This is a genomic window from Bacillus sp. AFS029637, from assembly GCF_002584985.1.
In the GTDB taxonomy this organism is placed as follows: domain Bacteria; phylum Bacillota; class Bacilli; order Bacillales; family Bacillaceae_G; genus Bacillus_A.
The window spans coordinates 57672-145701 of the sequence record NZ_NUPZ01000031.1 but is presented as its reverse complement, the minus strand read 5'-3'; the positions used below and the strand labels follow the sequence as shown (position 1 = coordinate 145701).

The 88030-nt window shown below is 36.3% G+C and carries 79 protein-coding genes, 3 other RNA genes and 2 riboswitches (1 of these 84 running past the window's edge); of the genes, 10 read left to right on the top strand and 72 right to left on the bottom strand.

What is annotated here, in order from left to right:
• The first annotated feature begins 60 nt into the window (after positions 1 to 60).
• Positions 61 to 696, top strand: coding sequence for a Gly-Xaa-Xaa repeat protein (locus tag COE49_RS27685; protein ID WP_483295621.1), 636 nt, complete (start codon positions 61 to 63; stop codon positions 694 to 696).
• Positions 697 to 1346: 650 nt separating this feature from the next.
• Positions 1347 to 16373: a DUF7507 domain-containing protein gene (locus COE49_RS16850; protein ID WP_098945967.1), complete on the top strand. Its 15027-nt coding sequence runs from the start codon at positions 1347 to 1349 to the stop codon at positions 16371 to 16373.
• A gap of 74 nt (positions 16374 to 16447) precedes the next feature.
• Here the strand turns inward: COE49_RS16850 and COE49_RS16845 are convergent, their stop codons facing one another.
• From COE49_RS16845 to COE49_RS16820, 6 genes are all read right to left on the bottom strand, one after another.
• Positions 16448 to 16588 (bottom strand): FbpB family small basic protein, encoded by a 141-nt coding sequence (locus COE49_RS16845; protein ID WP_088231530.1) that lies wholly within the window; start codon positions 16586 to 16588, stop codon positions 16448 to 16450.
• A gap of 182 nt (positions 16589 to 16770) precedes the next feature.
• Complete coding sequence (locus tag COE49_RS16840; RefSeq protein ID WP_098252643.1) at positions 16771 to 17637, bottom strand: 5'-3' exonuclease; 867 nt, start codon at positions 17635 to 17637, stop codon at positions 16771 to 16773.
• A 121-nt stretch (positions 17638 to 17758) separates the two neighbouring features.
• A complete protein-coding gene (locus tag COE49_RS16835; RefSeq protein ID WP_088231532.1) occupies positions 17759 to 18481 on the bottom strand; it encodes a P-type ATPase actuator domain-containing protein in 723 nt (240 codons plus the stop codon).
• A gap of 344 nt (positions 18482 to 18825) precedes the next feature.
• A riboswitch (M-box (ykoK) riboswitch) is annotated at positions 18826 to 18991 on the bottom strand.
• A 137-nt stretch (positions 18992 to 19128) separates the two neighbouring features.
• A complete protein-coding gene (locus tag COE49_RS16830) occupies positions 19129 to 19515 on the bottom strand; it encodes a DUF350 domain-containing protein (protein WP_088231533.1) in 387 nt (128 codons plus the stop codon).
• Positions 19508 to 20746 (bottom strand): glutathionylspermidine synthase family protein, encoded by a 1239-nt coding sequence (locus COE49_RS16825; RefSeq protein WP_098252642.1) that lies wholly within the window; start codon positions 20744 to 20746, stop codon positions 19508 to 19510. The genes COE49_RS16830 and COE49_RS16825 overlap by 8 nt, the downstream gene beginning before the upstream one ends.
• A gap of 3 nt (positions 20747 to 20749) precedes the next feature.
• Positions 20750 to 21061 carry a hypothetical protein gene (locus COE49_RS16820; RefSeq protein WP_088231535.1) on the bottom strand — a complete coding sequence of 104 codons (312 nt, stop codon included), beginning with the start codon at positions 21059 to 21061 and terminating at the stop codon, positions 20750 to 20752.
• Between the two features lie 83 nt (positions 21062 to 21144).
• Between COE49_RS16820 and COE49_RS16815 the strand changes: the two genes are divergently transcribed.
• Positions 21145 to 21594 carry a hypothetical protein gene (locus COE49_RS16815; protein WP_098252641.1) on the top strand — a complete coding sequence of 150 codons (450 nt, stop codon included), beginning with the start codon at positions 21145 to 21147 and terminating at the stop codon, positions 21592 to 21594.
• A 53-nt stretch (positions 21595 to 21647) separates the two neighbouring features.
• Here the strand turns inward: COE49_RS16815 and ssrS (COE49_RS16810) are convergent.
• The 5 genes from ssrS (COE49_RS16810) to COE49_RS16790 all read right to left on the bottom strand — a co-directional run bounded on the left by ssrS (COE49_RS16810) (position 21648) and on the right by COE49_RS16790 (position 23749).
• A non-coding RNA gene (ssrS, locus tag COE49_RS16810) (6S RNA) lies at positions 21648 to 21831 on the bottom strand.
• A 21-nt stretch (positions 21832 to 21852) separates the two neighbouring features.
• Positions 21853 to 22035: non-coding RNA, 6S RNA (ssrS, locus tag COE49_RS16805), on the bottom strand.
• 116 nt (positions 22036 to 22151) lie between these two features.
• Positions 22152 to 22985, bottom strand: coding sequence for a sulfurtransferase (locus COE49_RS16800; protein WP_088231537.1), 834 nt, complete (start codon positions 22983 to 22985; stop codon positions 22152 to 22154).
• Positions 22986 to 22987: 2 nt separating this feature from the next.
• Positions 22988 to 23260: a YpbS family protein gene (locus tag COE49_RS16795; protein ID WP_000451820.1), complete on the bottom strand. Its 273-nt coding sequence runs from the start codon at positions 23258 to 23260 to the stop codon at positions 22988 to 22990.
• 21 nt (positions 23261 to 23281) lie between these two features.
• The gene (locus COE49_RS16790) at positions 23282 to 23749 is read right to left on the bottom strand and encodes a GNAT family N-acetyltransferase (RefSeq protein ID WP_088231538.1); all 468 of its coding nucleotides are present in this window, start codon (positions 23747 to 23749) and stop codon (positions 23282 to 23284) included.
• Between the two features lie 71 nt (positions 23750 to 23820).
• Between COE49_RS16790 and COE49_RS16785 the strand changes: the two genes are divergently transcribed.
• Positions 23821 to 24075, top strand: coding sequence for a DUF3931 domain-containing protein (locus COE49_RS16785; RefSeq protein WP_000369740.1), 255 nt, complete (start codon positions 23821 to 23823; stop codon positions 24073 to 24075).
• Positions 24076 to 24078: 3 nt separating this feature from the next.
• Here the strand turns inward: COE49_RS16785 and COE49_RS16780 are convergent, their stop codons facing one another.
• Entirely contained in the window at positions 24079 to 27738 is a 3660-nt protein-coding gene (locus COE49_RS16780; protein WP_088231539.1) for a dynamin family protein, read from the bottom strand.
• A 553-nt stretch (positions 27739 to 28291) separates the two neighbouring features.
• Between COE49_RS16780 and COE49_RS16770 the strand changes: the two genes are divergently transcribed.
• Complete coding sequence (locus COE49_RS16770) at positions 28292 to 29455, top strand: DUF418 domain-containing protein (RefSeq protein WP_098840922.1); 1164 nt, start codon at positions 28292 to 28294, stop codon at positions 29453 to 29455.
• Between the two features lie 506 nt (positions 29456 to 29961).
• Here COE49_RS16770 and COE49_RS16765 read toward each other — a convergent pair.
• The 14 genes from COE49_RS16765 to COE49_RS16700 form a co-directional block, all read right to left on the bottom strand.
• Positions 29962 to 30801, bottom strand: coding sequence for a hypothetical protein (locus COE49_RS16765; RefSeq protein ID WP_098840923.1), 840 nt, complete (start codon positions 30799 to 30801; stop codon positions 29962 to 29964).
• 254 nt (positions 30802 to 31055) lie between these two features.
• Positions 31056 to 32378 (bottom strand): xanthine permease PbuX, encoded by a 1323-nt coding sequence (gene pbuX / locus COE49_RS16760; RefSeq protein WP_098252638.1) that lies wholly within the window; start codon positions 32376 to 32378, stop codon positions 31056 to 31058.
• A gap of 2 nt (positions 32379 to 32380) precedes the next feature.
• A complete protein-coding gene (locus COE49_RS16755) occupies positions 32381 to 32974 on the bottom strand; it encodes a xanthine phosphoribosyltransferase (RefSeq protein ID WP_088231544.1) in 594 nt (197 codons plus the stop codon).
• Between the two features lie 107 nt (positions 32975 to 33081).
• Positions 33082 to 33183, bottom strand: a riboswitch (purine riboswitch).
• Positions 33184 to 33299: 116 nt separating this feature from the next.
• A complete protein-coding gene (locus tag COE49_RS16750) occupies positions 33300 to 34046 on the bottom strand; it encodes a type I methionyl aminopeptidase (protein WP_098945966.1) in 747 nt (248 codons plus the stop codon).
• A gap of 144 nt (positions 34047 to 34190) precedes the next feature.
• Positions 34191 to 34664 (bottom strand): GNAT family N-acetyltransferase, encoded by a 474-nt coding sequence (locus COE49_RS16745; protein ID WP_088231546.1) that lies wholly within the window; start codon positions 34662 to 34664, stop codon positions 34191 to 34193.
• 45 nt (positions 34665 to 34709) lie between these two features.
• Positions 34710 to 36227 carry a carboxypeptidase gene (ypwA, locus tag COE49_RS16740; protein WP_088231547.1) on the bottom strand — a complete coding sequence of 506 codons (1518 nt, stop codon included), beginning with the start codon at positions 36225 to 36227 and terminating at the stop codon, positions 34710 to 34712.
• A gap of 102 nt (positions 36228 to 36329) precedes the next feature.
• Complete coding sequence (locus tag COE49_RS16735) at positions 36330 to 38267, bottom strand: ATP-dependent DNA helicase (protein WP_000493697.1); 1938 nt, start codon at positions 38265 to 38267, stop codon at positions 36330 to 36332.
• A gap of 138 nt (positions 38268 to 38405) precedes the next feature.
• The gene (locus COE49_RS16730; RefSeq protein WP_088231548.1) at positions 38406 to 38588 is read right to left on the bottom strand and encodes a DUF3921 family protein; all 183 of its coding nucleotides are present in this window, start codon (positions 38586 to 38588) and stop codon (positions 38406 to 38408) included.
• Between the two features lie 61 nt (positions 38589 to 38649).
• Positions 38650 to 39789, bottom strand: coding sequence for a THUMP domain-containing class I SAM-dependent RNA methyltransferase (locus COE49_RS16725; RefSeq protein ID WP_071723219.1), 1140 nt, complete (start codon positions 39787 to 39789; stop codon positions 38650 to 38652).
• Between the two features lie 180 nt (positions 39790 to 39969).
• Positions 39970 to 40360: RNase P RNA component class B (rnpB, locus tag COE49_RS16720), an RNA gene on the bottom strand.
• Positions 40361 to 40447: 87 nt separating this feature from the next.
• Positions 40448 to 40783, bottom strand: a complete 336-nt coding sequence (gene gpsB, locus COE49_RS16715) for a cell division regulator GpsB (RefSeq protein ID WP_000622429.1) — start codon at positions 40781 to 40783, stop codon at positions 40448 to 40450.
• 97 nt (positions 40784 to 40880) lie between these two features.
• Complete coding sequence (locus COE49_RS16710) at positions 40881 to 41435, bottom strand: SLOG family protein (protein WP_088231549.1); 555 nt, start codon at positions 41433 to 41435, stop codon at positions 40881 to 40883.
• A 56-nt stretch (positions 41436 to 41491) separates the two neighbouring features.
• Positions 41492 to 41920 carry a CotD family spore coat protein gene (locus COE49_RS16705; RefSeq protein ID WP_088231550.1) on the bottom strand — a complete coding sequence of 143 codons (429 nt, stop codon included), beginning with the start codon at positions 41918 to 41920 and terminating at the stop codon, positions 41492 to 41494.
• 156 nt (positions 41921 to 42076) lie between these two features.
• Entirely contained in the window at positions 42077 to 42592 is a 516-nt protein-coding gene (locus COE49_RS16700; RefSeq protein WP_088231551.1) for a YppG family protein, read from the bottom strand.
• A gap of 177 nt (positions 42593 to 42769) precedes the next feature.
• On the opposite strand from COE49_RS16700, the gene COE49_RS16695 reads away from it, so the two are divergent.
• Entirely contained in the window at positions 42770 to 42961 is a 192-nt protein-coding gene (locus COE49_RS16695; protein WP_088231552.1) for a YppF family protein, read from the top strand.
• 103 nt (positions 42962 to 43064) lie between these two features.
• Here the strand turns inward: COE49_RS16695 and COE49_RS16690 are convergent, their stop codons facing one another.
• The 3 genes from COE49_RS16690 to COE49_RS16675 form a co-directional block, all read right to left on the bottom strand.
• Positions 43065 to 43409 carry a YppE family protein gene (locus tag COE49_RS16690; protein ID WP_088231553.1) on the bottom strand — a complete coding sequence of 115 codons (345 nt, stop codon included), beginning with the start codon at positions 43407 to 43409 and terminating at the stop codon, positions 43065 to 43067.
• 15 nt (positions 43410 to 43424) lie between these two features.
• Positions 43425 to 43667 carry a hypothetical protein gene (locus COE49_RS16685; RefSeq protein WP_001252037.1) on the bottom strand — a complete coding sequence of 81 codons (243 nt, stop codon included), beginning with the start codon at positions 43665 to 43667 and terminating at the stop codon, positions 43425 to 43427.
• Between the two features lie 419 nt (positions 43668 to 44086).
• Entirely contained in the window at positions 44087 to 45112 is a 1026-nt protein-coding gene (locus tag COE49_RS16675) for a DUF2515 domain-containing protein (protein WP_088231555.1), read from the bottom strand.
• A 103-nt stretch (positions 45113 to 45215) separates the two neighbouring features.
• Here COE49_RS16675 and recU point away from each other — a divergent pair, with 103 nt between their 5' ends.
• Both recU and COE49_RS16665 read left to right on the top strand, forming a co-directional pair.
• Positions 45216 to 45818: a Holliday junction resolvase RecU gene (gene recU, locus COE49_RS16670; protein ID WP_088231556.1), complete on the top strand. Its 603-nt coding sequence runs from the start codon at positions 45216 to 45218 to the stop codon at positions 45816 to 45818.
• Between the two features lie 65 nt (positions 45819 to 45883).
• The gene (locus COE49_RS16665; protein WP_088231557.1) at positions 45884 to 48544 is read left to right on the top strand and encodes a PBP1A family penicillin-binding protein; all 2661 of its coding nucleotides are present in this window, start codon (positions 45884 to 45886) and stop codon (positions 48542 to 48544) included.
• Positions 48545 to 48567: 23 nt separating this feature from the next.
• Here COE49_RS16665 and COE49_RS16660 read toward each other — a convergent pair whose 3' ends face one another.
• The 10 genes from COE49_RS16660 to panB all read right to left on the bottom strand — a co-directional run bounded on the left by COE49_RS16660 (position 48568) and on the right by panB (position 57734).
• A complete protein-coding gene (locus COE49_RS16660) occupies positions 48568 to 49086 on the bottom strand; it encodes a YpoC family protein (protein WP_088231558.1) in 519 nt (172 codons plus the stop codon).
• Positions 49087 to 49089: 3 nt separating this feature from the next.
• On the bottom strand, positions 49090 to 49737 hold the full coding sequence (gene nth, locus COE49_RS16655) for an endonuclease III (protein WP_088231559.1): 648 nt from the start codon (positions 49735 to 49737) through the stop codon (positions 49090 to 49092).
• 15 nt (positions 49738 to 49752) lie between these two features.
• The gene (gene dnaD, locus COE49_RS16650; RefSeq protein ID WP_088231560.1) at positions 49753 to 50460 is read right to left on the bottom strand and encodes a DNA replication protein DnaD; all 708 of its coding nucleotides are present in this window, start codon (positions 50458 to 50460) and stop codon (positions 49753 to 49755) included.
• Between the two features lie 119 nt (positions 50461 to 50579).
• On the bottom strand, positions 50580 to 51767 hold the full coding sequence (aspB, locus tag COE49_RS16645) for an aspartate transaminase AspB (protein WP_088231561.1): 1188 nt from the start codon (positions 51765 to 51767) through the stop codon (positions 50580 to 50582).
• Between the two features lie 18 nt (positions 51768 to 51785).
• Positions 51786 to 52289: a cell wall elongation regulator TseB-like domain-containing protein gene (locus COE49_RS16640; protein WP_088231562.1), complete on the bottom strand. Its 504-nt coding sequence runs from the start codon at positions 52287 to 52289 to the stop codon at positions 51786 to 51788.
• 7 nt (positions 52290 to 52296) lie between these two features.
• Positions 52297 to 52467 (bottom strand): YpmA family protein, encoded by a 171-nt coding sequence (locus COE49_RS16635; protein ID WP_000412179.1) that lies wholly within the window; start codon positions 52465 to 52467, stop codon positions 52297 to 52299.
• Positions 52468 to 52721: 254 nt separating this feature from the next.
• Entirely contained in the window at positions 52722 to 55523 is a 2802-nt protein-coding gene (gene dinG / locus COE49_RS16630) for an ATP-dependent DNA helicase DinG (protein WP_098945965.1), read from the bottom strand.
• Positions 55524 to 55653: 130 nt separating this feature from the next.
• Positions 55654 to 56037: an aspartate 1-decarboxylase gene (gene panD / locus COE49_RS16625; RefSeq protein WP_000490187.1), complete on the bottom strand. Its 384-nt coding sequence runs from the start codon at positions 56035 to 56037 to the stop codon at positions 55654 to 55656.
• A 12-nt stretch (positions 56038 to 56049) separates the two neighbouring features.
• A complete protein-coding gene (panC, locus tag COE49_RS16620; RefSeq protein ID WP_088231564.1) occupies positions 56050 to 56898 on the bottom strand; it encodes a pantoate--beta-alanine ligase in 849 nt (282 codons plus the stop codon).
• A complete protein-coding gene (gene panB, locus COE49_RS16615; RefSeq protein ID WP_088231565.1) occupies positions 56898 to 57734 on the bottom strand; it encodes a 3-methyl-2-oxobutanoate hydroxymethyltransferase in 837 nt (278 codons plus the stop codon). Before panB ends, panC begins: the two co-directional genes overlap by 1 nt.
• A gap of 410 nt (positions 57735 to 58144) precedes the next feature.
• Here panB and COE49_RS16605 point away from each other — a divergent pair, with 410 nt between their 5' ends.
• Positions 58145 to 58534, top strand: a complete 390-nt coding sequence (locus COE49_RS16605) for a cupredoxin domain-containing protein (protein ID WP_088231566.1) — start codon at positions 58145 to 58147, stop codon at positions 58532 to 58534.
• Between the two features lie 105 nt (positions 58535 to 58639).
• On the opposite strand, the gene COE49_RS16600 is transcribed toward COE49_RS16605, so the two are convergent.
• The 7 genes from COE49_RS16600 to COE49_RS16570 are packed head-to-tail and all read right to left on the bottom strand — an operon-like array spanning position 58640 to position 64194.
• Positions 58640 to 59620: a biotin--[acetyl-CoA-carboxylase] ligase gene (locus COE49_RS16600; RefSeq protein ID WP_088231567.1), complete on the bottom strand. Its 981-nt coding sequence runs from the start codon at positions 59618 to 59620 to the stop codon at positions 58640 to 58642.
• On the bottom strand, positions 59605 to 60798 hold the full coding sequence (locus COE49_RS16595; protein ID WP_098945964.1) for a CCA tRNA nucleotidyltransferase: 1194 nt from the start codon (positions 60796 to 60798) through the stop codon (positions 59605 to 59607). Before COE49_RS16595 ends, COE49_RS16600 begins: the two co-directional genes overlap by 16 nt.
• Positions 60785 to 61930 carry an N-acetyl-alpha-D-glucosaminyl L-malate synthase BshA gene (gene bshA, locus COE49_RS16590; RefSeq protein ID WP_088231569.1) on the bottom strand — a complete coding sequence of 382 codons (1146 nt, stop codon included), beginning with the start codon at positions 61928 to 61930 and terminating at the stop codon, positions 60785 to 60787. Before bshA ends, COE49_RS16595 begins: the two co-directional genes overlap by 14 nt.
• On the bottom strand, positions 61927 to 62631 hold the full coding sequence (gene bshB1 / locus COE49_RS16585) for a bacillithiol biosynthesis deacetylase BshB1 (RefSeq protein ID WP_088231570.1): 705 nt from the start codon (positions 62629 to 62631) through the stop codon (positions 61927 to 61929). Before bshB1 ends, bshA begins: the two co-directional genes overlap by 4 nt.
• 11 nt (positions 62632 to 62642) lie before the next feature.
• A complete protein-coding gene (gene mgsA, locus COE49_RS16580; protein ID WP_000684760.1) occupies positions 62643 to 63038 on the bottom strand; it encodes a methylglyoxal synthase in 396 nt (131 codons plus the stop codon).
• A 14-nt stretch (positions 63039 to 63052) separates the two neighbouring features.
• Positions 63053 to 63853 carry a dihydrodipicolinate reductase gene (gene dapB / locus COE49_RS16575; protein ID WP_088231571.1) on the bottom strand — a complete coding sequence of 267 codons (801 nt, stop codon included), beginning with the start codon at positions 63851 to 63853 and terminating at the stop codon, positions 63053 to 63055.
• A complete protein-coding gene (locus COE49_RS16570; protein ID WP_088231686.1) occupies positions 63853 to 64194 on the bottom strand; it encodes a nucleotide pyrophosphohydrolase in 342 nt (113 codons plus the stop codon). Before COE49_RS16570 ends, dapB begins: the two co-directional genes overlap by 1 nt.
• A gap of 384 nt (positions 64195 to 64578) precedes the next feature.
• Here COE49_RS16570 and COE49_RS16560 point away from each other — a divergent pair, with 384 nt between their 5' ends.
• Positions 64579 to 65460 carry a YitT family protein gene (locus tag COE49_RS16560; protein ID WP_088231573.1) on the top strand — a complete coding sequence of 294 codons (882 nt, stop codon included), beginning with the start codon at positions 64579 to 64581 and terminating at the stop codon, positions 65458 to 65460.
• 27 nt (positions 65461 to 65487) lie between these two features.
• On the opposite strand, the gene COE49_RS16555 is transcribed toward COE49_RS16560, so the two are convergent.
• From COE49_RS16555 to der, 26 genes are all read right to left on the bottom strand, one after another.
• Positions 65488 to 66141 (bottom strand): uracil-DNA glycosylase, encoded by a 654-nt coding sequence (locus COE49_RS16555; RefSeq protein WP_140417412.1) that lies wholly within the window; start codon positions 66139 to 66141, stop codon positions 65488 to 65490.
• A gap of 92 nt (positions 66142 to 66233) precedes the next feature.
• Complete coding sequence (locus COE49_RS16550) at positions 66234 to 66917, bottom strand: zinc metallopeptidase (RefSeq protein WP_011109966.1); 684 nt, start codon at positions 66915 to 66917, stop codon at positions 66234 to 66236.
• Between the two features lie 102 nt (positions 66918 to 67019).
• Positions 67020 to 67808 (bottom strand): sporulation protein YpjB, encoded by a 789-nt coding sequence (ypjB, locus tag COE49_RS16545; RefSeq protein ID WP_088231574.1) that lies wholly within the window; start codon positions 67806 to 67808, stop codon positions 67020 to 67022.
• A gap of 107 nt (positions 67809 to 67915) precedes the next feature.
• Positions 67916 to 68602 (bottom strand): lipoprotein intramolecular transacylase Lit, encoded by a 687-nt coding sequence (gene lit, locus COE49_RS16540; protein WP_088231575.1) that lies wholly within the window; start codon positions 68600 to 68602, stop codon positions 67916 to 67918.
• A 22-nt stretch (positions 68603 to 68624) separates the two neighbouring features.
• The gene (gene lhaT / locus COE49_RS16535; RefSeq protein ID WP_098252632.1) at positions 68625 to 69218 is read right to left on the bottom strand and encodes a lipoprotein heptaprenylglyceryl N-acetyltransferase LhaT; all 594 of its coding nucleotides are present in this window, start codon (positions 69216 to 69218) and stop codon (positions 68625 to 68627) included.
• A gap of 110 nt (positions 69219 to 69328) precedes the next feature.
• A complete protein-coding gene (gene qcrC, locus COE49_RS16530) occupies positions 69329 to 70096 on the bottom strand; it encodes a menaquinol-cytochrome c reductase cytochrome b/c subunit (RefSeq protein ID WP_000554602.1) in 768 nt (255 codons plus the stop codon).
• Between the two features lie 43 nt (positions 70097 to 70139).
• Positions 70140 to 70814, bottom strand: coding sequence for a menaquinol-cytochrome c reductase cytochrome b subunit (gene qcrB, locus COE49_RS16525; RefSeq protein ID WP_000932700.1), 675 nt, complete (start codon positions 70812 to 70814; stop codon positions 70140 to 70142).
• The gene (qcrA, locus tag COE49_RS16520) at positions 70815 to 71327 is read right to left on the bottom strand and encodes a menaquinol-cytochrome c reductase iron-sulfur subunit (RefSeq protein WP_088231576.1); all 513 of its coding nucleotides are present in this window, start codon (positions 71325 to 71327) and stop codon (positions 70815 to 70817) included.
• 143 nt (positions 71328 to 71470) lie between these two features.
• Positions 71471 to 71944: a YpiF family protein gene (locus COE49_RS16515; protein ID WP_098357330.1), complete on the bottom strand. Its 474-nt coding sequence runs from the start codon at positions 71942 to 71944 to the stop codon at positions 71471 to 71473.
• Positions 71945 to 72080: 136 nt separating this feature from the next.
• On the bottom strand, positions 72081 to 72617 hold the full coding sequence (locus tag COE49_RS16510) for a ReoY family proteolytic degradation factor (protein ID WP_088231578.1): 537 nt from the start codon (positions 72615 to 72617) through the stop codon (positions 72081 to 72083).
• Positions 72618 to 72690: 73 nt separating this feature from the next.
• A complete protein-coding gene (locus tag COE49_RS16505) occupies positions 72691 to 73953 on the bottom strand; it encodes a tetratricopeptide repeat protein (protein WP_088231579.1) in 1263 nt (420 codons plus the stop codon).
• Between the two features lie 494 nt (positions 73954 to 74447).
• The gene (gene hisC, locus COE49_RS16495; RefSeq protein WP_088231580.1) at positions 74448 to 75560 is read right to left on the bottom strand and encodes a histidinol-phosphate transaminase; all 1113 of its coding nucleotides are present in this window, start codon (positions 75558 to 75560) and stop codon (positions 74448 to 74450) included.
• Positions 75561 to 75687: 127 nt separating this feature from the next.
• Positions 75688 to 76773: a 3-dehydroquinate synthase gene (gene aroB, locus COE49_RS16490; RefSeq protein WP_088231581.1), complete on the bottom strand. Its 1086-nt coding sequence runs from the start codon at positions 76771 to 76773 to the stop codon at positions 75688 to 75690.
• On the bottom strand, positions 76773 to 77945 hold the full coding sequence (gene aroC / locus COE49_RS16485; RefSeq protein ID WP_088231582.1) for a chorismate synthase: 1173 nt from the start codon (positions 77943 to 77945) through the stop codon (positions 76773 to 76775). Before aroC ends, aroB begins: the two co-directional genes overlap by 1 nt.
• Before the next feature lie 285 nt (positions 77946 to 78230).
• Positions 78231 to 78677 (bottom strand): nucleoside-diphosphate kinase, encoded by a 447-nt coding sequence (gene ndk, locus COE49_RS16480; RefSeq protein WP_000415881.1) that lies wholly within the window; start codon positions 78675 to 78677, stop codon positions 78231 to 78233.
• Positions 78678 to 78801: 124 nt separating this feature from the next.
• Entirely contained in the window at positions 78802 to 79764 is a 963-nt protein-coding gene (hepT, locus tag COE49_RS16475; protein ID WP_088231583.1) for a heptaprenyl diphosphate synthase component II, read from the bottom strand.
• 31 nt (positions 79765 to 79795) lie between these two features.
• Positions 79796 to 80509 (bottom strand): 2-heptaprenyl-1,4-naphthoquinone methyltransferase, encoded by a 714-nt coding sequence (gene menG / locus COE49_RS16470; RefSeq protein WP_088231584.1) that lies wholly within the window; start codon positions 80507 to 80509, stop codon positions 79796 to 79798.
• 29 nt (positions 80510 to 80538) lie between these two features.
• Positions 80539 to 81288, bottom strand: coding sequence for a heptaprenyl diphosphate synthase component 1 (locus COE49_RS16465; protein ID WP_140417413.1), 750 nt, complete (start codon positions 81286 to 81288; stop codon positions 80539 to 80541).
• 212 nt (positions 81289 to 81500) lie between these two features.
• A complete protein-coding gene (gene folE / locus COE49_RS16460; RefSeq protein WP_001151482.1) occupies positions 81501 to 82070 on the bottom strand; it encodes a GTP cyclohydrolase I FolE in 570 nt (189 codons plus the stop codon).
• Positions 82071 to 82190: 120 nt separating this feature from the next.
• Positions 82191 to 82463 carry an HU family DNA-binding protein gene (locus tag COE49_RS16455; protein WP_001043860.1) on the bottom strand — a complete coding sequence of 91 codons (273 nt, stop codon included), beginning with the start codon at positions 82461 to 82463 and terminating at the stop codon, positions 82191 to 82193.
• A gap of 298 nt (positions 82464 to 82761) precedes the next feature.
• Positions 82762 to 84240 (bottom strand): stage IV sporulation protein A, encoded by a 1479-nt coding sequence (gene spoIVA, locus COE49_RS16450; RefSeq protein WP_000416519.1) that lies wholly within the window; start codon positions 84238 to 84240, stop codon positions 82762 to 82764.
• A gap of 242 nt (positions 84241 to 84482) precedes the next feature.
• The gene (locus tag COE49_RS16445; protein ID WP_088231585.1) at positions 84483 to 85196 is read right to left on the bottom strand and encodes a hypothetical protein; all 714 of its coding nucleotides are present in this window, start codon (positions 85194 to 85196) and stop codon (positions 84483 to 84485) included.
• 65 nt (positions 85197 to 85261) lie between these two features.
• The gene (locus COE49_RS16440; RefSeq protein WP_088231586.1) at positions 85262 to 85465 is read right to left on the bottom strand and encodes a DUF2768 domain-containing protein; all 204 of its coding nucleotides are present in this window, start codon (positions 85463 to 85465) and stop codon (positions 85262 to 85264) included.
• A 268-nt stretch (positions 85466 to 85733) separates the two neighbouring features.
• A complete protein-coding gene (locus tag COE49_RS16435; RefSeq protein WP_000369752.1) occupies positions 85734 to 85985 on the bottom strand; it encodes a stage VI sporulation protein F in 252 nt (83 codons plus the stop codon).
• 118 nt (positions 85986 to 86103) lie between these two features.
• Positions 86104 to 87126: an NAD(P)H-dependent glycerol-3-phosphate dehydrogenase gene (locus tag COE49_RS16430; RefSeq protein ID WP_088231587.1), complete on the bottom strand. Its 1023-nt coding sequence runs from the start codon at positions 87124 to 87126 to the stop codon at positions 86104 to 86106.
• A gap of 18 nt (positions 87127 to 87144) precedes the next feature.
• Positions 87145 to 88030, bottom strand: the 3' portion of a protein-coding gene (gene der / locus COE49_RS16425) for a ribosome biogenesis GTPase Der (RefSeq protein ID WP_001125893.1). Its footprint extends 425 nt past the window's final position; 886 of the gene's 1311 nt are visible here — the last part of the coding sequence; its start codon lies off the right edge, out of view; the stop codon is at positions 87145 to 87147.

Sequence of the window (88030 nt, the reverse complement as noted above, 5' to 3'; positions counted from 1 at the left end):
ACTGGCAACACTGGAACTACTGGAACTACTGGAACTACTGGAACTACTGGAACTACTGGCATCACCGGCAACACTGGAGCTACCGGAAATACTGGGGCTACTGGCATCACCGGCGCTACTGGATCCACTGGCATCACTGGAACTACTGGAAATACTGGAAATACTGGTCCTACTGGCGACACCGGAGCTACCGGAAATACTGGGGCTACTGGCATCANNGGTCCCACTGGCATCACTGGTATCACTGGGGCTACCGGATCCACTGGGCCTACCGGAGCATTTGCTCCAACCTATGCAAGTTTAACCTTACTAGTCAACCAAACAGTTGTAGCAAACGGAAAAGTTAACTTTTCTGGTGGTATCTCTCACCTTAGTGGAATTACATTTAATGGGACAGATACACTCACTATTCAACAAAGCGGAGATTATATGATAACTGTAAATGTATCTCCAGCACTAGGGTCAGTTACCCCAGCAGCATTCGGTGTTGGCTTAAACAATAATCCTTCCCCTAGCACAAACATGGTATCTAACGTATCTGGTGGGATGATTTCATCAACCACCATTACTACATTAACAGTAGGCACAACACTTTCTTTATTTAATAATTCTGGTGCATCCGTTTCTTTAAATAACGGGGCTGGCGGCGCATCTGGAGCTGGCGTAGCAAGGGTCACAGTCACAAAGGTTAGTTAGAAATAACGTGAGTTTAACTCCTTATCCTTGTTTAACATACATTAATGGAAAATAAGACCTTCACTTTTAAAATCAATTTACTTCTATACTTAAGTAATTGACAGTAGCTTAAAATAAAAACGATTGAAGTTTGATTAATTCACCCCAAACTTCAATCGTTTTTCATATCATAAAGTACATTTTTTAAAATTTAATTCACTACATTATCTAATAACACATCAAAATTATTCAACGTGTAAATTCACTTCATTTATAACAACTTTCTATTTCGTTCCACTAGCCGTACTCGCCTCTATTTCATTGTCTCTAAATATTCTTTCCCCAGTTATTGCGAAGTAAACATTCCCATTTTACATAGAAGACATTACAAACATACGATTAATCCGAAAACGCTTATGGTCTTAAACGTAACCACTCAATGTAATTCTTACTTTATATAGTATGTCTCGAAAAGGAAACTGTTGAAACAATGCTTGCATAGAAAACTTCCTCGGTCATTTAAAGTCAGAGTATTCACGTTTTATCCACTTTCCATCGTCTTATCTAGACATTTTGCTCATTCTTTCCGAATCAACTTGTACATGTTTCCCTTTACTAATCACACACATATCCTATTTTGACCAAGACTATATTGTAAATGAGGTGACAACATGCCCATTACGAATCGATTTTCTACCACCACTAACGGCGCACTCGCTATTACAGGAAACACACTCGGTTTAAGTAAGATTAGCAATCTAAATCGTGCTGGTACAATCGGGGCAATTGGTGCATTCGTAACTACGAATACTGCTTTACAAGTACCGAGTTTTCCTGCTGGTACAACATTAAACTATACACAAAATAGTTCTACCGCTATTTTAACTATTCCTGCTGGTAGTACTATTCTTTACGCAGAACTTGTTTGGGGCGGAAACTACTTATCTCGTGATCAAAACATTACAAGCATATTGGGGAATCCTGTTTCTTTTACAACACCTGTGTCAACATACTCAATTACTCCTTCAGCTGTTACAGCTTCTAATCAAACATTCGTTTCTGGATCTGTCACATTTGGATTCTATACAAGATCCGCAGATGTAACATCCCTCATTCAAGCCGCTGGATCTGGCTCTTATACAACTGGATCTGTCCCTGGACTGGTTGATCCTTTAGACGCTTCTAATGGGGCTATCAATTCTTCTGGATGGACGCTCATTGTCGCTTATCAAAATGGTTCCTTACCCGCAAGAAATTTAACAATTTACGTAGCTGGTAACCGGGTTTCTGTAGAAACTGGTAGTGCAGATGTATCTGTATCAGGGTTTTTAACACCTGCGGGAGGACCAGTAAGCGGACGATTATTTTTAAGTTCTACTGAAGGAGATGCTGATTTAACTGGGGATCAAGCTTTATTTGGACCAAATTTCAGTTCATTAAACGCTTTATCTGGGCCAAATAATGCTATAAGTAATTTCTTTGGTTCTCAAGTGAATAACGCTGCTGGAAATTTAGATACAACTGGGACATTTGGAACGCGAAACCAAAGCGCTTCTACAAGTACAAATATCTCTGCCGGTAGGCAAGGTTGGGACATTACTTCTATTGATATTTCTCCTTATTTAACAAATTCTCAAGTTTCCGCCGCAATCCGTTTAACAACTAACGGAGATGCGTACATGTTAAATACAGTCGGTTTACAAATTAATATCAATTCACCTAACATACAAGCAACGAAAAGTGTGAATAAAAGTGTTGCTGCAATTGGAGATGTTCTCACTTATACCGTTACTATCCCTAATACCGGTCTTCTTCCCGCCAATAACGTTATTTTTATAGATAATCTTCCTACCGGTACTTCCTTTATACCTGGCACTGTAACGGTAGATAACGTACCACAAACAAATGCAAATCCTGCCGCTGGTATATCTCTTGGAACAATTAATAATAGCGCTTCTCGTACAGTAACTTTTCAAGCGACTGTCGTTTCTCTTCCAACTCAAAACCCTATCGCTAACACTGCTAATATTACATTTCAATATACACCAATTGCCGGAGGAACCACTTTTAACGGCCTTGCAACAAGCAACTCTGCAGGAACACAAATTAACCTCGCAGATATTAATGGCACAAAATCAGTTAACAAACTATTTACCGATATTGGTGAAACGTTAACTTACAGTATTGCCTTAGCTAATATAGGTAATATCCCAGCAACTAACGTTATATATACAGATCCGATTCCTAGCGGGACTACTTTTATTCCTAATAGTGTAACTGTTAACGGAGTTACCCAAGCTGGCGCAAATCCCGCTACTGGTATATCAATTGGATCTATTGCCGCAAATTCTACTACTACTATTTCATTTCAAGTATTCGTTCCTTCTATTCCCCAAACAAATCCAATATTAAATAGTGGTACAACGACATATCAATACGTTCCTGTACCAAATCAACCGGCAGTAAGTGGGACTGATACGACAAATATTGTCTCCACTCAAGTGAATAATGCTACTGTAACAATGACGAAAGCAGTAGATAAAAACTATGCAGATATTGGCGATACACTGACTTACACTGTTGCCTTTACAGGTACAGGTAATATGAATGCGACCAATGTTATTTTTACAGATGTCATTCCTACTGGAACAACTTTTATTCTAAACAGTTTAACAATAGATGGCACAACACAAGTTGGCGCAAATCCGGCTAATGGTGTGAATATAGGATCTATCCCAACTGGCACGACCAAAAATGTTTCATTTCAAGTAGTAGTAAATACAATTCCTCCATCAAACGTCGTATCTAATGGATCAAGCGCTTCTTATCAGTACACCGTCAACCCTAGTCAATTACCCGTTACAAAAAACATTTCTTCTAATCTCGTTTCCACTCAAATTAACAATGCCAATTTAACATTAACAAAGTCTACAAATAAACAATTTGCCAATATAGGAGATACAATAGGCTATACGATTCTTATTACTAATAGCGGAAATACCCCTGCAACAAATGTTCAGATTACAGATCCTCTTCCTACTGGTACAATATTGACTCTAGGGAGTGTATTCCTAAACGGTTCATTACAAAATGTAAATTCACTTGTAGCATTCTCTCTTGGAACAGTACCAGCAGGGGCTACATTTACTCTTTCTTTCCAAGTAACAGTGATTAATATCCCCGTACAAAACCCAATTATCAATAATGCCTTTGCCTCTTATCTTTATACCGTAAATCCAGCATTGCCAGCAACTTCAAAAACAGCAAACTCTAATTCTGTTACAACAGCAATTAGAAATGCAAACCTTTCCGTTATAAAATTTGTGGATAAAACCTTTGCTGAAGTCGGCGATACGTTAACCTATACATTCTCCCTCTCAAATAGCGGAAACGTGGCAGCAAATAACATCATAATAAGCGACACCATCGCAAACGGCACTTCTTTTGTAACGAATAGTATCATCGTGAACGGTGTTCCACAGCCTGGTATAACACCCTCGAACATAAATGTAGGGAGTATAAATGCTGGGAGTACAATTTCAGCCTCATTTCAAGTTACTATAACAAGTATCCCAAATCCAAATCCAATTCAAAACAGCGCTTCTATATCCTATAACTTTATCGTTGATCCAAACTCTTCACCTGTAAGTGCAAGCATAACTTCCACCACTACATTTACTCAAGTAAATGACGCAAATGTGATTTCAGCAAAAACAGTGGATCGAGCTTTCGCTACCGTTGGAGATATATTAACTTATACCGTTACTTTAACGAATGCAGGAAGTGTCTCTGCTGATAATCCTACTTTTATAGACATAAACCCAGATGGTACTACCTTTATTCCAAACACTTTCCGCATTAACGGTACACTACAAAATAACGCAGATCCAAATGTTGGCGTTCCTTTATCTTCCATTCCTGCTAGCGATGCAATTACGGTTTCTTATCAAGTAACCGTCGCTTCTTTACCAGTCCAAAACCCAACCATAAATTCATCTAGTACACAGTATAGCTTCATTCTAAATCCAGGCGGTCCAACAATTACAGAAACATCGATAAGTAATATTGTAAGTACACAAATCAACTTAGCAAATGTAACTATTGTCAAAGAGGTAGATTTAACTATCGCTGATGTCGGGCAACCAATCACATATACAATCTCTTTAGCTAACCTTGGAAATACTCCAGCAAATAATGTTGCTGTTACTGACATACTGCCTCCGGGAACGACTCTCGTACCAAATAGTATTTTTATAGGTGGTACTTTACAGCTAGGTGCAGACCCAAGTACCGGTCTTCAAGTCGGCTCCATTCCTGCCGGTGGTTTTACAACGATTATTTTTCAAATAAGTACAAATGGGCTACCTTCACCAAACCCAATTCAAAACAGCGCTTCACTTCAATATAGCTTTATCACTGATCCAAATTTACCTGCTGTCATTAAAAGCGATACTAGTAATATAGTAACTACACAAATTAATACTGCTACGATTGTTGCTACGAAGCTAACGAGTACAAATTTTGCTGATGTTGGTGATTCCGTAACATATACAACTACTTTAACGAACAACGGAAATATTTCTGCTTCTAATATAATATTTACTGATATCATTCCAGCCGGCACCACCTTCGTTCCTGATAGTGTAACGATTAATAATGTCCCTATAGCCAATGCAAATCCTGCTAACGGCATCTTGATTGGTACGATAGGACCGAATTCATCACGTACTGTTGCATTCCAAGTTTCTGTACCAAATATCCCTGCTATAAATCCGATTACGAATCAATCAGGCACTACATTCCAATACACGTACGATCCATCCAAACCAGCTGTAATGCAGATGGTTGCTTCTAACACTGTACAGACAACTATTAATAACGCCTCTATTACCGCTGTAAAATCTGCAGATAAACAGTTTGCTAATGTAAATGATATTATTACGTATACGGCTACTTTAACAAATACCGGAAACACCCTTGCATCAAATGTGATTTTTACAGATATAATTCCGAACGGGACTTCATTTATTCCTAATAGTGTGACTGTAAACGGCAATACACTTCCAAATGTAAATCCTGCAAACGGCGTCACAATCGATCCAATAAACCCTACTACAAATACAACAATTTCATTTCAGGTAAAAATAAATTCCATACCTAGTCCGAACCCAATCCCGAATCAAAGTAATACAACATACCAATATGTCGTAAATCCTAACTTGCCTCCAACTTCCGCCAATGCGTTAAGCAATCTAATAACGACTCAAATTAATAACGCCACCATTGTCGCTACGAAGTCAGTGAATACGCCGACAGCTGCAATTGGAGATATCGTTACCTATACGATTGCAGTTACGAACACAGGGAATATCCCTGCCAGTGCTACAGTTTTAACAGATGGACTTGGTGCAGGCGCTTCCTTTGTCCAAAACTCCGTAACTATCAATAATGTTCCGCAGCCAGGATTAGATCCATCACTTGGTATTCACTTAGCAGATATTTCACCTAGCGATACTGTATTTATTACTTTTCAAGCAAAAATATTAGCAATACCGCCTAATGGAACATTAACAAATAATGCACTAGTAAATTATGAGTATACGGTGAATCCAAGCCAATCTCCTGCTACCGGTAGCACTGTAACAAACACAACCACTACTCCGATTATTGACGCTACTTTAGTCTTAAATAAAAATGCGAGTACAAATTTCGCCACGCTTGGTGATACGATTACATTCACTTCATCTGTTACAAACACAGGGAATACTACTGCGAACAACATTGTTTTTACAGATACAATGCCAAATGGTACTACCTTTGTCCCAAATAGCTTTAAAATAAATGGTGTAACCGTCCCGAATGCAAATCCACAAACCGGTATCAATGTTGGTAACTTGAATGCAAATGCATCGATTACACTTAGTTTTCAAGTAAACATTACAACGATTCCAAATCCTAATCCAATTCCGAACAAATCATCGCTACAATATAGCTTTATTGTAGATATAAATGAACCACCTGTTTCACGAACAGTTCAATCCAATAAAACTTTTACACAAGTAAATACGGCTTCCGTTATCGCAACAAAAACTGCGAGCAATGCATTTGCTGCTGTTGGAGATACAATTACGTATACAACTACTCTCACTAATGGTGGAAATACTTCTGCAAACACACCTGTTTTTATTGATATATTACCACCTGAACTTTCATTCGTGCCTGATAGCATACAAATTAATACCATCCCACAACTCGGATTTAGACCAGATAGCGGGGTTTCTTTAGACCCGATTCCAGTTGGGGGAACGACAACAATTAGCTTTCAAGCTGTCGTTGGCTCAATACCAGCTACAAATCCAACATTGAACCAATCTAGTACAACATACTCTATCATTGTTGATCCTACCCAGCCACCGGTGACAGAAACAGCTACAAGTAATCCAACTTTAGTTCAAATTAACGAAGCAATCATTCAAGCAACGAAAAGTGTGGACCGTATCTTTTCTGACGTCGCACCTGGAAATTCATTTTTAACGTATACTGCTTTATTAGAAAATATAGGGAACACAACTGCTACTAATATCATTTTTACAGATCCGATTCCAAATAATACAGTATTTATAGAGGATAGCGTTCGAGTAGGTGGGGTTTTATTACCTGGGGTAAATCCAGCGAGCGGGATACAAATTGGGGATATTATTGCAGGGGATTTTATAAACGTTACCTTCCGTGTGCAAGTAGTTAGCATTCCAAATCCGATTTTCACAATTGGACCTGGTGGCCCAAACTCACCGGTTGTAAACGGCGCTTCCATTGATTATCAATTTATGACAGGACCTAATTTACCACTTGTTTCACGAAATACAACATCTAATTCTGTTTCGACACAAATAAATTCCGGGGAAATTGTGGCAATCAAATCTGTAGATAAAACTTTCGCAACGATTGGCGATACAATTTCTTATACAATTACATTAAGTAACCCTGGAAATGTCAATTCACAAAATATAATTTTCACAGATATTTTACCTGAAGGAACAACATTTATTTCCGGAACTTTGACAAATGATTCTGGTACACAGCAAATCGGAAGTCCAGCTAGCGGCATTCAGATTGGAAATATAAATCCAAGTGGAACGGCCGTTATTACTCTCAACGTACTTGTTACAAACATTCCAAGTATAAATCCAATTACTAATTTTAGTTCTGTACAATTTGCACATGTGGTCGATCCTAGCCAACCTGCCGTATTACAAACGAATGTATCTAATGCTGTTTCGACAACAATTAATAGTGCAATATTAAATACAACAAAAAGTGCTGATAAATCTATCATTTCTGTTGGAGATACGATTACGTATACAACTACTATTACAAATACAGGAAATACAACAGCTACAAATATTACATTTACGAGCGCTATTCCAGCTAGCACTACATTCATACCCAATTCAGTCACAATAAATGGATTTCAGCAGCCTGGTGCGCAGCCAGCCCTTGGAGTAAACATACCCAACATCGCTTCTGGTGAAACAGTAACTGTTACTTTCCAAGTAAAAGTTCTGTCTGTTCCTCCTTCCAATTCCATCATGGATAATGATACAATCTTGTATTCTTATACTATCGATCCGAACGGAACACCTATTACAACTTCTATTACAAGTAACATTGTTACAAACCCTGTGCAAGATGCTATGATAACGATGATAAAATCAGTCGATCAAACACTTGTAACACTAAGTGATACCATTACCTATACGACAATTTTGACAAATAACGGGAATACAAATGCAACGAATATTACTTTCACTGATCTTATACCAGATGGTACAACGTTTATTACTAATAGCGTTACAATAAATGGCATCACACAAATCGGACTCACCCCTAATACAGGTATAACGATTGGATCAATTGCTCCTAACAGCTCAATATCTATAGCATTCCAAGTTACAGCTACTTCAACACCAATTCAAAATCCGATTGCCAACTCTGCTACTGCTTCTTACACATTTATCGCTGATCCAACTGCACCGATTGTTACAAGGACTGCTACTTCAAACACAGTGTTTACTACAATTAATACAGCTACAATTCTTTCATCAAAGCAAGTAGACAAAGCCTATAGCTACATCGGGGATACACTCACCTATACTGTCACTTTAACAAACAACGGAAATTCATCCGCACAAACTGTTATATTCTCAGATACCATGCCGAGCGGAACTACATTTATTGCAAACTCATTTTCTATTAATGGAATTCCTCAAAGTGGCGCGAATCCAGTGAATGGTGTAAATATTGGGCCTATAACAGCTGGGAATACAGTAAAAGTTTCCTTTCAAGTAAACGTAATCTCCTTACCAACTGAAAATCCAATTGTAAATTTCTCATCGACATCGTATCAATTAGTCTCACCGCCTGAGGCAGAAACTTCAATTAGTAATCCTGTTTCAACGCAAATTAAAGAAGCAATATTATCCATGACGAAAAATGAAAATATATCCTTTGCAAATATCGGGCAAACTGTTTTTTACACTACTTCTATTTCGAATATAGGAAATACGGATGCAACTAATATAGTATTCACAGATGTATTACCAAGCGGACTCACATTTGTTCCTAACACATTAACGGTCGATAGCGTTTTACAACCGAATGCGAATCCAAATACAGGTGTATTACTGGCAACACTTCCACCAAATGAAATATATAGTATCGTATTTCAAGTTACGGTGAACAGCATTCCACCTAGTAATCCTGCACAAAATACAGCATCCACGACGTATGAATTTACTGTTGATCCAGGAAATCCGCCAGTATCGAATACAACTAGCTCTAACACTACACTTCTTCAAATAAACAACGCAAATATTATTAGCACAAAAACAGCAGATCTTACTTTTGCGGATGTTGGTAATATAATAACATTTACGCTTACCCTTTCTAATACCGGGAATGTGGCTGCAACTGATGTAACTATTATCGATATTCTTGATAACAATTTAAGTTTCGTTCCAAACAGTTTCATAGTTAATGGGCAAACCATTCCTAACGCTGATTTATCTACTGGTGTAAATATCGGTTCAATTAATGGTGGAAACACAACAATTGTCACATTCCAAGCCACCGTTTCAACCCTCCCAATCAACAATCCCATTTCTAATTCGGCTCTTACCACTTACCGTTATATTGTTGACCCAGATCAGCCGTTCATTTCAACTTCTAATCAATCTAATACAACGACGACACAAATTAATAGCGCTATCCTTACTGCACAAAAAAATTCAAATATGGCAACGGTAGACATTGGGCAAGATATTATCTACACCGTTACAATTACAAATAGCGGAAATGTTAGTGCAACGAATGTTATTTTTACCGATATTATCCCAGACGGAACTTCCTTTGAACCGAATAGTTTTACACTTAACGGAACTATCATCCAAAATGCAAATATAATTACAGGTGTTCCAATTGGTGATATCGCGCCAAATCAATCTGTCATCGTAGCATTTCATATTACTGCAAATGAAATTCCGCCTATAAATCCAATTACCAATCAAGCTAACGTTAGTTTTCAACATATCGTTAATCCAGATAATCCACCTATTTCAAAAAATATTGCTTCTAATAGCATTGCAACAACGATTGAAAGTGCTATTTTAAATACGAAGAAAATAGGAGATAAAACATTTGCAACAATTGGTGATACGATTACGTATACAACTACTATTACGAATACAGGAAATATCCCAGCTAACAATGTTGTTTTCTCAGACCCTATACCGACGTGGACACAATTTGTCGCAGGATCAGTTGTTGTTGATGGCACTTCATTGCCATCTGCTTCTATCATTGACGGTGTTGTCATAAATACAATTAATCCAAATCAACTCGTCACAATTATGTTCCAAGTTCAAATTGTAAGCAATCCAACAACGTTCACACCCGAACTCCAAAACTTAGGATTTGTTAACTTCCAATATAACGTAGGAAATGCATTACAGGCTCAACCTGGCAATGTAGAAACGAACGTCTTCGTTACTTCTATTAATTCAGCAATACTTTCCGCTTTAAAAACGGCTAATACAGCCTTCGCAAATATCGGAGACATAATCACTTATACAGTTTCCATTCAAAATAGCGGTAATACAACCGCTACAAATCTAAATTTCTCAGACATTATTCCAGCTGGAACAGCCTTTGTTGAAAATAGTTTTTCTGTAAATGGAAGTACTGTTCCAGGGGCAAATCCGAATAACGGAGTGAATATCGGAACCGTTAGTGCAGACAGTCCAGTAACCGTTACTTTCCAAGTTATTGTAACAACGACCCCACCTTCAAACCCAATTACAAACGTTGCATCTATTCAATACGTATTCCTTGTTGATCCGACTGCTCCTCCTGTTACAGGCACAATAAATTCTAATAGTGCTTCAACACAAATTAATAACGCTACTGTTACAACTGTTTTAGAAGCAAATCGAACAATCGTATCTATCGGCGATGTAATTACGTATACAGCAACATTAACGAACACTGGAAACTTCCCGGCAAACTCTGTATTACTCATTAACAGCATTCCTGAAGGGGCATTATTTGTTCCAAATAGTGTTACGCTCAACGGGATTTCACTTCCAGATGCAAGTCCAACTCTCGGTATTCCAGTTGGTATTATCGCACCAGGTGATTTTGCTACTATTACGTTCCAATTTCTTACTAATTCTATTCCACCACAAGGAGCAATTATAAATCAAGCCATTACAAGTTACACGTATATTGTCGATCCAAGTCAACCTCCAGTTACAGCAACCTCCTCATCTAATACGGTTAGTACAGCTGTCGTTGATGCATCGTTATCCGTAATTAAAAGTACAGATTCTCTCGTACAATCTACTAACGATACAATCACTTACACAGTAGTCGTTCAAAATAACGGAAATACAACTGCAAATACAGTAACTTTAACAGATTTAGTCCCAGAAGGAACTGCATTTATTCCTAATAGTATTACCATTAATAGCGTTTCAGTTCCAGGTGCCGATCCAAACGTAGGGATACCATTAAACGCCATCGCGCCTTCAGAACTTGTCACCGTCATATTCCAAGTTCTCGTTCTGTCCCTTCCAAGCGTGAATCCAATTTCTAATACAGCCGATATTAACTATACTTTTACCGCTGATCCGAACGCTCCTATCGTCTCTCGAACAATTACGTCTAATCCAGCATCTACACAAATTTCGGATGCGACTATTCTTTCTTTAAAAGCAGTCAATGTACAACAAGCAACAACAGGTGATATTTTGATCTACACGATAACATTAGACAATAACGGAAATATCCCAGTAACTAATCTTTCATTTTTAGATTCTACTCCGGATGGAACTACATTCGTAGAAAATAGTTTTACACTTAATGGAACAGCTATACTGGGTGCCAATCCAAATGTAGGTGTCACTTTGCCTAACTTAGCAGCAAACACTACTCACCTTATTTCGTTCCAAATTCTTATTAACGACCCATTCTCGCAAGAATCTATTACAAATCAATCGAACACAACCTATACAATTCAACCAAACCCGGGGCAACCGCCTATTACTGAAACATCCACAAGTAATATCGTCATCACAAATTTCGTGCAAGCACAATTAACAATTACAAAAACATCCAATCCAATAACTGTGGATATTGGTGGAACTATACTTTATATTTCTGAAGTAAAAAATATCGGCAATGTTGATGCAATAAATACTATTTTCACAGATTCTATTCCAGCTGGGACTACATTCGTTCCAGACAGTGTCACAATTAACGGTGTCTTGCAGCCAGGTATCAATCCAGAAAACGGCATATCGATTGGAACGATTCCAGCTAGCAGTTCAAAAACGATACTATTTCAAGTGCAAACAAATAATCCACCTAATGAAACCGAAATTGAAAATCAATCATCTGCAACTTACCAATATGTAAGTATCCCTTCAGCTCCACCAGTGAATCGCTCTGCAAATTCTAATATTGTTACAACATCACTTCAAAATGCAAATATTATTTCTGTTAAAGGGGCGAATGTAACTTTCGTATCCATCGGACAAAATATCACCTACACAAATACACTGCAAAATATAGGAAACGTTCCAGCTAACAATACTGTATTCATTGATAACATTCCAGAAGGTACTATATTCATTGAAGATAGCTTGCTAATAAATAACGTGACTCATCCTGGCGCGAACCCTGAAAATGGAGTAACTCTTGGCACGATACAACCAGAAGAAACAGTCACTATTTCATTCCAAGTACAACTTACAAATATACCTTCTGGCAATACAGTCAGTAACATTTCAGACACCTCGTATGAATACCAAATTGGCCCTAGTTCCCCTATTATTCAGCGTAGATCGTTATCAAATGCAGTAAATACCGAAGTGCGGACGGCAAATGTTAGTACGAGTAAATCTGCTAATAGATCCATTACACGCATCGGGCAAATTACCACATATACAGTCGCAGTTACAAACTCTGGCACAATACCTATTACAAATACGACCCTAATTGACGCAATTGCAGCTGGGACCACATTCATTCCCAATAGCATCCTTGTAGATGGCATACCAAGACCTGATGAAAATCCAATTACCGGTATCAATCTTGGTATTATTCTTCCAAATCATACAATTATCGTTACGTTCCAAGTAAATGTAGTCTCTATACCTTCACAAAATAATATTAATAATACCGCTGTCATTCACTATGAATATCAACCGGACCCAAGCGCGCCACCAATTTCAGAAACGAGCTCTTCCAATACTACAAATATACAATTTATTGATGCTATCCTTATCGCTACAAAATCCGCTAATAAAGTATTAGCTACTATCGATGAAACCATTGTATATACAGTTTTCATTAAAAATAACGGATCCACTACAACTAACTCCATCTTTTTTACAGATACTATAGAAGATGGAACAGTATTTATTCCGGGAAGTGTAATAGTTAACAACACTGTACTCCCTGCAGCAGATCCGAATATCGGCTTTTCCATTCCTAATATCGCGTCAGGTCAATCGACTACAATAACATTCCAAGTTTCCGTTACGAATTTACCAGATGTAAATCCAACACCTAACACTGCAAACATCGCCTACGACTTTATTTTCAATCCTGACTTTGCACCCATTCAAAAATCTACTACTTCCAATACTACTTTCGTTCAAATTAACGACGCTGATATCGTTTCACTTAAAACTGTTGATGTGACTTCTGTAATAATTGGTGACATTTTAACTTATACAACAACTTTAACGAATATAGGAAATACAGATGCTACTGCTGTTGTATTTACAGACAATATTCCAGACGGAACAACCTTTATAGACGATAGCGTTTTAGTAAATCATATTCCTCAGCTTAACGCCAATCCAAGTGCCGGTATACTTGTAGGAACAATTGCTCCTAACATTTCTATCTCAGTTACATTTTCTGTTACCGTCGTAGCTCTTCCAGCTAGTGGTCGCATTCAAAACCAATCAACTTCTCGTTATACAATTAATAGTGAAGAACAAATATCGACTAGTAATATTACCTTCACTGAAGTCATTTCTGCCAATGTAATTGCGACAAAAACTACGCCTATCCAATATGCTGACCTACAAACTATCATCCCCTACACCATTTCCATCATAAATAACGGGAATATACAAGTGGAAAACATTCTTGTTACAGATATCATTCCAGCAAATACGAGCTTTATAGAGAATAGTGTTATTGTGAATGGCAACGCTCGTCCAAATGACAATCCACTTAGCGGGATACAACTTGATAACATTCCCCCTAATACAACAGCAACTATTCTATTCCAAGTACGAGTTACTGCCATTCCGCAAACAAATCCAATCTCTAACACAAGTACAATTGAATATGAATACACGGTACCGGACCGGCCACCAATTACCAAGACTATTCTTTCATCAGCTGCTGTAACAGAGATTAATCATGCGAATTTGAGTAGTAATAAAACTGTTAACCTTGCATTCGCAACAGTCGGTGATACGTTAACGTATACGATTACACTACATCAAACTGGTAATGTTTCAGCAAATGATGTAATTATTCAAGATATCATCCCTCAAGGGACTACGTTTATAGAAAATAGCGTCATTGTAAACGAAGAAACGCTTCCGGGAGTTAACCCAGTAAGCGGCATACCAATTGGTACTATACTTGTCGGTGGCAATGCTATCGCTTCATTCCAAGTAACTGTGACTTCTATTCCAACGCCAAATAAACTAAACAACAAAGCAATTACTACTTTTAACTATGTAGTCAACCCAAATAACTTACCTAGTACAAATACAACTACAACAAATACAGTCACAACAACCGTCCAAAATGATAATGTCATTGCTATGAAGTCTGTTGATGTCACGCATGCCTTACCTGGTCAAACTTTAACGTATACAATTACGATTACGAATAGCGGTAATATAACGATTGAAGATCTTCTTGCTACAGACATCGTGCCAGTAGATACAACCTTCGTTACTGGCAGTGTTACGATTAACGGAATCAATCAGCCTAATGCAAATCCCGAAAACGGTATTAAGTTAGACAATCTTGTCCCTAATAAAGCTGTTATTATTACGTTCCAAGTAACAATATCTGCTTCTACTCTTCAATCCGCAATAAATAACGATGCCGATATTTCTTATGCTGTTACTATTGATCCAACCGAACCACCTATTACAGTTACAAAGCAAACAAATATCGTTACAACGACAATCGTTGATCCCATGGTTCGCATTGAAAAAACAGCTGACAAATCTATCGTCGTTATAGGAGATAGTATTACATTCACATTAAAGATAGTTAATCATTCTCCAATTCCTACAATAAATACTTCCGTGTTAGATATCATTCCAGCTGGTACAATATTTATAGAAAACAGTGTAACAATTAACGGTACTCAAATCCCCAATGTTCGTCCAGACACTGGTATGAATATCGGTGCTTTACCTGCAGATTCAGTAGCAACAATAACATTTGAAGTTCTCGTCACTTCTCTCCCTTCGAACAATACAATTATCAATTCCGCAACAGTTACAGCAGCTTTCCAATTGACACCACAGGATCCAATTATTACTTTCATCGTTAATTCAAACATTATACGCATACCAGTTCAATTTATTACCGCAACAGTAATCAAAAATGCTTCCGTCAGCTCGGCTTATTTAAATCAATATTTTGATTACACGGTGCAGATTACGAATATTTCCGATATTTCACTTTTAAACATTTCTTTACAAGACACCATTCCAGCAGATTTACAATTTATGAATGGCACTGTCTTGATTAATGGTGAGCGCTCTCCACTAGCAAATCCGAATGTCGGTTTCCTAATCGCTACTCATTTGGAACCACATGAAACAATTATCGTGTTATTCACAGTACAAGTGATAAACCCGCCTGTTAATAATGAATTTAAAAACAGTGCAAATGTTTCTTTACAACTTCAAACCACTCCGACAGATCCACCAATTACCGTAACCCTTACAAGTAATGAAAACATCGTCACCTTTATTCCAGAAAATCCAGATGAAACACTTCCAAATTTAAATTGCTTCTTTGACGGTGAGCGCTTTATACGAATTACTCCTCGGAATATACGAAATTACTTTTGGATTTGGTGGCGGTAATCAAAAAAAGAAAAAGCTTGTAATTTGGATACTCTCCAAATTACAAGCTTTTTTCACGAACAAAATGATAAGACTCAACTGCTAGTAGCGCTATATGCTACATGTCGTTTCTCAATCCGTTCTTCAATTTCTTTCATATTTTCCTTATTCGTTAGTAGAGATTGTTTATTTTCTATTAATAATTGTTTAAAGGATTTTCTCACTTTTTTTCGCATTTTCATTTTCCTCCTTGGGGGATGGTTTATATAAAAGATAAAGAATTATCTGGTTGTTCTTATAATAATGGATTGTTGTGAATTCCATTTGAACTTCATATGAAAATTCCGTTTATTTTCTGACAACTTTGTGAACAAAAAAGAAAGGCCGATTAAAAATATTTAATCGGCCTTTCTACTTTTTATAACATATTTATTAATATTTCAGGTCTTCCCCAATTCATTTCTTCACAAACGAATCTAAGTTTTTCTTCATCCATTGTGTGTAACCCTTCTTCTAGTGAACATGAAATTGGAACTTCACAGTGAATTTGTGCTAATTGTAATGAAATATTTAAGTTCTCTAAATCACTTTCAATTTTTGTACGCTGTGCTTTCGTTAATGCGGCTACGTTTTCTAGTACAGCTGATACTGTTCCATGCTCTTGAATAAGCTTATACGCTGTTTTTTCACCGATACCTTTTACGCCTGGATAGTTATCACTCGTATCCCCCATGAAAGCTTTCGCATGAACGATTTGCCACGGTTCCACCCCTTTCTCTTCCATGATTTTCTCTGGTGTGTAATACTCGTAATTTCCGATTCCTTTACGCAGAAGCATAACTGTAACATTCTTATCAACAAGTTGAAGTAAATCTGTATCACCTGTTAAAATATAAACTTCCGCTTCATTGCAGTATTGTTTTGCAAGCGTACCGATACAATCATCTGCTTCATACCCTTTCATACCGATGACCGGAATAGATAATTTAGCAGTCATTTCTTGTACTAAATCAAATTGCGGAATTAATTCTTCTGGCGGCGCTGCACGATTTGCTTTGTAATTCGAGAACGATTCTGTTCTGAATGTTGTACTTCCCATATCCCAGCACGTTACGATATGCGTCGGTTCGATTGCTTGCGTAGCTGTTAATAAATGCTTCATATAACCATGAATCCCGTTCGTTGGGGTACCATCTTGTCGTTTCATAAATTGTCCGTAGACACTTGTTGCATAAAAAGCACGAAATAATAGTGCCATACCATCAACTAATAATACTTTTTTCATAGTTCCTCTCCTACTAAAAAAATAATAACCCCACGTTATCACGTAAGGTTACATAAATAGATTACCATTCTACGTTTTTCAACTTTGTCTATTATACATTGTTTTTGTATATTTAGCACCATTAAGACGTTCTGCTACAACAAGTATGCAATATTCCTGAATACGTATTTTTCCCAGTCGAAATAACTACAGCCTTTGCATTTCCACTAACAATATACGATCCTTTAAAACACACATTTTCAAGTTCAAGTGGATTATAATCTTTCATCCGTTTTAATGGGATAAATCGTTTACGCTCAAGATGGTAGCAGCTCTCAAATTTCTCTATACTCGCATCATTTCCTGTCAGTATAGACTCATTTACTAATAAATCATTTGCATAAATGATACGTACATCTGCTGGTACTGCATCTCCCGCTGATAAAAAAATCATATCTCCAGGTACAAGCTCTTGTACTGGTATTGCCATCATTTTCAATTCACTGCTTAGTCCCATACTACTAGAACATTCAATTCTAGATACAATAGTCGTTTCACATTGTAATTCATCACGTACATGTCGTTTAAGACCTGGAATCATTCCACTTAGCTTTATCATTACGTCTGTAATACGAGCTCTTTTTGAAATTAATTCATTTCGACCGTATATTTGAATACGTTTTTGTGCTTCTTTCATAGACAAGCCATCTCTTGTTGTTTTAAAATACGCAAATACAGATTTCACATCTCTTGTTGCGATTTCAATTAATAAATCTTTATTTTTTTGAAGCATTGTTTGTTCTTTCATTGATTTTTTACTTAGTTTATATGATGTGTTACCCACAGTTTTGTTTGCATATAACATATTATCGTCTCCTCCTTTACAACATAGGAAGAAACGCTTTGTTTCTCAATTTATCCACTTTACCCTGAAAGTGTTTAGCGCTTAAATATGTAAATAAACGCTACATTATGATAAATATAGAGGGAGGAACAAGTCGTTTCCTGCCTACATCATATATTTTTGATTTGAAGTATATGGGTAACGGAACCGAGTCAGAATTCGACATGCTCCTCACCTCCTCGTTTATTTTTATAGTTTATACTATGAAATTACTCATAGATTGGTAACAAAAAAGACCCCTACTCTTAAGAGAGTAACGGCCATTACATACACAAATAAACGATTTCTAATATCATTAGAAACCTATAGACCTCTCCCTCGTCGAGTTTTAGCACTGTATAGCATAGGTACATTACCAGCTACGTTAAGAAAGACCTTAATTCGATCATTCCTGTTGACCCATTGGCGTCTCTCGACATTTTTGGGCAGTAGCATTTCTCTATACAGGAGCCTCACCTAACAGAGACTTATTTTCATTACATAGAAAATGTTACTCTTATTTAAAATAGATGTCAACAGTAGCCTACAACTTTTTGGAAGATAATAGCCAAACCACATACAAACTAACATATATAAAACAAAAAACTTTACGTTTAAACGCAAAGTTTTTAATAAGTTATACAACCAGCGATTACAATCCCAATTGCAAGCGATAAAAACATAAGAAAAAGACCGACTGCTTGATTATCTTCTTCGAGACTTTTATTTATATTAAAGCGTGGTGTAAGCCACTCAGCTAAATAAAAGACAATAATTTGAGCCAAAATCCCAACAGCTCCCCACGAAACCATATCAAGAAGTGAAATAGAATTAGCTGCTGTCGAATATAAAACAATTGCTAGCCCAAGTAATCTTCCTCCGAGCACATAGCTTACCGCCTTATTTCCTTGAGCCATTAACTTAAATTCCTTTACTTTCGTTGTCACTTCCATTAGGAAAAGACCAACGCCTAAAAGTCCGAGTGTTACTGCTAAATATAATAAAAAATTAATCATATTTTTCCTCCTTTTTCATACCTACCGGTAAATAGTACGATTCATTCCCTGTAATTTTTTCCCCTGCACGAATACCGATACTACTCGCTTTTCCAGCAATTAAAAACGAACCAAACACATATGACAGTTTCTCCATCCCTTTTTCTGTTTCCAAGGATACGACTGGAAGTTCTGTATACTTTTGAAATATCGGCAGTGACGCTTTATACGTTTGGTGTGCATTTTGAATCATAATATTTTCGTCCTTATCGCGAACGGTAATTGTGTCCCCTTCTCTACCAAATGAAGGTTTTTGAACGAAAGAACCTTTTCCTAAAAATAAATCTGGTTCTAAATATGTAGGTAACATATATTCTTTAATCCACTGTTGTTCCTCATTTGTATAAAAGGCCTCTTCTTCTGCTAACCCCCAAATAAGACACTGAATTGATTTTGGCTGAAGTAAAAATGCTGACAAAGGATTTATGATAAAAAGCTTCCCGGCTTTTACAAGTTGCAACAGTTCCACTCCTACCAAGTCTCCTGTTTCCGGATCTCGATCTTCAATCAAATCTTCTATCGGATATGTTTGGCGATATAAAACATCAATCTGCACCCCATCCCTATCCAATAAAGCATCCTTCGTAATTCTAAGTTCTGACATTGGCACCACTTTATTTTCAACATGGCATAGCTGGCTCAAATACATAGTGGTATTCCAATCTTCTATATGTTCATGATGTGCTGTAAAAACAACATTCGGGTTGTCTATTCCCTTTGTTGCCTCCATTACAGCTTTTGTAACGCCAGAAGAAAGCAATCGTTCTTGACCTAAGTTTGGATCAGCATAGCCTAGTTTTTCACAAACTTTTCCATTCATTCGAAAACATTCCATAATAAAAGTTGGTGTATCACTATTAAACTCCAGCATTTTAATTTGGTTATCACCTGTTAAGACAAAATCAAATCGCGAAATAACAGATTCAGGATACAGTCCTTTTATTCTAATAAACGGTAGGCTTGCAGGTGGAAAACCAAATTCTAGAAGCTGCTCGTCAGATAAACTCCGCAGAATTCTAGCAGTCTTAAAAAATATTTTCCCCATTCTTTCCGTTGCTAATTGTATTTGTTGCACAGCTTTCTCTTTTATTGAAAAAACATGAAACAAACTATACTCACTTTCATATAAATCCGACCAAAAATTCGGATATTTCGAATAAAACTCTTTTCGCTTCCTTATGTATTGCGACATATTTTAGCCTCCAAATCCTCCCTTTGAACCGCTTCCAATTCCCCCTTTAAATTCCGCAGACGATTGATACGATTTAAACGCTGATGAACTTTTGAAAGTGGATTTATTTTTATAGTATGTTCCACCATAAAAGTAATGCCCACGATAACCTGAACTACTATCATCACACTGCCATACCCCAAGTTCATCATCCCAATCCCAATCTGAACAACTATTATCATTCGGTTTTGGGGGAAGATCTTGCGTGCAACCAAATAAAGTGCCAGTCATTAAAGACGTTACGACACCACCTACTAGCCATTTCGTTTTTGTCACCTTCGCACTCCCCTTTTTAAATTCTATTTCTATTATATAAGATAGCATGATAAAGTAGAAGAAAAAGGAAGAAGAGGGATAAAATGCGCTTAGAATATCGACTTAATGATGAAACGAAAAAGTATCCTGCTTTATGGAACTATACAAATATTTCTAATTCTGAAATCATCGCACGCATGACTTGTGAATATTTTATAAAAGAGAAAAATACATATGTTGTTACTGCAACTTCAGTAGATCCAGACGGAACAGTAGTTATATATATTCAAAAAGAAGAGTTTGCAAATGACCCTTCAGACCCTACATACTCCCACATCGGTTTTGAAATTAGAGAACTAAGTGAAACGAGTTCAAACATAGTTGATAGTAAAGATATATGGAACTATGAAGAAATTTTACCACCACTTCATTCAGATATTATATATATTCAGCGCGACGGCATGCATATGGAGTTCTCCTTAGATTCAAGAGAGATTGATGAAGACAGAAAGTGCTATATTTATTATGGAAACTTCACAGGTGAATCCAGATAACATGGATATTTGTATGCAACAAAAAACCTTACGTATAAAACGTAAGGTTTTTATATAGTCCCACATATGCCGTTCTCTCTAGATGTCCATAAACCTGCTCTCACAGGTGGATGCTCTCACAAATGTTTGTAACTTCCCTCTTAAAAAGATGGCCTGTTAGTTACATTTAAATATTGAACTTCCGTACTAAACTTATTGGTTTAAGACATGCATAAGCTACGTACACCGTAGGAATTGTATATAAGTTTAGTTGAAATAAGACCCCCGCACGTGCCGCTCCTCGTAAATGTCCAAAAACCCGCTACTCGCAGGTGGATGCCCTCACAGTTACCGTACATCTTCCTCCACAAGGAAGGCTTGATGATGGTCGCTAAATATTGAGCTTCCGTATAACTAACATCGGTTTTAGACATAAATAAGTTACGTACACCGCAGGATGTATTATTTACTTGTCGTTATATTATCACATTGTTTCCAATGTGTAAAATACAATCTTTTTCGAGCAATCTCTTGCTTGTGACCTTATTTTAATACAAATTTTTTTCGCATGCAAGTGATTAATCTTCTTCTTTTGCAATTTGATTTTCTGGATAAGAAATCCAATCACTCCAGCTACCTGCATACAATTTAACATTTTTGAATCCAGCTAATTTCAATGCAAGGATATTGGGGCACGCTGTAACACCAGAACCACAATACACAATTGTTTCCTTATCTTTCGAAAGGTTTTGGAATCGTTCTTGTTGCTCAGCTTCATTTTTAAATTGTCCTGATTCTAGCACTCCATCCTTCCAAAAATAGTTTACTGCTGTCGGAATATGTCCTGCTTTCGGATCAACAAGTTCCTCTACACCAGCATAACGTTTCGGTTCTCTAGAATCGATTAATGTAACATTTGCACCTGCATGGATATTCTCTCTGACTGTTTCCATCGATACAAGCATATGATCTTGTATGTTTGCTTTGAATGTTTTTCGTATAACAGCAGGAGTTTCCGCTGTTGTATGTAATCTATTCTCTTTCCAAGCAGGAAATCCGCCGTCTAATATATATACTTTCTCATGTCCTACATAACGGAGTAACCACCATAAACGAGAAGCATTTGCGCCAGCTTGACTGTCATACGCAATTACTGTCGTATGTTCATCAATACCAGCTTGTGAAAGCTTGTCTGCAAACTCTTCAATATTCGGTAATGGATGACGGCCACCATGTTCTGTTACAGAACTTGATAAATCTAAATTCAAATCAAAATATAACGCATGAGGGATATGTTCTTCCTCATACTTTTCTTTACCCCAATTAGGATTCGCTAAATCAAAACGACAATCGATTATACGGACGTTCTCATCTTCTATATGCTCACGTAACCATTCGACTGTAACTATCATCTTTAACGACCTTCTTTCTCTTGCAAACGACTTACATACTCCATAACCATTTCTTCTGTAACATATTTACGCTGCAAGGTAACACCATTTTTTGCAAGATCATTAATTTGCTTTGTTACAACATTAATGACATCAACCGAAAATTCTTTCCCATTTGACGCAAGAGATACAGCTGCTTCAATAGCTGCTTCACGCTGCGCATCTAATTGTAAACATGCTTTTACACTTTCATTTTGTTTACGAGAATGTGCTGTAATTGCTTTATGTACTTCCATCTTCTCTTCCCCCTAAATAAGTTATACTTTCTCATTCAATTCCATTGCAAGCCGAATCATATCACGGCATACAATCCCATTTTCAATAAGCTCTTCTTCATAATGCTTCGAAAAGTAATCAAAATCAATAGAAAAAATACGAAATCCATATTTTTGATATAAGGCAAGCTGTGAAACACTAGAATTACCTGTACCAACTTCAAGTTTAGACATACCATATCCTTTAGCAGTTTCTACAGCATGCTTCAATAACTTCTTTCCAATACCTTTACCTTGCATATACTCTACAACCGCAATGTTCATAATTTCCATCGTCTTCGGCCTTGTTTCCAAAAGAACATATACACCGACAACTCTTCCCTCTTGCTTAGCTACATATGTTAATCCTCTTTCTACATATGCATCAATTTGCCGGTCACTTGGATCAGCAAGCAACATTAAAGATTTCGGTATCGCTTCTTTTGAAATATGCTCTATTACAACAGACATAAAAATTCCCCCTTCTCTATTGTTCTAAACCCTCCTTGTCTACCATAAGTAATAGAAAGGAGGGATTCACCATGGACAACAATGAGAAAAAGTGCAACGTCATCTCTATTGATGGAAAGAAGAAGAAAAGCGACACGTATTCCTATCCAAAATTAGTAGTAGAAAACAAAACATATGAATTTTCTTCATTCGTCTTATGCGGTGAAACACCAGACGGCAGACGACTCGTTCTTACTCATATGATTTCTACTGATGAATTTGCAGGGTTTGTAAAATCTTTAGATACTGTACTACAAAAGAAAATTGAACGAATATTTTTCTCATAACAACTATTTAACATAAATTTCTTTTTCAATTTCTACTAACTGAGTTTGCAATTGTTCTTTACTTTGTTCATATAGTGATACATCAATCGTTTCAGCCAATGCAAATAATATACTTTCATAATAGTTCATTACATCTTGCTGCATCACTGTTTGGAATAAGTTCCACTTTACATCCCACTCTTGCTTATAATGATGAACAAATAAATCTTTTTCATCAGCTACATAATTTGATACGAACGGTTCTAATACCAATTTTGCGTCCTCTTGCATAAGAGCTTTATCATTTTTTTCAAAAAAGCTTTTCTCATTTTTGAAATGTGCTAGTGCTTTTTTGAAATCTTTTATTTCAACTGAAGGGAACGGTTCTTTATGTGTAATATCTTTATATTCATACTCCACTGTTCCACTCATAGAAATTGATTCATTTTCTACTTTGCAGTTCACTACAATTTCATCCTTTGCACGCTTCATCGCTTCATCTATCCACTTTTCAAGGCGTAATGATGTCGCACGCATTTCTTGTAATAAATCATGCTGAATAAATGCTACTAATTCCATAACGCACTGTTGCAACTGCGCTTTCACGTTTCCATCCGTTCGAAGTGATGCTGGATTAATAAATTCAGTAAATACATCGTTATAGCGTAGGAATAAGCGTTGTTGCACGTAATAAAGTAATTCTTTCACTTCATTTTGCATCGCTTGTTCTTCAGCAAGCACACTATATGATGAAATGATATGAAGTAGCTGATCACGCTCTGCTTCATATTTTTTTGTTTGCTTTTCTTTTTCATCATTCCCCTGCTTTGCACCGTTTATCATATTGACAAGAAGGTGATCCGCTCCTTGTAATGCGCCATATAGAGCATGCACAGACACAAGCATTAAATCTCTCATCATAAAGGACGTGAACGATTCTTCAAACTTAGCAATACCAGAGTTTTGTAAAATGCCGTACTTCTCTTTTTCTATATTCTTTCCTTGTTTCTCTTCAAGCGCACATAAACTTGAAATTGCAAATAAACGCGGATTTCTAATACCGTATTGCAGTAGCTGATCTGCGATGTAACCTTTTACCATTTCAAGTTCTTCCTCAGACTGTGCTAAATCAGCAGCATTAATTAAGAAGAACATTTTATCAAGTGCAAAAGTATCCTTTACACGACCAAGCTGAATTAAAAATTCACGGTCAGCACGTGAAAACACATGGTTATAATATGTTACAAATAAAATAGCATCTGCGTTTTTAATGTATTGGAACGCAACGTCCGTATGGCGGGCGTTAATCGAATCAGCCCCTGGCGTGTCTACAAGCGCTACCCCCTGCCTTGTTAAAGCACAATCATAATAAAGCTCCATATACTCAACAAAACATGATTTTTCTTCATTCGCTACATAAGCAGAGAACTCTTCTAATGTAACTTGTACTTGTTCCCCTAAATGAGCAGAAATTGCCTCATACCCTTTTTGTACCGCTCGTAAAAAACTAAATGTTGTTTTTTGCTTCCCGCTTGGTGAAGGATATTTTATAATTTTATCGATTTGCGATAACGCCTCATCTAAAGTAGTAATTTCATAATGAAACAGCTTATAAACAGCTTTCATATCTTCTAATAGCGCCTGTTTTGATTTAAACTGAACAATTACTGTTCCGTGTGGTTTTTCCTCTGTAACCGGCAAAATTTGATTAATCGTTGCCGTTGTCGGATTCGGTGATACAGGAAGCACCTTATCACCTAGCAATGCATTGGCAAATGATGATTTCCCAGCACTAAAAGCTCCGAATAATGCTACTGTAAATTGTTTTGTTTCCACACGACGTCTTTTTTCTATTACCTCTTGCTGTACATGTTTCAGTGCAGGCAATGGCTCTAATATTGTTTCAGCTTTTTTTACTTTTTCTAGTATACGTTGAATATTTAATACTGCAGTTCCTTTCAGCTCTTCTTCACGAGCCATTACGTTAGCACTTACGACTTCTTGTTCCTGTAGTGTAAATTTCTCACTAACAATTTGTTGTTTATTTTGCAATATCTCATCTATTTGCAACCCTTCCGGTGTAGCAATATGATCATGCCAAATATTTTGTAAATAACCCTCATATTCCTCAAATTTATTACTGTATTGTAATTGCGTTTCTTTCGCCGTTTGCAGCATCGTATATGTTTCAATTTCTTCTTCAATACGAGCAACCGCTTCCTTCACCTTTTGCTTTAAAACTACCGCACTCTTATCAAAAATTTGCTGTGCTTTTATAAAATAACGCTTCTTCAGTTCATTTGCTACATCCGCTGTATAAAGAAGTAAGTAATCACCAGTGAAGCCTGCGCCTTGTTTAATTACTTCAGCCAACATTTCTGGTCCAAAAGCAATCTCTAAAGCATATATGTCTTTTCCAATTTCCTCTGTGAACAATCCTTCTTCTTTTAAGAAAGCTACAATAAATTCTTTTACATGAAAATCAAGTTGCGTTTCAACAGTTTTTTGTAAAGCAGAATAAAACGCTTCTAAACGCCTCTGTTTTTCTTGCTCCGTTTTCCCTTTCGCAAATAACAAACCGACCTTAAATTTCGTTAATTTTGTTTCTAAATACGCATTTGCCAATTCTCTCATTTCAAATGGCATTAAATACGCATTATCTAATATAGCTTGCAAACCTTTTATAAATTCGTTTCTCACATGAGATTCTTTACTAGCCTCACGATGTTTAATTTCTGTTAGCTCTTCCTTTTTTTCAACTACCTCTGCAATCGAAAGCGGTGATGCTAACTCTTCCTCATATTTCAAAAGATGCTTTTCATTTTCAGAAAGAATATACGAGAAATGTTCTCCCAATAAATATTCCGTCTCTCTTTCCATCCCATTTCTTACATATTGTTCTTTTTCTTCCATAATAGAAGTAATTAACGATTCTAAGTTTCTAATTTCATTATGCGGATGGTTCATCATTCGTAATGACGTATAATACACACCATCCACTTCAATATCCCAGTTAAAGAACGATTGTTTTACACTATCTTTATAATTCTCAAATGATAATTCATTTTCTTTATGTTTGTCTATTTGGTTTACAACGAGGTAAACCGTTTTATTACGTTGTTTCAATTCTTTAACAAATTGCAAATTCACTTCCGACTGGACGTGATTATAATCCATCATATAAAAAATTACGTCTGCCAGATGTAGCGTTGATTCCGTCGCTAGTTGATGGGCATCATCTGTTGAGTCAATCCCTGGTGTATCAACTAACATAACACCCTCAGGAATTGGCGCATCATTTCGATAAATATGAACACCAATTACCTCATCACCGTCTTTACAAATTTGTTTTAATTCTTCAGCTGAATATGCACCATCATACTCGTACTGTTCTCCAGATTTAACCGTTACAACAACACGATCCATTCCTTTTTCAATTTTAACGACGTTAGCGCTAGTCGGAATTGGACTTGTTGGCAATAACTGCGCTTTATATAGATGATTCATCATCGTTGATTTCCCCGCAGAGAAGTGACCGCAAAACGCTATCATAAGCTGTTCTTGTTTATATTTTTGAATTACTTCAAACAACTTTAAGCTATTCTCTGCATCACCGTGTTTTTGCCACTCTTCATAAAAACAAACAAGTTTTTTCATACCGTTTGTCTGTACTATGTTTGTCATCCCCTTGTTCCCCTTTATCCAAGATGTATATACTTTATCCCGCTATTTGCAAACTAATAATCAGTAAAAGATGAACCTCTCCACTCATTACAGTTTCACTTTACTATCATACTAAATTTTCAGCATATTCTCATTAAAAAATAAAAAATCCCTTTCATTCTTTTTACAGATGAAAGGGATTTTATGTCATATCATTCATTTTACTGTTCCTACTCCATTTAAAACATACTTCGCGATAACTGCATATACAGCTACCGTACCTGCTACTAATGCATATACCATACTCACGCACCAACCTTTTTCTGATAATGATTATCAATTTTAAATATATTTTATCATTAAAGAGAATCATTATCAACAAATTTCTAAAAAGAAAGCTCCTTCGGGAAAAGGAGCTTTACTGCCTATTTTGAAGAAGTTTAAAACTTGTTGTGCACTCTTATTATATCTCATTCTACATATCTTAACAGTTTTAAAAATTGGAAATCTCCCCTATCCCCTTCCTCTTACATTTTGTATACTAAAAGAGAATTACTTAACAAGGAGGAAAATAATGACACAAAATCTCACACAAGGCGAGAGGATACACTCCATCGACATTATTAGAGGAATAGCTGTACTAGGTATTTTTCTTGTTAACTGGCCTGTTATCGCCGGGGTTGACTCACGTGATATTTCAGGAATTTATGAAGGGATAGACCGCTACATTCGCCTATTTTACGATATGTTTATTCAAACGAAATTTTATACCATTTTTTCGTTTTTATTCGGATTAGGTTTTTATATTTTTATGAATCGTGCTGAGGCGAAAACAGATCGTCCAAAAACTTTATTTGTTCGTCGCTTGCTTATTTTATTATTATTTGGTTTCTTGCATTACGTTCTTTTATGGGACGGAGACATTTTACATACTTATGCAATCGCTGGATTTTTCTTATTTTTATTTTATAAGAGAGAACCTCGTACCATTTTAATATGGGCAATTGTTTTATTAAGTATTTTTCAATTTTTCATGCTACTCGCTGGTATTATGATTGCATTCGTCCCAAAGGCAGAGTTAGGATTTTCCTTACCTATCATGCCACTAGAAGACTGGGTGTCACAAATACAAAATCGTTTCCATACATTTTATGCTGATGGAATTGAACTAAACGCATTCATGCTCCCAGAAACAGTTGGGCTATTTTTACTTGGTTTATACGCCGGCAAAAAGGATATTTTCCGCCGCACGAAAGAGTTAGATCCAAAGCTTAAAAAATGGCAAATTATTATGTTCATTTTAACATTACCAATGTGGTTCTTCATGGTCCGTTATTTCTTATCCAAACCATCTTATGAACCAATTTATATGCAGGTCTTTACAATGTTTAGTGGAAAGACCTTATTCATATTCTACATTTTCACGCTCATGCGTTTATTACAAAAAGAAAGATGGCAAAAGATATTACGCCCGTTCCAATACGTTGGCCGAATGGCGTTAACAAATTACATCTCGCATACAATTGTTACATTACTTGTATTTGGTCTATTACTCAAAAATTATTATCCTGCTCCATTATGGGTAGGACCACTATTCTGCGTCGGTTTCTACACGTTACAAATCTTTATTAGCCGCTGGTGGCTGTCACGTTATCAATACGGGCCACTTGAGTATATATGGCGCCTTGGTACATATGGAAAGATGATGCCAATTAAAAAGAAAAGCAAGGTCTCCTAACGATGAGTAGTTCAGATAATGTGGAGAAAAACTGAAACAACAGTTCATTTCATAAACTAAATAATATTAGAATTATTAAACGAATTAGCAATGCAATCGACACAAAAAAACGCTTGGTTTTGAACCAAGCGTTTTTAATTACTTATGCTTTAATTTTTCCTTTTTCTTTTCAATAAATAATTTCGCTTAATGTAAGGAGAATCATCTTTAAATATACTATATCTTCCAAATCAAATACCTTATTTCATAAATATTGAACATCCAACATATTTAATTGTCGTCTATGTTTTCTTTCCTTATTTATTTATTTCTATATCGATATAATATATTGTAACAAACACTAAAAGACATTGTTTATTCTTCATAAAATCACAGATTTATTAATCGTTGTGCAGCTATATCTTGAACTCGCCCCTATGCCAACATCCGCCCAATATAAAAAAAGGAATAACTCAAACCTGATTCATCCCTTTCCTGTACATTTTCAAATAGTAGAAATGCATCCTTTATAAATTATCATCTACTTTTTCATCTAAACACTCTTTTTCGGGCTTCATGTTAATCTGTTTCCACTCTTCATTTCCTACTTTACGAAATTGAGCAATTTCTACGTCGGTTCCATTCGTTAATGTAACAAAAATAATACAATAATCCGCTCCATCATTACCATGAAAGTAAATATTTTTAACGTATCCATTTTTCATAGTTGGGTACATATGCTGAATCAATTTACACCAATTTCCATATTTCACTTTTACAACCGCTTCTCCGTCATGGTCCCAACCATGATATGGCGCGCATAAAAAATCTTCTTCAATTTTACTCAAATCAGAAATCCGAAAACCTTCTTTTTCGTATTCAAGTTGGATAAATCCGTAAGAATAGCTGAAATACTCAGCATTCTTGCCTTCGAATCCCTCAATCGTTTCAATTTCATAAAAAAATCTTATTCCCCGTCTTCCATCTGGCACTCGACAAAGCTTTAGCAAACTCGTATGCCCTATCCCAGCAAACGAATTAAAGTATTCTTCATAGCTTAATTTATTTTGATACTCTTTAGACAAAAAATTATATGCAATAGGAAACGGTATACGCGCCTGACCAATGGAACCGCAACTCCTCTCTCCCATATTTTCAGCTTCACGCAAAATACTAAAATAGTTAAGAAGGGTATCTTCGGGGGTTCTAGTCAATTCTGTAGGCACTTGGATTTCTTTTTGGGTTTTATTATAATAAGGAGCGAAAAATTCCCAATTGCTAAATCTTAAATTTAAAGCTTTCAAGCAAGATGGACGAAAATATTTTTGAGGATAAGAAGTTATGTCCTGTTGATTATGTTTTAGCATTTTTATCACCCTAGTTTCAGTTTATGGGTGATTTAAGGGTTTGTGAAGAACAGTATCTCCTTCTAATAAAATAAAAACATTTCATAAAAGACATCAGATACTTTTCGAACACTAATTCTTTTTTTTCATAAAAAAACGCCACCTCTAAATTCATTCCAAAAGGAAAGAAAATATAGACGACGTTTTAACATATTTTAGATGGTAATATGTTGGATAAAGATGTATTAAAAAATCCGTTTAACCTGCAAACTTTTTTACGCTTCTCTTACTGCACTTTGCATCGGAACAGGTTCTTCTTTTACTTTCACTTTTCGCTGCGGCACCATATTAAACACGATATTTAACAATACTGCTGATGCACTTCCAAGTACAATTCCGTTATCAGTTAAAATACGAATATTTTCAGGAAGCTGTGAGAATAACGTTGGAACAACTGTCACACCAAGGCCGATTCCGACAGAACATGCAACGATCAATAGATTTTCTTGTTTCCCAAAATCAACGCTACTTAACATTTTAATACCATACGCCATAACCATGCCGAACATAGCTAGCATCGCACCGCCAAGTACTGGTTTCGGAATGATTGTTGTAATAGCTGCGATTTTTGGTATGAATCCAAGAACGATTAACATACCACCGCAAGTATAAATAATAACGCGATTTCTTACTCCAGTTAATTGAACAAGCCCTACGTTTTGAGAGTATGTTGTATATGGAAAGGCGTTGAAAATACCACCTAACACCATCGCTAATCCTTCTGCACGATAACCTTTTGTTAATTCTTTTTCACCGATTTTTTTATTGCAAATATCAGATAATGCAAAGTATACGCCTGTCGCTTCTACAATCCCTACGCAAGCAACGAGAATCATCGTAATAATTGGCGTTAATTCAAATGTCGGTGTACCGAAGTAAAATGGCTGAATACCGTGGAACCAATCAGCCTCTCCAACCGCTTGCAAACTTACTTTCCCCATGAAAGCTGCAACGATTGTACCAAATAAAAGGCCTAGTAAAATAGAGATTGAACGGATAAATCCGTCAAAGAAACGATACATAATGATAATAAATAGTAACACACCAAATGCTAATGCTAAATTTTCAAGACTACCAAAATCCTTACTTCCTACTCCTCCAGCCATATCATTAATTGCTGCTGGAACAAGTGTAACTCCAATTACGGTAACGACAGATCCTGTTACAACAGGTGGAAACAGTTTTACAAGCTTTCCAAATAATTTCGCAAAAATAACAACGAACAATCCAGCGGCAATAATTGCTCCATAAATGGAAGACACACCGTATTGTTTCCCAATTGCAATCATCGGTCCAACCGCTGTAAATGTACAACCAAGTACAACGGGAAGTCCTATACCGAAAAAGCGATTTGATAATGCTTGTAAAATTGTCGCAACGCCGCACATTAATAAATCAATTGAGACTAAATATGTTAATTCTTTTTGATTTAAACCAAGTCCGCCGCCAACAATAAGTGGAACGATAATTGCACCCGCATACATTGCAAGCATATGCTGTATACCAAGCGATGCGATCTTAAATGGATGCTGCTTCATCGTTATTTCACCTCCGCAGTTTCTTGCTGTACAAATGTAACTGTGCCGTTATCAAGTGATGCAATTTCTGCTAGTGACTCAACTCGAACACCCTGTTCACGAAGCTTCTTTCCTCCATCTTGAAATGCTTTTTCAATCACAATCCCAATCCCTGCAATACTTGCTCCTGCTTGCTCTACTAAACTCATTAAACCTAAAGCAGCTTGACCATTTGCTAAAAAGTCATCAATGATTAACACGCGATCATTTTCATCAATATGATTTCGAGATAGTGAAATTTCATTTGTTTCTTGTTTTGTAAATGAATATACTTTTGCAACATACATATTATCTTGTAACGTTAACGATTTACGTTTTCTTGCAAAGATTACTTTTACACCAAGTTCCAATGCAGCCATAACCGCTGGTGCAATGCCTGAAGATTCAATCGTCACGATTTTTGTAATGTTCTCTTCTTTAAAACGTTTAGCAAATTCTTTTCCGATTTCTTGCATAAGTACTGGATCAATTTGGTGATTTAAAAATGCATCTACCTTTAATACATCACCAGATAAAACCTTTCCTTCGTTTAAAATCTTTTCTTGTAATACTTTCATGTTTGTTCCCCCTCTTATGCAATAAAAAAACTCCAAAAGCCGCCACCACTCGTTACAAGTGAGAGACGCGCTTTTGGAGTTTCGCAAAAAAGAATGCTAAACAAGCAAATATATTCGTCCTCACTCATAGTCAAAGTATTTAAGGTACTTCGGTAGAAACTTGCAGGCCATATCCCCGCGATTATATGAGTGTAGCTAACTATTTATTTTATAGAAGGATTATAACGCAATTTTTATACTTTGAAAAGCATTTCTTAATAAAACACGTACAAATTATGCAAAAACATCATTTTCGTTCGAGTTTTGTAAACTCTTACATTTCATCTCAAAGCTTCGTTAAAATGATTGGTCCATCTTTTGTAATCGCAACTGTATGCTCGTATTGAGCAGACAATTTCCCGTCCACCGTTCTTGCAGTCCATCCATTTAAATCTACTTTAGAATATCTCATACCTATATTTACAATCGGCTCAATTGTAATTACCATTCCTTCTTGCAGCTTAGACCCTTGCCCTGGCTTCCCAAAATGAAAAATTGCTGGTTCTTCATGAATCTCTTTCCCAATCCCATGCCCCGTAAAGTCTCTTGCAACCGAAAATCCTTCAGCTGCTACATAACTTTCAATTGCATAACCAATATCCCCTACATGGTTACCGATTGTAGCCTGATCAATCCCTTTATACAAAGCACTTTCAGCTACTAACAATAACTTTTTTGCTTCATCAGAACTATCTCCCACTACGTACGTCCATGCAGAATCTGAGAGACCACCATTTAAATTTACTACCATATCAATTGTTACAATATCTCCCTCAGTTAAAGGAACATCGGCCGGAAACCCATGACACATTTCATCGTTTACAGATGCACATGTTGCATATGGATACCCGTTATACCCTTTCTGCTCAGACGTTGCACCATGCTTTTCTAAATATACTTCAACAAACGTATCAATTTCTTTTGTAGTTACACCTGGTCTTATCATTTTCGCAATTTCTCGATGACATGAAGCTAGTAACTTTCCAGACTCGTGCATCAAATCTATTTCATCTTTCGTTTTCATTGTAATCATGCTACCTCTCCTTACTAACCCTACTATTTGTTACTAAAATTCAATCATACACATCCTCTTCCAAAATTTCAAAACTTCTAATTCCAACAAGTATCATTTATTTCTACATCAAAATAAAAAAACAGAAGAATCCTCTTCTGTTTTTTATTCATTTTTACATATATAATTCATTTTCAAAAACTCAAAACTACCGCCATTTGTTTTCTGTATAAACGTTCCAACTGCTTCGAATCCTACTTGTTTATATACTTTAATTGCCCTTTTATTAAACGCCGCTACTGATAATGTTATATAGTCACAGTCGTAGTTTTCTTTACTAAAATCTATTCCAGCTTTTACGAACTGTAAACCTAATCCATTACCTGTTATATTAGGTCTCATCCCAAGCCCTATATCAACCGTTCGATTATTTATTTTACAGCAGCTAAAGAACCCAATGAGAATACCATTTTCCTTCACAGAAAATGTATGATCTCCTCTACTCTCATCATGTAAAAACTCAGCTAAATCTTCTTGATCTGCCTCCATATCGTAAAAAGAATATTCCCCTTCATAATGCCAGTTGTATGCAATTTCCTCCGCTTCTTTTTGCGTCATTATTGTATATGTATAACCCATTTTTCCATCCCCTTTAAAAAAGAGCTGCAATTAAGCAGCTCTTTTTTACAACCCATAAATTTCTTTATACTTCGATTCTAAATAATCGGCTAAGTAGTTTGCATTTAACCCTTCACCTGTCACGTCTTCTAAAATTTCAAGTGGCTTTTTCGTTTTACCATATTGATGAATGTTTTCTGTTAGCCATTCACGAATCGGTGTTACGTTTCCTTCTTCTAGTAATGCATCAAAGTTCGGAATGTCTTTTAACATTCTTTGCTTAAATTGCGCTGCATACATATAACCAAGCGCATAAGATGGGAAGTATCCAAATGAACCGCCAGCCCAGTGAACATCTTGCAATACACCTTCTGCGTCATTTTCCGGACGAATTCCTAAATATGCTTCCATCTTATCATTCCAAGCCGCTGGTAAATCCTTCACTTGTAATGTGCCATCAAATAATTCTTTCTCAAGTTCATAACGAACCATAACATGAAGCGGATATGTAAGCTCATCTGCTTCTATACGAATAAATGATGGCTTTGATTCGTTAATCGCATCGTAAAACTCATTTACTGATATACCGTCAAATTGGCCATCACTATACTCTTTTAACAAATCGTAATTTTTCTTCCAGAATGATTTATTACGCCCGATAAAGTTCTCAAAGAATAATGATTGTGACTCATGAATCCCCATAGATGTACCACTACATAGCGGTGTACCTTCAAATTTCTCTGCAATATTTTGTTCGTATACAGCATGACCACATTCATGAATTGTTCCAAACACAGCCATACGGAAATCTTTTTCGTCATAGCGCGTCGTAATACGAACATCCCCTCTATTTAATGTAATTTCAAAAGGATGTACCGTCTCATCAAGACGACCTGCTTCAAAGTCATAATTCAACTGCTTTAATAGTTCTAATGTAAAGTTCTTTTGTTTTTCTTTTGAAAAATGTTCCGATAAAGCACTTGTTTTTAATCCCTTTTTAGACTCGGAGATTTCTTTTACAAGCGGCACGATACGCTCACGAAGTTGACCAAATACGTGATCTAACACTTCCACTGTAATACCTGGCTCATACATGTCTAATAAAGTATTGTATTTATATGTTTCGTAGCCCCAATATGTAATAAATTTCTTTTTGAATTCAACAATTTTCTCTAAATACGGGCGGAACATTTCGAAATCAGATTTTTCGCGTGCTTCTTCCCACACACTTTCTGCTTTCGCTTCTAATTTCACATATGCTTCGTATTCAGCTTGTGGAATTTTCTTATTTCTATCATATTCTTTACGACATTCTTCAACCATTTTCTTCGTCGTTTCAGAAAGTTTATCTTCACGTATTAAAGCTTCAAGCTCTGTTAAATAGTTTCCCATCTCATCTGAAGTCGACATTACAAACACTTCTGATGAAAGCATGCCGATTACTTCTGAACGCTGGTCCACACCTTTTTTAGGCGCACCTGTTCTTAAGTCCCAAAACATTAAGCTTAATGCTTCTCCGTAATTCTCTATCTTCTTCACATATGTTAAAAATTGTTTTTCTACTTCATATGTAACAACTGTCATAGTATAAAAAACCTCCTTTTTCTACCTCAAACTTAATTCGACATGGCGACGTAAATTCCTTTTATAATAGAAAAAAAGCTTGGCAAGTGCCAAGCTTTTTCCTTATAATTCTTTACCTTCTACTGGAAGTACATTTTTCACTGCTGCAATCACTTTCTCATCTTCTGTATCAGATAAGAAGATTGATATAGCACCTTTATCGTCACTCGTACGAATTAAACGTCCAATTCCTTGACGAAGACGTAAAATCATATATGGTACATCTACATCCCAGAATGGATCGTTTACGTGCTTGCGCTTCGCTTCAAACACAGGATCGTTTGGAGGGAATGGTAATGACCAAATAATAACGTGTGATAGCGATGAACCAGGAATATCTAAACCTTCCCATAAATGGACAGCGCAAAGTACAGTCTCTTCTTCATTTTGGAAACGAGAAACGAGCTGACTAATTTCCTGATCTCCCTCATATAAGAACGGAACTGACATTTGTTCTTTACTTACATATTCTTTGAACGCAGCAAGCTCTTGCGTTGTACGGAATAATACGAGCGTACGTCCATTTGTTTTCTGTATATTTTCAAGTGTATATTGACACTTTCTTTCCCATTCATTTTCTTTCGTATGTGATAGTAAGTTTACTGCCATTTGTTCTTCATAATCAAATGGTGAGGCAACTGAGAATGATAAATAATCTTTTACCCCTAAACTATTTGCTGTAAATGCGAATGAATCATTGTTAGATAATGTAGCAGAGGAGAAAATATACGGGATTTTCTTCGAAAATACTTTCTCTTGTAACACTTCTTCAACTGCACGCGGCATAATTACTAATGTGAAGGCACCATCACCTTCTTCACCCCATGTAATTACATTTTTCTCATGCATGAAAAGACGAAGTGAATGTTCTAGCACATCTAAATGCTCATCAACAATATTTAAATCATATGTGTTCACTGTATGCATTTCACTTTCAAATACTAATGCATCACCAACTTCACCGATTTTTGCATAAAGTCGCTTTGCTTCAGCTGTTACTTTTTCTGTCACAGTAATTTCTAGACGATCAGAACCAGCAATTTCCTTTTTATTCTCTTGTAACACGTCAAAGAATCGTTCAGTTTGCCAAATCGTTTCTTCTACTAAATGTGCAAACTCTTCACGAATATCGTTTTGTAACAATCTTGTTAAAAGTTGCTCCATCATCGTTTGCTTCAAACGATACGTTAAAGCTTTTTGTGCCGCATACTCTACAAGATGACCTTCATCGAATACAACACAGCTACTTTCAGGTAATAACGGAATTTGTCCTTCCCGCTTACGAGCATCATACGTCCAAATATGATCCATGTAGAAATCTTGAGAACAAATGATTAAATCTGCCGCTTTACGATAATGTTCACGTGAAAGGGTTTGACCACAACGATGACGAGAATCACATGTGAAGCAATCTTGGAAGTAATCCCAATTTACTTTCGACCATTCTTCATCATTTAACAGCGGAAATTCTTTTCTGTCACCGTAGTGAGTAAAGTTTTGCATCGTGCCATGATCAAATACGAATTGTGGTAATTCATAATATACATCTTCAATTACTTCTGGAGCTCGTCCACTCATAACGTCTTCTAGCTTGCGTAAACATAAATAATTATCCATCGATTTCGCAAGTCTTACATCAACAGATAGTCCTAATGCTTCAGATAATTTAGCAATGTCCCCTTCTTCTTTCACAAGCTGTTCAATTAGCGTTTCATCTGCACAAGCGATAATCGCTGGCTTTCCTGTATAACGTGCGTAACAAATTGCATATAAAAGATATACAATTGTTTTCCCCGTTCCTACGCCTGCCTCTGCGAACATTACTTTCTTCTCTTGGAAAGCACGCTCTAATTGAAACGCCATAAAAATTTGTTCATCACGCTCTTCAAAGCCTTTTTCAGGAAGGATGTCGTAAAACACATCTCCAATCCACTCATTCAACTTATCATAAAAATTATCTTGTTTCCCTACTTCAAATGGTAATCTCTTCTCAGTAAACATCCTTAGCCTCCAACCAAAAAGTTTTTCTATAAAAAGATATAGTAACTGCTAATCATATATGTGCAGCTACTTTCCCCTGTTACAATACATAGAAATATGCGAAAAAAAATTTCCCTTTCGCAAAAGGAAAATTTTTTTCTATATTAATGACTTTAAATAGCGTTTATCAATTGCTGTTTCATGTGAAAGTGCGGACAAATACTCTTCCTGCGCTTTTTCTATTTCATCAGCAATCGCACCTTGACTATCCACTTCTTTTCCGAGCTCATCATACGTATGGTGAATAGCTTTTTGAATCATTGATAATTGAAAACTATCCATATCACTTCCTCCTTTACGCATTACATAATAGCCAGTATATGCGCGCTGGAGGAGTTTTATACTATGAATTACGCGGTGGACGTTTTCCGAAGTATTGGTAGTAGTCTGTACGGATAAAGCCGTTAAACAACTTACGTTTTTTCGACGCATCTTTTCCGTAGCACTTCTCGAATGCTTCGTAACTTGTTAATACATATGCTGACCATGTATCTAATGGACGGAATACTTGTCCCATTTCTTTATACAATTGCTCAACAAGTGCTTTTTCACTTAAACGTTCTCCGTATGGAGGATTCGTTACAACGTAGCCATAATCCTCTTTTGTTGTGAAATCTTTTACTTGCATTTGTTTAAATGTGATTAAATCACCTAAACCTACTTCTTCTGCGTTATCTTGAGCAACTCGAATCATACGATGATCAATATCTGATCCGATAATTTGTAATGGTTGATCATAGTTCGCTAAATCTTCAGCTTCTTGACGAGCTTCACGCCAGTTTTGTTTACCTACCCAGCCCCACTCATCTGATGCGAAGCCACGGTTAAATCCTGGTGCAATATTTTGTCCAATTAATGCTGCTTCAATCGGAATTGTACCTGATCCACAGAATGGATCGACAAATGGACGATCTGGCTTCCAATTTGTTAACTTAATTAAAGACGCAGCCAATGTTTCTTTTAAAGGAGCTTCCCCTTGATCCATACGGTATCCACGTTTATGAAGTCCAACACCACTTGCATCAATGGTTAATGTTGCGATATCCTTAAGCATTGCAATCTCAATACGGAATAAAGGACCATCTTCTTCAAACCAAGTTGTACGTTTATATGTTGTTTTTAATTTTTCAACGACAGCTTTTTTAACGATACGTTGGCAATCAGAAACACTGAATAACTCAGATTTTAAAGATTTACCGATAACAGGAAACTCACCGTTCTCTGGAATATAATCTCCCCAGTTTAATGCTTTCGTTTTTTCAAACAGCTCATCAAACGTCGTTGCTTTGAATTCACCAACTTTAATTTTCACACGGTCCGCTGTACGTAACCATAAATTCGTGCGACAAATCGCCTTTTCATCTGCTTCAAACGTTACTTTGCTGTTTTCTACTTGGCATTCATAACCAAGATCACGAACTTCTCGGGCAACTAATGCTTCAATACCCATGGCCGCTGTTGCAATTAAAGTAACTTTTCCCATTTGCATTCACCTCTTATGTATATTCAAACAATAATTAATAGCATGTTGTCTTATTAATTCTTACATATTACGAAGAATTTTCTCATTTATCATTTTAACTCACAATTTATAACTTCATACAAATAAAAAGCCCTCCTCTAACAAAGGAGAGCTGAGTTATTTCATAGTTGGTTCATAACGTTCTGTAAGCCATGTTCTGTTCCTTTGTACTGCAAACGGCCCACGCCTCGTACTCCGGTGGCAATCATCTATCTACAGGTTATACAACCTGTCCTTTCCCATCGTTCATTTCCTTGGAAAAGATTCCCCTACCATTATTTGGGTTTCTCGCTCGTGGGGTTTACCTCGTTCCACTCCTATCATTTCTTCAAGGACTTCGTCACTGTGGCACTTTAAAGGTAGTCAAACCATATCCGAAAGGACTTAGGTTTTTTCCCTGCCGTTAAACCAGCCTTGCAGCCAGAATACCCTAGCTTATGAATTGGCTAGGCACGAACACTACAGCCATCTCAGGCCGTGCGAGCATGGACTTTCCTCTACAACGTTGGCGTTGCAGCGATTACCCAAACGTTATGACATCCATTAGTATAGTGGAAACAAAAAGATTTTGCAATATTTTTTTCTATGTAAAATACTTTAACCTTTTTACCACCATACATTATTCGTATAATTTACTTCCAAATACAGCTTTTTCTAAATTAGATAAACGTTTTAAAATGTCCGTATTCGTGTTGTTATATACCGGTTGTGCAACTGGTGTTTGTACAGGTTGTTGCGGAACTTGTGTTGCTGCTAGTTTTTGTTCCTCTAATTCACGTTTTAAACGAGCATTTTGTTGCTTTAATTGTTCGAATTCCTTGTGGAAAGCTTCATAATCTTTAATGATCATATCAAGAAACTTGTCTACTTCTTCTTGTTGGTAACCTCTCATGCCTGTCTTAAATTCTTTTTCTAAAATATCTTTCGCCGTTAATTTAATTTTATCCGAAATCATTTTCTTCACCTCAAATTTTTGCCAAAACTTTCATTAACTAAATTTTTTCAGAAACAATGCCTTTTGTCAATCATATAAACAAGTACTATATTACATATTACTCTGCATTATTCCACTGTTCCTCTTCTATTATATCTTGTAAATCAGAAAAAAGAATGAAATAACTGTGATAATTTTCTATTTCTCCTTTTTTCTTTGCTGCTTCTACAATATATTTAGGACTTCCTGGTTTTTCTTCATCATATACAGCTAAAAGAGCATCACTTTTTTCAATAAAAAATTGATTTTTTAATTTAAATTGCTCCGGACTTTCGTACTTCCGTTTTGTGATACTATCAACATGATCTGCTTGCGAGAGAATAAATTCGTAATATTCACAATTATCTTCTTTCCAATTTTCTTCTTGTTCTAAAAACGGAGTAAATACAGCTAATTTAACATCTGGATATTCTACTTGAATTTCAAAAACAACTTCAGCAGCCCATAATTCGACTCCTAACTGCCCACTTATAATCACCCACTCCAAACCTTCTTCTACAAAAGTAGTTAATTTTCGGTGCAATGCCTTTTTGATACATGCCACCCCTGGATGATCATTTTTAAATATACCAAGTTCAAAAGGTTTATATCCCGTTACAGCAATAACTTTCATATCAACACTCCAATTACAAAAAAAGAACTAGCATTTAGCTAGTTCTAACATATCATTTACTTTTTAAACATTCCACCAACATTTGGTCCCACATTTGGACCTACTGGCGATACATTTGGTCCTACCGGTGATACATTATTTGGTAAGAATGGTGATACATTTGGTCCTGGACCAAATGGAGATACTTGATGTCCAAAATGTCCATGGTGTCCATGGTGTCCATGACCACATGGTCCACACCCTCCGCCAAATCCTGGATCGATTGGGTCTACGACATTTACATTTGAATTTGTTTGTGGGAAGAAGCTTTGATTTTTAATTTGTTGATGATGTACATGTGTTGTATGTGTTGGGTAAATGTGTGGCACCACCGTTGTTGAAAAAGAATGTGTAACACATTGTTTCGTCGGATGAATGACAGGAGCAGTTGTACAAATAGGTCCTACAGGCTTATGCCCTCCAAAACAAGGATGACAATGATGCATAGTTTTTTCTCTCCTCTCTCGTTAAAAAAATCTGATTACACTTTACAGTATGAGAAAAGAGGTTAAGCCGCTTGTTATATATACCCATTTATTTCATGGAAATTTGTCTAGAGCTATGTTTCATTCACCGTATACATAGTGGACAACACTCCATTATTATTTACCAAAAAAGCCTCCAACTTGCTTCACAATACCGGTCACTTGATTCATCGCATTCATCATTTGTCCAGCTGTATTCATCATTTTATTTACATCATAGTTACCATCTGAGTTTTTAAATTGGGAAACAAAACTAGAAAATTGACTCGGTTGCTGTTGTTGTTTTTGTTTATTCTGCGTCGGGTACGGTTGTTTTGGTGGATAAAACATCGCTTGTTGATTCCCATATGGAGATGATGGCGGCATATAATATTGTGAATTCATATAAGGTTGCTGTTGTTGATCCATATAGGGCTGCTGTTGATTCATATAAGGTTGCTGCTGTTGATCCATATAGGGCTGCTGCTGTTGATTCATAAACGACACTTCAAATGGCTGGTAATAATTTTGATTTCCATAATGAGGCTCGAAAGGATACATATTATATCGTAAATATGTATCTGTATTATATTGGTACATATTTTGCTGTGCATATGGATTAGATTGCTGATATACGTTAGGTTGTTGAAACATGCATTCTCTCCTCCTTCACATAAGTTTCTACATATATAATATGTACCTGTAAAATAATTTGTGTGACGGATTATCTGTCTATTTTTGTCGGAAGTTTAAATTTTTAAAAAATTAAAAAAGAAAACCCTTCCATGCTATGATAATGAAGAAGAAGATTCTCATGGGGGAGGAATCAACATGGTATTAGGGGATTTAAAACAAGCGTTTTCTCAAAAAAAGGGGTATTCCACAGAAAATGCAAATGAATTATTAGACTTTGCGAGACATTGGTATCTCGAAGGGAAAATATGCATTTCTGATTACCGAACAGTAATAAAAGAATTAGAAATAAACGGTGCAACAAAACCTACAACAATGACAGAAGCTTAATAGTGAAACTTTAATTAGTAGGGGGGCATTCACCCCACTGATTATTAGCCTTCACCAATCCAGATTTTGCGAGATAAAAAAACAAGAGGGTTTCCCCCTCTTGTTATTTACATTGTTCAACTATATTTTGTAAAGTATATGAAATAGCTTGATGTGTTTCAAAGAATCGCTTACCTTTACCTTTATTTACAAAACATTGCAACACATTCGTTTGTAAATTGTCGTATACTTGATCAATTTGCTGTACATGTATATACTTCGGTTTTTCTTCTTTAATCCACGTATACGCTAATTCTTTCCACACCGCCAGTTCCTCATCTACCGTATTTACAAATGGTTTCATATCCTTATAAAAATCATATTCGATCATTTCTCTTTTTTTCACATTCGCTTCATTATTATACTGCATGAGTTTTTCCGAAGACTCAATTAACGCCCCATACTTCATTTCATTCCCACCTTATTATGCACTCACTACGACGTTTTGAAATGTTTTCACCCAATTCCCTTTTTCTTCGTGATGCACTAATTTATTTTCCATATGCTCAATATGCATTTCTGTTATTTCTATCTTATTGCATATATTTTCACCTTTATCCTTTAATGCATGATTCATTCTAATCCCTATATTCATTTCCAGCAAATCGAGAGAACTTAACATTTGATCCATTTTTTTCATTACATCTTCCTTCTGAACCATCGCCATATATAAAACGCCTCCTTCTTTGCTTTTCCTTTGTCATGTAATTTCGCCGAATGATTTATCACTCCTGCTCACATGACAAAACTAGTTGTTATTCGTCAAAGAAATCATTCTGTATGTCATTTATGGAAATGGTAACAATACAAAAGGGAGGTGTATTAAGATGGCAAAGAACAGAAACGAAAAAAAGAAGAAACAAAACAAGAAACAAAATAAACCCGAAACTGGCAATCCAAAGCTAGACGGTCCAAACTTTCCTGCTACATAAAGTGAAGCTTTAACGAATAGAGTAGCTAATTTCCAAACTATCTTTAATCTCTTACTTTCTTTAAGTTTTGAGATTAAGTCCTTAGCACACATGGTAAAATTACTTCACATTAAGAAGTCCCGCCTTCAGTTTTGAAGACGGGACTTCTTTTTTATTATATCATGAACTCATCTATCCTTTTAACAAAACGATTTACGATAGAAACAGCATAGATTTGCTCCCTCTTTCTTTTATACCATTCTGTTATATCAACTTCCCCCTTATACTCTTTCAGTGAAAATAGCTCATTTATTTCCGTATCTCTACAAAACCAATCTCTCATACTTATTTCCTTATGTGCAACAGCAGGATAAACCTCTCTAAGGGTTGGCGTACAAGATTTTCTAGCATCTCTTACATAATATTCATAATCTGTTCTTGATCCTGTGTGTATCGTTTGCAATGCAAACCTATGGAATAACCTTTTATACTTCGGATGAAATAGTAACTCTGCTAATTTCTTCCCTAGTTCTATACGCTTCTGTAACGTTTCAAATTGATAAACTGAAAAACCATACATATTCCCTTCAACAGTTGGAAAAATAACGGCACTAACATGAAGCATTTCTTGCAATTTAAAAAGTGCTGTATGGAATACCTGTTTTTTAAAATATGTATTCTCAATAACTGGTTTTTGAATTTTATTTTGTTCATTTATAATAAGCGCTGTCATAAGCCTATTTATATCTTTTTTCTCCCAAAAATATATCCATTCTTTTTCCATAAAAATTGATACGTTGAAATATTGTAACAAGTAAAATAGCGGCGCCTGCCTCCTCTTACTTTCTTCGTATAACAATAGCTGAGGAAATGCATCTAAAAAAATAATCCAATTAGCTTTTTCATAAATCTGAAAAAAATGTTTTTTTACTATTTGAGGTAAAACAGTCGCATAATACCTCCCTTTTAAATCAGTCATATTCCATCCCGCATTTCTCGAGACCATACTCGCTAAAAAAGCCCACCTAATTTCACTATTTCTTACATAATATTCTTGATAAAACTGCGTTCGAGAAATGTTATCCATATTAGCTATTTCTATTGCCCTCTTAATGCTGTAAACCATTGTTTTTTCTTCTTCTGTACAGACCATATTTTTACGATATTGTTTAATTTTTTCATAATCATTCCATGTAAACATACATAAGTCACCCTACCTTTCTTCAAAAAGGTCACATCTTTTTTCATTTTTTGATATAATCACCTTTGTAAGTAATTCTTAGCAAGTTGGGAGTGGACACACTATGACCATTCGTTACCCAAATGGAAAACGGTACAATCAAGCTTCACAACCTCATAAAACACCAATTAAAAAACATACTTATAGTAATAGAGGTATGTCCCTTGAAGAGGAACTGAATGAAACAAATGAATATTACTTAACCCATAATATTGCATGTGTACATAAAAAACCGACACCTCTTCAAATTGTAAAAGTAGATTACCCCGCTCGAAGTGCTGCAGTGGTAAAAGAAGCGTATTTTAAACAACCTTCTACAACAGATTACAACGGTGTATACAAAGGGAAATACATCGATTTTGAAGCGAAAGAAACAAAAAATAAAACTAGTTTCCCACTTCAAAACTTCCACCTTCATCAAATTGAACATATGAAGCAAGTGATTGCTCATAATGGAATTGCATTTGTTATTATTAAATTTACACTTTTTGATGAACTTTATTTACTCGATGCGAAACATATTATTGCATTTTGGAATCGTCAAAATACTGGTGGACGTAAATCAATTACGAAAGCAGAAATAGAAGAGCATGGCTCTTTATTGTCATGCGGTTATCACCCTCGGATTGATTATATCCGTGTACTAGACACGGTTTATTTTTCGTGATAGAGTCATCACTAAGGCTCTTTTTTCGACTTTTGGGGAGAGAATGAAAGGTAGGAGAAAGTATAATGTCAGATAATTATCGTTCTCGTACAGAACGAAATCATGTGAAAAATCAAAAGAAAGAAACAAATAAAGAAGAAAAACCAAAGAAAAAAGGCTCCTTTTTCAAGAAATTCCTTATAGGTTGTCTACTTCTTGGTATCGTTGGTCTCATAGCTAGCGTTTCCGCTTTCTTTGTAATGGTAAAGGACGCTCCAAAATTAGACAAATCAAAACTTGTTAATCCTTTATCTACAAAGTTTCTTGATAAAAACGGAAATTTCTTCTATGAATACGGTGCTGAAAAACGAACCCATGTTACTTACGACCAAATTCCGAAAGTAGTTGAAAATGCATTCCTTGCGACTGAGGATTCACGCTTCTATGATCACAATGGAATTGATTTTAGACGAACTACTAAAGCAGTTATGGAAAATATCACTGGTGGTTTCGGTTCCCAAGGTGGTAGTACGATTACGCAACAAGTAGTTAAAAATTATTTTCTAACAATGGACAAAACTGCCAAGAGAAAAGTACAAGAATGGTACTTATCTTACAAATTAGAGCAACAATACTCTAAACATGAGATTTTAGAAATGTACTTAAACAAGATTAACTTAGGTAACCGTTCGTACGGTATTGCAACAGCAGCCAAAAAATATTATAACAAAGATTTAAAAGACTTACAGTTACATGAAGCTGCAATGCTTGCTGGTTTGCCCCAAGGTCCAAATATTTATGATCCAACAAAACCAGACAACGTTGAACGAGCTACACAACGTCGTAACGTCGTATTATCATTAATGAATCGACATGGTTATATAACAAAAGATGAAATGAATAACGCAATGAAAATCCCTGTAACTGAGGGTCTTCAACCATCTTCAGAAGTAACTGAAATGAAGTATCAAGCATTTTTAGATGCTGTTGTAAAGGAAGTTGAAAAAGAATATCCGGATGTAAATATCGGTTCAGATGGTTTAACGATTCATACAACACTTGATCAAGATGCTCAAGATTACGCTGATAAAATTATGGATGGCAATCTTATTAAATATCCGAACGATCAATTCCAAGGATCATTCGTATTTATGGATACACAATCTGGAGAAGTTCGAGCAATTGGTGCTGGGCGTAAAGAAAGTAAGTCTACTTTCAAAGGTCATAATATGGCCACTGATTTAAAACGCCAAGTCGGTTCAACAATGAAACCAATTTTCGACTACGGCCCAGCAATTGAGAATTTACAATGGTCTACATACCATCAATTAAATGACTCAGAGTATACGTATTCCAATGGTAAAAAAATACGAAATGCAACAAATAGTTACAAAGGTGACGTTTCACTACGTGAAGCTTTGAAAAAATCATTAAACATCCCTGCTTTAAAAACAGCCCAAGCGGTTGGTATTCCTAAGTCACAAGCTTTTGCTGAAAGCTTAGGTATGACATTTAAAGACGGCACAGCGTATGAATCAACAGCAATTGGTAGTAACGATAGTTCCCCATTAGAATTAGCAGGGGCGTATGCCGCATTTGGTAATGACGGTGTGTATAACAAGCCTCACTTCGTAAAAGAAGTTATCTTCCCAGATGGGAAAAAGAAAAACTTTAAACCGAAAGAACAACGTGCAATGCACGACTATACAGCTTACATGATTACTGACGTTCTACGTGACGTAGTAAAACCTGGTTCTGGCGGTACAGGTCCAACAGCATACGTTCCAGGTGTTGATGTAGCAGGTAAAACAGGAACACAAAACTTTGATGAATCAGTTATAAAAAAATATGGTATCCCAGCTGATGCGAACAGAGATAGCTGGTTCGCTGGCTATTCACCTCAATATACGATGGCTGTATGGACTGGTTACGAAAAAGATGGTCCAGAAAATTATATTGGTGATCGCTCTACCAGAATTGCACAGCAAATGTTCCAAGTAATGATGAGCAAATTTGCTACAGATAACTCTCGTTTCGAACGTCCTTCTTCTGTACAAGAAATAAACGGAGAGTTATATGTAAAAGGTGCGAAAAAAGATGCGATTAAACAAATTAAAGTAGATGCACCTAGCGGCCTCAATGTTACTTTCGACGGCGCTAGCACTGTTACACTAAAATGGTCTGGCCCGGCAGAAGTTGATGCATATGCAGCAAGCTATAAAGCTACTGACGGTTCAAGCGGTAGCCTATCAATAAATGGTACAACAGCTACTCTTGGTGGAATTAAACCAGGTGTTACTTACAGCTTCTCTGTAGTAGCGAAAAAAGGCACAGGAACAAGCCCTGCAGTTGGCGCATCCTTCACTGCTCCTGGAGGAGTTCCAGATGCTAAGAAAGCTGAGGACGAAGCTAAGAAAAAGGCTGAAGATGAAGCTAAGAAAAAAACTGAAGAAGAACAGAAAAAAGCTAATGAAGACAAACTAAAACAAGAAGAAGCTCAAAAGAAAGCTGAAGAAGAACAGCGAAAACAGCAAGAACAGCAACAGCAGCAACAAGAGCAACAACGTAAACAGCAAGAAGAAGCTCAAAAGAAAGCTGCTGAAGAAGAGGCTAAGAAAAAAGCTGAAGAAGAAGCTAAGAAAAAGGCTGAAGAAGAAGCTAAGAAAAAAGCTGAAGAAGAACAACAACAGAATACCGGAGAAGATACACCTCACGCAGACGGAAATGTTGTTACAACAGAGTCTTAATAAACAAAAAGAAGTCCTTTCTCTTAACGAGAAACGGACTTCTTTTTTGTTATCATTTTCTTTACATATAGCTTTTCTATTTCGATATACAACTGTGCTAATTGAATATAAGAATGATAATTACTCGGTTTCTTTATAATAAATGAATATCGCTCCATAAAATTAACAGGTTGTACTTCCAATTTATTCGTATTTACTTGCATTTCATTCAAACTATGAACAGGCTTGTCATTTAGCCAATAAACAATCGATAGCAAGTGCGCTGCAAAAAGAATCATTGGACCTTCAGCTTCTTGTTTTTTTCTGTTTCGAAATAGTATAGCAATTTCTTCATGCTTGCTTTTCCATACATGCAACATCGCAGGAACACTTTTTTCAATTTCATTCCATGGCTCATATCGTCTTTCCATATCAAATATAAAGTAAGCATTTTGTATTATTTCTTCAAATGATTGTTCTATATTATACGCAATCGAATTTACGCCTTCTTTAAAAAATGGTAAGTATCGAAATTCTTTCGGTATTTCTATAACTCGCTCCATCCTTTATTTCCCCTTCATTCGCTTCTTTCCTTCACGACATACTTCTAGCAGCCGGCACTCTTCACATTGTGGTCGCTGCGCTTTACAGTGATAACGCCCAAAGAAAATCATACGGTGATGTGTAACGCTCCATTCATCCATCGGAACTTTCTTCATTAACGTTTTCTCCACTTCTAATACAGTGTCTTTCCATCTGCAAATTGCTAATCGTTTACTCACTCGTTCCACATGCGTATCAACAGCAATTGCTGGCATTCCAAATGCTACTGATACGACAACATTTGCTGTCTTCCTTCCTACACCTGGTAAATTCGTAAGTTCATCCCGGTCTCTCGGTACTTCTCCATTATAATCATCTAATAACATTTGGCATAACTTTTGAATGTTTTTTGCTTTATTTCTATACAATCCAATAGAGCGTATATCTTGTTGTAATTCTTCTAGAGAAACACTTAAATAATCTTCAGGCGTTTTATATTTTTGAAATAAATTTTTCGTCACCTTATTTACAAGTGCATCTGTACATTGTGCAGATAATGCTACCGCGATTACAAGTTCAAACGGATTATCATGAATTAATTCACAATGCGCTTCTGGATACATATCCGCCATTGTGTCTAAACAATAACGAATTTGCGTTTTATTTAACATATACTTCCTCCTACATTACTGCTCCAACCAATTATAAAAAGGCACTTTCCCAGTAAATTTCGTCTCTTGTTTCGTTGTTTGTTGCGTTCGCTGCTGATTCGCTCTAAATTTCCGTCCTTGATTTTGAGCTTGATCTACTGTTTTAATGCCATTCTTTTTCCACTCAAATAAAATACGGTCAATATAGCGGAAATTCAACTTACCACTCATCACCGCTTCCCTCAAGGCCGCTTGAATTAAATTCGGATGATGTTGATCTTGGTCTTCCCACATTCCTAACGTTTCACATTCAAATGGCGAAAGTGGTCTTCCAAATTCTTTTTCAAATACTGTATATAAATTTACTTGCAGCTGTTTTTTTTCTTTTTGTTCTTCCTCTATTGATTCATCCATTAAGAAATGCAATATTTTTTCCCATAACGGTTGTAACGAATAACTTTCGCACATCATCGCTTCTGATCTTTGTCCACCTTCTAGTGATAAAAAACCTTTTTGAATCAATGCCTGAATTACTTCCATACACTTCATTTCCGTTATCGTCATCCGTTCTGAAATCTCTGAAGGAGTCGGAAACGAATTACCCGATTCTAAAAATGTGTGTACATGAAGTACAACCATAAATTCCGTCTCATTTAAACCTAATTTTTTATAATGCATCATAAGTAATTTTGGAATTGCAATACTTCCCTGCTCAAACCACTGTAACATCATTTTCTTTTTCATCACCAAACACCTCGCTCTCTAGTATAACACACCTTTCACTATTTCTTTTTGCCACAATTCGTCAAAAAAACCTCCCTTATGTAGGGAGGTTTTTTGTATTACATGAATAAAATATACAATTAAGCTTGCACTTTACTTTTCATGAACGTATGAATGCGTTCTAATGCTTTCTCTACTTGTTCAAGAGATGTCGCATATGATAAACGGACATTATTTGGAGCCCCAAATCCTGTACCTGGTACAAGAGCTACTTTTTCCTCTTCTAATAAAGCTTTTGCCCACTCATCAACTGTATCATATCCTGATAAAGCTACAGCTTCTTTCACGTTAGGGAATAAGTAAAATGCACCTTGTGGCTTAATACAAGTAAAGCCAGGGATTTGAATTAATTTATCATAAATAATGTTTAATCGTTCTTCAAACGCTTGACGCATTGTTTCTACAGGTTGTTGTGAGCCTGCATATGCCGCAATTGCGCCGTATTGAGCAATTGAAGTAGGGTTTGACGTACTATGACTCGCTAAGTTCGTCATCGCTTTAATAAGCTGCTTATTTCCTGCTGCATATCCAATACGCCATCCTGTCATAGAATGAGATTTAGATACACCATTAATAATTAGGGTTTGTTCTTTTAATGCATTAGAAAGCTGGGCAATTGAAGTATATTCTGCACCACCATAAATTAACTTCTCATAAATTTCATCTGAAACGATTAAAATATTATGTTCTAAACATACTTCTCCAAGCTGTTGTAATTCTTCTTTGCTATAAATCATTCCTGTTGGATTGCTCGGTGAATTAATAATAACTGCTTTCGTTTTTTCTGTAATTGCCTCACGTAACTGCTTTGCTGTAATTTTGTACTCATTGTCTTCTAGACCTTCTACATAAACCGGATTACCGCCAGCAAGCTTTACTTGTTCTGGATAGCTTACCCAGTAAGGAGTTGGGATGATAACTTCATCTCCTTCATCAAGTAACACTTGGAATAATGTATATAAAGCATGTTTTGCACCATTACATACAATAATTTCAGATGGGTCATACTTAATGCCTTGATCGCGAGTAAATTTTTTCACGATTTCTTGCTTTAACGCTTGCAAACCACCTGTTGGTGTATATTTCGTATGTCCTTCTAACATCGCTTTATGCGCCGATTCCATAATATGCTCTGGTGTATTAAAGTCAGGTTCCCCTGCCCCTAATGCAATTACATCATGACCTTCAGCTTTTAATGCTTGTGCCTTTGCTGTAATTTCTAAAGTTGAAGACGGTGTTAAAGCAGCTACTCGCTTTGCTAATTTCATTTGTGGTTCCCCCTACATCTATTTTTCAATGCTGTAATGTGCAGCATATTCCCCATTTTGAAATTCTAGATAATAATACGTATAACGATCTTCCTGATCAATATATGTAATTTCCCACAACGGAATATCGTTTTCAGCACCTAATTTTACTTTTACAATTTGTTTTGGCTTTGGCTTCGGCTCATCGCCTTTTCCAGTCGCTTGCTCTGCCAGTTTTTGTAAAGCTTCTTTCTCAGAAATGCCTTCACTCTTTTTCTTCACAAGAACATTTCCTTTTTTATCAGGTACCCAAACAATAATTGGTTCTCCTTTTTCATCCGTACCTTGTACGACTGTATATGAAGATTTTCCGTTATAATAATCAACCGATTTTACCTTTGTAAGCTTTGCTTTTTCTTTAGCAATTTCTACAGATTTTGATTCTTTTGGAATTTTCTTTTCCATCGTTTTATTATAAACATACGCCCCATATATTCCGCTAGCAACGATAACGATAATGATTGCAAAGATCCACTTTTTCATTGTATCACTACGTTCTGTAAATGGTAAATACAGCTGTTTCTTTGTCTTTTTCGTCCAGTGCTAATCCGAACATGAGGTCCTGCTCTTTTAACGTACGATTTAAACTATCAACAATTTTATACAAATCAGACGAATATTTAATACGCGTCGTTGATAGTACTTCGATTTTCTTCTCCATGAAAAAACTCCTCCGTTACACAAAAATTTCTAATTATAGAAGAACGCAATGCGGTTACAATAAGAGTACATTCTTTACAACCCCTGCTTCATCACCCATCTATTATAGCAGGACATGTACAGCAAAAAAAGGTTTCAAGTCGAAAACCGATACATTTTGTATACAAGAAGTAAGAAAAATAAAATTCCTCCTACCCACATTTTTTACGCCTGAAGTTTCTAAATACTTCAGGCGTATTTTTCTTCCAAAATTTATTAACTTGATGGCTCTTCTAAGTGCACTAGTAATTCTTCTAACGGTCCCTCATAAAGAGGTACATTCGGAATGGATTGTAAAAATCGTTTTCCATAGGAAGAACTCGTCAAACGACGATCTAACACTACTACGGTTCCCGTGTCTGTATTCGTTCGAATTAAACGTCCGAACCCTTGTTTAAAACGTAATATTGCTTGCGGGAGCGCTAATTTAGCGAATACGTCCTCACCTTGATTTTTTAACCACTCACCTTTCGCTTCCATCATTGGCTGATGAGGAGGTGTAAACGGAAGACGGACAATGACTAGACAACTTAAGGCATCTCCTGGAATATCTATCCCTTCCCAAAAACTACTCGTACCTAACAAAATCGATTTGTCGAACTCTTGAAACTTTCGAATTAAGCGGCTTCGACTTCTATTATTCACACTTTGTGTTAATAATAAATAACCTTCTAATTCATCATTATTTTTCAAATTCGTATATGCTTCTTTCAGCATTTCATACGAAGTAAATAAAACGAGCATTCTACCTTTTGTAGCTTTCGCTATCTTTGCAATATGTTCCGATACAGATTCAATATATTCCTCATTACTTACTTGCTTAATAAAAGGCACATCCGTTGAAACCATTAACTTCATTTGTTCATCATAACGAAATGGCGATGGAACTTTTAATGTGTTTGGAGCAAAATCATGTAAGCCAAGCTCCTCTTTTATATAATCAAATGTGTCGTTAACTGTTAATGTTGCAGATGTAAAAATAACACTCTTTTTTTCTGTTAAAAATTCATCAGCAAATCTTTCACCAATATGAACAGGCTGTGCATATAAAACAGTGGAATGAATCGTCCCTTTTGTTTCCGTCTCCATCCAAGTTACATATGAATTTTTTTCTAATACGAGTAACTGTAACGATTCTGCCATCTTTCTTAGTAACTCAATTAAATGCATAAATTCACCTGTAACAACATGCATCTCCCATTCTAACTTACTTTGCAATATATTCACTTGTTTCTCAAGATTATTCACTAATCTTCTTAATTCATATACAAAACGATTTGTTAATTCAACAATACTATCCCACAACTTGCCTTTCTCTACTTCTGTGTTATATCGATAAATGAGCGGCATATTGTTCGGTCCTTGCTCTTGCTTCGTTTGTTTAAATATAAAAGTGCGTAACATTTGGAATAGTTCATCCGCATCAAATTTTAGTTCCTTCAAACTATGACTTATCATACGGAAAGTCGAACGAGATGCTTGTTCTGATTTTTTCATCATTTTATATACTTTAGACAGCACATCATCCGTTTCTAGTGTACCGAGACGAGATAAAATCAATTGAAAATACATACAGGAGAACTGTTCACCTAATGTTCTACTCGCTGCCTCTTCAATATGATGAGCTTCATCGAAAATAATATGTTCGCATGAAGCAAATAATGGTTCTTCACTTGAAAAATCTTGGAATAATAGCGCATGATTTGTAATAACGATATCTGCAAATAAAGCTTTATTCTTTGCTCGCTGGTAAAAACAACGACTAAACCAATTACTTTGCATACCGCCTGGGCTATATGCATCGCTACAAATACGATTCCAGAGTAACTTTCCACCCTCAGGAATATTTAATTCGTCACGATCACCCGTCTCAGTTTGCAGTAGCCAAACTAAAATCTTCGCCTTCGTAAGTGCCATATCATAATTTTTTTCTTCCTCTTGCAAAGCATACTCAAATTTATGTAAACAAAGGTAATGCTTTCTTCCTTTTAGAAGAGCTACCTCAAATACAAATGGCATTATTTTTTGTAACAACGGAATTTCTTTTTCCAATATTTGTTGTTGGAGTTGTACCGTTTGTGTACTTATAATGACAGGTTCTTCTTTTTTCTTTGCAAAATAAAGGCTAGGCAATAAATAAGCAAGCGTCTTTCCTGTCCCTGTACCTGCTTCAATAAGAGAAAAACGAGAATCTCTTAATGCCGTATATATCTCTTTCATCATCATTTGCTGACTTTCTCTTCTTTCAAACTTTGGCATATGTAATTCCAATTTATCCATCGTTTTATTCAAGAAAGCATCAAACTTCGATGAACACGTATCTCCAAGGCTTAAAGAATAGTTCCGCTTCCGTAGCGCAATATTTCGATGTACTTCATACTCTGCTATATCTTCTTTGCCGTGCATTACTTTCTTTAAAATATTTTCAGAAAGCACATCAGCTATATCACTTTGGAAAACATCACTTAATTCATAAAGCGATTGCAACGTGACAAGTGGTAACTTTTCAATTTCAGTTAAAAATTGTAAAAATAATTCCGCTGTTGCAAGAGCATCACTATCCGCACGATGCGGTTGATCGTGCTCGAGTTCATGTTGTTTAGCTAAATCACGTAATTTATAACTATCAGCCGTTGGCAAAAGAATTTGCGCCAACTCAACTGTATCAACTTTTGGACAATGTATTTCTGTATATCCAGCCTGCCTTAATTCTTCCGTTAAAAAATTCCAATCAAAGTGAACGTTATGTGCAACGAAAGCTGCACCTTGTAATAGCTCAACAACCATCGGGGCTATATCTTGAAATAACGGGGCTTGCTTAACCATACTCTCATCAATCCCTGTTAACTCTGTAATAAATGGCGGAATCTCTCTCTTCGGATTAATAAAAGATGAAAAAATCTCTAATATCTCTCCATCTTCTACTACAACAGCTGCAATTTGGGTAATTTTATCCTTCCCATCTTTCCAGGAGTTCCCCGTCGTCTCTAAATCAACAACGACATAACGCTTACTCATATATGTAACACCTCAATTTCTTACCTATCAAACACAAAAATTATATAATGTTACTATACCACGTTTTATCTTATCTTAATGAAAAGATGCACAAAAAAGCTACCTCTTTAATAGAGATAGCCTTTCCTACTTATAATATCGTACCCGCTTTTTCAGCGCCTAACATTTCAATAATTTGGTTCTGATCGTCTAACACCGCAATTTTTGGTTCTTGTTTATGAACCTCTTCTTCCGTAACTAGTCCATAACAAATAATAATTACTTTGTCCCCTGGTTGTACAAGTCTTGCTGCAGCACCGTTTAAACAAACAACACCACTACCGCGTTCCCCTTTAATAACGTATGTCTCTAAGCGAGCACCATTATTATTATTTACAATTTGTACTTTTTCGTTTTCTACAATATTTACTGCATCCATTAAATCTTCATCAATTGTAATACTACCTACATAATTCAAATTTGCCTCCGTTACAGTGGCACGGTGTAACTTTGCTCTCATCATTGTGCGAAACATAGATGCTCCCCCTTATTTAACCGTTAATGTTATATTGTCAATTAATCGTACATTTTCAAACTTAACTGCAATCGCTAAAATGATTCGTCCTTCAAGTTTATCTACTATTGCCAATGAAGGATATGCATATAAATCCGCATAATCTACAGTGCCTTTCGTATACGTCTCGATATGCTCTTTTACAAGATTCGTAATGATTTCTGGATTACGTACGCCTTCCTCAATGCGTTCTCTCGCTATACATAGACTGCGGTATAAATGAGGAGCCTCTGCACGTTCTTCTTGTGATAAATACACGTTACGTGAACTTTTCGCTAATCCGTCTTCTTCTCTTACGATATCGACTGGTACAATCGTAACTGGAATATTAAAATCAGTTACAAATCCTTCAATTACAGCGACTTGCTGTGCATCCTTCATACCGAAATAAGCACGACTTGGCATTACAATATTAAATAGTTTCATGAGTACAGTCGCAACTCCTGCAAAATGACCAGGTCTTTGTTTGCCGCATAATACGTCAGTACGTTTCACAACTTCTACTGTAGTTGTTTGTTCTGCCGGGTACATTTCTTCTACACTCGGATAAAATAAATAATCAACACCGTTTTCTTTTGCTACATTTTCATCTCTATCAATATCACGAGGGTATCGATCTAAATCTTCATTCGGTCCAAACTGTAGCGGATTTACAAACACGCTTAAAACTACAATTTCATTTTCTTCTCTTGCCTTACGTAATAAAGTCGCATGCCCTTCATGTAAATAACCCATCGTTGGGACAAAACCAATACTTTTTCCACTTGCACGAAGTTCGTTTGTAATTTGCTGCATCTCTTGCACTGTAGTTACAATTTTCATTATTGTTTTCCCCCGTATAACGCTAAGCATTCTTCCTCTTTCATTGTGAACGAATGTTTTTCTTCCGGAAATTGCCCTGTCTTTACTTCAGCAACGTATTGCGAAATCCCTCGCACAATCTCCTCTTGAACAGACGTATATTGTTTCACAAACTTCGGAACACGCTTTACGCCATATGATATAAGATCATGATATACAAGAACTTGCCCATCTACTTTCTGTCCTGCTCCAATGCCAATTGTAGGAATTGTTAGTTGCTTCGAAATTAGTTCTGCCAGCTGCATTGGCACACATTCTAATACAAGCGCTATCGCACCAGCTTCCTCACATTTCTTTGCATCTTCTATTAATTTCTTTGCACTTTCAGCATCTTTTCCCTGCACTTTATATCCACCCAATACACCTACAGATTGAGGGGTTAAACCTAAATGTGCTACGACAGGAATTCCTGCATTCGTCAAATAATGAATCGTTGATATAACTTCTCCAGCACCTTCTACTTTCAGTGCATGTGCCCCACTCTCTTGAACGATGCGGCGTGCATTCACCATCGTTTCTTGTAATGATACGTGATAAGACATAAACGGCATATCAGTTACAATAAAAGTTTCTTTTGCTCCGCGGCGTACAGCTTTCGTATGATGAATCATATCCTCTACTGTTACAGGTACTGTTGAATCGTATCCAAGTACAACCATCCCAAGAGAATCTCCAACTAAAATCATATCAACTTCAGCTTCTTCTGCTAATTGAGCAGAAGGATAATCATACGCCGTTAGCATTGTAATCGGCTCACCTTGCTCTTTCATCTTCAAAAAGTCTGTTTTTGTTTTCAAAAACTACTCCTCCTTTATACAGGAGAGAGGAGATGGCCGAAATCATATAAAAAACCCCTCTGGCCATAAAAGGGCAGAAGGGTTGTGTGTTAGTCGGCATTATTCATCCCTCTGTCCCAGTCCGTTATTGGATCAAGGCAGAATCCAAGTTATTATTTTTTCGTATTGCTTCGAATTATGGTGCAGTTCGCTCCGATACTGCCCATATTCGAACTAATTATAGCAAATTACAAAAAGAAATTACTACATTTTTTTGAAAAAATAATTTTTATTCCTATTACGGTATGTGAAATTCCCATAAATAACTCAAATTATAAAAAGATAAATAGTTTGTTTACATGCATAGTATAACTCTTTCAATAATGATGCAGGTTAATTGAGGAAACATACTTACAAAAGGAGAATTGCGAATGTCTATGAACAAATGGTTATTTCGATTCATCGGTTTGCTTGTGATGATTATAGGGATAATAACTTTTAGCTCCTTCCATGCATTTGCCTCAGTTAACGTCGTAACACAACCTGTTGAGCCAGCAAAAGTGATTGAAGTCGAGCTAAATGATGATTACTTTAAGCCAAATGTTATCACGATTCCAATTGAAGAATCAACAACATTACTATTAAAAAATAAAGGTAAAAACGAACACACCTTTACAGTAAAAAAACTCGGCATTGACGTCGTAGTCGAGCCAGGAAAAGAAAAAAATATTACTGTGAAACCTAAAAATACTGGTACATATGAATTAATATGCCGATATCATCTCCTTAAAGGAATGGAGGGCAAAGTAATCGTCAAATAACATGCAAGGCCAAATAGACAGACGATAATAAGAATTTATTATCAATTTACGAATTCAACTCAAAAATATTGAAATAAAAAGAAGTTCCAAAAGAGGAACTTCTTTTTACTTAATTTCGATATCTGCAGAATGAATATGATGTACTTTCCCTTCATGGTCCTCCAGAAGTAATACACCATCCTCTGTAATACCTTTTGCTACCCCCGTAATCGTCTCTCTCATCGTTCGGGCGGTAATTTCTTTCCCGATGCTTACAGCGTAACTTTCCCAAAGAATTTTAATTACAGAGAAGCCATTTTGTAAATACTCTTCGTATAATTTTTCTAGTTGGAAATAGATTTGTTGCATAAGCTCTGCACGAACAATTGGCTTACCTGATTCAATCGCTAATGAAGTAGCAATGTGCTGAATTTCTTCGTCAAAATGTTCTTGCTTTTGATTCGCATTAATACCAATGCCCATAATGACAGCATTAATTTTATCAGGATCCGCTTGCATTTCTGTTAATATACCTACAGCTTTTTTACCTTGGATTAAAATATCATTCGGCCATTTTATTCCTACGTTTACACCTGTACATTTTTCGATTGCTTGCGCAACACTAACAGCCGCTAACAAAGTAAGCTGCGGTGCATGATGAACCGGGATCGATGGACGTAAAATAATACTCATCCAAATTCCTGTTCCTTTTGGTGAATACCATTTTCTACTTAAACGACCTCTTCCCGCTGTTTGTTCTTCTGCCACAACAATCGTTCCTTCTTCTGCACCCTCATAAGCAAGTTTTGCCGCAATATGCTGCGTAGATTCAACAGTTTCTTCAAAATACACTGTTCTACCAATTCGCTTCGTTTGTAGCCCTAACTGAATTTCATTAGCAGTCACTTTGTCTGGCTTACTCGCAATGCGATAACCTAATCGACGTACAGCTTCAAGTTCATACCCTTCGTTTCGAAGGTCTTCCATATGTTTCCATACAGCGGTTCTTGAACAACCAAGTTTATCACTAATCGTTTGGCCAGATACAAACTCGCCATCCGATTCTGAAAAAACTTGCAATAACTGTTTTCTTATAGTAGATTGCATCCTTGCAGCCACTCCCTTATACTCTCTTTCTCATTAACTACATTTCCTTGTACGATTGCTTCTTCAATTTTTTGAATTATTTCAGCAACCCACGGACCAGGCTTTTTATTTGCCCATTTTAATAGTTCATTCCCCGTCACATTCATTTCTTGACGGCTCTTTATTGGCAATGCTTGAAACAATGTTTGTACTCGTTTAACAGATGTAGGGTCATAGCTTTCAATCATCGCTTCATATACTCTCTCTGCCATTTCAGCGATATGAATTCCCGTTTTATAAAGAAGGAATGTATCCCACTCCTTCTCCTTTCTAGTACGGATAGTTAATAAAACTGCGACAATATCTTTTATTTTTTTATTCGAAAACTTCCATTGGCGTAAAAAGACAGATGGATGCTCTTCTCCGATACAATATAAGAAAAATGCCCATGCCTCAATATCTGTTTCAAAAGAATCCCATTTGTACTGCGTAGCTTTTAACAGTCTCTCTTCTGACATTTGTAAATAGGGCAAATGAGAAAATAGCTTCGTCTCCACTAACTCTTGGAGGCCCTTTGTACAATATGTACCCGTTAACAGTTTCTCAAACTCCACTGTAATACGCTCAATTGCTATATGTTCCAGCAAATGTCCATACGTTTCAATCGCTTGCTTCGTTTTTGTTTCTAAAGAAAATCCTAACGTACTTACAAATCGAATACCGCGCATCATTCGTAAGGCATCTTCTTGAAAGCGATCAGCTGCATTTCCAACTGTTACAATCTCTCTCTTTTGAATCGCTTCCTGCCCAGCAAATAAATCAACCATTTCGCCTTCTTCTGTCATGGCAATCGCATTCATTGTAAAATCACGACGCTTTAAATCTTCTTCTAATGAACGAACAAATTGAACACTACTAGGTCTTCGAAAATCTTCATATTCGCTTTCTGTTCGAAAAGTGGTTACCTCATAAGGTTCACCATTTTCTACAACAATGACAGTTCCATGCTCAAGACCAACAGGAACATGCCCTGGAAATATTCCCATCACTTCTTCTGGTAAAGCAGATGTCGCAATATCAATATCTCCAATTGGCCTATCAATGATAAGATCTCGTACGCTCCCGCCAACAAAGTAAGCCTCATGTCCTTGTTGTTTTAATGTCTCAATAATAGAACTAGCTTTTTTAAATCTTTCCATTTTTGTCATCCCTTAGTATGTCATAGTAAATCGTTTCATATTGTGAGACGATTTTTTCTGAGCGGAACTGCTCGTAAACACTTTCTCTTGCTCGTTCTCCCATATTACGGTGAAGTTCCTCATCCTTTAACAGCTGAATAGCTTGGTTTGCTACGCCTGTTATATCACCAACTTCATATAAATAGCCTGTTTCACCATGTTGAATGACCTCTGGAATACCTCCAACCCTTGTTCCGATACAAGGTACACCACACGCCATCGCTTCTAATAAAACAAGGCCAAAACTTTCCTTCTCTGATAGAAGCAACATTAAGTCACTCATCGTAAGTAACTCTGCAACATTATCTTGTTTTCCTAGGAATAAGACGCGATCTTCAATATGTAAATTCTTCACTAACTGTAAGATCGTACAAAATTCTGGTCCGTCCCCAACAAGAAGCAACTTCGCATCTACTTCTTTAGCAACTTTAGCAAATGCCTGCACAACGTCCTGTACACGTTTCACTTTACGGAAATTTGAAATATGAATCAGTATCTTTTCACTCTCACTTATACCGTATTCTTTCTTTAATTGAGACATATCACGCTTGAAATATACACGTTCGTCTATAAAGTTATATACCGTTTGAATATCTTTATTTGGTTTTACAAGCTCATGCGTTTCATTAATTAATGAATGCGAGACAGCCGTAACAACATCCGACTGCTCAATACCAAAACGAATTAAATTATTTAACGAAGGGTCGGAACCTAACACAGTAATATCTGTTCCATGCAAGGTTGTAACAATTTTAATGCGCTCTCCAATCATTTGTTTTGCTAAATACGCACAAATTGCATGTGGTATTGCGTAATGCACATGTAAAATATCTAAGTTTTCTCTTTGTGCAACCTCTGCCATTTTACTCGCTAACGCTAAATCGTATGGTGGATATTGAAATACAGAGTATTGATTTACCGTCACTTCATGAAAATAAATGTTTGGATACACTTTATTTAACCGGAATGGTAAACCCGATGTAATAAAATGAATTTCATGCCCGCGCTCCGCCAATTGCTTCCCTAATTCTGTTCCAACAACTCCAGAACCACCTACAGAAGGATAACATGTAATACCTATTTTCAATCTCATTTACATCCCCCTATTAAATCAGCATGTAATAAAACGGGTTTCTTACTCATAAATCCTTCGGCATACAAGACTCCCACTTCTTTTCCAAACATCTTCTCACGAGCGACCACAGTTTCAACGTAACCTTCTGTTAACGGCGTCTTCACACCATCACTCCCTGTTGAAAACTGACTTTCATACGCTTCTAATACTTCCACTTTTTGCGATAGGTACTCACTAATATCTATACAAAAATTCGGTTTATGAAAACCATTAATCATATAATTATAAAATGACTCTACACGATGCGGTGGAAATTCTGGCATATATTTTCGGATTCCTGCTGAAAAAATAGCTTCTTCCACAAGCTTTGCACAATTTGCATGATCTGGATGACGATCTTCATAATACGGTGCAAAAACTAGTTTTGGTTTATATGTACGGATCACCTTTACAATTTCACGTATATACTCTTCTTTCATATACAAACCACGGTCTGGCATCGCTAAATTCAGTCTCGTCTTTACTCCCATTATACGAGCAGCGGCCTTCGCTTCTTCTTTTCTCAATTCTACCGTTCCATTTGAAGAAAGATCAGCTTCTGTTAAATCACAAATACCTACTTCATACCCTTGCTTTGTATATTTTGCAATGGTACCAGCCATGCCGATTTCAACATCATCGGCATGAGCACCAAACGCTAATATATGTAATCCACTCATAATTGTTCCCCTCATTTTCTTAACTTGCGATAATCTAAATCTCCTCGCTCTAATGCGTGCATTAACATTTCAGCACTTGCCATATTCGTTGCAAGTGGAATCGCATATACATCGCACAAACGAAGCAACGCATTCACATCAGGTTCATGCGGTTGTGCTGTTAATGGATCACGGAAGAAAATCACCATATCCATATCATTTTTTGCAATCATCGCACCAATTTCTTGATCACCGCCAAGAGGACCCGATTGATATCTTGTTACAACTAAACCAGTCGCTTCCATAATGCGAAGTCCTGTCGTTCCTGTTGCAAATAACTCATGTTTTTCAAAAATCGGTTTATATGCGTATGCAAACGAAACCATATCATTTTTCTTTTTGTCATGTGCGATTAAGGCAATTTTCATCCGTTGTCTCCCCTTTAGTCGATAATATTTTCTAAACCGTACACAAGATGATCCAGGCTCATTACTGTCTCAATTGATAGTTTTACACCTGACATAAATGATGCACGATTGAATGAATCATGACGAACTGTTAACATTTGTCCATCCCCGCCGAACATTACTTCTTGGTGCGCAATAAGTCCTGGTAAACGCACACTATGAATGTGAATACCGTCTACATTTGCACCACGTGCTCCTGCTAATTGTTCCGTTTCATTCGGGTGTCCTTGCTCTTTTGGCACACGATTTTGACGAATTAATTCTACCGTTTTTACAGCTGTACCAGATGGTGCATCTAATTTTTGATCATGATGTAATTCAATTACTTCAACATCTTGGAAGTACTTCGCTGCCATTTGTGAGAATTTCATCATAAGAACTGCACCAATTGCAAAGTTTGGAGCGATAATTGTTCCTACTTCTTTTTCTTTTGCATTTTCTGTTAATTGCTTTAGTTCTTCTTCAGTAAATCCAGTTGTACCAATAACAGATCGAAGTCCACGTTCAACTGCAAGTGTCACATGCTTCTTTCCAACTTCCGGTGTTGTTAAATCTAATAATACATCTGCTTCTACTTCATCTAAACAAGTATGTAAATCTGCGTAAACTGGTGTGTCTAACATCGGCATACCAGGTAAATCGGAAATCTTCTCTCCGCCATGCTTATAGTCCACTGCTGCTACTAAATTGAAATGTTCTGTTCTTTCCATAAGAAGGACTGCTTCATGTCCCATACGTCCTCTTGGTCCAGCGATAATTACTTTAATTTCTTTCATTATTTTTTCTCTCCCTCATCAATACGTGTCCAGCGATCTTTATCACGTGTATTAAATTTCTCCATTACAATGTTATGCGCTGTTTCTAAATCAATATTTAAACTATTTGCCATACAAATCATAACAAATAATACATCTCCAAGCTCTTCTTCAATACTTCGTTCTTTCTCAGTTGTTTTCTTCGGTTTCTCACCATAATAATGGTTTACTTCCCTCGCTAGCTCTCCCATTTCTTCCGTTAAACGAGCCATCATTGCAAGCGGACTGAAATAACCTTCTTTAAACTGACCAATATATGCATCTACTTCTTTCTGCATATCCTTCATCGTTTTCGCTTCCATACAATTCACCTCTAATCCTTCCTCTTTCATGTTAGCCAATTCATCGCGATTTGACAAATATTATTCCCTACCAAACACCTATTTGCGACCCTTTTTTGGATAGACTATAATAAAGTGAAACTTTCTTTTGCGGTTTTTGCAAAAGATTAGTTGAACCAATCGGGTTCTTACAGCTGGTTCGCCTTTCTTCAGAGCTTTATCTCCTACCAGCCGTTGGAACGGGGTAAAGTGAAACTTTCTTTTGCGGTTTTTGCAAAAGATCAGCCCACACCAATCGGGTTCCTACGGCTTTTACTATTTTCACTAGCAACTAGAAATTACTTATCATTATGTTTTACCGTTTCAGCGGAGCAATGCATTCTACATAATTAGGGGGATTTCTACATGAAAGCAAACTTGAAAATTCGAAATATCATTTTCATCTTAATCGGTTCCGCTATTTTCTCTTTCGGTATTGTAAATATCAATATCGAAAATCACCTTGCAGAGGGTGGATTTACCGGTATTACGCTATTATTATATTTTCTATTTTCGCTTGACCCTTCCTATACAAACTTAATTTTAAATATTCCTATATTTTTCATCGGTTGGAAATTACTCGGCCGAACGACATTTTTGTACACTTTAATAGGTACATTTAGCGTATCTTTATTCCTATGGATTTTCCAGCGCTACGAAATACTCAACTTACATTTAAACTTACAAAATGATATGACACTCGCTGCTTTGTTCGCCGGGGCATTTATCGGTATTGGACTTGGAATAATATTTAAATACGGCGGCACTACTGGCGGTGTAGATATTATCGCAAGGTTAGCTCATAAATATGTTGGCTGGAGCATGGGAAAAACGATGTTTATGTTTGATGCCGTCGTTATTATCGTCTCTATCCTTACTTATTTATCATATCGCGAGGGTATGTACACGTTAGTGGCTGTTTTTATCGGAGCGAAAGTCATTGATTTTATGCAAGAAGGAGCTTATGCGGCGAAAGGAGCGACTATTATTTCGGATAAAAACGATGAAATTGCTTCAAAAATTTTATCCGACATGGAGCGCGGAGCAACCTTTTTAAAAGCTGTTGGATCGTATACAAAAGTGGAACGGAACGTATTATATTGCGTTGTTGCTAAAAATGAAATCGTGAAATTAAAAAATATTATTACTTCTGTAGATCCTCATGCCTTTGTTGCTGTAAGTGATGTACATGATGTAGTTGGTGAAGGGTTTACACTAGATGAAAATAAAAATCCGTTACATAATTAATATGACTAGAAAAGCTACTTAGCTTTTCTAGTTTTTTATTGATATATGTTGCTTCAGCTTCTCTAAATCCTCATAAATCAACTCCAATAAACTCCGGTTATAAAAAATTGAAGCTGGATGAAAGGTTGGAAAAATAGCATATTCTTTTTCTGTCCATATAAATTCTGTACCACTACTATCTTTCAGTTGTTGCACAGGTTGCTTGAACAATTCTCCATGAACATCCGTAATTTTATTATTTTTACCAACTAAACGCTGTAATGCAATATTACCAAGTGTGACGATAAGCTTCGGGTTTATTTTCTCTAATTCATAATCTAACAAAGGGGCATGGGCAATTATTTCTCTTTGATTTGGCGTCCTATTATACTTTTTCTGTATAATTTCACCATTTCGTTCTTTTTTCTCTCTCCATTTATAAGGCCTACTCCGAACAGCGCTCGTAATATATACTTCTTCCCTTGTAACGTCAATCCGTTCTAAAAAACCCATCAATTGTTTTCCCGCTCTCCCGCTAAACGGAATCCCATTATGAATTTCTGTTTCACCTGGTGCTTCTCCTAGCAACATAAATTTTGGATTTTCAGGACCTCGTCCACTTAAAAAACCTTCTAGCTGATAAGAAGCGCTACGCTCCTTCACTTGTTTTACTAAATGATCTGGATATTTAATTTCACCCACCACCTTTCCTCATCAATTCTATTATTTCCATTTGTAACACGTTATAAGATTTAATCTACAAAACAAAAAAAGACTATCATAATTGATAGTCTTTAGTCGTCGCTACGCTGCATACCAGTATACATTAATACGAGACGTAATAATTCAAATACCGCTACAGCTGCAGCTGCTACATATGTTAATGCTGCCGCATTTAATACTTTACGAGCTTGGCCATATTCATCTGTTGATACGATACCTAGCGCTTCGATTTGTTGCATTGCACGTTTTGATGCATCAAACTCAACTGGTAATGTAACAAGTTGGAACACAACACCTGCTGCCATTAAAATAATTCCTAATAACAATAGTTTTGACATTGTCGCAAATATACCAATCATAATAAATACCCATGATATATTCGATCCAAAATTTGCCACAGGAACTAACGAATGACGAATACGCATAAAGTTATAATCTTGTGCATCTTGAATCGCATGTCCTACTTCGTGTGCTGCAACTGCTGTACCAGCAACTGAATGACCATAATAGTTATCTGTTGATAATCGAACCGTTTTGGCAGTTGGATCATAATGGTCTGATAAGTGACCTGGTGTTTCTTCCACAGCTACGTTGTATAATCCATTTTCATCTAAAATTTTGCGAGCCACTTCCGCTCCTGTCATACCTGATGTTGAATAAACTTGTGAATACTTGCTATAGGCACTACGTACTCTTGACTGTGCATACAACGGTATGATCATTATGATCGCGAAGTAAATTAAATAAAACATCATGAACCTCCATTGAAGTTTTAATTATAGTACTTCTCATTCTATTTTCTTCTGCCATTATTGTCAATGAATAAACCTTACAATCCGTATCTTTATTTATCTGCATTATCTATTTTTAGAATGGACATTACTTTTTCTTTTCTCTCGCTCTCCTTTATACTTTCTCCATCCAACATAAGTTAATGTGAATAAAATAAGCCCTCCAGTAATTGTCATAAACCAAATGAGAGAGGGAGCAATTTCATCCTTTTTTACTGTGTGAAATATCTTTTTTAAATCCCCTTTAATGATTCCTAATTGCATTTGACCGCCTTTCGTTTTTAACATAACGTTACGAAATTCGTCCAAATAAGATAAATGAGCATTTACACGTTGCACCTCGTTTTCCGGCAAAGCAATCATTAGGCTTGGGTAAATAATATTAAATTCCTTTAAAAATGTATTTAACGTTTGTTGAAACTGCCCAGCATCTTCTTTTTCCATCGCTTTTTCCATTTGAGAAAAGGCCTCCATTACTTTCCCTTCTCTCTCCATCCAAAGTGGTTGATATTTCGATACTTGCGCATCAACAGCAAGTTGCAGGGCTAACACATTATCAATTTTAACTTGTTTACCTAAATCTTCTTCCAAGAGAGATTGTTTCGCTGTATTATATGCTAAAGAAATGACTCTAACGTGATTCGGTGTTACTTCTTGCTTCTTCTCATTCCCCTTCATTACAAACTGCTCCGAGAAATGTTGTAATACTTGCACTGCTTTTTCATTTTCACTACGCTTCACCAACTGTAACGAGTCGTCTAATAACCCTGTTAGTTCACTCCACTCTTCAGCATATATACGTAACGGAAACATTATAATTAGAAATGCGATCAATCCAATTAATGTTCTCTTCATCCCGGTCCCCCCTATAACTACTAGTACAAAATATGTTGAATTGGACAAGAATAGAACAGAACTGGGCTGAAAAATATATTATCGTTTTCAAAACAAAAAAATTCTCTTTAAGCAGAGAATTTTTTCTTGGAACCCCTTTTCTTTTTTACGAAATATCTATACAAGCTGAAACAAAGTATACTACCACTTAAAATGAATAATAAAATAGCACAGGCAGCATGCATAAAGAACTCTTCCGGTAGCATTAATATAATTGGATCCGTTTCAATATCAAACATCCAATAATCATTACTGAATAAAAGCTTATGGAATAATACAAAACTCTTTTCAAAATTAATAGCAATCGGTAACATCAGTGCTATCGGAAATATAATCGTTAAAATCGATCCGTGCAGTAAAAACTTTTCGTTTTTTCTTTTTAATAAATAAACGCCGCCTATCACTGCTATCATAATTGTCGCATACATCACATATTGAATCTTTACTAAAATATTTTTAACATCTACAAAATGTATACGCCCATTTGTAGACATATCTAATGTCGGCAATTGTAATGCCCCATCATAAAACGGAGATAAATATGTAATAAGCACATCATAATTTCTCTTAATTTCATCTTTCGTCATATCCGCTAAATCTGGAATATTTAAAAAATCAATTTCAAAATAATACAGCCATTTTCCATATACAATCGCCATTGTTGCGAGTGCAAAAACGGAAAATGCTATGCTATATGAAACAACTATCGTAACCAATCGATCCAATACTTTTGTACCGCTCTTATTTTTCTTCATTTTCTCCCCCTAAATGTTCTCACTACCATAAAGAAAACTGTTTCCTGTTCTCACGTAAGCAACAATAATATGTAATGCACAGCACAACAATACTTAGCCAAAACGTAAAATAACCAATCTTCTCTACAAACAAATGCATAATGCCATATCTCGGCATTTGCCAAAATAAATAATCAATTGCGTCATTATGTAATGTCCATATAGCTGCTACCGCAAAATGCCATTTTTTTATACGGTAAAACGGAGCGTATAACACTCCCTGCACTGCCATTGCAAAATGCGATAACATTAACATATACCCCATAAGACCAATAGGACCTTCCACATAAATCATAACCCCATTTACAACAACAGCCCATACACCATATTTTATTAAAGTAACAATTGCTAGCGCCTCTATTAATCCCCAGTTTTTCTTTATCAAGAAACCAATTAAAACAAAGACAAAAAAGAGACTCGCCGTAGGACTATCTGGTACAAATGGCCAAAATATAGGTGAAGTTTCTTTTAATTGATTTCCATACCATATAAATCCGTAAATTGTACCTAATATATTAACAACCAATAAAAATAATAATACCGAGCGTTGTCTTAACACTGCATATAAGTAAGCCAAGCTGTACATCCAACACCTTTCATTTTTCATCAAACTCTACTCTATTATATAGCAAACTCACTGTCATCAAAATAAAAAGCTGACTACAAAATTTTTGTAGTCAGCTTTTTTTACTTCTTATTATACTTTGCAATAAATTCCGAAAGCTTTTTCAGTTCTTCATCTGTACCTTTAAATACCCCTTTAGGCATTGAACCTTTTCCTTCTTTCGCAATTTTTGCGATTTCTTCTGGTTTTAAAGTTAAGTTTTGCAGTGCAGGCGCTGCCGCCCCGCCCTGTAAATTGTCACCGTGACATGTTAAACAAGTATTTTTTTGCATTAACTTGTAGCCATCATCATTTTTATCAACTGGTGCCGTTTTTACAATTGCTCCTTGTTTTTTTGCAGCTTCCCAATCGTGGTGTGCTACAGATTCCCAAGTTAAAAAGATAATCGATGCAATTGCTAAAAGCATAAATCCAGTTGCTACAGGGCGCTTCAATGGACGTCTCTCTGGACCTCGATCAAGAAATGGAGCTAACAGTAATGCTCCAAAAGCAATACCTGGCATAATAAATGCTCCAATTACAGTAAATGAACCAGAAGCATAAGAATACTTTAATAACTGATACAAGAATAAGAAATACCAATCTGGAAGTGGTATATATCCTGCATCTGTCGGATCCGCCATTCTCTCAAGCGGTGATGGATGCGCCACTGTTAAACATAAATAACCGATTAAAAAAACTGCACCAACCATCCATTCTTTCAACAAAAAGTTCGGCCAAAATGCTTCTGTTTTTCCTGGGTATTCAGAATAATCTTTTGGAATATTCGGTTTCCGAGCTACTGGTACCCGAGAATCTCCTACAAACTTCATCCCTTTGCCGCGATGCATAATCTCCCTCCTTTAGTTCTTTCCCCTTTAATTTAGCAATCTCTTATAGCGGACCGGAAATACCTTGTTTGCGAATCATGATGAAGTGGAAGGCCATTAAACCTAGAAGTGCTGCTGGTAAGAAGAAGACGTGAATAGCAAAGAAGCGAGTTAATGTTTGAGCGCCAACAATTTCGGAATGACCAGCGAGTAATGTTTTTATATAAGGACCAATGAGCGGCGTTTGCTCTGCAATTTGAATCCCTACTTTCGTAGCAAATAACGCTTTCATATCCCACGGTAATAAATATCCGGTAAAACCAAGACCTAACATAACAAAGAAAATAAGAACACCAACAATCCAGTTTAACTCACGAGGCTTTTTATACGCACCCTGGAAGAAAACTCTGAGTGTATGTAAAAACATCATTACAATTACGAGACTAGCACCCCAGTGGTGCATACCACGAACAATTTGTCCGTAAGCAACTTCATTTTGTAAATAGTAAACCGATTCCCAAGCATTTTTAATATCCGGCACATAATACATCGTCAAAAACATTCCAGATAAAATTTGAATTACAGTAACGAAAAAGGTAAGTCCCCCAAAGCAATAGACGAATGCAGAAAAGTGATGTGCCGGGTTTACATGTTCAGGTACTTCATGATCAGCGATATCGCGCCATATTGGTGTAATATCTAATCGTTCATCTACCCAATCATAAATTTTATTTAGCATCTACTTTCCACCCCCTCTTGGCTTCGCTTTTCCTAAATACAGCGTTCCATCTTTCACTTTAGACTCGTACACATCAAGCGGAGCAAGGGGCGGCGTGCCTTTAATGTTCATTCCATCTTTTGTATAACGGCCCCCGTGACATGGGCAAAAGAATTGATTCGGATGTGCTTTGTCCGAATTCCAGTTCACTGTACATCCTAAATGTTTACATACTGGAGAGAATGCGACAATGTCTCCGCTTTCATCTTTATGAACCCAAGCTGATTTTGGCTCTTCAGACTTGTACCAACCATCAACCTGCTTCACCTTAAAGTCGAAACGCTTCGGTTCTGTTGTAATATCTTTTACTTGTGCAACAGCAACCATATCTGTTCCCGCTTCTTTTCTTAACACCGGATCAAGCGCAAATCGCGTCATCGGCATTAAAATACCTGCTGCCATAAAGCCTCCTACCCCTGTAAGTGTGTAATTTAAAAATTGTCTTCTTGACACACGATGTTCTTTCTCGCTCACGAAAATTTCCCCCCTCTATCAGAAATTGTCCCCTCGTGATAAATTATATAAAAAATAAAAACTAGGACACTATCATGATATAATACGCTCATGCACAGGTCAATATCATACTACTCATAATAATAAGAACTTTCTGTTTATTATTATTTTCCCCATTTTTCTTCTAACATCACCATTATATTTTTTATATGCGCATGAATCAGCTCTCTTTTTGCTTGATCACTAAATTGTTCTAACGCTAATGACGGAAACCAAAATAAATCTCCCTGCAATTCTTGCATATCTTCTTTCCATGAAAAATCACTTGTAACGTACGCAATGTGCTTAAAACCTTGCCTTTGTAAATGATCTGTCCATTCTTGCAAACGACCTTTTTCCTTCTTTTGACTTTCTACTAAATACGTAAATGCTGGTAGTAAAAGCACTCTTCCTTTATATTCTCTTTCTAACTCCATACTCAACAATTCAATAAATTCACCTTGTTCTACAACCATTTTCATTTCTTTTGCTGCCGAAACTGATAACAGTGGTATAACCCCTGTATCTACATACTCCCTTGCTTGCTCAAACTGTTCCACATCTTTTACAATCCATTTCAAGTCTCTTCCCTCCTCCACTTGAAAATGACAGAACTTTCACTTTATATATATTAAACCATACTAAAAGAGGTAAAAAAAGAAAAACTACCTAATATAGGTAGTTTTTCTTGAAAAAATTCTGAAATTTGTAAAAAGTTAATAATCCTAATGAATTCTATAAAGTCTTTAGCTCTGCCGTTAACCTATGAAACGCTTCCTTATCTTGCTTATCCAACGCTTCATCAATTTGTTTCAAAAGACGTTCTTTTCTAAATGAAAATACACTCTCTTCTAAAAATCTCTCTGCCAGTAAACGGTCTTTTTCATTTACTTCAATATGCTTTGGTAAATATGGGTTTTCTTCTAATACAGCTACATAATTTGCATTTTGGAACGACGATTTAAAGTTGAGTTGAATATAAATATCTTCATCCCGATTTAAACGAATATCATGAAACGATTTTTCAGCATCTGTTGTCATAACATTTTGTTTAAAAAAGTGAAACGGTGTGTCTTTCACACAATTTGCTGACATTACTAAGCCACGCGGACAATATTTTGCATGCTCTACGAAGTGGACTTTATGCATTAATTGGTCGTGACTCATTAAATAATTCAAAATCCATACACATTCACGCTGTTTCAGTTGGTAATTATTCAAAAACCATTTTACAAAATCCTTCTTCTCGTTTACAGAAACAGGGGTATTCATAGCAATTAAGTCCCTCCTCTGTCTTTCTCTTTTCTTTTTAGATTCAAGAAGCGGCATTCAGTTTCCTTCCAACTTATGAAAAATCCTCTAAATTATATAACAACTCTTCAATATGAATTTGTGTCGGGTCTAGTTGTATTAACTGTGTAAATACTTCTTTCGCCTCTTTTCGCATACCTTCTTCCAATAAGAAATAACCGTACTCTTCCAAGAAGTCTGGATGATTCTTAAAAGAAGTATATGCACTTTCATAGTGTTTTAATGCATCCGAATACATTTCTAATTGTTTTTTCGCAAACGCCAAGTCCCAAAGTAGTTGTGTATCTGGTTCTCCACTGTCAATAGCACGCTCTACAACTGCAATTAACTCTTCATACTTTTCTTGTCCTTTTAAGATATACGCATATTTCAATGTTGCCCCAAGGTGTCCAGGATCTAACTCAAGCGCTTTTTGAAGTACTTCTTCTGCTTCTACTACTTTTCCTAATTTGGCTGCAATGTTCGCTAATTCTACGTAAAACGGAACAGAAAGCTCATCTACTTTAATTCCTTCATGAAGTGTTTCATAGCTTTCTTGAAGCATTCCTTCTTTTTCATAGCTTTTCGCTAAATACATGTATAGTGATGCGTACTCAGGGTCTAATTCCTTTAATTCTTGCCAAGCACCAATTGCTCTTTGATATTCTTCGCCTTGGTATAATGTAAAGGCATATCCAAATAATGAATGAATATCTTTTTGCTCTTCTAAGCCTGCTTCATAGTAAGAGATTGCCTCTTCCCAGTTTCCAATCGCACTTAACGTTTCTGCAAGACGAAGTGCAATCACAACACCACCCATTACTTTATGTTCTGCTAATAGCGACTCGTAATAAGTAATTGCCTTTTGTTCTTCCCCTTTACTACTATATAATTCTGCTAATCCAAACGAAATAACAGGTTCGTCAGGCATCATTTCTTTTGCCTTTAATAGTTTCTGCTCTGCTACATCATCAAAACCTTGCATTTGGAATAAATCCGCAACAAGTAATAACGATTGAACATATAAATCATCATTTTCTGGAATATCATGAAGCACTTCAATCGCTTCATCCTCTTTGTCTAAATCAATATATAATTCTGCTAAAAATACCGTAAATTCACTTTCTTCTGGATACAGTAAGCGTAAGTCTTCAGTAATTGCTAGCGCCTCATCCATAAATCCAAGTGTATGGTAATAGCGAGCGATATCATACTTCTCTTCATCATTCGCAATTTGTAATTGTTCTTTTAATAATTGTAACCCTTTTTCCGCTTCTCCATTTTCAATATATGAAACAGCTTGTTCAAACTTTTGCATAAACGTCTCCTTTAATTCTAAAAAATATTCTCTTCTGTTCATTTACCCTGCTATTAACGGGCAGTAAGACCCCCACCTCAAAAGTCAGCTAAGGCAAAGAAGTTAGTTTTGGGATCAACTGCCCGTAAAAGCCCGATTGGTTCAACTAATAATCAGCGGGGGATAAACATCCCCACTGATTAAAGTTTCACCTTATCATAAGCAACTCACTGTAAGAACGCAACCTTTAGAATGAGCATACTTCTTCTTGTACTTTCTCTTATAGCGCGGCTCGTTGTTCAAAAGGTTCTCATATGACACCGATACCGCATTCCTACTTTCTATTGTACCGTTTTCTTTCATTACCGTGCAAATAACTTTCCTCGTTGATTATTAAGTTATATAAATCGATCTTTACGAGCCAACCTGACTACCACACTTCAACCCCTATTAAAAATAGGATTCTTACTACCTTACATAAAAAAGGCACCTATAATAGGAGCCTTCACAATTTCTTAAGAATATGTTTCCTCTTTCTTTACCTTCTCATTTACAAGCTCTTTCAGTAATTCTATAATTTCATCATTCTCTTCTTTTAAACCGACTGTAATACGAATACCGTCATGTATGCCAAATGCAGCACCAGAACGAACAATATATCCGTTTTTCATTAATCGTTCGAAAGCTTCATTACCAGGAATACCAAGTTTTAAGAATATGAAATTTGTTTGAGATGGATAATAGAATACGTTATATTCCTTACAAAATGCATAGTATTGATTTAGTCCTTCAGCATTCTTCTGCACACATTCTTCTAGAAACTTTTGATCTTCTAATGCAGCTATTGCTACAGATTGCGCTACAGTCGATGTATTGAATGGTAACCTTGCTACTTCTAGCTGCCCAATTAACTTCACATTACCAACCGCGTATCCAATACGAAAAGCAGCTAGGCCATATGCTTTTGAAAACGTGCGTAAAACCATAAGGTTTTCATACTTTTCAAGAAGAGGCAATGTTTGCGGATAATCTTCCGCTCCCGCATATTCATAATATGCTTCATCCATAATAACGAGCGCTGACTTAGGTACTGATTCTAAAAATGAAAGTAACTTTTGTTTCTCTACATATGTACCTGTCGGGTTATTCGGATTACAAATCCATACAATCTTCGTTTTGTCATCTACTTGCTGTAACATTGCATCTAAATCATGAATACCATCTTTAAGTGGTACTTCACGAACTTCTGCCCCTTCAATAACAGCATGGTGATAGTATTGCGAAAAGGTAGGATTCGCCATTACAACATTTGTACCTTCATGTAGTAATGCACGGCTAATCATTTGAATGACTTCATCTAATCCACTACCAAATAACAGTTGTTCCGCATTTACACCTACATGCTCTGCTACTTTCGTCCGAAGTTCAAAGGCATGTCCATCCGGATAAAGAGCATATTGGCCCGCCAAAGAAGCTAACGCTTCTGTCACACGTGCTGAGCAACCAAATGGATTTTCGTTCGATGCTAATTTCACAATTTTTGATAATCCATATTCCCTTTTTACTTCTTCAATATTTTTCCCAGGTACATATGCTCTTAAAGTTAACAATTGCTCTTTCACTCTCATTTCTCTTCCCCCAGTCATTTGATTCAATTCAATTACAATATGGTTATAGTTCCTTACTGCAATCTCTTTTTATAACTGTCATGATTACGAGAATACTTTTACACACGCATTCCATATCTCTACCCTTTTATGCCATATCCTTTTGAAATGCCTCTAACGCAATATGAACAGTCTCATCTGAAATAGATACGACATTTACTACCCCATATTCCTGCATAAGCACCATATGAATTGTTCCTGCATTTGCTTTCTTATCTTGTTTCATCAATTGAACAAGGCGCTCTACATTTAAATCACTTGGCATTTTTGGATAGCCGTACTTCAAGAACCACTGTTTCATCTCTTCATAGGCAAGATCAATCTTGTACACTTGTTCACTTAAGAATATAGCAAATAACATACCAACAGCTACTCCGTCACCGTGAGTAATATTTCCATACCCAATCTCTTTTTCAAGAGCATGACCTAGCGTATGTCCAAAGTTCAAATGGGCACGTACACCTTTTTCTGTTTCATCTTGGGCTACAATATTGGCTTTTACAGGAATCGCCTTCGTTAATATATGAATTAACTTCTCATCACGAAGTTCTGCTAATGTTTGTACTTCTTTTTTTAACCAATGATACAGCTCAACATTACCAATAAGAGCATGCTTTATCACTTCTGCGTAACCTGAACGCCACTCTTTTTCAGGAAGCGACTGTAAAAACGGCGTATGATATACAACCGCTTCTGGCTGATGGAATGCACCGATCATATTTTTCCCTAACGGATGATTAATTGCTACTTTTCCGCCTACTGCACTATCATGAGCTAATAAAGTTGTTGGAACTTGGACAAAACGAATGCCACGCATAAACGACGCAGCGACAAACCCAGCCAGGTCTCCAATCATTCCGCCTCCAAGTGCAATAATTAAAGAATTTCTATCTAATTTATTTTCAAGAGCTGAAGTATGAGCCCCGTAGAAGTTTTCAAAAGACTTTTCTTTTTCACCACTCGGTACAACAAATGAAAATACTTGTTGCTCTACTTGCAATGCATCAACAACTGTCTGTAAATGTAGAGATGCAACAACTGCATCTGAAATGATCATTACATTAGATACAGCTGGCTGCATATTTTGAATGAGTGTTTTCAAATGTGACAACACTTCTTTTCCAACATGTACATCATATTCTTTTGATTTCGTTTGAATATGTATGTTTCCCATTAAAATCCCCTCGCATATTCATTATGTTTCTCAATATTTTCACGAATAAGGTCCATACGATCTACTCCAAATTGTTCTAGTAAAGCTGTCGCTAATTCCCAAGCAACAACCGCTTCTGCAACGACACTAGCTGCCGGTACAGCACAGCTATCTGAACGTTCAATACTCGCTGTAAAAGGTTCTTTCGTATCTATATCCACACTTTGAAGAGGTTTATATAGTGTAGGTATCGGTTTCATCACACCGCGTACAACAATTGGCATACCAGTCGTCATGCCCCCTTCTAATCCACCTGCATTGTTCGTTCTTCTTGTATATCCATGCTCTTCATCCCACAAGATTTCATCATGAACTTCACTTCCCGGTCTATGAGCTGCTTCAAAACCAATTCCAATCTCCACACCTTTAAAGGCATTAATGCTCATAATTGCCGCTGCTAGTTTCGCATCCAATTTTCGATCATAATGCACATAGCTACCTACTCCAATTGGCATACCTTCCACAACTACTTCAACAATGCCACCGATTGAATCACCATTTGACTTTGCATCATCAATTGCTTTCATCATTTGTTTACCAGCTTCGTCATCTAAGCAACGTACAGGTGATTCTTCTGTTATACTTTTTAATTCTTCAATTGAACTATATGTAATCTCCTTAGCCAGTACACCGCCAATCTCAATTACATGTCCTGCCACTTTAATACCCAATTCCGCCAAAACTTTTTTCGCAACCGCACCAGCAGCAACACGTACTGTCGTTTCACGTGCCGACGAACGTTCAAGTACATTTCTCATATCCCTATGACCATATTTAATCGCACCATTTAAATCCGCATGCCCAGGCCTTGGCTTTGTCACTTTCCTTTTCATTTCTTTTTCTTCTTGCTCAGTTAAAGGCTCTGCTCCCATAATTTTCGTCCAATGTGCAAAATCACGATTTTCAACAACGAGTGCAATAGGAGAACCTAATGTTTCTCCATGTCTAACACCACTTACAATTTGCACTTGATCTGTTTCAATTTGCATGCGTCTACCACGACCATATCCCTTTTGCCTTCTAGCTAATTCTTCGTTTATATCATCCGCAACTATTGATAGTCCCGCTGGAACACCTTCTATAATCGTTGTAAGTTGTGGACCATGAGATTCACCAGCTGTAATATATCGCATACGTTATTCCTCTTTTCGCATATGTATTTATCTCACTATATTAAGCAATAATATCAATTTCCGTTATTCTAAAAATATGAAAGAAATTATACCGTAAATCGACCATTTACTTCTTCTCGTTCTATACTTCCGATAGGCCTTTTACTTTACATACCAATATATCATAACAGCTTTAACTTCGTAACTAATTCAAATAAAAAAAGTGCAAGAAGAATACCCCTATTCTTCTTGCACTTTTTACTATTATCACCGTTATTAAAGCGTTTACAAATTATTTCAAAATAATTAGTAAATCCATTCATTCATTAATTTTGAGTAGTCTACTAATTCTTCTTCTTTAAAGAAAATAGCAATCTCGCGCTCTGCGCTTTCTAAAGAATCAGAACCGTGGATAATATTTTTTGCAACAGTTACACCGAAATCTCCACGAATTGTTCCAGGAGCTGCTTCATGTGGTCGTGTTTTACCCATCATATTGCGTGCTGTATCTACTACACCTTCACCTTGCCATACCATTGCAAATACAGGACCAGATGTAATAAAGTCTACTAATTCACCAAAGAAAGGTCTTTCTTTATGCTCACCGTAGTGTTCTCCAGCAATTTCCGGAGTGACTTGCATTAATTTTGCACCAACTAATTGAAAGCCCTTTTTCTCAAAACGAGCTACAATTTCCCCAATGAATGCACGTTGTACACCGTCTGGTTTTACCATTAGAAATGTTTTTTCCATAAAAAATCTCTCCACTTCTGAATTATGTATGTAATTGTATATCCCCACACACATAGTAACACCCTTATCACAATTGTGCAATAGTTTTGAAAAGGAGAGATTTTTTTATTTTTTAGAAAAAACACTAAAATTTTCGTTTCCCAATATACTTTGCTACATTTTGCAATGCATACTTCGCTTGTCCGCGCGGGAGTGGTTTTATTATTTCTAATGCTTTATGTAAATAACGTTCACTAAACGCAAATGCTTTATCAATAGCATCACTATTCTTCACAGCCTCAATAATTTCTTTCATTTCATCAGCTGCTGTATTTTCATGTACAGATGTGATTTTCTTACGAAGTACTGGGTCTTCCATAGCATATAAAGCAGGAAGTGTAATATTTCCTTGCAATAAATCACCACCGGCAGGTTTTCCAAGTTTCGCTTCCGTTGAAACGAAATCTAGAATATCATCAATAATTTGATATGACATCCCTACAAAATACCCATACCAAAACAGACGATTTACCGTATCACGATTCGCACCAGAAGCAATTGCTCCCAACTGACAACTCGCAGCAATTAATAATGCTGTTTTTCGCTTTATCCTTCTTAAATACGTTCGCAAGTTTTGGTCATAATTATATTTATCTTTAATTTGTTCGATTTCACCTTTACAGACTTCTAAAATTGTATGTGATAGCGCCTGATGCGCCTCTGGAATTTCGATATTTGTTACACATTCAAGAGACTTAGCAAACAAATAGTCTCCTGTATACATCGCAATACGATCTCCCCATTTTGCATTCACAGTCGCACTACCACGTCGTAAAAATGCAGCATCAATAACATCATCGTGAACAAGAGAAGCCATATGAATAAGTTCTAATGCAACAGCAACATGCTTAATTGCGTCTAACTTATAATCTCCAAATTTCCCTGCAAGTAACACAAATACGGGCCGAATTCGCTTCCCACCAGCCTCGATAAGTTGTAATGCCGCTTCTTCTACTAATGGCTGTTCAGAAGCAACCGTCTTTTTTAATTCTTTTTCTATCACATTAATATCCGATCGTAAAAAAGAGTACATAAGTTGTAACTTCATATTGTTCACCTTAACCTAAAACGTCTTTTTTCTATTTTGATTCTGGTTTAATACCTAAATGCATCGCTGCTACTCCAAAAGTAAACGGCTTCACTTGTACACGTTCAAGTCCAGCTTCCTCAAACATATGAGCCAATTCCTTCATCCCTGGGAATGTACTTGCCGATTCCTGAAGCCATGAATATTCTTTATAACTTTTCGCAAACATCTTTCCAAATAACGGCATGATATATTTAAAGTATAAAATATATCCTTGTCGAAAACCAATCATTGTTGGCTGCGATGTTTCTAAACAGATTACTTTTCCACCTGGCTTTACTACACGCGTCATTTCTTTTAATACATGCATATAGTCTGGCACATTACGCAAACCAAATCCAATCGTTACGTAATCAAATGTATTATCTTCAAATGGAAGTTCCATTGCATTCCCATGTAGAAGTTCTACTTGCTTTAATTGTAAAGCCTCTACCTTTTGCTTACCGACAGATAACATATTTTCACTGAAATCCAAACCAACAACCTTCCCCTGCTCGCCTACCGCTCCAGCTAACGCAATTGTCCAGTCCGCTGTCCCGCAGCATACATCAAGCGCTTTACTGCCCGGTTGTACATCCATAATACGCATCGTCTCTTTACGCCATGCCTTATGTCTTTGAAAACTGATTACAGAATTCATCACATCGTATTTATCAGAGATTTTTTCAAATACATCGTGTACTCTTTCTTCTTTTGATTGTTGCATGCTCGTACCTTCTTCCAATGTAAAATTGCTTATGTCTTCGATTTATCTTTTAACACAGAATTGATTTCACTTATGTCTGTGTGATTTTCTAAAAATTGATTTTCTTTCTTTCTCAGTTCCATCATCCAGCCATTAATAACGGTTTCTGCATCTGCTTCATCTCTCAAGATCTCTTGAACCGCTTGAAAAACAGGTGAATGTTGTTTATCAGCGTGCAATTGATACTCTTTTTGGAGACGATTTTTTCCTAACACATAAGTTATAAATGGCTTCCAATGCGATACATGAAAATGATCACACGTTTTCTGCAATAACGCAGACTCAATCGTTATTACACTTTTCATTATGTCCTCAATCGTTTTATGTGCTTTTTGATATAACATAATCTTATGTTCATTGATTTCTTTAATTCCTTCAGCAAGCGCACGAATTAAAACAATATCACGATTCATAGACAATAAATAATAATATAACCCACTATAGTAATCACCTGCAAGTACTGTTAATTGGCGACGTTTATGCGATTCAATCGCTTCTTCACCTGCTTTATTTGATACTCTTTCATGTGTATCAAGCGCAATTTGTACTAGCATAATCGTTACTACATAATGCTCAATTTTTTCTATATGTAAATCCGCACTCTTTAAAGCCCCATATAGCAATGCTATTTTTTCTTCATCAATAAATGGTTCTTCAATATAGTTTATAAAATAAGGATGGCGCAATTTCTCCATCAATTTCTCTTTTATACCCGCATACCCTCCGTAGATGTCACACACAAAAATCACCCTTGTTTTCTAATTCATAAAACTTATTATAACACATACATTCTATTTTCTATAACCAAAACTTGGTTACTCCTTCCAAACCTCCGCTGAATTAAATAACATCTTCCATTCTTTTAAATAGTCTTTCCATTCTCAATCTGCCCAACTAAAACTATATCATTTATTCACATAAAAAAAAAAGAAAAGCAGTTTCCCGCTTTTCTTTACTTTGTTTTAATGAAAGATAAAATTTCACTACGCGCCGCCGCATCATTTTCTAGCACACCACGGACTGCTGTCGTTACTGTTTTCGCACCTGGTTTTTTCACACCGCGCATAGTCATGCACATATGCTCTGCTTCTACTACTACCATAACACCATGCGGCTCTAGTACTTCCATAATAGAGTTCGCTACTGTTGAAGTAATACGTTCTTGCAGTTGTGGACGACGTGCAATTGTGTCTACAGTACGGGCTAATTTACTTAAGCCCGTCACCTTTCCGCCTTGCGGAATATATGCAACGTGAGCAACTCCATAGAAAGGAACTAAATGATGCTCACACATCGAATAAAATGGTATATCTTTTACTAATACAAGCTCTTCGTGATCTTCTCCGAATACTTTATGCAAATGTTCTTTCGGATCTTCATGCATGCCTGAGAACACTTCTGCGTACATTTTCGCAACACGCTTTGGTGTATCAAGTACTCCCTCGCGATTTGGGTCATCTCCGATTGCCTCTAAAATAAGGCGTACTGCATGTTCAATTTGTTCTAAATTAACTTTTGCCATCCGCTAGCCCTCCCGAAAACCTAAAAGTGATACGAACACATTCTAGCATATTTATGTTTTTAAAAGCAAAAAGAAGAGTTCCCAAAAAGGAAACTCTTCTTCCCTGTTAATATGTAAGGATTATTTAACCGCATCTTTTAACGCTTTACCAGGTTTGAATGCAGGTACTTTACTTGCAGCGATTTCAATCTCCTCACCTGTTTGTGGGTTACGACCTTTACGAGCCGCACGCTCACGAACTTCGAAGTTACCGAATCCGATCAGTTGTACTTTATCACCTTGTTTTAAAGCTTCTAAGATAGAATCAAAAACAGCGTCTACTGCTTTTGTTGCGTCCTTTTTAGAAAGGGAACTTGCTTCTGCAACAGCATTGATTAAATCTGTCTTGTTCATGCCATTCACCTCCTCCCAAAGATAAGACTGTATAATGATCATAAAATGAGTCTTACTTTCATTTGTAGGCAATTTTTGCAAATTCTATACTACAAAGATGTAGATAAATCATTATCAACGCCTATATTATACGATTCTCCTTTATAATTCAATATTTTTAAGGAAATTGTTACTCTTAAAATGTGAAAATCTGATGAAACTTGACAATTTACAACAATATATTAGATAATGGCTGTTTATTTTTCTATTACATACGTAAAAACAAAAAAATCCCTCTACAATGAGAGGGATTTTTTTCTTACAATATGATCGCAATTAATCCGCCAGATCCTTCATTAATAATTCTTTCTAATGTTTCTTTTAATTTATATCTAGCATTTTCTGGCATTAAAGATAGTTTCGCTTGAATTCCTTCTCGAACAATAGAGCTAAGCGAACGTCCAAATATATCAGAATTCCAAATTGATAACGGATCATCTTCAAAATCTTGCATTAAATAACGGACTAATTCTTCACTTTGCTTTTCAGTACCGATAATTGGCTCAAACGTTGACTCCACATCTACTTTAATCATATGAATAGATGGAGCTACGGCTTTTAACTTCACACCAAATCTGGAACCGTGACGAATAATTTCTGGCTCATCTAAGCTCATATCTGCTAATGCAGGCGCTGCTACACCATATCCTGTTTGTTTTACCATACGCAGGGCATCCGCCACTTGATCATATTCTATTTTCGCATGAGATAAATCGAGCATAAGCTTCAATAAATGATCTTTCCCTCGAATTTCTACTCCTACTACTTCTTTTAAAATTTGATCATATAATTCATCTGGTGCATATAAATCAATCTCCGCCACACCTTGCCCCATGTCAATACCAGCTAGGCTCGCTCGATCAATAAATTCATATTGACTAAACTGCCAAACGACACGGTCCACATCACGAAGACGTTTTATGTCCTTCACAGTCTCTTGAACTGCTTCCTGATAGCTTTGGCGTAACCAATGCCCTTCATTTAGCACCATTACCCAACTTGGAAGGTTCACATTCACTTCTAAAACCGGGAACTCAAATAGCGCTTCTCGAAGCACATTATACACATCTGTTTCTCTTAAACTCTCTACACTCATCGCAATTACCGGAATATCATATTCTTCTGATAAACTTTGGCGTAATTGCTCTGTATCCGGATGATACGGCTGCACAGTGTTAATAATCATAATGAAAGGCTTTCCAACTTCTTTTAACTCATTTACAACGCGTTCTTCTGCCTCTATATAATCTCTTCTTGGAATTTCGCCAATCGTTCCATCTGTTGTGATTACAACACCAATTGTTGAATGTTCTTGAATTACTTTACGTGTTCCAATTTCTGCAGCTTCATGGAACGGAATAGGCTCTTCATACCAAGGAGTATTAATCATACGTGGGCCATTCTCATCTTCATAGCCTTTTGCTCCTGGAACCGTATACCCAACGCAATCTACTAATCGAATATTCACTTCAAGACCTTCATCTACTTCGATAGAAACCGCTTGGTTTGGAACAAACTTCGGTTCCGTCGTCATAATTGTACGACCAGCAGCACTTTGAGGCAGTTCATCCTGCGCTCTTTGACGGTCAGACTCATTTTCAATATTTGGAATAACTACAAGTTCCATAAATTTTTTAATGAATGTTGATTTCCCTGTTCGAACAGCTCCTACAACTCCAAAATAAATATCACCGCCTGTGCGTTCCGCAATATCTTTAAAAATATCTACCTTTTCCAAGTGATTCCCTCCCTCAAAATTTTTGGGAATAATTCCGCGTTTATAGTCAACTAATACCTTCTCTAACGTTGCCTATAATATCTGATATAATATAATGGTATTCTAGAAGTTCGGACAATATATCATATAATTTTGTCCAATTTCATATGACTATTTAAAAATATCTTTTGTTTGCATCACAAGTTGTATAACATAAAAAACCTTTCTTCTAGAACTTATTCGCTAAAAGAAAGGTTCATGACTTATGATTTAAAAAAAATTGGTTCTCCATCCTTTATCGTATACGGCAGAGAATAAGCAGGAACAAATGGAGAGTCTTTCAATAGTATATTCCGAATATCTTCCCCTTCCTTAAATTGACCTTCATTTTTTTTCAAAGCTTCATACAAATCGATTCTATAATCAACAAAAACTTCTCCTTTTTCATTAATTACAAAAGGTAACCCTTTACCAGAATACGGACTTGTCACTTGCGGTACATCTTTATATCCTAGTTTTTTGAAATCTAATTCATAGACACCATCTGCAATTACTTTTTTAAAAGGTGGATATTGATGTTCATCACGATACATTTTAAGTTTCAATGTTAATTCCTGAATTTGGTCAGCCATCCTTACGTCAATTAACTTTACCGTGGGATTTGTTTCAACATCTATTAATACATATTGATATACTCCACCACTTTCATATGCGTTCCCTGGTGCGTCTTGTATGTAACGCGGAGCAATTTTTTGAAAATCGATTGGATACTTTTGATAAATAGGCGTATTCATATCCCGCGTCTTAATTGGTAATAAACCATTCGTTTGTTCCTGATATGTAGTAATAGCTTTTTGAACAACTTGTAACTGATCTTCATAAGGAATAGCGTTTTGTTTCATATTTTCTTTCGGATACATACACCCCGTTAAAATGCTTATGCAACAAAATATTAAAATAATATGGATTTTTTTCACTAGTAATCACCTTTTCATGCTAGTATTCCTTACCACTTATGTAACATTTACTACGTAAATCGCTTTTATTGCTCAACAGGTCCACTAAATACAACAAGAAAAATAACAATTCCGGACACAATCATAAGAGTGTATGCTACTAACGCTGTAATCCCTTTCAAAAACTTATTCTTTATTTTATGCCTACTTAATAAAATAAAAGCTACTGCAACAAACATAAATCCCATTGCCCCTAAGGAAAACCACATTTTTATAAGCCCTTCTGACATATACACACCCCTTTGTATTAACCTATTTTTATACTATTTTAACAAATTAAAATCTTTAAACAAATACAAAAAAATAACATTTTACTACAAATTGCGAATATATAACTTTAATCAACAGGTTTTTTCACAACTTTCACTAATCTAGATAAAAATAAAACCGAAGCGAGTGTCTCTCTCGCTCCGGTTGACCAAATATGCCCAAATCAGCTCTATTCCCATACTTTCATGGCTATCATATGCAATCCACAAACTCTTTGTTTCTCATATTTTATTTTTTAAACATTTTACTTAACGAGCCAAAATCCGCTGGCATATTATTATTAACAATCGCTTTTACAATTTGATCCTCTTGTTCTTTCGGCACTTCACGTCCTGCCATTAGAGCAACTTGATGAATCAATTGACGAAGCACTTTCTCATCACGTAAATTCGCATTTTGCACAGATGATGCTAATTTAAAAATATCTTCTTTATTCACTTTCGCTTCTTTTTCAATGTTATTAAAAATGTTATTATCCATTCTTTTCACCCTCTCCTCAAGTTACTCTTCATCCTATGCAAAAATAAAAATATGGTGAAAAGACCCAGGGAAAAATAAAAAACGACAGAAGTACACTTTGTACTTCTGTCGCTTTTATTTACAGTAAATCAGGTACAGCTTCCACTTCATGTTTTTTCACACGTCCCATCAATGAGCCTACCGCATCTTTCACGTTATTCCCATTAAACAGCACGTCATATAAAGCAGCTGTAATCGGCATTTCAACTTCCATTTTCTCTGCTAATTCATGAGCAGCTTTCGTAGTTCTTACACCTTCTACAACCATACCCATATTTTCCAACACTTCTTCTAAAGAGTGTCCTTTTCCAAGCATATTTCCAGCTCGCCAATTTCGACTATGAACACTTGTACAAGTTACAATTAAGTCTCCCATACCAGTTAAACCAGCAAATGTTAACGGGTTTCCACCCATTTTTCTTCCTAAACGAGCAATCTCTGTTAAACCACGTGTCATTAATGCCGCTTTTGCATTGTCACCTAATCCAAGTCCATCAGTTATTCCAGCAGCTAATGCGATAATATTTTTTAACGCACCACCAAGCTCAACTCCAACGATATCTGGATTTGTGTATACACGGAAGTAACCATTCATAAACAAATCTTGTACTTCCTCAGCCGCTTCCATACGCTTTGCTGCAGATGTAACAGTTGTCGCTTGACGTAAGCCGACTTCTTCAGCATGACTCGGTCCAGACAACACAACAACATCTTTAATTAAGTTCTCTGGAATTTCTTCCTCAATCATTTCCGAAATACGTTTTGACGTACCCGGTTCTATTCCTTTACTCGCATGAATCCAAGTAATTGGTTCTGTAACAATTTCTTTCATCTCTTGTAATACATCTCTGTACGCTTTCGTCGGTACTACTAGCAGTACTGTATTTACATCTACTAATGCTTCTTCTAAAGAAGAGTAGGCTACGATTGTGCTTGGCAATGTAATTCCTGGAAGGTATCGGCTATTCTCATGTTTCGTATTAATCTCATCCATAAGTTCAGAACGATTTCCCCAAATACGTACATCATGCCCATTGTCAGCTAATACCATCGCTAACGCTGTTCCCCAGCTACCTGCTCCTATTACTGTGATTTTTGTCATAAAATCACATCCTCTCCATTAGTCTCTTGCTCTAGCGATAATGTGAATCGGCGTTCCTACAAAGCCAAATGATTCACGTAAACGATTCTTTAAGAAGCGCTCATATGAGAAGTGCAATAATTCCGGATCGTTTACAAACACAACAAATGTTGGTGGTTTTACCGCAACTTGTGTTGCATAGAAAATTTTCAGACGGCTACCATTATGAGTTGGCGTTGGATTCATCGCTACCGCATCCATAATTACGTCATTTAATACATTCGTTTGAATACGGATGCTATGACTTTCATTTACCTCATCGATAACTGGTATTAACGTTTGTGTACGTTTTCTCGTTTTTGCAGATAAGAACACAATCGGTGCGTATTCTAAAAATTGGAAATGAGCACGGATATTTTCTTCAAATGCTTTCATTGTTTTCTCATCTTTTTTCACTGCGTCCCATTTGTTTACAACGATAACAACAGCTCGTCCTGAATCATGAGCATATCCAGCAATTTTTTTATCTTGTTCAATAATTCCTTCTTCACCGTCTAAAACGACTAGCACAACGTCAGAACGTTCAATCGCTCTTAGCGCACGAAGTACACTATATTTTTCTGTACTTTCATACACTTTTCCTTTTTTACGCATACCAGCTGTATCGATAATTACATAATCTTTTCCGTCTTTACTATACGGTGTATCGACAGCATCACGAGTTGTTCCTGCTACATTACTAACAATTACACGCTCTTGACCAAGAAGAGCATTTACAAGTGATGATTTCCCTACGTTTGGACGTCCAATTAAAGAGAAACGGATTGTATCTTCATCATATCCGTCTTCTTCAATCTTCGGAAAATGCTGTGCAGCTTCGTCTAATAAGTCACCTAATCCTAATCCATGTGTACCTGAAATTGGG

Excerpts from the sequence above, each read along its gene's own strand:
- aroB (WP_088231581.1), bottom strand. The coding sequence starts at position 76,773 with ATGGGAAACATACATATTCAAACGAAATCAAAAGAATATGATGTACAT.
- bshB1 (WP_088231570.1), bottom strand. The coding sequence starts at position 62,631 with ATGAGTGGATTACATATATTAGCGTTTGGTGCTCATGCCGATGATGTT.
- panD (WP_000490187.1), bottom strand. The coding sequence starts at position 56,037 with ATGTTTCGCACAATGATGAGAGCAAAGTTACACCGTGCCACTGTAACG.
- COE49_RS16785 (WP_000369740.1), top strand. The coding sequence starts at position 23,821 with ATGGACAACAATGAGAAAAAGTGCAACGTCATCTCTATTGATGGAAAG.
- COE49_RS16825 (WP_098252642.1), bottom strand. The coding sequence starts at position 20,746 with ATGTCGCAATACATAAGGAAGCGAAAAGAGTTTTATTCGAAATATCCG.
- COE49_RS16735 (WP_000493697.1), bottom strand. The coding sequence starts at position 38,267 with ATGTTTACTGAGAAGAGATTACCATTTGAAGTAGGGAAACAAGATAAT.
- gpsB (WP_000622429.1), bottom strand. The coding sequence starts at position 40,783 with ATGATTTCGGATAAAATTAAATTAACGGCGAAAGATATTTTAGAAAAA.
- COE49_RS16710 (WP_088231549.1), bottom strand. The coding sequence starts at position 41,435 with ATGAAAGTTATTGCTGTAACGGGATATAAACCTTTTGAACTTGGTATA.
- COE49_RS16800 (WP_088231537.1), bottom strand. The coding sequence starts at position 22,985 with ATGATAGTTACAGTCGAATGGTTACGTGAGCATATAGAAGATGAGAAC.
- qcrB (WP_000932700.1), bottom strand. The coding sequence starts at position 70,814 with ATGCTAAATAAAATTTATGATTGGGTAGATGAACGATTAGATATTACA.
- COE49_RS16595 (WP_098945964.1), bottom strand. The coding sequence starts at position 60,798 with ATGGAAAGATTTAAAAAAGCTAGTTCTATTATTGAGACATTAAAACAA.
- COE49_RS16755 (WP_088231544.1), bottom strand. The coding sequence starts at position 32,974 with ATGAAAGTATTACAAGAAAAGATTTTAAACGAAGGAAAGGTTTTATCT.
- panC (WP_088231564.1), bottom strand. The coding sequence starts at position 56,898 with ATGAAAATTGTAACTACAGTGCAAGAGATGCAGCAAATTACAAACGAA.
- aroC (WP_088231582.1), bottom strand. The coding sequence starts at position 77,945 with ATGCGATATATTACAGCTGGTGAATCTCATGGTCCACAACTTACAACG.
- ndk (WP_000415881.1), bottom strand. The coding sequence starts at position 78,677 with ATGGAAAAAACATTTCTAATGGTAAAACCAGACGGTGTACAACGTGCA.
- ypwA (WP_088231547.1), bottom strand. The coding sequence starts at position 36,227 with ATGACAGTTGTTACATATGAAGTAGAAAAACAATTTTTAACATATGTG.
- COE49_RS16795 (WP_000451820.1), bottom strand. The coding sequence starts at position 23,260 with ATGGAAGTACATAAAGCAATTACAGCACATTCTCGTAAACAAAATGAA.
- COE49_RS16765 (WP_098840923.1), bottom strand. The coding sequence starts at position 30,801 with ATGCTAAAACATAATCAACAGGACATAACTTCTTATCCTCAAAAATAT.
- COE49_RS16770 (WP_098840922.1), top strand. The coding sequence starts at position 28,292 with ATGACACAAAATCTCACACAAGGCGAGAGGATACACTCCATCGACATT.
- COE49_RS16510 (WP_088231578.1), bottom strand. The coding sequence starts at position 72,617 with ATGAATACCCCTGTTTCTGTAAACGAGAAGAAGGATTTTGTAAAATGG.
- qcrC (WP_000554602.1), bottom strand. The coding sequence starts at position 70,096 with ATGCATCGCGGCAAAGGGATGAAGTTTGTAGGAGATTCTCGGGTACCA.
- COE49_RS16830 (WP_088231533.1), bottom strand. The coding sequence starts at position 19,515 with ATGATTAATTTTTTATTATATTTAGCAGTAACACTCGGACTTTTAGGC.
- COE49_RS16560 (WP_088231573.1), top strand. The coding sequence starts at position 64,579 with ATGAAAGCAAACTTGAAAATTCGAAATATCATTTTCATCTTAATCGGT.
- ypjB (WP_088231574.1), bottom strand. The coding sequence starts at position 67,808 with ATGAAGAGAACATTAATTGGATTGATCGCATTTCTAATTATAATGTTT.
- COE49_RS16685 (WP_001252037.1), bottom strand. The coding sequence starts at position 43,667 with ATGGCGATGGTTCAGAAGGAAGATGTAATGAAAAAAATGGATCAAATG.
- COE49_RS16815 (WP_098252641.1), top strand. The coding sequence starts at position 21,145 with ATGCGCTTAGAATATCGACTTAATGATGAAACGAAAAAGTATCCTGCT.
- COE49_RS16845 (WP_088231530.1), bottom strand. The coding sequence starts at position 16,588 with ATGCGAAAAAAAGTGAGAAAATCCTTTAAACAATTATTAATAGAAAAT.
- COE49_RS16455 (WP_001043860.1), bottom strand. The coding sequence starts at position 82,463 with ATGAACAAGACAGATTTAATCAATGCTGTTGCAGAAGCAAGTTCCCTT.
- COE49_RS16430 (WP_088231587.1), bottom strand. The coding sequence starts at position 87,126 with ATGACAAAAATCACAGTAATAGGAGCAGGTAGCTGGGGAACAGCGTTA.
- COE49_RS16780 (WP_088231539.1), bottom strand. The coding sequence starts at position 27,738 with ATGACAAACATAGTACAGACAAACGGTATGAAAAAACTTGTTTGTTTT.
- COE49_RS16640 (WP_088231562.1), bottom strand. The coding sequence starts at position 52,289 with ATGAAAAAGTGGATCTTTGCAATCATTATCGTTATCGTTGCTAGCGGA.
- COE49_RS16840 (WP_098252643.1), bottom strand. The coding sequence starts at position 17,637 with ATGAAAAAAGTATTATTAGTTGATGGTATGGCACTATTATTTCGTGCT.
- COE49_RS16750 (WP_098945966.1), bottom strand. The coding sequence starts at position 34,046 with ATGATTACAATGAAAACGAAAGATGAAATAGATTTGATGCACGAGTCT.
- COE49_RS16570 (WP_088231686.1), bottom strand. The coding sequence starts at position 64,194 with ATGGAAGCGAAAACGATGAAGGATATGCAGAAAGAAGTAGATGCATAT.
- COE49_RS16745 (WP_088231546.1), bottom strand. The coding sequence starts at position 34,664 with ATGGGTTATACATATACAATAATGACGCAAAAAGAAGCGGAGGAAATT.
- lit (WP_088231575.1), bottom strand. The coding sequence starts at position 68,602 with ATGAAGAAAAATAAGAGCGGTACAAAAGTATTGGATCGATTGGTTACG.
- COE49_RS16675 (WP_088231555.1), bottom strand. The coding sequence starts at position 45,112 with ATGTTTACATGGAATGATTATGAAAAAATTAAACAATATCGTAAAAAT.
- COE49_RS16690 (WP_088231553.1), bottom strand. The coding sequence starts at position 43,409 with ATGAAGTATGGGGCGTTAATTGAGTCTTCGGAAAAACTCATGCAGTAT.
- COE49_RS16600 (WP_088231567.1), bottom strand. The coding sequence starts at position 59,620 with ATGCAATCTACTATAAGAAAACAGTTATTGCAAGTTTTTTCAGAATCG.
- COE49_RS16725 (WP_071723219.1), bottom strand. The coding sequence starts at position 39,789 with ATGGGAAAAGTTACTTTAATTGCAACAGCGGCCATGGGTATTGAAGCA.
- COE49_RS16550 (WP_011109966.1), bottom strand. The coding sequence starts at position 66,917 with ATGATGTTTTATTTAATTTACTTCGCGATCATAATGATCATACCGTTG.
- COE49_RS16705 (WP_088231550.1), bottom strand. The coding sequence starts at position 41,920 with ATGCATCATTGTCATCCTTGTTTTGGAGGGCATAAGCCTGTAGGACCT.
- COE49_RS16730 (WP_088231548.1), bottom strand. The coding sequence starts at position 38,588 with ATGGATAGTTTTCAATTATCAATGATTCAAAAAGCTATTCACCATACG.
- hepT (WP_088231583.1), bottom strand. The coding sequence starts at position 79,764 with ATGAAGTTACAACTTATGTACTCTTTTTTACGATCGGATATTAATGTG.
- mgsA (WP_000684760.1), bottom strand. The coding sequence starts at position 63,038 with ATGAAAATTGCCTTAATCGCACATGACAAAAAGAAAAATGATATGGTT.
- COE49_RS16665 (WP_088231557.1), top strand. The coding sequence starts at position 45,884 with ATGTCAGATAATTATCGTTCTCGTACAGAACGAAATCATGTGAAAAAT.
- dinG (WP_098945965.1), bottom strand. The coding sequence starts at position 55,523 with ATGAGTAAGCGTTATGTCGTTGTTGATTTAGAGACGACGGGGAACTCC.
- recU (WP_088231556.1), top strand. The coding sequence starts at position 45,216 with ATGACCATTCGTTACCCAAATGGAAAACGGTACAATCAAGCTTCACAA.
- COE49_RS16605 (WP_088231566.1), top strand. The coding sequence starts at position 58,145 with ATGTCTATGAACAAATGGTTATTTCGATTCATCGGTTTGCTTGTGATG.
- COE49_RS16660 (WP_088231558.1), bottom strand. The coding sequence starts at position 49,086 with ATGGAGCGAGTTATAGAAATACCGAAAGAATTTCGATACTTACCATTT.
- folE (WP_001151482.1), bottom strand. The coding sequence starts at position 82,070 with ATGGCAAAAGTTAATTTAGAACAAATTGAACATGCAGTACGCCTTATT.
- dapB (WP_088231571.1), bottom strand. The coding sequence starts at position 63,853 with ATGAAAGAAATTAAAGTAATTATCGCTGGACCAAGAGGACGTATGGGA.
- bshA (WP_088231569.1), bottom strand. The coding sequence starts at position 61,930 with ATGAGATTGAAAATAGGTATTACATGTTATCCTTCTGTAGGTGGTTCT.
- nth (WP_088231559.1), bottom strand. The coding sequence starts at position 49,737 with ATGTTAAATAAAACGCAAATTCGTTATTGTTTAGACACAATGGCGGAT.
- COE49_RS16440 (WP_088231586.1), bottom strand. The coding sequence starts at position 85,465 with ATGTCAGAAGGGCTTATAAAAATGTGGTTTTCCTTAGGGGCAATGGGA.
- menG (WP_088231584.1), bottom strand. The coding sequence starts at position 80,509 with ATGCAACAATCAAAAGAAGAAAGAGTACACGATGTATTTGAAAAAATC.
- COE49_RS16790 (WP_088231538.1), bottom strand. The coding sequence starts at position 23,749 with ATGTCTGTTGTAATAGAGCATATTTCAAAAGAAGCGATACCGAAATCT.
- dnaD (WP_088231560.1), bottom strand. The coding sequence starts at position 50,460 with ATGAAAAAGAAAATGATGTTACAGTGGTTTGAGCAGGGAAGTATTGCA.
- COE49_RS16850 (WP_098945967.1), top strand. The coding sequence starts at position 1,347 with ATGCCCATTACGAATCGATTTTCTACCACCACTAACGGCGCACTCGCT.
- aspB (WP_088231561.1), bottom strand. The coding sequence starts at position 51,767 with ATGAAATTAGCAAAGCGAGTAGCTGCTTTAACACCGTCTTCAACTTTA.
- COE49_RS16700 (WP_088231551.1), bottom strand. The coding sequence starts at position 42,592 with ATGTTTCAACAACCTAACGTATATCAGCAATCTAATCCATATGCACAG.
- hisC (WP_088231580.1), bottom strand. The coding sequence starts at position 75,560 with ATGAGAGTGAAAGAGCAATTGTTAACTTTAAGAGCATATGTACCTGGG.
- COE49_RS16505 (WP_088231579.1), bottom strand. The coding sequence starts at position 73,953 with ATGCAAAAGTTTGAACAAGCTGTTTCATATATTGAAAATGGAGAAGCG.
- pbuX (WP_098252638.1), bottom strand. The coding sequence starts at position 32,378 with ATGAAGCAGCATCCATTTAAGATCGCATCGCTTGGTATACAGCATATG.
- COE49_RS16635 (WP_000412179.1), bottom strand. The coding sequence starts at position 52,467 with ATGGAGAAGAAAATCGAAGTACTATCAACGACGCGTATTAAATATTCG.
- COE49_RS16835 (WP_088231532.1), bottom strand. The coding sequence starts at position 18,481 with ATGTTATATGCAAACAAAACTGTGGGTAACACATCATATAAACTAAGT.
- COE49_RS16435 (WP_000369752.1), bottom strand. The coding sequence starts at position 85,985 with ATGGATAATAACATTTTTAATAACATTGAAAAAGAAGCGAAAGTGAAT.
- COE49_RS16695 (WP_088231552.1), top strand. The coding sequence starts at position 42,770 with ATGGTATTAGGGGATTTAAAACAAGCGTTTTCTCAAAAAAAGGGGTAT.